Source organism: Variovorax raffinosi (assembly GCF_051216615.1).
GTDB lineage: Bacteria > Pseudomonadota > Gammaproteobacteria > Burkholderiales > Burkholderiaceae_C > Variovorax.
In genome coordinates, this window is sequence record NZ_JBPJZR010000001.1 from 55,371 (window position 1) to 169,007 (window position 113,637).

95 protein-coding genes and 1 riboswitch (2 of these 96 running past the window's edge) are annotated in these 113,637 nt (G+C 66.7%); of the genes, 42 read left to right on the forward strand and 53 right to left on the reverse strand.

Translation table 11 applies throughout. The features are described 5' to 3' along the window. The 8 genes in view from ACSFB7_RS00270 to ACSFB7_RS00305 are tightly spaced (at most 60 nt apart) and all read right to left on the reverse strand, a layout consistent with a single transcriptional unit that may run on beyond the window. On the reverse strand, positions 1-338 hold the 5' end (the start) of the coding sequence (locus tag ACSFB7_RS00270) for a PqiB family protein (protein ID WP_435465953.1). The gene continues 1,327 nt to the left of window position 1, outside the view; 338 of the gene's 1,665 nt are visible here — the first part of the coding sequence; it begins with the start codon at positions 336-338; its stop codon lies beyond the left edge, outside the window. Further along, the gene (locus ACSFB7_RS00275) at positions 335-1,084 is read right to left on the reverse strand and encodes a paraquat-inducible protein A (protein WP_435465954.1); all 750 of its coding nucleotides are present in this window, start codon (positions 1,082-1,084) and stop codon (positions 335-337) included. Before ACSFB7_RS00275 ends, ACSFB7_RS00270 begins: the two co-directional genes overlap by 4 nt. Then, positions 1,081-1,728, reverse strand: coding sequence for a paraquat-inducible protein A (locus ACSFB7_RS00280; protein ID WP_435465955.1), 648 nt, complete (start codon positions 1,726-1,728; stop codon positions 1,081-1,083). Before ACSFB7_RS00280 ends, ACSFB7_RS00275 begins: the two co-directional genes overlap by 4 nt. 20 nt (positions 1,729-1,748) lie before the next feature. Next, positions 1,749-3,203: an MFS transporter gene (locus tag ACSFB7_RS00285; protein ID WP_435465956.1), complete on the reverse strand. Its 1,455-nt coding sequence runs from the start codon at positions 3,201-3,203 to the stop codon at positions 1,749-1,751. Next, positions 3,203-4,417, reverse strand: coding sequence for a multidrug effflux MFS transporter (locus ACSFB7_RS00290; RefSeq protein ID WP_435465957.1), 1,215 nt, complete (start codon positions 4,415-4,417; stop codon positions 3,203-3,205). Before ACSFB7_RS00290 ends, ACSFB7_RS00285 begins: the two co-directional genes overlap by 1 nt. 60 nt (positions 4,418-4,477) lie before the next feature. Then, positions 4,478-5,809 (reverse strand): LLM class flavin-dependent oxidoreductase, encoded by a 1,332-nt coding sequence (locus tag ACSFB7_RS00295; protein WP_435465958.1) that lies wholly within the window; start codon positions 5,807-5,809, stop codon positions 4,478-4,480. Continuing rightward, entirely contained in the window at positions 5,806-6,666 is an 861-nt protein-coding gene (locus ACSFB7_RS00300; RefSeq protein WP_435465959.1) for a CmcJ/NvfI family oxidoreductase, read from the reverse strand. The genes ACSFB7_RS00295 and ACSFB7_RS00300 overlap by 4 nt, the downstream gene beginning before the upstream one ends. Positions 6,667-6,679: 13 nt before the next feature. Further along, positions 6,680-7,486: an SDR family NAD(P)-dependent oxidoreductase gene (locus ACSFB7_RS00305; protein ID WP_435465961.1), complete on the reverse strand. Its 807-nt coding sequence runs from the start codon at positions 7,484-7,486 to the stop codon at positions 6,680-6,682. A 224-nt stretch (positions 7,487-7,710) separates the two neighbouring features. On the opposite strand from ACSFB7_RS00305, the gene ACSFB7_RS00310 reads away from it, so the two are divergent. The 4 genes from ACSFB7_RS00310 (at position 7,711) to ACSFB7_RS00325 (ending at position 11,724) form a co-directional block, all read left to right on the forward strand. After that, positions 7,711-9,591, forward strand: coding sequence for a M48 family metallopeptidase (locus ACSFB7_RS00310; protein WP_435465963.1), 1,881 nt, complete (start codon positions 7,711-7,713; stop codon positions 9,589-9,591). Positions 9,592-9,672: 81 nt separating this feature from the next. Further along, on the forward strand, positions 9,673-10,971 hold the full coding sequence (locus ACSFB7_RS00315) for an MFS transporter (protein ID WP_435465965.1): 1,299 nt from the start codon (positions 9,673-9,675) through the stop codon (positions 10,969-10,971). A gap of 55 nt (positions 10,972-11,026) precedes the next feature. Then, the gene (locus ACSFB7_RS00320; RefSeq protein ID WP_435465967.1) at positions 11,027-11,437 is read left to right on the forward strand and encodes an SRPBCC family protein; all 411 of its coding nucleotides are present in this window, start codon (positions 11,027-11,029) and stop codon (positions 11,435-11,437) included. A 125-nt stretch (positions 11,438-11,562) separates the two neighbouring features. Beyond that, positions 11,563-11,724: an HHHH-motif protein gene (locus ACSFB7_RS00325; protein WP_435465969.1), complete on the forward strand. Its 162-nt coding sequence runs from the start codon at positions 11,563-11,565 to the stop codon at positions 11,722-11,724. Between the two features lie 67 nt (positions 11,725-11,791). Here the strand turns inward: ACSFB7_RS00325 and ACSFB7_RS00330 are convergent, their stop codons facing one another. Together ACSFB7_RS00330 and ACSFB7_RS00335 are read right to left on the reverse strand one after the other, a co-directional pair. Further along, entirely contained in the window at positions 11,792-12,412 is a 621-nt protein-coding gene (locus tag ACSFB7_RS00330) for a pyridoxamine 5'-phosphate oxidase family protein (protein ID WP_435465971.1), read from the reverse strand. A 51-nt stretch (positions 12,413-12,463) separates the two neighbouring features. Then, entirely contained in the window at positions 12,464-13,633 is a 1,170-nt protein-coding gene (locus ACSFB7_RS00335) for an MFS transporter (protein WP_435465973.1), read from the reverse strand. Positions 13,634-13,711: 78 nt separating this feature from the next. Here ACSFB7_RS00335 and ACSFB7_RS00340 point away from each other — a divergent pair, with 78 nt between their 5' ends. Then, positions 13,712-14,599, forward strand: coding sequence for a LysR substrate-binding domain-containing protein (locus ACSFB7_RS00340; RefSeq protein WP_435465975.1), 888 nt, complete (start codon positions 13,712-13,714; stop codon positions 14,597-14,599). On the opposite strand, the gene ACSFB7_RS00345 is transcribed toward ACSFB7_RS00340, so the two are convergent. Beyond that, a complete protein-coding gene (locus ACSFB7_RS00345) occupies positions 14,596-15,453 on the reverse strand; it encodes an NmrA family NAD(P)-binding protein (RefSeq protein ID WP_435465977.1) in 858 nt (285 codons plus the stop codon). The genes ACSFB7_RS00340 and ACSFB7_RS00345 overlap by 4 nt on opposite strands. A 108-nt stretch (positions 15,454-15,561) precedes the next feature. Here ACSFB7_RS00345 and ACSFB7_RS00350 point away from each other — a divergent pair, with 108 nt between their 5' ends. The 3 genes from ACSFB7_RS00350 to ACSFB7_RS00360 all read left to right on the forward strand — a co-directional run bounded on the left by ACSFB7_RS00350 (position 15,562) and on the right by ACSFB7_RS00360 (position 19,946). Beyond that, positions 15,562-16,488 (forward strand): LysR family transcriptional regulator, encoded by a 927-nt coding sequence (locus ACSFB7_RS00350; RefSeq protein WP_435465979.1) that lies wholly within the window; start codon positions 15,562-15,564, stop codon positions 16,486-16,488. Between the two features lie 95 nt (positions 16,489-16,583). Beyond that, a complete protein-coding gene (locus tag ACSFB7_RS00355; protein WP_435465981.1) occupies positions 16,584-17,810 on the forward strand; it encodes an MFS transporter in 1,227 nt (408 codons plus the stop codon). Between the two features lie 417 nt (positions 17,811-18,227). Further along, positions 18,228-19,946, forward strand: coding sequence for a hypothetical protein (locus ACSFB7_RS00360; RefSeq protein WP_435465983.1), 1,719 nt, complete (start codon positions 18,228-18,230; stop codon positions 19,944-19,946). A gap of 39 nt (positions 19,947-19,985) precedes the next feature. On the opposite strand, the gene ACSFB7_RS00365 is transcribed toward ACSFB7_RS00360, so the two are convergent. Next, positions 19,986-20,912, reverse strand: coding sequence for a LysR family transcriptional regulator (locus ACSFB7_RS00365; RefSeq protein WP_435465985.1), 927 nt, complete (start codon positions 20,910-20,912; stop codon positions 19,986-19,988). A gap of 227 nt (positions 20,913-21,139) precedes the next feature. On the opposite strand from ACSFB7_RS00365, the gene ACSFB7_RS00370 reads away from it, so the two are divergent. The 10 genes from ACSFB7_RS00370 to ACSFB7_RS00415 all read left to right on the forward strand — a co-directional run bounded on the left by ACSFB7_RS00370 (position 21,140) and on the right by ACSFB7_RS00415 (position 32,048). Continuing rightward, positions 21,140-21,946, forward strand: a complete 807-nt coding sequence (locus ACSFB7_RS00370; protein ID WP_435465986.1) for a 5-oxoprolinase subunit PxpA — start codon at positions 21,140-21,142, stop codon at positions 21,944-21,946. 36 nt (positions 21,947-21,982) lie between these two features. After that, complete coding sequence (locus ACSFB7_RS00375; RefSeq protein ID WP_435465988.1) at positions 21,983-22,231, forward strand: acetyl-CoA carboxylase; 249 nt, start codon at positions 21,983-21,985, stop codon at positions 22,229-22,231. Between the two features lie 11 nt (positions 22,232-22,242). Beyond that, the gene (locus ACSFB7_RS00380; RefSeq protein ID WP_435465990.1) at positions 22,243-23,640 is read left to right on the forward strand and encodes an acetyl-CoA carboxylase biotin carboxylase subunit; all 1,398 of its coding nucleotides are present in this window, start codon (positions 22,243-22,245) and stop codon (positions 23,638-23,640) included. Further along, positions 23,637-24,536: a 5-oxoprolinase subunit B family protein gene (locus ACSFB7_RS00385; RefSeq protein WP_435465992.1), complete on the forward strand. Its 900-nt coding sequence runs from the start codon at positions 23,637-23,639 to the stop codon at positions 24,534-24,536. The genes ACSFB7_RS00380 and ACSFB7_RS00385 overlap by 4 nt, the downstream gene beginning before the upstream one ends. Next, on the forward strand, positions 24,526-25,503 hold the full coding sequence (locus tag ACSFB7_RS00390) for a 5-oxoprolinase subunit C family protein (protein WP_435465994.1): 978 nt from the start codon (positions 24,526-24,528) through the stop codon (positions 25,501-25,503). The genes ACSFB7_RS00385 and ACSFB7_RS00390 overlap by 11 nt, the downstream gene beginning before the upstream one ends. 56 nt (positions 25,504-25,559) lie before the next feature. Then, positions 25,560-26,645: a TMAO reductase system periplasmic protein TorT gene (gene torT, locus ACSFB7_RS00395; RefSeq protein WP_435465996.1), complete on the forward strand. Its 1,086-nt coding sequence runs from the start codon at positions 25,560-25,562 to the stop codon at positions 26,643-26,645. Positions 26,646-26,656: 11 nt separating this feature from the next. Further along, positions 26,657-28,162 (forward strand): sugar ABC transporter ATP-binding protein, encoded by a 1,506-nt coding sequence (locus tag ACSFB7_RS00400; protein WP_435465998.1) that lies wholly within the window; start codon positions 26,657-26,659, stop codon positions 28,160-28,162. Beyond that, complete coding sequence (locus ACSFB7_RS00405; RefSeq protein WP_435466000.1) at positions 28,159-29,217, forward strand: ABC transporter permease; 1,059 nt, start codon at positions 28,159-28,161, stop codon at positions 29,215-29,217. The genes ACSFB7_RS00400 and ACSFB7_RS00405 overlap by 4 nt, the downstream gene beginning before the upstream one ends. A gap of 68 nt (positions 29,218-29,285) precedes the next feature. After that, positions 29,286-30,557 carry a 4-aminobutyrate--2-oxoglutarate transaminase gene (gene gabT / locus ACSFB7_RS00410; RefSeq protein ID WP_435466002.1) on the forward strand — a complete coding sequence of 424 codons (1,272 nt, stop codon included), beginning with the start codon at positions 29,286-29,288 and terminating at the stop codon, positions 30,555-30,557. A gap of 27 nt (positions 30,558-30,584) precedes the next feature. After that, positions 30,585-32,048, forward strand: coding sequence for an NAD-dependent succinate-semialdehyde dehydrogenase (locus tag ACSFB7_RS00415; protein WP_435466004.1), 1,464 nt, complete (start codon positions 30,585-30,587; stop codon positions 32,046-32,048). 333 nt (positions 32,049-32,381) lie between these two features. On the opposite strand, the gene ACSFB7_RS00420 is transcribed toward ACSFB7_RS00415, so the two are convergent. The 4 genes from ACSFB7_RS00420 to ACSFB7_RS00435 form a co-directional block, all read right to left on the reverse strand. Continuing rightward, positions 32,382-32,918: a methylated-DNA--[protein]-cysteine S-methyltransferase gene (locus ACSFB7_RS00420; RefSeq protein WP_435466005.1), complete on the reverse strand. Its 537-nt coding sequence runs from the start codon at positions 32,916-32,918 to the stop codon at positions 32,382-32,384. Next, positions 32,918-34,147 carry a YbfB/YjiJ family MFS transporter gene (locus tag ACSFB7_RS00425; RefSeq protein WP_435466007.1) on the reverse strand — a complete coding sequence of 410 codons (1,230 nt, stop codon included), beginning with the start codon at positions 34,145-34,147 and terminating at the stop codon, positions 32,918-32,920. The genes ACSFB7_RS00420 and ACSFB7_RS00425 overlap by 1 nt, the downstream gene beginning before the upstream one ends. Before the next feature lie 62 nt (positions 34,148-34,209). Further along, positions 34,210-37,287 (reverse strand): FAD-binding and (Fe-S)-binding domain-containing protein, encoded by a 3,078-nt coding sequence (locus ACSFB7_RS00430; RefSeq protein ID WP_435466009.1) that lies wholly within the window; start codon positions 37,285-37,287, stop codon positions 34,210-34,212. A gap of 10 nt (positions 37,288-37,297) precedes the next feature. After that, positions 37,298-37,996 (reverse strand): GntR family transcriptional regulator, encoded by a 699-nt coding sequence (locus ACSFB7_RS00435; protein WP_435466011.1) that lies wholly within the window; start codon positions 37,994-37,996, stop codon positions 37,298-37,300. Between the two features lie 122 nt (positions 37,997-38,118). Between ACSFB7_RS00435 and ACSFB7_RS00440 the strand changes: the two genes are divergently transcribed. From ACSFB7_RS00440 to ACSFB7_RS00450, 3 genes are all read left to right on the forward strand, one after another. Then, entirely contained in the window at positions 38,119-39,363 is a 1,245-nt protein-coding gene (locus ACSFB7_RS00440; protein ID WP_435466013.1) for a pyridoxal-phosphate-dependent aminotransferase family protein, read from the forward strand. Positions 39,364-39,481: 118 nt separating this feature from the next. Continuing rightward, positions 39,482-40,459, forward strand: coding sequence for a Bug family tripartite tricarboxylate transporter substrate binding protein (locus ACSFB7_RS00445; RefSeq protein ID WP_435466015.1), 978 nt, complete (start codon positions 39,482-39,484; stop codon positions 40,457-40,459). Between the two features lie 330 nt (positions 40,460-40,789). Further along, on the forward strand, positions 40,790-41,560 hold the full coding sequence (locus ACSFB7_RS00450; RefSeq protein WP_435466017.1) for a fumarylacetoacetate hydrolase family protein: 771 nt from the start codon (positions 40,790-40,792) through the stop codon (positions 41,558-41,560). On the opposite strand, the gene ACSFB7_RS00455 is transcribed toward ACSFB7_RS00450, so the two are convergent. Beyond that, a complete protein-coding gene (locus ACSFB7_RS00455; RefSeq protein WP_435466019.1) occupies positions 41,509-42,471 on the reverse strand; it encodes a LysR family transcriptional regulator in 963 nt (320 codons plus the stop codon). The genes ACSFB7_RS00450 and ACSFB7_RS00455 overlap by 52 nt on opposite strands. 94 nt (positions 42,472-42,565) lie before the next feature. Between ACSFB7_RS00455 and ACSFB7_RS00460 the strand changes: the two genes are divergently transcribed. Beyond that, positions 42,566-43,756, forward strand: a complete 1,191-nt coding sequence (locus ACSFB7_RS00460) for an MFS transporter (protein ID WP_435466021.1) — start codon at positions 42,566-42,568, stop codon at positions 43,754-43,756. A gap of 17 nt (positions 43,757-43,773) precedes the next feature. Here ACSFB7_RS00460 and ACSFB7_RS00465 read toward each other — a convergent pair whose 3' ends face one another. Continuing rightward, entirely contained in the window at positions 43,774-45,201 is a 1,428-nt protein-coding gene (locus ACSFB7_RS00465; RefSeq protein ID WP_435466023.1) for a carotenoid oxygenase family protein, read from the reverse strand. Between the two features lie 20 nt (positions 45,202-45,221). Then, positions 45,222-46,265: a MerR family transcriptional regulator gene (locus tag ACSFB7_RS00470; protein WP_435466025.1), complete on the reverse strand. Its 1,044-nt coding sequence runs from the start codon at positions 46,263-46,265 to the stop codon at positions 45,222-45,224. A 154-nt stretch (positions 46,266-46,419) separates the two neighbouring features. Here ACSFB7_RS00470 and ACSFB7_RS00475 point away from each other — a divergent pair, with 154 nt between their 5' ends. Next, positions 46,420-46,971: a GNAT family N-acetyltransferase gene (locus tag ACSFB7_RS00475; RefSeq protein WP_435466027.1), complete on the forward strand. Its 552-nt coding sequence runs from the start codon at positions 46,420-46,422 to the stop codon at positions 46,969-46,971. A gap of 6 nt (positions 46,972-46,977) precedes the next feature. On the opposite strand, the gene ACSFB7_RS00480 is transcribed toward ACSFB7_RS00475, so the two are convergent. Further along, positions 46,978-49,701 carry a sensor domain-containing diguanylate cyclase gene (locus ACSFB7_RS00480; protein ID WP_435466029.1) on the reverse strand — a complete coding sequence of 908 codons (2,724 nt, stop codon included), beginning with the start codon at positions 49,699-49,701 and terminating at the stop codon, positions 46,978-46,980. A gap of 156 nt (positions 49,702-49,857) precedes the next feature. Further along, on the reverse strand, positions 49,858-50,544 hold the full coding sequence (locus ACSFB7_RS00485; RefSeq protein WP_435466031.1) for an FMN-dependent NADH-azoreductase: 687 nt from the start codon (positions 50,542-50,544) through the stop codon (positions 49,858-49,860). A 109-nt stretch (positions 50,545-50,653) separates the two neighbouring features. Here ACSFB7_RS00485 and ACSFB7_RS00490 point away from each other — a divergent pair, with 109 nt between their 5' ends. Next, positions 50,654-51,604 (forward strand): LysR substrate-binding domain-containing protein, encoded by a 951-nt coding sequence (locus ACSFB7_RS00490; RefSeq protein ID WP_435466033.1) that lies wholly within the window; start codon positions 50,654-50,656, stop codon positions 51,602-51,604. A gap of 4 nt (positions 51,605-51,608) precedes the next feature. Here ACSFB7_RS00490 and ACSFB7_RS00495 read toward each other — a convergent pair whose 3' ends face one another. From ACSFB7_RS00495 to ACSFB7_RS00505, 3 genes are all read right to left on the reverse strand, one after another. After that, the gene (locus ACSFB7_RS00495; protein WP_435466035.1) at positions 51,609-51,812 is read right to left on the reverse strand and encodes a hypothetical protein; all 204 of its coding nucleotides are present in this window, start codon (positions 51,810-51,812) and stop codon (positions 51,609-51,611) included. A gap of 83 nt (positions 51,813-51,895) precedes the next feature. Beyond that, a complete protein-coding gene (gene mntP / locus ACSFB7_RS00500) occupies positions 51,896-52,465 on the reverse strand; it encodes a manganese efflux pump MntP (RefSeq protein WP_435466037.1) in 570 nt (189 codons plus the stop codon). Between the two features lie 15 nt (positions 52,466-52,480). Beyond that, a riboswitch (yybP-ykoY riboswitch) is annotated at positions 52,481-52,659 on the reverse strand. A gap of 19 nt (positions 52,660-52,678) precedes the next feature. Further along, a complete protein-coding gene (locus ACSFB7_RS00505; protein ID WP_435466039.1) occupies positions 52,679-53,746 on the reverse strand; it encodes an agmatine deiminase family protein in 1,068 nt (355 codons plus the stop codon). Between the two features lie 98 nt (positions 53,747-53,844). On the opposite strand from ACSFB7_RS00505, the gene ACSFB7_RS00510 reads away from it, so the two are divergent. The 4 genes from ACSFB7_RS00510 (at position 53,845) to ACSFB7_RS00525 (ending at position 62,734) form a co-directional block, all read left to right on the forward strand. Further along, positions 53,845-54,756: a LysR family transcriptional regulator gene (locus ACSFB7_RS00510; protein ID WP_435466041.1), complete on the forward strand. Its 912-nt coding sequence runs from the start codon at positions 53,845-53,847 to the stop codon at positions 54,754-54,756. Between the two features lie 51 nt (positions 54,757-54,807). Beyond that, positions 54,808-55,971 (forward strand): agmatine deiminase family protein, encoded by a 1,164-nt coding sequence (locus ACSFB7_RS00515; protein ID WP_435466043.1) that lies wholly within the window; start codon positions 54,808-54,810, stop codon positions 55,969-55,971. Between the two features lie 37 nt (positions 55,972-56,008). Continuing rightward, the gene (locus ACSFB7_RS00520; RefSeq protein WP_435466045.1) at positions 56,009-57,091 is read left to right on the forward strand and encodes an agmatine deiminase family protein; all 1,083 of its coding nucleotides are present in this window, start codon (positions 56,009-56,011) and stop codon (positions 57,089-57,091) included. Positions 57,092-57,229: 138 nt separating this feature from the next. Next, the gene (locus ACSFB7_RS00525; protein ID WP_435466047.1) at positions 57,230-62,734 is read left to right on the forward strand and encodes a Mur ligase family protein; all 5,505 of its coding nucleotides are present in this window, start codon (positions 57,230-57,232) and stop codon (positions 62,732-62,734) included. Positions 62,735-62,744: 10 nt separating this feature from the next. Here ACSFB7_RS00525 and ACSFB7_RS00530 read toward each other — a convergent pair whose 3' ends face one another. Then, positions 62,745-63,017, reverse strand: a complete 273-nt coding sequence (locus tag ACSFB7_RS00530) for an acyl carrier protein (protein WP_435466049.1) — start codon at positions 63,015-63,017, stop codon at positions 62,745-62,747. A gap of 209 nt (positions 63,018-63,226) precedes the next feature. Here ACSFB7_RS00530 and ACSFB7_RS00535 point away from each other — a divergent pair, with 209 nt between their 5' ends. Next, on the forward strand, positions 63,227-64,150 hold the full coding sequence (locus ACSFB7_RS00535) for a tetratricopeptide repeat protein (protein ID WP_435466051.1): 924 nt from the start codon (positions 63,227-63,229) through the stop codon (positions 64,148-64,150). Between the two features lie 51 nt (positions 64,151-64,201). Here ACSFB7_RS00535 and paoC read toward each other — a convergent pair whose 3' ends face one another. Genes paoC through paoA form a run of 3 tightly spaced genes read right to left on the reverse strand, consistent with a single transcriptional unit; the run spans position 64,202 to position 67,998 of the window. Then, positions 64,202-66,400, reverse strand: coding sequence for an aldehyde oxidoreductase molybdenum-binding subunit PaoC (paoC, locus tag ACSFB7_RS00540; protein WP_435466053.1), 2,199 nt, complete (start codon positions 66,398-66,400; stop codon positions 64,202-64,204). Between the two features lie 3 nt (positions 66,401-66,403). Then, positions 66,404-67,357 (reverse strand): FAD binding domain-containing protein, encoded by a 954-nt coding sequence (locus ACSFB7_RS00545; protein ID WP_435466055.1) that lies wholly within the window; start codon positions 67,355-67,357, stop codon positions 66,404-66,406. Continuing rightward, complete coding sequence (paoA, locus tag ACSFB7_RS00550) at positions 67,354-67,998, reverse strand: aldehyde dehydrogenase iron-sulfur subunit PaoA (RefSeq protein ID WP_435466057.1); 645 nt, start codon at positions 67,996-67,998, stop codon at positions 67,354-67,356. Before paoA ends, ACSFB7_RS00545 begins: the two co-directional genes overlap by 4 nt. 184 nt (positions 67,999-68,182) lie before the next feature. Between paoA and ACSFB7_RS00555 the strand changes: the two genes are divergently transcribed. Further along, positions 68,183-69,154, forward strand: coding sequence for a LysR family transcriptional regulator (locus tag ACSFB7_RS00555; protein ID WP_435466059.1), 972 nt, complete (start codon positions 68,183-68,185; stop codon positions 69,152-69,154). A gap of 16 nt (positions 69,155-69,170) precedes the next feature. Here the strand turns inward: ACSFB7_RS00555 and ACSFB7_RS00560 are convergent, their stop codons facing one another. Further along, positions 69,171-70,073, reverse strand: a complete 903-nt coding sequence (locus ACSFB7_RS00560) for a LysR substrate-binding domain-containing protein (RefSeq protein ID WP_435466061.1) — start codon at positions 70,071-70,073, stop codon at positions 69,171-69,173. Between the two features lie 132 nt (positions 70,074-70,205). Here ACSFB7_RS00560 and ACSFB7_RS00565 point away from each other — a divergent pair, with 132 nt between their 5' ends. Beyond that, positions 70,206-70,883, forward strand: coding sequence for an FMN-dependent NADH-azoreductase (locus ACSFB7_RS00565; protein ID WP_435466063.1), 678 nt, complete (start codon positions 70,206-70,208; stop codon positions 70,881-70,883). A gap of 167 nt (positions 70,884-71,050) precedes the next feature. Further along, positions 71,051-71,482 (forward strand): fimbrial protein, encoded by a 432-nt coding sequence (locus ACSFB7_RS00570; protein ID WP_435466065.1) that lies wholly within the window; start codon positions 71,051-71,053, stop codon positions 71,480-71,482. 48 nt (positions 71,483-71,530) lie between these two features. Here the strand turns inward: ACSFB7_RS00570 and ACSFB7_RS00575 are convergent, their stop codons facing one another. The 22 genes from ACSFB7_RS00575 to ACSFB7_RS00680 form a co-directional block, all read right to left on the reverse strand. Beyond that, positions 71,531-72,436 carry an SDR family oxidoreductase gene (locus ACSFB7_RS00575; RefSeq protein ID WP_435466067.1) on the reverse strand — a complete coding sequence of 302 codons (906 nt, stop codon included), beginning with the start codon at positions 72,434-72,436 and terminating at the stop codon, positions 71,531-71,533. A 107-nt stretch (positions 72,437-72,543) separates the two neighbouring features. After that, positions 72,544-73,482, reverse strand: coding sequence for a glutathione S-transferase family protein (locus ACSFB7_RS00580; protein WP_435466069.1), 939 nt, complete (start codon positions 73,480-73,482; stop codon positions 72,544-72,546). Between the two features lie 47 nt (positions 73,483-73,529). Next, positions 73,530-75,170 carry an isovaleryl-CoA dehydrogenase gene (locus ACSFB7_RS00585; protein WP_435466071.1) on the reverse strand — a complete coding sequence of 547 codons (1,641 nt, stop codon included), beginning with the start codon at positions 75,168-75,170 and terminating at the stop codon, positions 73,530-73,532. A gap of 45 nt (positions 75,171-75,215) precedes the next feature. After that, positions 75,216-76,232: an NADP-dependent oxidoreductase gene (locus tag ACSFB7_RS00590; protein WP_435466073.1), complete on the reverse strand. Its 1,017-nt coding sequence runs from the start codon at positions 76,230-76,232 to the stop codon at positions 75,216-75,218. A 19-nt stretch (positions 76,233-76,251) separates the two neighbouring features. Then, positions 76,252-76,716 carry a PaaI family thioesterase gene (locus ACSFB7_RS00595; RefSeq protein WP_187110195.1) on the reverse strand — a complete coding sequence of 155 codons (465 nt, stop codon included), beginning with the start codon at positions 76,714-76,716 and terminating at the stop codon, positions 76,252-76,254. A 396-nt stretch (positions 76,717-77,112) separates the two neighbouring features. Beyond that, positions 77,113-77,907 (reverse strand): SDR family oxidoreductase, encoded by a 795-nt coding sequence (locus ACSFB7_RS00600; RefSeq protein WP_435466076.1) that lies wholly within the window; start codon positions 77,905-77,907, stop codon positions 77,113-77,115. A 52-nt stretch (positions 77,908-77,959) separates the two neighbouring features. After that, a complete protein-coding gene (locus ACSFB7_RS00605; protein WP_435466078.1) occupies positions 77,960-78,262 on the reverse strand; it encodes a Dabb family protein in 303 nt (100 codons plus the stop codon). Positions 78,263-78,288: 26 nt separating this feature from the next. Next, positions 78,289-78,537: a hypothetical protein gene (locus ACSFB7_RS00610; RefSeq protein WP_435466080.1), complete on the reverse strand. Its 249-nt coding sequence runs from the start codon at positions 78,535-78,537 to the stop codon at positions 78,289-78,291. After that, positions 78,537-80,390: an acyl-CoA dehydrogenase gene (locus ACSFB7_RS00615; protein ID WP_435466082.1), complete on the reverse strand. Its 1,854-nt coding sequence runs from the start codon at positions 80,388-80,390 to the stop codon at positions 78,537-78,539. Before ACSFB7_RS00615 ends, ACSFB7_RS00610 begins: the two co-directional genes overlap by 1 nt. A gap of 22 nt (positions 80,391-80,412) precedes the next feature. Beyond that, a complete protein-coding gene (locus ACSFB7_RS00620) occupies positions 80,413-80,865 on the reverse strand; it encodes a PaaI family thioesterase (protein ID WP_435466084.1) in 453 nt (150 codons plus the stop codon). Positions 80,866-80,867: 2 nt separating this feature from the next. Further along, entirely contained in the window at positions 80,868-82,043 is a 1,176-nt protein-coding gene (locus tag ACSFB7_RS00625; protein ID WP_435466086.1) for an acetyl-CoA C-acyltransferase, read from the reverse strand. 40 nt (positions 82,044-82,083) lie between these two features. Continuing rightward, positions 82,084-83,559: a M20 family peptidase gene (locus ACSFB7_RS00630; protein WP_435466088.1), complete on the reverse strand. Its 1,476-nt coding sequence runs from the start codon at positions 83,557-83,559 to the stop codon at positions 82,084-82,086. A 31-nt stretch (positions 83,560-83,590) separates the two neighbouring features. Next, entirely contained in the window at positions 83,591-85,696 is a 2,106-nt protein-coding gene (locus ACSFB7_RS00635) for a 3-hydroxyacyl-CoA dehydrogenase NAD-binding domain-containing protein (protein ID WP_435466090.1), read from the reverse strand. Between the two features lie 149 nt (positions 85,697-85,845). Beyond that, positions 85,846-86,541, reverse strand: a complete 696-nt coding sequence (locus ACSFB7_RS00640) for an ABC transporter ATP-binding protein (RefSeq protein ID WP_435466092.1) — start codon at positions 86,539-86,541, stop codon at positions 85,846-85,848. A 1-nt stretch (position 86,542) separates the two neighbouring features. Then, the gene (locus ACSFB7_RS00645; RefSeq protein WP_435466094.1) at positions 86,543-87,313 is read right to left on the reverse strand and encodes an ABC transporter ATP-binding protein; all 771 of its coding nucleotides are present in this window, start codon (positions 87,311-87,313) and stop codon (positions 86,543-86,545) included. After that, on the reverse strand, positions 87,310-88,650 hold the full coding sequence (locus ACSFB7_RS00650; protein ID WP_435466096.1) for a branched-chain amino acid ABC transporter permease: 1,341 nt from the start codon (positions 88,648-88,650) through the stop codon (positions 87,310-87,312). Before ACSFB7_RS00650 ends, ACSFB7_RS00645 begins: the two co-directional genes overlap by 4 nt. Before the next feature lie 4 nt (positions 88,651-88,654). Beyond that, entirely contained in the window at positions 88,655-89,608 is a 954-nt protein-coding gene (locus tag ACSFB7_RS00655) for a branched-chain amino acid ABC transporter permease (RefSeq protein ID WP_435466098.1), read from the reverse strand. 80 nt (positions 89,609-89,688) lie between these two features. Beyond that, positions 89,689-90,918: a branched-chain amino acid ABC transporter substrate-binding protein gene (locus ACSFB7_RS00660; RefSeq protein ID WP_435466100.1), complete on the reverse strand. Its 1,230-nt coding sequence runs from the start codon at positions 90,916-90,918 to the stop codon at positions 89,689-89,691. A gap of 199 nt (positions 90,919-91,117) precedes the next feature. Next, the gene (locus ACSFB7_RS00665; RefSeq protein WP_435466102.1) at positions 91,118-92,347 is read right to left on the reverse strand and encodes a branched-chain amino acid ABC transporter substrate-binding protein; all 1,230 of its coding nucleotides are present in this window, start codon (positions 92,345-92,347) and stop codon (positions 91,118-91,120) included. A gap of 141 nt (positions 92,348-92,488) precedes the next feature. Then, complete coding sequence (locus ACSFB7_RS00670; RefSeq protein WP_435466104.1) at positions 92,489-94,132, reverse strand: 3-(methylthio)propionyl-CoA ligase; 1,644 nt, start codon at positions 94,130-94,132, stop codon at positions 92,489-92,491. Positions 94,133-94,245: 113 nt separating this feature from the next. Further along, entirely contained in the window at positions 94,246-96,123 is a 1,878-nt protein-coding gene (locus tag ACSFB7_RS00675; protein WP_435466106.1) for a CocE/NonD family hydrolase, read from the reverse strand. Between the two features lie 58 nt (positions 96,124-96,181). Continuing rightward, positions 96,182-98,005 (reverse strand): carboxylesterase/lipase family protein, encoded by a 1,824-nt coding sequence (locus tag ACSFB7_RS00680; protein WP_435466108.1) that lies wholly within the window; start codon positions 98,003-98,005, stop codon positions 96,182-96,184. 191 nt (positions 98,006-98,196) lie between these two features. On the opposite strand from ACSFB7_RS00680, the gene ACSFB7_RS00685 reads away from it, so the two are divergent. From ACSFB7_RS00685 to ACSFB7_RS00710, 6 genes are all read left to right on the forward strand, one after another. Further along, on the forward strand, positions 98,197-99,258 hold the full coding sequence (locus ACSFB7_RS00685; RefSeq protein WP_435466110.1) for an AraC family transcriptional regulator: 1,062 nt from the start codon (positions 98,197-98,199) through the stop codon (positions 99,256-99,258). A gap of 46 nt (positions 99,259-99,304) precedes the next feature. Then, a complete protein-coding gene (locus ACSFB7_RS00690) occupies positions 99,305-100,783 on the forward strand; it encodes a protein adenylyltransferase SelO (RefSeq protein ID WP_435466112.1) in 1,479 nt (492 codons plus the stop codon). Beyond that, positions 100,780-101,190, forward strand: coding sequence for a peptide-methionine (R)-S-oxide reductase MsrB (msrB, locus tag ACSFB7_RS00695; protein ID WP_435466114.1), 411 nt, complete (start codon positions 100,780-100,782; stop codon positions 101,188-101,190). The genes ACSFB7_RS00690 and msrB overlap by 4 nt, the downstream gene beginning before the upstream one ends. Continuing rightward, a complete protein-coding gene (locus ACSFB7_RS00700; protein WP_435466115.1) occupies positions 101,187-101,729 on the forward strand; it encodes a septation protein A in 543 nt (180 codons plus the stop codon). The genes msrB and ACSFB7_RS00700 overlap by 4 nt, the downstream gene beginning before the upstream one ends. Positions 101,730-101,734: 5 nt before the next feature. Next, positions 101,735-102,010, forward strand: coding sequence for a BolA family protein (locus ACSFB7_RS00705; RefSeq protein ID WP_435468034.1), 276 nt, complete (start codon positions 101,735-101,737; stop codon positions 102,008-102,010). 148 nt (positions 102,011-102,158) lie between these two features. Beyond that, on the forward strand, positions 102,159-102,944 hold the full coding sequence (locus tag ACSFB7_RS00710) for a peptidylprolyl isomerase (RefSeq protein ID WP_435466117.1): 786 nt from the start codon (positions 102,159-102,161) through the stop codon (positions 102,942-102,944). A gap of 64 nt (positions 102,945-103,008) precedes the next feature. On the opposite strand, the gene ACSFB7_RS00715 is transcribed toward ACSFB7_RS00710, so the two are convergent. Then, entirely contained in the window at positions 103,009-103,320 is a 312-nt protein-coding gene (locus tag ACSFB7_RS00715) for a hypothetical protein (RefSeq protein WP_435466119.1), read from the reverse strand. An 18-nt stretch (positions 103,321-103,338) separates the two neighbouring features. Beyond that, positions 103,339-107,316 (reverse strand): phosphoribosylformylglycinamidine synthase, encoded by a 3,978-nt coding sequence (gene purL, locus ACSFB7_RS00720; protein WP_435468036.1) that lies wholly within the window; start codon positions 107,314-107,316, stop codon positions 103,339-103,341. A 156-nt stretch (positions 107,317-107,472) separates the two neighbouring features. Here purL and map point away from each other — a divergent pair, with 156 nt between their 5' ends. The 4 genes from map to ACSFB7_RS00740 all read left to right on the forward strand — a co-directional run. Beyond that, positions 107,473-108,297 (forward strand): type I methionyl aminopeptidase, encoded by an 825-nt coding sequence (map, locus tag ACSFB7_RS00725; RefSeq protein WP_435466121.1) that lies wholly within the window; start codon positions 107,473-107,475, stop codon positions 108,295-108,297. A 22-nt stretch (positions 108,298-108,319) separates the two neighbouring features. Continuing rightward, positions 108,320-110,926, forward strand: coding sequence for a [protein-PII] uridylyltransferase (locus tag ACSFB7_RS00730; protein WP_435466123.1), 2,607 nt, complete (start codon positions 108,320-108,322; stop codon positions 110,924-110,926). Positions 110,927-111,016: 90 nt separating this feature from the next. After that, positions 111,017-112,045: a sensor domain-containing diguanylate cyclase gene (locus ACSFB7_RS00735; protein ID WP_435466125.1), complete on the forward strand. Its 1,029-nt coding sequence runs from the start codon at positions 111,017-111,019 to the stop codon at positions 112,043-112,045. Beyond that, positions 112,046-113,637, forward strand: the 5' portion of a protein-coding gene (locus ACSFB7_RS00740; protein WP_435466127.1) for a sensor domain-containing diguanylate cyclase. The gene runs 490 nt beyond the window's last position; 1,592 of the gene's 2,082 nt are visible here — the first part of the coding sequence; its start codon is at positions 112,046-112,048; the stop codon falls past the right edge of the window. It begins immediately after the preceding gene.

Below are 113,637 nucleotides of genomic sequence, written 5' to 3' on the forward strand. Positions count from 1 at the left end.
TTGTTGAACTGCACCAGCACGCGCACATGCGAGCGGTCCCGCGCCAGCCGCAGGTGCGTGACAAGGCCGATCTGCACGTCCTTGTACTTCACGACGGTCTTGCCGGCCTCCAGGCCTTCGGCTGTCTTGAAGGTCAGCACGACCTCGGGGCCGCGCTCCATCAGGATGCGCGCCACCAGCGTGATGCCGACCAGCGCCGCCACGATGGGAATGAGCCAGATCAGCGAGGGCAGCCATTCGCGCCGCCGCACCACGCGTGGCTTGGGCAGCGCGGACGATGCGGGCGGCGCGGATGGCGCCGGTTTGCCCTGGGGTTGCGATTCGTCTTCTTCACTCATGCTGGTTTCTCATCCCTGTTGTCATGTCCCTGCGCGATGGCCTGCTCTTGCTGCGTCGCCTGTTCTTCCTTGCTGTCCCAGGTGAGCTTCGGATCGAAGCTCAGCGAAGCCAGCATGGTCAGCACCACGACCGAGCCGAAAGCCGCGATGCCCACGCCCGCCGTGATGACGGCAAAGCCCTGGATCTGCACCAGCCCGGTCAGCAGCGAAACCACGAACACATCGAGCATCGACCAGCGGCCGATGATCTCGATGATGTGATACAGCTTGGCCCGCTCGCGCCGGCGCCAACTGCTGCCGCGCTGCGCCAGCACCACCAGCAGGAACAGCACCGCCAATTTGAACAGCGGCACCAGAAAGCTGGCAATGAAGACGATGGCCGCCAGCCCGTAGGCGCCGGAGACCCAGAAATAGATGACGCCGCTCAGGATGGTGTCGTACTGCGCGCCGAACAGCGTGCGCGTGATCATCACCGGCAGCAGGTTGGCCGGTATGTACATCACGCAGGCCGCGATCAAAAAGGCCCAGGTGCGGTTCAGGCTCTGCGGCTTGCGCGTGTGCAGATGGGTGCCGCAGCGCCCACAGGCATCGCCCTCTTCGGCGTCGCGCCACACGGCTTCGCAATGCGGGCAGGCCAGCAGCCCGAGCGACGCGGCGGTGGCAACCGGCGCGCCTTCGTCGTCGGCCTCTTCCTCGACGGGTGCCCTCTGTACCTTGAAAGGCAGGCGGGCCAGCGGCGACTTCATGCGGGCGTCTCCGGCGCGTCCCGCCCGCCGGTCTCCCCTGGCGACCGGAAAGCCATGCCCCAGAACGCACCGGGGTTGAACGACAGCACCGACGTCAGCGTGACCGTGAGCGCCACGAAGGCCCACAGCGCCGGCCCCGGCACCACCGTCGCCATGCTCGACAGCTTGACGATGGCCACCAGCACGCCGAGCAGGAACACCTCGATCATTCCCCAGGGCCGCAGCGACTGCATGGCCCGCACCAGGATTGCAAAGCCCAGCGGCCGGTGCTCGCGGCTCAACGGAATCAGCAGGTAGGCCAGGATGCACAACTGCAGCAGCGGAAACAGGATGGTGGTGGCCAGCACCAGCAAGGCCACCGGCGACATGCCCTCGGCGCTCAGCACCAGCACCGCACCGGCCAGCGTGGTCTGGCTGCGCAGGCCTCGCAGCTCGATCTCGACAATGGGAAACAGGTTCGCAATGGCGAACATGATCAGGCTCGCCACCGTCAGCGGAAGAATGCGCCGCTGCTGCGAGCCGGGGTGCCGCTCCAGCTCGGTGCCGCAGCGCGGGCAGTGCGCCACGTCGCGCGGATGCAGCGTCGCGCGGGCATAGACCGCATCGCAACCCGGGCAGACCACTGTGTCAGGTACTTCCTTCATAGGTGAGCACCCTAACTCATTCAGGCGGCGTGGCTTGTCGTCCTGAGGCGCAGAGTGCTGAAGACTGCCGCCACCGCCGCACAACTTGCCGCCAGCACCAGCGCCACCACCGGCCCGTGGCCGCCATGCGGGCTCCAGAGGCTGAAGACCGCCGCCAGCACCACCGCGCCCAGCGTCTGGCCGGTCAGCCGGGCCGTGCCCAGCATGCCGCTGGCCGCACCACTGCGGTGCGCCGGCGGCGAGGTGACGATGGTGTGGTTGTTCGGCGACTGGAACAGCCCGAAGCCCAGCCCGCACAGCGCCATGCGCCAGGCGATGTCCGCATTGCCCGGATGCGCGGGCAGCGCCGCCAGCAACGCAAGGCCCGCGGCCAGCAGCGCCAGGCCGATGCCGCCGAGCAGCCCGTCGGGGTAGCGGCCGATCAGCCGCCCGGCGATGGGCGCCATCACCACGATGGCCAGCGGCCATGCGGTGATGAGCAACCCGGCCTCGATGTGGCTGCGGCCGTACACGTCGAGCAGCAGGAAAGGCAGCGCGATGTAGGCCAGCATCTGCGCACAGAACGCGGCGACCGAGGTGCCCATCGACAGCGCGAACACCGGAATGCGCAACAGGTCGATGGGGAAAAGCGGCACCGCCTCTTTGCGCTGGCGCCGCAGGTAGACAAAGCCCACCACCAGCCCGGCCAGCAGGATCGCCCAGGCCGAAGCCTGCGAGCCGCCCGTGTCCACCGCGCCTTCGCGCACGCCGAGGCGGTCCACGCCCAGGAACACCAGCGAGAACATCAGCACGTTGAGCGCCACGTCGATCGGAGAAAACCGCAGCCCCGCTGCCGGCGCCACGCGATTGAACGGCAGCGCCTTCATGCCCAGCACGAAGGTGATGATGCCCAGCGGCACGTTGATGGCAAAGAGCCAGGGCCACGAAGCCACCGACAGGATGGCGGCCGCCACCGACGGCCCGGCCACCGAAGACGTGGCCACCACCAGCGAATTGATGGCCATGCCTTTGCCCAGTTGCGACGAGGGATAGGTCAGCCGCACCAGCGCCGCGTTCACGCTCATGATGCCCGCCGCCCCCAGACCCTGGAAGGCGCGCGCCGCGATCAGCGTGCCCAGCGAATTGGCGAAGGTCGCGGCCAGCGAAGACACCGTGAACACCGCCATGCCCACGAGGTACACACGCCGGTAGCCCACGAGGTCGCCCAGCGAAGCCAGCGGCAGCAGCATCACCAGCGTGGCGATCTGGTACGCGTTGACCACCCAGATCGCCTGCGACGGGCTGGCCTGCAGTTCGCGCGCAATGCCCGGCAGCGCCAGGTTGACGATGGTGCCGTCGAGCACCGCCACGATCAGCCCGAGGATGATGACCAGCATCGCCCAGCCGCGCTCGGGCGAAGCCAGCCCGTCGATGGGCTGGCGGTGAGAAGAGTCTTCGGCCACCGGGCGTGCGGCGCCTGCGGATGCGGTGTTCATCAAGCTCGCTGCGCCTCCCGCGTGGGTTCGGAGCGCACGCCGCCCAGCGTGAGCCAGGTCAGCACCAGCGCGATGAGCGCGCCTGCCGCCATGCCGGCCACCATCGGCAGCGGGCGGCCGTCGGTGAAGAGGCCGACCACCGCCATCGCCAGCGCGCCGGTCAGCATCTGCAGCGTGCCGAGCAGCGCCGAGGCCGTGCCGGCAATGGCGCCGTGCATTTCGAGCGCCAGCACGCCGGTGGTGGGAATCACGAGGCCCATGAAGCCCGAGGCGATGAAGTACAGGACGATCAGCACCCAGATGCTGTCGCCGCCCGTCGCGAAGTAAATGAACATCGCGACCATGGCCACGCCGCAGCACACCACGCAAAACTTGACGAGGTTGACCAGCCCGAAGCGCTCGCCCAGCGACCCGGTGAATTGCGACGCCGCGATGAAGGCCGCCGCGTTCACGCCGAAGGCCACGCTGTACATGGCGGGCGACAGGCCGTAGTGGTCGATCATCACGAACGACGAATTGGCCAGGTAGGTGAAGAAGCCCGCCATCGCAAAGCTGCCGATGAACACCAGCCCGAGGTAATGGGTGTCGCGCAGCAGCAGCCAGTAGGCCGACAGCGCGCTGCCCAGGCTGCTTTCGACGCGCTCCGAGGCGGGGCGTGTTTCATCGAGCAGCTTGACCATCATCGCCAGGCCGGCCACCGCCGCGATCGTCACGGCCCAGAACACGCCGCGCCAACCGGCGAACGCGATCACCACGCTGCCCGCAAGCGGCGCCAGGATCGGCGACACGCTGAACACCAGCATCAGCAGCGACATCAGCCGTGCGGCGTCGGTGCCGGTGTGCAGGTCGCGCACCACCGCACGAGGAATCGCCATGCCGGCCGCCGCACCCAGGCCCTGGATGAAGCGCAGCACGATCAGCGTCTGGATGTCGGTTGCCAGCGCACAGCCCACGCTGGCCAGCGCGAACAGCACGAGGCCCGCATACAGCGGCGGCTTGCGCCCGACCATGTCGGAGATTGGCCCGTACAGCAACTGGCCCGCGCCCAGCGAAAGAAAGAAGGCCGTGAGGCTCAACTGCACCGCGCCGATGTCGGCATGCAGGCTCTGCCCGATGGCGGGGAGCGCCGGCAGGTACATGTCGATGGCGAAAGGCCCGATGGCCGAAAGCAGGCCCAGCAGCAGGGCCATCTTGAAGAAAGGAGAAGAACGCATTGGCCCGATTGTCGCCAAGCGCGGCAATCGGTGCAGGCGTGGGGTCGGGCTCAGCCGATGCTAATTCTGGGCAAAGAATCGGTTGGCCGGGCGCGGCAGGCCGAGGTTCTCACGCAGGGTACGACCTTCGTATTCACGCCGGAAGATGCCGCGCCGCTGCAGCTCGGGCACCACCTTGTCGACGAAGGCGTCGAGCCCGCCGGGCAGCCACGGGAACATGATGTTGAAGCCGTCGCTGCCTTCGCTGTCGAGCCATTCCTGCATTTCGTCGGCAATGGTCTGCGGCGTGCCGACAAAGGCCAGCCCGCCATAGCCGCCCAGCCGCTGGGCCAGTTGGCGCACGGTGAGCTTCTCGCTGCGGGCCAACTCGACCACGCGGGCACGGCCGCTCTGGCTGGCGTTGGTCTCGGGCACTTCGGGCAGCGGACCGTCGGGATCGAACTTCGAGGCGTCGTGGCCGAGGGCGATGGAGAGCGAGGCGATGGCGCTGTCGTAGTGCACGAAGCTGTCAAGCCGGGCGCGAATGGCGCGCGCCTCTTCCAGCGTGTCGCCGACCACCACAAAGGCGGCCGGCAATATCTTCAGGTGGTCCGGGTCGCGGCCGATCGCGCGCATGCGGCCCTTGATGTCGGCATACAGGCTGCGCGCCGCGGCCAGCGTGCCCGGCGCGGCGAACACGGCCTCGGCCGTTTCGGCCGCGAGCTGCCGCCCTGCTTCCGAGGCACCGGCCTGCACGATCAGCGGCCAGCCCTGCACCGGCCGCGCGATGTGCAGCGGGCCGCGCACCGACAGGTACTTGCCCTTGTGGTTCAGCACATGCAGCTTGGCCGGATCGAAGAAGCGACCGCTTTCGACATCGCGCTCGAAGGCATCGTCGGCCCAGCTGTCCCACAGGCCGGTGACCACGTCGTAGAACTCGCGGGCGCGGGCATAGCGCTCGTCGTGTTCCATGTGGTCTTCGCGGCCGAAGTTCAGCGCGGCGTCGGGGTTGGAGGTGGTCACGATGTTCCAGCCCGCGCGGCCCTCGCTCAGGTGGTCGAGCGATGCAAAGCGGCGCGCCACGTGGAACGGCTCGTCGAAGGTGGTCGAGGCCGTCGCCACCAGGCCCAGGTGCTTCGTGTGCTGCGCCAGCGCCGACAGCAGCGTGAAAGGCTCGAACGAGGTGACCGTGTGGCTGCGCTGCAGGGCCTCGATCGGCATGTTGAGTACGGCCAGGTGGTCGGCCATGAAGAAGGCGTCGAAGCGGCCACGCTCCAGCGTCTGCGCCAGTTGCTTCAGGTGCTCGAAGTTGAAGTTGGCATCTCGCCATGCGCCCGGGTAGCGCCACGCGCCGGTGTGGATGCTGACCGGGCGCATGAACGCGCCCAGCCGCAGTTGCTTGCCGGTGCTCATTTGCCGGCCGGCCAGAAAACCAGCGCGCGCAACTCGATGCTGCGGCGCGGCGGTGCCTCGGGCGCGCCGGTCGGGTCTTCGAAGGCGGTGTGCGCGGTGAAGCGCGCGACGCCGTCCTCGCGCGAGTCGTAGATCTTCAGCAGCAGCGCTTCATCGGGCCGCAGCCTTGGGAACCAGTACCAGCTGTGGTTCGGGTTGTAGGTGAATGAATAGGTTTCGCCCACCTTGTCGGGGTAGACCAGGTCGCTCGGCACCATGTCCTCGAAGGCGATGGAGCGCGCATCGCACAGCGCGAGCGGCAGCCGCTCGACCGTGGCCAGCGGCCGCCACAGGTTGATGATGGCAAAGCGCTGCTTCAGGCGCACCTCGGCTTCATCGGGTGGCAGATGGTCGCGCACCCGGCGCGGCGCGGAAACGAAAGTCTGGTCGTTGTGCACGCGCCGCACTGGCTCGCGCAGCTCGGCCGTGCGGCGCGAACCCTGCGCGCTGTCGCGCAGCGTGTGGTCGAACACCACGATTTTTTCGGCGCCAGTGATGTCGCGCAGCAGGGCTTCGGACTCGCGGTAGTAGATGTCGCGGATGGTTGCGTCGTGCGAGAAATCAGCCACCACGCTACGGTGCGAAATCTGCGTGAAGCCGCTGCGGTCCAGCGACAGCTCGTTCAGCGCCACCAGCGGCCGGCCGTCGCGAATGTTCACGCGGCGCGGCTCCAGCGTGCCGGTGACCCATGGCACGCCGGGCGGCGGCTCGAAGGTGTAGCTGACGGGGCGGCCCTCGCCCGCCTTCAGGTAGTTGAGTTCGGCTTCCACCGAAGGCAGCGTTGCAGCCAGCATCTGGCCATTCGATCCGACGCTCATGCGGCGTGACTCCTCAAAACGGTTCCTTGAACGGGCGCAGGTCGAGTTCCTGCGTCCACGCGCTGCGGTGCTGCACATGCAGTTGCCAGTAACTTTCGGCGATGGCTTCGAGCTGCAGCAGCCCGTCGTCGCCGGCTTGCGCCACGCGCTGCGGCGCGTTGTTGCGCAGGCGCTCGCCGTCGATGCCACCATCGATCACCACGTGCGCCACATGAATGCCCTGCGGGCCGAATTCGCGCGCCAGGCTCTGGCTCAGCGAGCGCAGGCTGGCCTTGGCCGCGGCGAAGGCCGCGAACGGCGGCTTGCCGCGCAGCGCCGCCGTGGCACCGGTGAACAGCAGGCTGCCCCGCCCCTTGGCGCCATCGGCATCGAAGGTGTTGGCCAGCAGGCCGCGCAGCGCCTCGCGCCCGAAGACGAAGCCGCCCAGCGCGCTGGTGCGCCAGGCTTGGGTGAACTGGTCGACCGAGATGTCGAGCGTCGGTGCCCGCACCGCGCTGGCCGCGTTGAAGATCGCCACCGTGAGCGGGCCGAGCGCCCTCACCCGCTGCGCGATGCCATGGATCTCGGCCTCGCTCGCCACATCGCCCGCAAAGGCATGGGCCTGGCCGCCGGCCGCTTCGATCTCGCCGGCCACCGCCTGCAACTGCGCTTGCGTGCGGCCGGTCAGCGCGACGATGAAGCCTTCATCCGCGAAACGCCGCGCCAGCGCCGCGCCCAGCCCGGCGCTGGCGCCGACACCGGCGATCCAGGCCACAGGCGATGGGGAAGAAGAAGAAGACGACGAAGAAGAAACCGGGGGAGTGACGGAGGCGACAGTCATAAGTGAGCACGAAGGCTATACCTGCGCCCCGGGGCGTGGAACGACAGAAAGGCGATAACCTTATTTGCGCGCAGGTCGGTGCGCAACCCCGCTTGACGCCCACCGTGCTTCGCGCCATGCGCGATGCCCTTCGCAATCGCGCCATCGCCCGCTACCCTATCGCCTTCCCGGATCGCTCTAACAACAAACAACGCACAGCAAGTGCTCTCCAGGAGAAGTGACCCATGGCCCCAGCCCCGACGATTCGCGCCGATCTGCTGCGCGTGTTTCTCCTGACGCTCGTGTCGCTCTTCGCCATACCGGCGGCGACGCTGGTGTTCACCGAATACGCCTTGCGCTCGCAGGACGCGACCTTCCTGCAGTCGATCGAAAAACGCATCGCCGCCGACACCCGGCTGTCCGCCAGCGACAAGGCCGAGACCGCGGAGTTCTACCGCAGCCATCCGCTTTCAAAAGCCTGTGAAGCCACCGCCGCCGAGGACAAGGACTTTCACGACAAGGTCTGCAGCCCGTATTCGATGCAGTGGCAGTTCCACTGGGCCGACCGCGCCGCCATCTGGACGATCGTGCTCGGTGCGGCGCTGCTCGCGGCGGCATTGGTGCTGGGCGCGCTGGCCTTTGCCAATCGCGGCCTGCGCTATGCGAGCTTCGTGGCCGGCTGGCGGCTGATGACGGTGTCCAGCGCGGTCGAGGTCGTGTTGCAGGGCGCCATGCTGGTGTGGCTGTCGTTCTGGCTCACTGCCTATTTCTGGCACAGCTACTACATCAAGCTCATCGCCATCGCGGGCATCGCGGCTGCGGCGGCTGTGTTCTATGCGATCTACACGCTGTTCAAGACACTGCCCTCGGGCAACGAGATCAAGGGAGAGCTGATCGCTGAAACCGACGCACCGCGCCTGTGGGCACGCATCCGCGAATTGGCCGGCCGGGTGCAGACCGCGCCGCCCGACCAGATCGTGGCCGGCATCGACACCAATTTCTTCGTGACCGAGGCGCCCTGCGAGGTCGGCAGGCAAGCGCTGCACGGCCGCACGCTGTTCGTCAGCATTCCGCTGCTGCGCGTGCTCGACCAGACCGAGGCCGATGCGGTGCTGGCGCACGAGCTGGCCCACCTGGGCGGTGGCGACACTCGCAGCAGCGCGGCGCTCGGCCCCAAGCTGCTGCAATTCGACCAGTACACCTGGAAGATGCGCAGCGCCGGCCTGACCATCGTGGCGCACTACCTGCTGCGCCTGTACCGCATGATCTTCGCGTTCGCCCTGGCGCGCGACAGCCGCGAGCGCGAATACAAGGCCGACCGCGTGGCCGCCGGCCTGACGGCACCGAGCGCCATCGTGCGATCGCTGATCAAGATTTCGGCCTACGCCAGCTACCGCAACGACGTCGAGCAGAAGCTGTTCGAGCAGAACCGCCAGCACGATGGCGCGCTGGGCATCGCCGGCTTCGTGGCTGCAGGCCTGCCGCCGTACGCGGGCTCCGACGCCTTCATCGAGACCATGAAGACCGCCGGCGTGCCGCACCCCTATGACAGTCATCCGCCGCTGCTCGAACGCATGCGCAACGTCGGCCACCACGTACCCGAGAGCGCCTACGGCGCCATCGTCGCCACCGCACCGCAGGCCTCGTGGGCCGACTTCATCGAGACCGCCACCGCCATCGAGCAGCGCATGTGGAGCGAGTACGAGCAGCGCTTCGTGGAAAACCACGAACTCAGCCTCGCCTACCGCTACGAACCCGCAACGGAAGAAGAGCGCGCGGTGGTGCTGCGCCACTTTCCGCCGATCAGCTTCGCGCTGAAGAACGGCAACCGCATCGACATCAGCTATACCGGCCTGCACCCGAGCGCCGAGGGCGCTTCGCCGATTCCGTGGGACGAGGTCAAGGGCATGACCTACAAGGACAGCAGCTTCGGCGACACGCTGATCGTGACCCACCCCGACAAGCGCAAGCTCGGCGGTGCGCGCACCACCAAGGTCAAGCTGGGCCTGGGCAAGCAGAAGGAACACTTCAAGGCGGCGGTCGGCCACTACTGGCGACGGCACCAGGTCATGAGAGCGCAGCAACAGCAACAACATCAGCAGCAGGAGCAATCACCACACCAGTAACACCGCAGCGGCGGCAATGGCCGCCCTCTCCCCGCATCTGACAGGCTCCACAAAACCACTTACACAACACCGGAGACAACCATGAATCCCATCGAACAGAGAACCATCTCGAAGATCAGTTGGCGGCTCTTGCCGCTCCTGATGGTCAGCTACTTCATCGCCTACCTGGACCGCGTGAACCTCGGCTTTGCCGGGGCCTCCATGTCCAAGGACCTGGGCTTTTCCGCCGCCGTGTTCGGCAGCGCGGCGGGCATCTTCTTCCTGGCCTACTTCCTGTTCGAGGTGCCGAGCAACATGGCGCTGGAGCGCTTCGGCGCGCGACGCTGGATCGCCCGCATCATGTTCAGCTGGGGCATCCTGTCGGCGGCGCAGGCCTGGGTGGGCGGCTCGACCAGTTTCAACGTCGTGCGCTTTCTGCTGGGCATTGCCGAGGCCGGCTTCTTTCCGGGCGTGATCTTCTACATCACGCTGTGGTTTCCGGCGGCGTACCGCGCGCGCATCGTGGGCTGGTTCATGTTCGCGATTCCGATTTCCACCGTCATCGGCTCGCCGATCTCGGGCTACATCCTGAACATGGACGGCATCGGCGGCATGCACGGCTGGCAGTGGCTGTTCATCCTCGAAGCGCTGCCCTCGCTGCTGCTGACCTTCGTCGTGCTGATGTACCTGCCCGACGGTCCGAAGGATGCCAAGTGGCTCACCGATGAAGAGCGCAACTGGCTGCAGAAGACGCTGGACGCCGAGCGCCGCAACCGCGAGTCGATCAACAAGATTTCGTGGAAGCAGTCGCTGCTGAACCCGCGCGTGATCGGGCTGGGCTTCGTCTACATGGGCATCACCGTGCCGCTGTACGGCCTGAGCTTCTTCCTGCCGCAGATTATCAAGGGCTTCGGCGGGCTGAGCAATGTGCAGATCGGCTTCATCAACGCCTTTCCGTACCTGGTCGGCGCCATTGCCATGCTGTTCTGGACGCGTGCCTCCGACGCGCGCAAGGAGCGCAAGTGGTTCCTGCTGATTCCGCTGGCCTGCATCTTCATCGGCCTCGTGCTGGCGGCGCAGATCAGCGCACCGGTTCCAAAGATGGCGGCGGTGACGCTGGCCGCCTTCGGCATCTTCAGCGCGCTGCCCACCTTCTGGACCCTGCCGACCGCCCTGCTGAGCGGCACCGCTGCGGCCGCGGGCATTGCCTGGATCAACTCCATCGGCAACCTCGGCGGCTACATCGGCCCGACCATCTTCGGCGCACTGAAGGACCGCATGGGCAACGACCTCTACGCGGTGATCTTCCTGGCGCTGCTGTCGGTGGTGGCCTTTGCGCTGGTGTTGATCATCGGGCACGACGCGCGCTCCGAACAGGCGGTGGAGCCCGGCCGGGCCTGAACCCGCAGCGGCCCATTCGCCTTCGCCCCTGACGGCATGACCCAAGGAGACATCCATGTGGACCTATGACGAAAGCATCGAGACCAGCGCGTCGCCCGCGCGCGTGTGGCAGCTCTTCAAGGACGTTGCGGGCTGGAAGGCCTGGAACGCGGGCATCGAGCACATCGACCTTCACGGCCCGTTCGCCAAGGGCACCACTTTTTCGATGAAGCCGCCCGGCGAAGAGGCTTTCATCAGCACGCTGGTGGACGTCAGGGAAAACGAGAGCTTCACGGACGCGACCGTCATCGACGGCACCCATGTGCTGGTGCGCCACGCCATCGTGCCCCTGCCCTCCGGCGGGGCCAGGGTCACCTACAGCACCGAGGTCACCGGCCCGTCGGCGGCGCAGTTCGGGCCGATGGTGACGGCCGATTTCCCCGAGGTGCTGCAGGGCCTGAAGCGGCAGGCCGAGGGGCCGGCCTGACGGCGCGGCCGTGCGAAGGCACCAAGCCTTTGGAGGTCATCCAAAAGCATTCATGGATCGTTGGGTGGGTGCGCCTGATGAACGACGCACATCCATCCACGATGTCATTGCTTAGAAAGACCACCATGAAAACCAAGCAGCTCATTCTTTCCGGCATCCTCGCGTTCGCCGGCCTGGCCTTGCTGGCCCCGGGCATCGCTTCGGCGGCGCCCCATCACCCGCAAAAGCACAAGGTGTGCAAGTGGGACGCCCGCCATCACCACCGGGTGTGCCACTGGGTGCGTTGATGCACCCCACCACGAAGCCCGCGCATGCGGGCTTTTTCATGTGCGCCTGACGCGGATCGCCGTCCGGTCAGTACAGCGTCGACTGCTGCCTGGCCGGCAGTTCCCGGTCATAGGTCTGCCCATCGAACGCCGATTCGGTCAGCGCCGAAAGAATCGCGCCCGGCGTAGGCACTTCGCGCTTTGCATCCGCCGGCAGCGGCGCCCACAGCTTCGATCGCTGGATCGCGCGGGCGCACTGGAAGAACACCGTTTCCACCTTGATCTCGATCACGCACTGCGGCAGCTTGCCTTCCATGGCAAAGCGCGCCATCAATGCCGGTTCGGTGGTAATGCGTGCTTTGCCGTTCACACGCAGCGTTTCGCCCACGCCGGGAATCAGAAACAGCAGCGCCACGCGCGGGTCGGCCACGATGTTGCGCAGGCTGTCGATGCGGTTGTTGCCGCGCCGCTCGGGCAGCAGCAAGGTCTTTTCGTCCTGCACGGCCACGAAGCCGGGTGGGTCGCCGCGCGGCGAGGCGTCCAGGCCATCGGCGCCGAGCGTGGCAAGCACCGCGAAGGGCGAGGCGGCAATCAGCGCCTGGTAGGACGGGTGCAGGTACGGCACCTCCTTCTTCAGCGAGGCCTCGCCGGGCACGCCGAACAAGGCTTCGAGCTGGGCCACGGTGTCGATGGTCTGGGGCGTGGTCATCGCGGGTGTTCCTGTGTGTGAACGTGAGTGTGTGAAAGATGGGATTGTTCTTCAGCCTGCGGGTCGCGCCGCATCGGGTGTGGGCGACGACGATGCATTCCAGCCACAGGCCAATGCCGCCAGCGCGAGCAGCAGCGCGGCAGTGCCGTAGATCCACGGCGGCGAGGCGATCGGCAACAGCACCCCCGCGATCAAAGGCCCGGTACCGGCGCCGATGTCGCGCCACACCGAGCGCGCGGCCAGCGCCTGCACGCGCTCCGGCCCGGGCGTGCGCCGCGCCACGATGGGCGGCAGCAAGGGCAGTTGCAGCGCGCGCAGCACCACGATCAGGGCCGCGCAACTCCACAGCCAGCCGAGGCCGAAGCCCACGAGCGCGATGGCCGTCACGAGCGACAGGCTCACCAGCAGGCGTTCGGCACCGAAGCGTTCCGCCATGTGGCCGCCGACCGGGCTCAGCAGGATTTCCGCGAGGTAGCGCAGCGCCAGCAGCACGCCGGCCACGATCACCGCACCGCCCGGCATCAGGTCCTTGCCCAGGTACGACAGGCCGATGATGAAAAGCCCGTCGAGCGCGAATCCTTCCATGAACGACCAGCTGTCGAGGCTGTTGGGCCATTTGAAGCGCCGCGCGGGCTTGCCGACCGCATGCGGCGCCGCCGGCAGCCGCCGCGTGACGAACCATGCCATCAGCGAGAACACGGCGAGGATGCCGAAGATCACGCGCGGCCCGTACGCATGCGCCAGCACAGCCCCCAGCGGCAGCGCCAGCACCGGCCCCATCGCGATGAAGGCGCGCGAACGGCCGTTGCGCCGCGCCGCACCCACCGGATCGGCTGTGGCCAGCGCCTGCGTCGACAGGTTCAGCGCCGCGAAGCACAGGCCCCAGGTCAGCCGCAGCGGCAGCAGCGCCCAGAAGCCGGACAAGGTGGCATAGCCGATTCCGCAAACCGCCGCCGCCACCACGGCAATAGTGCAGGTCAGCCGGTCGCCGTTGCGTGCATAGAAGCGCGCGACCCAGCCGTAGCCCGCGATGCGCACGAGCCGGTTGGCCGCGAGCAGCATGCCGGCTTCGGCCAGGGTCACGCCGAACTGGCTCGCATACATCGGCAGCAGCAGGTACAGCACGACGTCGGCCGGCAGCGAAAGGCCGAGCGCCATCGCCGCACGGCGCGAGTTCAGGTCGGTGGAGCTGGGGGTTGGGGCGGAGAGAGAGGAAGACATCGAAGCCCGATGGTGCGCCGCCGCAACGCCCGCCGACAAACGACATTAACGCCCCGCATGCGTGAGAAAATCGCACGCATGCCGCTCAGAGAACCGCCCCTCAACGCCGTGCGCGCCTTTGCCGCCGCAGCCCGCCACCTGAGCTTCACGCGCGCGGCGCTGGAGCTTCATGTCACGCACAGCGCGGTGAGCCGGCAGATCAAAAGCCTTGAAACTTTTCTTGGCGTGGCGCTGTTCGAGCGCCGCATCCGGCAGGTCGCGCTGACCGCCGAGGGGCAGCAGTTCTTCACCGAGGTCGAACCCGCGCTCGCACAGATCACGTCGGCCGCGCAGGCGCTGCAGGCGCAGGGACCGGCGCGTGCGGTGCGGATCAACGTGCGTCCTTCTTTCGCGGTGCGCTGGCTCATTCCGCGCCTGCCCTCGTTTGTCGAGCGCTATCCCGACATCGAGCCGCAGGTCATCACCAGCACCGTCATGCCCGAGCAGGCGCTCGACAGCTTCGACATCGCGGTGCGCCGTGGCCTCGACGGCTGGCCGCCGTCCATCAAGGTCCGGCCTTTTCTCGAAGACGAAGTGCTGGTGGTCGGCGCGCCGGCGTTGTTCAAGACCCATCCATTGCCCGACCTGCGTTCACTCGCATCGCACGTGCAGCTCTCCGCCAAGACGCGCAAGGAAGACTGGGACGCGTGGAAGAAGCATGTCGGCGCGCCGCGCACGCGACCAGCCGGGCGGCTGCAGTTCGATCACCTGCATTTCGTGCTGCAGGCTGCGGTCGACGGCCTGGGCATCGCGCTCGCGCCCACCTCGCTGGTGGCGCACGACCTCGCTTCGGGCCGCCTGCAGTCGCCGCTTTCCACATCGCGCATGGCGCTCGACCGCTACTACTACGGCCTTGCGCCCGATGCGGCGCCGGAAGCGCAGTACGTCGCCGAATGGTTCGAGGACATGCTGGCGCGCAGCGCTTAGCCCACGAGCGCGCGCAGGACTTCCGCGACACCGACGTTCCCCTTGCGGACGCTCGCGTCGTCGCCCTCGAAGCAGATCCAGCCTTCGTTGAAGCCGTCGAGCATCTGGATGCGCGGCATCGGATCGCGCGTGCCCTGCGCCCGAAAAAGCGCGCCCCAGGTTTCGCGCGGCACCGCCTGTGCATGGACCGGGCGGCCAAGCGCCTTCGAGAGTGCATCCGCAATGCCGTGCTGGCTCAACCGCTCGGGGCCTTCCAGTTCGACGATGCGCGGAGGCGCTTCGCGCTGCATCAGCAATGCCGCGGCAACCGCGCCCACATCGGCTGTGGCAACCATCGGCACGGCCCTGTCGAGCGGCTGCAGGAAGCTGGAGAGAACGCCCGCCTCGCGCGCCTGCGCAATGTCCCAGCTCAGGTTCTCCAGGAACCAGGCGGGCCGCAGGAAGGTGACGGGCAAGGGCAGCGTGGCAAGCGCTTCTTCCATCAACGTGCGTTGGCTCAACAGGTTCGATTGCGTGGCCTGCGCGCCAACGGTCGAAAGACAGACCACGCGCGCCGGACGCGCCGCGGCAAGCGCCTGATGCACAGCGGAGATGACGACCCTGGCCTCCGGAAACCCCGGTTCGGGATCGAAATTCGAGGGCGGCAAGACGAAGACACCGGTCGCGCCCGTGAAGGCTCGCGTCAGCGCCTGCGCGTCTTCCATTTCGGCGACGGCGATTTCGCAACCGAGATCGGACCAGGCCCGGCCCTTGGCCGCATCGCGAACCACCGCGCGAACGGGCTGGCCCGCAGCCAGCAACGCGCGCGCCGCAGCGCCCCCGACCTGGCCCGTGATACCTGTGATGGCGTACATGAAATTTCCTTGTTGTTGAATGCGATGCGGCGAATGTTAGGAATTGGCCTTCTTTGAGTAAAGCGACTCGAAGACATATCATTCATGACACCTAATCACGAATAAAAAATGGCACTCGACGGACGACTTCTCTCCAACGTGGGCGTGCTCGCTGCCGTCGTCGAAGGCGGCAGCTTTGCCAGCGCCGCGCAGGCGCTGGGCCTCACGCCCTCCGGTGTCAGCCGCGCCATCGCACGGCTCGAAGCGCGCATCGGCGTGCGCCTGTTCGACCGCACCACGCGGTCGCTGAGCCTCACCGACGAAGGCCGGCTGCTCTACGCCAACATCAACCCGCTGGTGCTGGGCATCGAGGACGCGGTCACGCTCACGGCCGGTGCGTCCGGCGCGGTGCGCGGGCGGCTGCGCGTGAACACCGACGCCTTCACCTCCCGCCTGCTGCTGGCACCGCATCTGCCGCGCTTTCTCGCGCTCTACCCCGAGCTGTCGCTGGAGCTGATTGCGCGCGACCAGCTTGGCGACCTCGTGGCCGAGGGCTTCGACATCGCGGTGCGTTTCGGCGAGCCGCCGTCGTCGTCGCTGGTCGCGCGCAAGCTGATGGACACGCGCATCGTCACCGTCGCGACGCCGGCCTACATCAAGCGCCACGGCCGGCCCGCCAAGCCGGCGGACCTGGTCGATCACGCCTGCCTGCAGGTGCGCAACCCGGTCACGGGACAGCCCTACGCATGGGAGTTCCAGCGCGGCCGCAAGCTGATCAAGGTGCCCACCACGGGACGGCTGCTGCTGACCGATGCGGGCACCATCCTCGCCACCGCCCTTGCGGGTGTCGGCGTGGCGCAGATCAAGGCGGTGGGCATCCAGTCGCAGCTCGACAGCGGCGAGTTCGTCGACCTGTTTCCCGACTGGCCGGACGAGCGCTTTCCCTTGTACGCGCTGTATCCGTCGCGCCATCTGCCGGCGGCCAAGGTGCGGGCCTTCATCGACTTCATGATGGCGGCCATTGCGCCGGAAGCGACGACAAAAACCCGGCGCTGACCGGCATCCGGGCCGATTGCTTTCAGGTCCGTAAACGGCCAGCGCAAGGCGGCGCCGGCTCGCAAGATGAGGCTTTCCACCAAGGCCCTATCCGCATGTCCGCAGCCCTCCCCCGCCCCTTCCTGAATCTCGCGTGGTCCAACCTCGCGGCGCAATCCGCCGAGCAATTGAGCCTTGCGGCCGTGCCGCTGGTGGCGGTGCTCGCGCTCGGCGCCGGGCCGGGAGAAATCGGCTTCCTGGCCGCTATCCAGACGCTGCCCTTTCTGCTGGTCTCGATGCCGATGGGTTTGCTCGCGGACCGCATGTCGCGGCGGCGGCTGATGGTCTGGTCCGAAGCCTTGCGGGCTGTGTCTTTGCTGGTGCTGCTGGCGATGGTGCTCGCATCGCGCTTGAGCATCGGATGGCTGGCCGTGCTCGGCTTTCTGGGGGCCGTCGGCACTGTCGGCTTCAGCGTGGCAGCGCCCGCGCTGGTGCCGGCACTGGTTCCGCGCGATGCGCTGGCAGCAGCCAACGGCCGGCTGGAGCTGGCGCGCAGTGCGGCTTTTACCGCCGGCCCTGCGCTCGCAGGCGCGCTGGTCGCGTGGGCCGGTGCGCCGGCTGCGTTCGTGCTGGCGGCGCTGCTTTCCGTCTCGGCCGTGGGCCTGCTGCTGAAGCTGAGCGAAGCGCCACGCAACGCGGCATCGCAGCGCCATCCGCTGCTCGACGTGCGCGACGGTGCGCGCTTCGTCTGGCAGCACACGCTGCTGCGTCCCATGCTGATGACGGGCGCGGTCTTCAACATCTCATGGTTCGTGCTGCAGGCGGGGTATGTGCCCTATGCCGTGCGCGTGCTGGGCCTGGGTGCGCAGGCGGTCGGCTTCACGCTGGCGATGTATGGCGCGGGCATGGTGGTCGGCGCGCTGCTCACGTCGCGTGTCGTGGCGCGCATGCCTTTTGGTCGCGCGATCCAGGTCGGGCCTGCCGTGGCTGTCGTCGCGGCAGCCACGATGGCTGCGACGCTCATCGTGCCGAACGCATCGCTGGCCGCGTTGTCGTTCTTCCTGTTCGGCGCGGGGCCGATGGTCTGGGTCATCACGACCGCCACGCTGCGCCAGAGCGTGACGGACGCGGCCATGCTGGGCCGTGTGTCGGCCGTGTTCCTCACGATCAATGCGGGCGCGCGGCCCATCGGCGCGACGCTCGGTGGTGCGGTCGGCGCGGCATGGGGAGAGCCGGCCTGCCTGCTGCTGGCACTCGCGGGGTTCGTGCTGCAGGCCGTGATCATCTTTGCCTCGCGCATTGCGACGCTGCATCGGCTGCCGGCTCCCGCCACCGGTTGTTGAAGCGGGACTTGCCCGCCCCGGCCCTGAGCGCCGCGGCAAGAGGCATGTGGAAACCGCGAGACGCGCTCAGAAACGCTCAGTTTCAGATTCATGTGCGTGGCTACTCTGCCCGCAGGACCGGCTCCGAAGAAAAGGGAACGCCGGATGTGAAGCAGAGAACAGCCGGCGAAGAACGCCGCAAGCAACGACATGACAACACCAACAGGCCTTACTTCGTCCATGCCGTCAGGTCGCGCGAGGCCCAGGGCCATCACGCGCGCGCTGAGCACCACCCTTCTCGTCAGCCTTGCGGCCTGCGGCGGAGGCGGCGGTGGATCTCCTGTTGCCTTCCCGCTCGTTGCTCCGCAGCCGGCAACTCCCGCGCCGGCTCCTGCACCCGCCCCCGTTCCTCCAGCAAGCTACAGCGTCGCCGGCACGGTGACCGGACTGGCTGACGGCGCGACCGTCACGCTGCTCAACAACGGCGCCGATGCGCTGGCGGTGAAGGCCAACGGCAGCTTCAGCTTTGCGACACCAGTGGCCGAGAACGGCAACTACGCCATCACCGTCGGCACGCAACCGACCGGGCAGACTTGCTCCCTGGCAGCCGGCACCGGCGCGGGTTCGGGCGTCACAGCCAATATCGACAACATCCGCATCGTCTGCTCGACCAACACCTACAGCATCGGTGGCACGGTGGCCGGCCTGGCCAGCGGCCAGCAAGTGAAGCTGCTCAACAACAGCGGCGATGCACTCGCCGTCAATGCCAATGGCAGCTTCAGCTTTGCAACGCCGGTGGCCTACAACGGCAGCTACGCGATCACCGTGGGCACGCAGCCGACCGGGCAGACCTGCTCGGTGGCGGGTGGCAGCGGCTCGGGGTCGGAAGTCACAGCCAATATCAACACTGTCCAGATCGTCTGCTCGACCAATACCTACAGCATCGGTGGCACGGTCAGCGGGCTGGTCAACGGCCGGCAGGTGACGCTGCTCGACAACGGCAGCGATGCGCTCACCGTCACCGCCGACGGCAGCTTCGGTTTCAAGACGCCGATTGCCTACAACGGCAGCTATTCGGTCACCGTCGGCACGCAGCCTCTCAGACAGGAGTGCGCGGTTTCCGGTGGTGGGGGCAACGGCATTGCCGCCAATGTCAGCAATGTGAGCGTCAGTTGTGCGAGCGTGGGCGTCGTCAGCACGCTGGCAGGCAACCCCGCTGCCGGCAGTGCTGACGGCACCGGCGCGGCCGCATCGTTCAGAACGCCTTTCCGCATGGCCGTCGATGGCAGCGGCAATGTGTATGTTTCCGATTACGGCAACCACAAGATTCGCAAGATCACTCCTGCCGGCGTCGTTACCACCCTTGCCGGTAGCGGGACCGCCGGCAACGCCAACGGACTCGGTGCCGCCGCTTCATTCAATGGCCCCCTCGGCATTGCGCTGGACAGCGACGGCAACCTGTATGTCGCAGACAGCTGGAACAACACGATTCGCATGATCACGCCGGCCGGCCTGGTCTCCACGGTGGCTGGCAACGGGACTCCAGGTTCAGCGGACGGCCTCGGCGTGGCCGCGTCGTTCAGGAAACCGGCCAGCCTTGCATTCGATGGCAGCGGCAATCTGTATGTTGCGGACTCCGAGAACAACCTGATCCGAAAGATGACGCCAGCCGGCGCGGTGACCACACTGGCTGGCACGACAACCCCTGGCAGCGCTGACGGGACGGGCACTGCTGCGACTTTCAGGTTTCCACAGGGCCTTGCATTCGACGGAAGCGGCAACCTCTATGTCGCGGATCGCGACAACCAGATGATCCGCAAGCTCACGCCCGCCGGCGTCGTGACCACCCTGGCCGGCAGCCCGACGCCGGGCTGGACCAACGGCACTGGCTCCGCAGCTTCCTTCAGCGCTCCTTTCGACATTACGTCGGACAGCAACGGCAATGCCTACGTCGCAGACGGGAACAACAACATGGTCCGCAAGATCACCCCGTCCGGAGTTGTCACCACCTATGCGGGGAGCCGCGCCGCTGGCCATGCCGACGGCACCGGCTCTGCCGCGTCGTTCAATCGACCCGTTGGCATCACGATCGACAGCAACGGTGTTCTCTACGTCGCCGAGTCGGGCAACAACATGATCCGCAAGGTCGCGCCCTGATCCGCGACGGCTGCGGCCGGGTGAACGCAGCCCCTGCGTTCACCCCCGGCTTCGCACCTGCCGTGCCGAGGCCGGCTCCAGAAAGAGCTGCCGGAAGTAATCGCGAAACGCCGTCATCGCCGGCGAGAACTCGACGCCCTGCTTCCAGCCGAGCCCGATGTTCATGGTCGGCACCGCGTCGCGCAGGTTGATGGTCTCGATGCGCTTGCCTTCCAGGGACCACGGCCGGTAGACCATGTCCGACAGCACCGTCACGCCCAGCCCGTTGGCCACCGTGCTGCGCACCGCCTCCACCGAACTGGTGCGCAACCTGATGCGCGGCTGGTGCGGCGTCTTGCTCCAGTACTTCAGCGCCGTGGCCGCGGCCTCGTCCACCGTGAGCATGATGTAGGGCTCGGCCGCCACGTCGGCCAGCGTGACCTCGGCTTTCTCCAGCAGCGGATGCTTGGCGGGCACCCACAGCCTGCGCTGCGAGCCGAAGAAGGTTTCGAGCGACAGCTCGCGCAGCACCACGTTCGACGTGAGCACCACGCCCATGTCGTAGCTCTGCGTGATCAGGCCTTCTTCGATGGCCTCGCGCGCCACCTCGTGCACCTTCACCGTCACTTGCGGATGCAGTTGCTCGAAGCGCTGCAGATGGTGTGGCAGGAAGTAGCCCAGCACCGTGTAGCTCGCGGCGATGGTCAGCGAGCCTTCGACGTTCGCGCCATCGTGCGGCATGCGGATCGCCTCGTCCGCCGCCGACAGCACCGCGTACGCATGGCTCAGGAAGCGCCGCCCCGCCTTCGTCAGCTCCACGCCATGCGGATGCCGCTCGAAGAGCTGCTGCCCCATCATTTCTTCCAGCTCGCGGATGGCGGTGGTCACAGCCGACTGCGAGATGTTGAGCTGCAGCGCCGCGTGCGAGATGCGCCCCACCTCGGCCACGGCGGAAAAGTACTTGAGCTGGCGAAGGGTCAGGGACATGGCGCGGGCCTCCTCGGAGTCTTCGGTCGGGTATTGCAGGATGCGCGACGGGCACCCTGCATTAGGTGTAAACCCGATATCGCGAAATCGCATCCCTCCAGAGTAGCGCCCAATTCGCGGCGCTGCAGCATCTCTTTTTCAGATACCGGGCCGCTCGAAAACAATGCTTTTCAGTCTTTAGGCCGCTCACTAATCTTCGCCCTGTCCTGCATTGCCGCTTTCCGGCGATGCCCAGAAAACAAAGGCTGCGAGACGTGAAGAAGACGCTGATCGATCTGAACTCCGACATGGGCGAAGGCTTCGGCCCCTGGACCATCGGCGATGGTGTCGACGCGCAGCTCATGCCGCTGATCAGCTCCGCCAACATTGCCACCGGCTTCCATGCGGGCGACCCGAACATCATGCGCAGGATGGTGCTGCTGGCCCGCGAACACGGCGTGGGCATCGGCGCGCATCCGGGCTTTCGCGATCTGGTGGGCTTCGGCCGCCGCCACATCAACGCACCGGCCGACGAGCTGGTGAACGACATGGTCTACCAGCTCGGTGCGTTGCGCGAGTTCGCACGGCTGGAAGGCATGACGCTGCAGCACATCAAGCCGCATGGCGCGCTCTACATGCATGCGGCGCGCGACGAGGCGCTCTCGCGTGCGCTGGTGACGGCGCTGCAGCAGATCGAACCGACGCTGCGCCTGTTCTGCATGGAAGCCTCCGTCACCTATCAGGTGGCCCGCGAGTTGGGCCAGCCGGTGGTGCGCGAGTTCTATGCCGACCGCGACTACGACCTGAGCGGCTCCATCGTCTTCACCCGCCGCGTCGGCGCGCTCGAGCCCGATGCGGTGGCCGCCAAGGTGCTGCGCGCCTGCACCGAGGGACTGGTGCGCACCGTCGAAGGCAAGGATATTGCTGTCGGTTTCGATTCGGTCTGCATCCACAGCGACACGCCCGGTGCGCTCGCGCTGGTGCAGGCCACGCGGCGCGCCCTCGCCGACCACGACATTCGCGTTGCCGGCCCTGCCACGCCGGCGCAGGGCTGATTGCGTTTTTTCGTTCTTGTTCCAGGAGTGCATCCGATGTCCGCTACCCACGAAGTCCTGAGCCCGCTGCCGGGCACCTTCTACCGCCGCTCGGCGCCCGATGCGCCGCCCTTCAAGGCCGAAGGCGACACGGTGGCCGTGGGCGACGTGCTGGGCCTGGTCGAGGTGATGAAGCAGTTCAGCGAGGTCACGGCCGATGCGGCCGGCCGCCTGCAGCGCTTCGCGGTCGAGAACGGCGAGCCGGTCGATCCGGGCCAGTTGCTGGCCATCATCGAGACGGCATGAGGCCCGGGTCAATGAAGAACGCCGCATTCAACAAGCTGCTGATCGCCAACCGTGGCGAGATCGCGGTGCGCATCATCCGCGCCGCGAAAGAACTGGGGCTGAAGACGGTCGCCGTCTACAGCGACCCCGACGCGCAGAGCCTCGCCGTGCAGATGGCCGACGAAGCCGTGCGCATCGGCCCGGCGCATGCCACCAGGAGCTATCTGAGCGTCGATGCCATCCTGCAGGCCGCTGCCGACAGCGGTGCCGGCGCGGTGCATCCGGGCTACGGTTTTCTTTCGGAGAACGCCGACTTTGCCGAACGCGTCGAGGCCGCCGGCCTGGTGTTCGTCGGCCCCACGCCGTACGCCATCCGCACCATGGGCGACAAGGCGGCCGCGCGCGCCGCCGCCATGAAGGCCGGCGTGCCGACGGTGCCCGGCAGCGCCGGCGTGGTCACCGACCCGGACACGGCCGTCGAGGTGGCGAAAGACATCGGCTACCCGATCATGATCAAGGCCTCGGCCGGTGGCGGCGGACGCGGCATCCGCGTGGCGCAGGACGAAGCCGAGCTGCGCCAGCAGTTCGCCACGGCCACGGCCGAAGCGCAGGCGGCTTTCGGCAACGGCGAGGTGTACCTCGAACGCTTCATCCGGCAGGCACGCCACATCGAAGTGCAGATCCTCGGGGATGGGCAGCGCGTGGTGCATTGCTTCGAGCGCGAATGCTCGCTGCAGCGCCGGCGCCAGAAAGTCTGGGAAGAAGCGCCTTCGGCCGCCATCAGCGAGGCCACCCGCGCCGCGCTGTGCGAATCGGCGCTGCGGCTGGCCAACGCCGTGGCTTACCGCGGCGCCGGCACGCTCGAATACCTGTACGACGACGACACGCGCGAGTTCTTCTTCATCGAGATGAACACCCGCATCCAGGTCGAGCACCCCATCACCGAGATGATCACCGGCGTCGATCTGGTGAAAGAGATGCTGCGCATCGCGCTGGGCCAGCCGCTGCGCCTGAAGCAGGAAGACATCCGCCTGACCGGCGCCGCCATCGAGGTGCGCATCAACGCCGAGAACGCGGCGAAGAACTTCATGCCGAGCCCGGGACTGGTGTCGCAGCTCGTGGTGCCGGGTGGGCCGGGCGTGCGCTTCGACACCATGCTGTTCCCCGGCTACACGGTGCCGGCCTACTACGACTCGCTGCTGGGCAAGCTGATCGTGCACGACACCGACCGCGCAGGCGCGCTGGCACGCATGCGCCGCGCGCTGGGCGAACTCAAGGTCGAGGGCATTCACACCACGATTCCGCTGCATCGCGCGCTGTGCGACGACGCGGACGTGGCAAAGGCTGCCTTTCACACCGGCTTTCTCGAAACATGGCTCGCGGCGAATCCGCTCGCTGATGCCGCTCCGCTTGTGAAGGTGCCCGCATGACCGCTGCAACCACTTTGCCTGCCCAGGCCCGCTACAGCTTCGGCGGCGACGAGCACCTGTTCGTCGAGATCAGCGAAGAGATGTCGCTGCCGGCCTTCTTCAAGGGCATGGCCATCTGCAACGAGCTGCGCCGCCGCGCGCTGCCCGGCGTCACGGAGATCTGTCCGGCCAATGCCGCCTACCTCGTGCGCTTCGACCCCGATGCGATCGCGCCCGATGCGCTGCTCGCCACGCTGAAGGAAATCGAGGCGGGCCTGGGTGAAGCCGACCTGCAGTTGCAGACCCGCATCATCGAGATCCCCGTGCTCTACAACGACCCGTGGACGCATGAAACGCTGATGCGCTTCCGCGAGCGGCACCAGGACCCGACCAGCACCGACATCGAATACGCCGCGCGCATCAACGGCCATGCCTCGGTCGATGCCTTCATCGAGGCGCATTCGTCCGCGCCGTGGTTCGTGTCGATGGTGGGCTTCGTGGCCGGCCTGCCCTTCCTGTTCCAGATGGTCGAGCGCGAGCGCCAGATCCAGGTGCCCAAGTACCTGAGCCCGCGCACCGACACGCCCAAGCTCACGCTGGGCCACGGCGGCTGCTTCAGCTGCATCTACTCGGTGCGCGGCGCGGGCGGCTACCAGATGTTCGGCGTCACGCCCGCGCCGATCTTCGACCCTGCCCAGCGGCTGTCGTACCTGAAGGACCTGATGGTGTTCTTCCAGCCCGGCGACATCGTGAAGTGGAAACCCGTCGACCGCGCCGAGTACGACCGCCAGATCGCGCAGGTCGAAGACGGGAGCTACACGCTGCGCATTGCGCCGGTGTCGTTCTCGCTCAAGGAATTCCTGGCCAACCCCGATGGCTACAACCAACAGCTGCTGAAGGTGCTCCATGGCGATTGAAGTCATCAAGCCCGGCCTGGCGACCAGCGTGCAGGACGCGGGCCGCCCCGGCTACTACAACCTGGGCATTCCGCTGTCGGGCGCGCTCGACCAGCAAAGCCTGCTGCTCGCGAACCTGCTGGTGGGCAACGACGAAGGCGCGGCCGTCATCGAAAGCACGCTGCTCGGGCCCGAGCTGCAATTCGACGCACCCGCACTGGTGGCCGTGACCGGCGCCGATGCCAAGGTCAAGCTCAATGGCAACGAAATGCCGCGCAACGAATCCTTCACGGTGCAGGCGGGCGACAAGCTGAGCTTCGATTTCATGAAGCTCGGCGCCCGCATGTGCATCGCGGTGGCCGGCGGCATCGACGTGCCGGTGGTGCTGGGCAGCCGCTCGACCTACGGGCTGGGCGCCTTCGGCGGCTTCAAAGGCCGCAAGCTGCTGGCCGGCGACAGCCTGCCGGTCGGCACGCCATCGGCCAAGGCAAGGGCCGGCCGCAAGGTCGACGCCGCGCTGCTGCCCGTGCTGACGAAAGAAGTGGCGCTGCGTGTGCTGCCGGGCATCTACTTTCACCGCCTGCAAGAGGTGTCGGTGCAGAGCTTCTTCGCCGACACCTGGACGGTGGGCTCCGAGGCCGACCGCATCGGCTACCGCTACAAGAACGGCACGCCGCTGAAGTTTCTCGATCGCAAGCCGCCCTTCGGCGCGGGCGACGACCCGTCGAACATCGTCGATGCGGGCTACCCCTACGGATCGATCCAGGTACCGGGCGGACGCGAGCCGATCATCCTGCACCGCGACGCGGTCTCGGGCGGCGGCTACGCGATGGTGGGCACCGTGATCAGCGCGGACATGGACCTCATCGCCCAGATGCAGCCCAACCACAAGGCGCGCTTCGTCGAGGTCGACATGGCCCAGGCGCTGGAAGCCCGCGCCGAACGGCGACGACGGATCGAGCGCCTGCGCGCGGCGCTCGCGGCCTGAGCCGCGACCACCCTTCCCTCTCTCTTTTTTCACTGCCGTCACCCAAGGAGTTCTTCATGAACAGCTCGCCCCTGCGCGTTTCATTGATCGCCGCTTCGCTCGCCGCCACCGGCCTGCTGTGGCACGGCGCGGCCTCGGCCGCCGACTGGTTTCCCTACAAGGCCGAGGCGACCGAGCCCGCCTTCTCGGCCGAGGGCACGAAGAAGCCCATCGACTACACGCCGCTGGCCAAGGCGTCGAAGAAGTGGGACATCTGCGTGTCGTTCCCGCACATGAAAGATGCCTACTGGCTCGGCGTCGACTACGGCGTGATCGAGGAAGCCCGCCGCCAGGGCGTGAAGCTGCAGGTGGCGGACGCGGGCGGCTACACCAACCTGGCCAAGCAGGTCTCGCAGATCGAAGACTGCGTGGCGCGCGGCGCCAACGCGGTGATCATCGGCGCGATCTCGGGCGACGGCCTGAACAACGTCATCAAGGCCACGGCCGCGAAGAAGGTGCCGGTGATCGACCTCGTCAACGGCATCAACTCGCCCGACCTGTCGGCCAAGTCGCTGGTGTCGTTCTACACGATGGGCCATTCGACCGGCGAGTACCTGGCGAAGAAGCACCCGGCCGGCTCGCCGCCCGTCAAGGTGGGCTGGTTCCCCGGCCCGGCCGGCGCGGGCTGGGTCGAGGCCGCGCACAAGGGCTTCATGGAGGCGATCAAGGGCAGCGCGGTGGTGGTGCTCGACCCGAAGTACGGCGACACCGGCAAGGAGGCGCAGGCCAAGCTGGTCGAAGACGTGCTGCAGGGCAACCCCGACCTGGCCTACGTGGCCGGCACCGCCGTCACGGCCGAAGCCGCCACCGGCATCCTGCGTTCGCGCAACCTCGACAAGAAGGTGCAGGTGCTGTCCTTCTACATGACGCCGGGCGTCTACGAAGGCATCCAGAAGGGCCGCATCGTTGCCTCCCCCGCCGACTCGATGGTGATCCAGGGCCGCATCGCAGTCGACCAGGCGGTCCGCCTGCTCGAGAACAAGGACGTGGTGAAGCACGTCGGCCCCAAGATCTTCGTGGTCGACAGCAGCAACATCAAGAGCGTGAAACTGGACGACATCCTGCCGCCGCCGGGCTTCAAGCCGGTGTTCGAGGTCAAGTAAGCCCGCCGTCGATGTCTGCCCCGTTGTTGCAAACCGTCGGCCTCGGCAAGCGCTACCCAGGCGTGCTGGCGCTCGACGCGATGGATTTCGAGCTGCGCGCCGGCGAGGTGCATGTGCTGTTCGGCGAGAACGGGGCCGGCAAGTCCACGCTGATCTCGCTGCTGGCCGGCGCCAACACGCCCTCGGCCGGCGAGATCCGCATGCATGGCGAGCGCGTGCGCTTCTCGAACGTGCACGAAGCCCGGCGCCACGGCATCAGCGCGGTGTTCCAGGAGTTCTCGCTGATTCCCACGCTGTCGGTGGCGCAGAACCTGAGCCTGGGCGAAGAGCCCTGCAAGGGTGGCCTGCTCGACCGCGCGGCGGTGCGCGAGCGGGCCCGCGCGATGCTGGCCGACCTGGGCTTCGAAATCGACGTCGATGCGCCGGTCTCGGGCCTCACGCGCGCCCAGCAGCAGATGGTGGAAATCGCCAAGGGCCTGCGCGGCGAGGTGTCGGTGCTGATCCTCGACGAGCCCACCGCTTCGCTGACCGACACCGAAACGCAGCGCCTGTTCGAACTGGTGGCGCGGCTGAAGGCGCGCGGCGTGGGCATCGTCTACATCTCGCACCGCATGCAGGAGATCGCGCTGATCGCCGACCGCATCACGGTGCTGCGCGATGGCCGCAAGGTCACCACGGTGCAAGCGAGCGCGACCAACGCCGACCGCCTGATCGAGCTGATGAGCGGACGCGCGATCGAACAGATCTACCCACGCATCGCCCATGCCCCCGGCGAAGTGGTGTTGCAGGTCGAAGGCCTGAGTTCGCCCAATGGCGTGCGCGGCGCGAGCCTCATGGTGCGGCGTGGCGAAGTGGTCGGGCTGGCGGGGCTGGTGGGTTGCGGCAAGTCGGAATTGTTCCGCGCGATCTACGGGCTCGATGCGGTGAGCGAGGGTCGCGTGCTGTTCAAGGGCCTGCCGCGCACCGGTGCGAAGGTGCGGCAACTGCTCGACGAAGGCCTGTTCTACCTGCCGCCGGATCGCAAGGGCGAAGGGCTGGTGCTGGGCTTCAGCTCGCGCGCCAACATCACGCTGCCGCTGGTGCACGGGCCGTTGCGCGGACACGGCGGCTGGCTGCGCAAGCGGCTCGGGCGCCGGCTTTCCACCACGGCGGCCGAGCGCGTGGAGCTGGCGCCGCGCAACCTCGAACGGCCAGTGGCGCTGCTGTCGGGCGGCAACCAGCAGAAGGTGCTGTTCGGCAAGGGCATGACGCGCGACGCTGCCCTCTACGTGTTCGACGAGCCCACGGTGGGCGTGGACATCGGCACGCGCAGCGCGCTGTACCAGGTGATCCAGAAGCTCTGCGAAAGCGGCGCCGCCGTGGTCGTCATCTCGTCCGACCTGCCCGAGGTGCTGCACCTGAGCCACCGCGTCTATGTGATGTGCCGCGGCGAGATCGCCGGCGAGCTGCAAGGCGATGCGATCAGCGAAACCCGCGTGCTCAACCTGTTTTTCGGTTCCAGCGAAAGAAAGCCATGACTCCGTCTCCCACTGTGGCCACTACCACCACTGCCACCGCCGCGCCCGCCCCCGGCCTTGCGGGCCGCCTGCTCGGCCTGCTGCGCAACCTGTTCCTGCGGCTGGGCGTGCTGCCCTTCATGCTGGTCATTGCCTTCATCGTGTTCAGCACGCTGTCGGACCAGTTCCTCACGGTGCAGAACCTGGTGAACCTGCTGCGCCAGTCGGTCTACCTGATCCTGGTGTCGATGGGCCAGATGCTGGCGCTGGTGACGGGCGGCTTCGATCTCTCGGTCGGCACCGTCATGGCGATCACCTCGGTGGTCTCGGCGCTGGCCATGCAGGCCTTTGGCGCGGCGCTGCCCGACGCGACATGGGTGGTGGTGATTGCCGGCTGCATCTGCGGCCTGCTCGCGGGGCTGTCGGTGGGCCTCATCAACGGCATCGGCGTGGCTTTCATCGGCGTCTCGCCCTTCATCGTGACGCTGGGCGTGCAGTCCATCGGCTTCGGCTTTGCGCTCTACCTCACGGGCGGCGTACCGGTGTCGGGCATCCCCAGTGAGTTCAGCGAACTGTTCGGCTTCGGCACGCTGCTCGGGGTGCCCATACCGATTCTGGTGACGGCCGTGTGCGTCGCGGGCATGGGCGTGCTCATGGCCCGCATGCCGACCGGCACGCACCTGCTGGCCGTGGGCGGCAATGCCAAGGCCGCCGCGCTCTCGGGCATCGACACGCGCCGCGTGCTGCTGATGGCCTACCTGCTGTGCGCGGGTCTGGCCGCCGTGAGCGGCCTGCTGTTGACGGCGCGCGTGGAAACCGGCGAGGCCAACCTGGGCGGCACCGTGGCGCTGGAATCCATCGCCGCCTGCGTGATCGCCGGCGTGAGCCTGCGCGGCGGCATCGGCCGGGTACCGAACGTGGTGATGGGCGCGATCTTCATCGGGCTGGTGCAGAACGGCATGAACCTGGCCAGCGTCGGCTCTTACCTGCAGATGGTGGTGCTGGGCGCGCTGCTGATCGTGGCGGTGGTTGCCGATCAGATCCGCCATCGCATGGTGGCGCCGGGCAGCCACTGACTGGGCCAACGGCCCATTGAAGCCGGCCACCGAATATCGACAACAAGCCACAAGGAAGGAAAACCCGCATGACTCCCCTCAACAACGCCGCCATCGACGCACGCCGCATCGCGGCCACGCCGCGCGGCATCGGCATCGGTTTTCCGATCTACGCGGAGCGCGCGCTCAACGCCGAGCTGTGGGACGTGGAAGGCCGGCGCTACATCGACTTCGGCTCGGGCATCGCGGTGCTCAACACCGGGCACCGCCATCCGCGCGTGGTCGAGGCGATCCGCAAGCAGCTCGACCGCTTCACCCACACGGCCTACCAGGTGGTGCCGTACGAAAGCGTGGTCTCGCTGGCCGAGCGCCTGAACAAGCTGACGCCCGGCACGCACGCCAAGAAGACGGCTTTTTTCACCACCGGCGCCGAGGCCGTCGAGAACGCCATCAAGATCGCCCGCGCGGCCACGCGTCGCCCCGGCGTGATCGCGCTGGGTGGCGGCTTTCATGGCCGCACTTTCATGGGCATGGCGCTCACGGGCAAGGTGGTGCCGTACAAGACCGGCTTCGGCCCCTTTCCGGGCAGCATCTTCCATGTGCCCGCGCCGATTGCATTGCACGGCGTGTCGGTCGAAGACTCGTTGCGCGCCATCGACCGGCTGTTCAAGGCCGACATCGAGCCCGAGCAGGTGGCGGCCATCATCCTGGAGCCGGTGCAGGGCGAAGGCGGCTTTTACGCGGCACCGCCCGAGTTCATGCGCGCGCTGCGCCGGATCTGCGACAGCTACGGCATCCTGCTGATTGCCGATGAGATCCAGACCGGCTTCGGCCGCACCGGCAAGTGGTTCGCGATGGAGCACTACGACGTGGTGCCCGACCTCATGACCATGGCCAAGAGCCTGGCCGGCGGGACGCCGCTGTCGGCGGTGTGCGGCAGCGCCAGCATCATGGACGCGCCGGCGCCCGGCGGGCTCGGCGGCACCTACGCCGCCAACGCGCTGGCGATCGCGTCGGCGCATGCGGTGCTCGACGTGATCGAGGAAGAAAGGCTCTGCGAACGCGCGCAGGTGCTGGGCGACCGGCTCAAGGCGCGCCTCGAAGGCCTGCGCGCCAGGGTGCCGCAGATCTCGGACGTGCGCGGCCTCGGCGCCATGGTGGCCGTGGAGTTCGCCGATGCGCACGGCGCGCCCGACCCCGAGTTCACGAAGCAGGTGCAAGCCCGCGCACGCGACGCGGGCTTGCTGCTCCTGACTTGCGGCGTGCATGCCAATGTGGTCCGCTTCCTGTTCCCGCTGACCATCGAAGATGCCGTGCTTGAAGAAGGCCTCGGCATCCTCGCGGCGGCCCTGCAAGCCTGACCACTCGATTCACACATCCGACACCTCATGCCCATCCAACTCAAAGACCCGACCCTGCTGCGCCAGCAGGCCTTCATTGCCGGCGCCTGGGTGAACGCCGACGACGGCACCACCGTGGCCGTCACCAACCCCGCCAACGGCCGGCAGATCGGCACCGTGCCGATGTGCGGCACCGAAGAAACCGTGCGCGCCATCGCCGCCGCCGAGAAGGCGCAGAAAGCCTGGGCCAAGGTGCCCGCCAAGGAGCGCTCGGCCATCCTGCGCAGGCTCAACGACCTGATGCTTGCGAATGTCGACGACCTCGCGCTCATCATGACCACCGAGCAGGGCAAGCCGATGGCCGAGAGCCGTGGCGAGATCGCGTATGCCGCCTCGTTCATCGAGTGGTTCGCCGAAGAAGCGCGCCGCGTGTATGGCGACACCATTCCCGCGCCGCAGGCCGACCGCCGCATCCTCGCGCTCAAGCAGCCCGTGGGCGTGACGGCCGCGATCACGCCGTGGAACTTTCCCACTGCGATGCTCACGCGCAAGGCCGGCCCCGCGCTCGCGGCCGGGTGCGCGATGGTGGTCAAGCCGGCCACGCAGACGCCGTTTTCGGCATTGGCCTTTGCCGAGCTGGCCGACCGCGCCGGCGTGCCGAAGGGCTTGCTGTCGGTGCTCACCGGCTCGGCCAGCAAGATCGGCGGCGAGATGACGCGCAGCCCCATCGTGCGCAAGCTGACCTTCACCGGCTCGACCGAGGTCGGCCGCACGCTGATGAAGCAGTCAGCCGACACCATCAAGAAGCTGTCGCTGGAGCTGGGCGGCAACGCGCCCTTCATCGTGTTCGACGACGCCGACGTGGACGCAGCAGTCGAGGGCGCGATGGTCTCCAAGTACCGCAACACGGGCCAGACCTGTGTTTGCGCGAACCGCATCTATGTGCAGCGCGGCGTGCTCGAAGCCTTCACGCAGAAGCTGGTGGCGAAGGTCAATGCGCTGAAGGTCGGCGACGGCACCGAGGCCGGTGTCACGCAAGGTCCGTTGATCGACGGCAAGGCGGTCGAGAAGATCGAGGAGCATGTGGCCGATGCCGTGGCCAAGGGCGGCAAGGTGTTGGCCGGTGGCAAGCGGCATGCGCTGGGTGGCCTGTTCTATGAGCCGACGGTGATCGGCGGTGCGACGGCCGACATGCTGTTTGCGCGTGAAGAAACCTTCGGGCCGTTGGCGCCGATCTTTGCGTTCGACACCGAGGCCGAGGCCATCGCGGCGGCGAACGACACCGAGTTCGGGTTGGCCGCGTACTTCTACAGCCGCGACATCGGACGGATCATGCGCGTGGCCGAGGCGCTGGAGTCTGGCATCGTGGGAGTGAACACGGGGCTGGTTTCAACCGCTGAGGCACCGTTCGGTGGTGTCAAGCAATCGGGACTGGGGCGCGAAGGGTCGAAGTACGGGCTCGATGACTTTCTCGAAGTGAAGTACGTGTGCCTTGCTGGGCTGGATCGCTGACGGGGCTTTCTTATCGTGCGTTGGGGGGTGGGGTCGGGTTCATTCGGGGCGCGTGCGAATGACACCAGGAGCTCCCCTCCGCGAATGTCCCCCGCTTCGCTCCTCCTTTATTTCGCTGCGGGGAGCACCTGGTGTCATTCGCACTTGGACACGCTGCTGGTGTACCGCTGATCAACCACCGCCCTGTCCAGCGCTCGCGCCGATACGGGGCTCTTTTTCGCGAAATAAAGGAGGAGCGAAGCGGGGGACATTCGCGAAAAAGAGCACCGTGTCGGCGTGAGCGTCGCCCTGAACAACAGCGGCGCACGAGACGAGGCAAGACCCGGTTTCGCTCTAGAACAACGACGCCATCCCGTTAGGCCGCGCGTCTTCAATGGCGAGCATCTTCAGCTTGGTCAGCGCACCGCCACCGGCGGAAAAACCACCGGGCTTGTTGCCCGCCGCCAGCACGCGATGGCAAGGCACCACCGGCGCAAACGGGTTGTGGCCCATGGCCTGCCCCACAGCGCGCGACAGGCCTTTGTCACCCAGCTCTTCGGCAATCTCGCCATAGGTGCGCGTCTGCCCGGGTGGAATGCGCCGCGCTATCGCGTAGATGCGCTGGTGAAACTCCGACACGCCGCGCATGTCCAGTTCGATGTGGCCCAGGTTGTCGCGCTCGCCCTCCAGCAGGCCCTGAATCGCCACGATGGCGCGCTGTGCCGTCTCGTCGGGTGGCCCTTCGCGCAAATCCGGAAAGCGCCGCTTCATGCGCGCCCGCGTGGCCGGCTCGCCGTCGTCGGCGGGCAGTTGAACGCCGACCAGTCCCTGCGGACCCCACGCCAGGGCGCACATGCCGATGGACGTCTCGAACAAGGCAAAGCCGCTCATCACGCCTCCCGCAACGAATGCTGGCGCGACGCCAGCACGGCCGCCGCCCACAACATGATCGACGAGGCCACGAGGCCCCGTGCCAGACCACCGGGGCCGTCGGAAATCCAGCCCGTGACGGTCGGCCCGACGATCTGTCCGGCCGCAAACACGATGGTGAAGATGCTGATGCCCTGCACCCAGCGCGCGGGCGGCAGGTTGTGGCGCACCAGCGCGGTGGTCGATGCCACCACCGACAGGAACACTCCGCCGAACAGCACGCCCGACACCAGCGCCATTGGCGCCGAAGGGCTCAACACCGGCAGCAGCGTGGCGACGCCGAGCAGGCCGTTCAGCAGGGCCTGCGGCTGGCCGCCGTGGTAGCGGTCGAGCAGTCCGGCCCACAGGCGCGAGGACGCCACGCAGGCGACACCCAGCAAGGCATAGAACAGCGTGACGAAGCCGGCGCTGGCGCCCTGCTCGCGCAGCAACGCGATCACGAAGGTCATGTAGCCGATGTAGCCCATGCCGAAGAGCGCATAGCCGGCCAGCGCCCAGCCGAAACGGTGCAGTGCGACCGGTGGTGCGCTGTTGGTGGTTGGTGCGGCCAACTGTGCGGCGTGCTGCGCCGGCGTGTCCGGCATCGCGCGGGCCGCCCAGGCCAGCAGGCCGGTGGCGGCTGCGCTCGCGATCGCCAATGCCCACCACGCCCAGGCCCAGCCGTGCGGCACTTCGGCCGCCGCACGCAGCACCTGCGGCACGAGCAGCGCGGACAACGTGATGCCGAAGCCGGTGCCGCCGTAGTAGATGCCGAGCAACAGGCCGCCCCGCGAAGACCCGGCCTCGCCGAGCCGCGCGGCCAGCAAGCCGCCCGCCACGAAGACCCAGGCGCTGGCGATGCCGGCCAGGAGGCGCTGCAGCAGCAGGGCCGGTGCGGCAGTCACGAAGCCGCTGCCGGCCATGAAGACACTCGCCAGCACCGCGCCGACGACCAGCAAGCGAGTCACGCCGAAGCGGCGCATCAGCATCGGCGTGATGAGCGCACCGATCAGGTAGCCCACCGCATTCGCCGTGTTCATGCCGCCGGCCAGTGCATAGCTCCAGCCCAGGTCGGCGCGCATCGGCGGCAGCAGCAGCCCATAAGCGAAGCGCGTGATGCCGAGCGACACGGCCGCGCCCATCGAGAGCGCGAATGCGAGTCGAAGCGCGGGCTGTGCTGGAGGGGCTGTGGAAGTGAGCGAGGTCGACATCGGGGCGATGGGGGCCGCCTATTTTGCGGCACCCTGCCCGATCGTGCTGGCGGGGACTCCGCTCAAGCCGCGCCGGCCGTCCCGTCGCTGTTCAGCAGATGCCGCGCCAGCAGCACCGCCACGTGCACGGCCTCGCGCTGTGCGCCGTCTTCGATCTGGTGGCGGCAGCTCGTGCCGTCTGCCACCACAACCGCATCGGGCTTCGCGCGGATGGCGGGCAGCAGGCTGGCTTCGGCCATCTGCATCGACACATCGAAGTGGCTCGCCTCGTAGCCGAAGCTGCCGGCCATGCCGCAGCATGAGCTTTCGATCAGCTCGGGCTGCGCGCCGGGAATCAGCTTCAGCACCTCCATCACCGGGCTGACCGCGCCGAAGGCCTTCTGGTGGCAATGGCCGTGCAGCAGGATCGGGCCGGTGGATGGTTTCAGCGCCAGCTCGAAGCGGCCGGCCTTGATCTCGCGTGCGATGAATTCCTCGAACAGCAGCGACTGCCCGGCCACGGTGTGGGCCTTGTCTCCGAAACCCATCGCCAGTGTTTCGTCGCGCAGCGTGAGCAGGCACGAGGGCTCCAGCCCGACGATGGGAATGCCGGCCTGCGCCAGCGGCAGCAGCGCATCGATCAGCGCCTCGGCGCGCAGCTTGGCCTCTGCAACCATGCCGCTGGCCAGGAAGGTGCGGCCGCAGCAATGGTGGCCGCCGCGCTTTTCCACCGTGTGCAGCACGTAGCCCGCGGCTTCGAGCACGCGCGCGGCCGCAAAGGCGTTCTCGCTCTCGAAGGTGCCGTTGAAGGTGTCGACGAACAACACGGCCGCCTTGCCACCGCGCGCGGCGACCGACAGCACCGAGGCCTGGTCGGTGAACAGCCCCGGCTCGTTGCCCTTGGCGCGCCAGAAGGTGTCGCTGCGCCACTCGGGCAGTGAACGCTTCGCCGAAAAGCCCAGCAGTTTTTCGCCCAGCCATGCGGCGCCGGGGACGTTGTTGCGCAGGTTCAGCAGCCACGGCATGCGGCTGGCCTTGTGCGCGTAGTCGGGCATGTAGGCGACCAGCTTGTCTTTCAGCGTGTGGCCGCGGCGCTTCTTGTAGTGATCGAGAAACTCGACCTTCATCTTCGCCATGTCGACGCCGGTCGGGCAGTCGCGCTTGCAGCCCTTGCAGCCGACGCACAGGTCCATGGTCTCGTGCATGGCCTCGCTGGTGAAGGCGTCGGGGCCGAGCTGGCCTGACAGCGCAAGGCGCAATGTGTTGGCGCGGCCGCGCGTCAGGTGCTGCTCGTCGCGCGTCACGCGGTAGCTGGGGCACATGGTGCCGGCATCGAACTTGCGGCAGTGGCCGTTGTTGTTGCACATCTCCACGGCCTTGGCCAGGCCGCCGGTGCTGTCGCCGCCGGTGCCGGGCGCGGTGGTCTCTTCGGTCACGGGGTCGGCATTGACGTTCCAGGCCGACCAGTCGAGCACGGGCTTCAGTTCTATGCGGCGATAGGGCTTCGGCGCGGTGGGCGGGGCAAAGCGGAACAGCGCGCCGTCGTCCATGCGCGGCGGGTCGATGATCTTGCCGGGGTTGAACAGGTTGGCCGGGTCGAGCTTCTGCTTGATGGCGCGAAAGGCCTCGTTGATGGCCGGGCCGAACTGCCATTCGATCCATTCGCCACGGCACAGGCCGTCGCCATGCTCACCGCTGAAGGCACCCTTGTATTTGCGCACCAGCGCGCTGGCCTCTTCGGCAATGGCGCGCATCTTTGCAGCACCGTCCACGCGCATGTCGAGAATGGGCCGCACATGCAGCGTGCCGACCGAGGCGTGTGCGTACCAGGTGCCGCGGCTGCCGTACTTCGCGAACACCTCGGTCAGCGCGTCGGTGTATTCGGCCAGGCTCTGCAGCGGCACCGCGCAGTCTTCGATGAAGCTCACGGGCTTGCCGTCGCCCTTGAGGCTCATCATGATGTTGAGGCCGGCCTTGCGCACTTCCCACAGGTTCTTCTGGCGCGCGTCGTCGGGCATCTCGACCACGCTGCCGGGCAGGCCGAGGTCGCCCATCAGCTCGACGAGCTGCTTCAACTGCGGCAGCAATGCGGCCTTGTCCGCGCCCGAGAACTCCACCAGCAGGATGGCCGCCGGCTTGCCGATCAGCGCCGTCTCGACCGTGGGCTTGAACGCGGGGTTCGCCAGGCTCAGCTCGATCATCGTGCGATCGACCAGCTCCACTGCCGTAGGGCTGAGCTTGACGATGTGCTGCGCCGCGTCCATGGCCGCATGGAAGGTCGGGAAATTCACGATGCCCAGCACCTTGGCGCGCGGCAGCGGCGCGAGCTTGAGCTTCAGGCTCTTCGTGTAGGCCAGCGTGCCTTCGGAGCCGATCAGCAGGTGCGCCAGGTTGACGCTGCCATCGGCGGTGTATGGCCGCTCGCTCTGGTTGTCGAAGATGTCGAGGTTGTAGCCCGCCACGCGGCGCATCACCTTGGGCCAGTGCTCGGCGATCTGCTCGCGGTGCTGCCGCGCCAGCCCGCGCACGAACTGCGCGATGCCGGCCGCACGCACGCCCAGCAGCGGCTGCGGGCCGAACTCGACCAGCTCGCCGCTCGACAGCCAGGCGTTTACGCCCAGCACGTTGTGCACCATGTTGCCGTAGGCGATGGAGCGCGAGCCACAGGAGTTGTTGCCCGCCATGCCGCCCAGCGTGGCCTGCGCGCTGGTCGACACGTCGACCGGATACCAGAGCCCGTGCGGCTTGAGCTGTGCGTTCAGGTGGTCGAGCACAAGGCCGGGCTCGACCGTGGCGGTGCCCTCCTCCACGTTCACATCGAGCACGCGCCGGAAGTGCTTGCTGTTGTCGATGACCAGCGCCGCGCCCGTGGTCTGGCCGCACTGGCTGGTGCCGCCGCCGCGTGCCAGCACCGGCACCTTCAGGTCGCGTGCGATGTCAATGGCGGTGGCAATGTCGCGCTCGTTCGTCGGCACGAAGGCGCCCACCGGCGTGATCTGGTAGATCGACGCATCGGTGGCGTAGCGCCCGCGCGAGGCGTCGTCGAACAGCACTTCGCCCTGCGTGTCCGAACGCAGCCGGCGCGCGAGCAGTTCACAGGTGTCGTTGGGCGGAAGAACGGTTCCGGCTGGCTGCATGTGGCTGGCGGGATCGATGCGCATGGTGTGGGGGTCAGCTCGCTTTGTTGTGGGCCTGGGGATAGATTTCGCCGGCGCGCATCAGCTCCAGCACCGTGTCGCGCTTGCGCAGCACGTGGGCCACGAGCACCTTGCGCATGCCGGCGGCATCGCGCGCGGCCAGCGCGTCGATCATCTGTTCGTGTTCTTCGACCGCGTGCTTCCACTTCGCGTCGTTCTGGTTGGTGCGAAAGCGCAGCGACTGCACGCGCGCATTGATCGAGCGGTAGGTGCTCGACAGCACCGGGTTACCTGCGGCCTCGTTGATGGCCGTGTGAATGCGCGCGTTGATGCGGTAGTAGCCCGACAGGTCGCGCCGCGAGAAGCAGGCCATCATTTCGTAGTGCAGTGCGCGCACCTCGGCCAGTTCTTCGTCGGTGATGCGCTTGGCTGCCAGCTCGCCCGACATGCCTTCGAGCATGGCCAGCACCTCGAAGGTGTTGAGCACATCGGCCTCGGTGAGCTTCACCGCCACCGCGCCGCGATTGGGCAACAGGTCGACCAGACCTTCGGCCGCCAGCAGCTTGATGGCCTCGCGCAGCGGCGTGCGCGAGACGTGCATCTGCAGGCACAGCTCGCGTTCGTTGAGCTTGGCGCCGGGCGCGATGTGCCCTTCGACCAGCATGGTGCGCAGGCGCGCGGCCACCTGGTCATGCAGTGCGAGGCGCGAGATTTCGATGATGTCTGCTGTCATGGCTTGTGTCCCTTGAATGCATTTTGAATGCAAAAAATTGGGGCGACAAGCCTTTGTATTAAGGGTAAACCACCAAACAAAAATGCATTTTGAATGCAAAACTGAACGCGAAAGGAAAGTCCATGCTTCAACTCGACATCCATCCCACCGGCCGCCATTTCCTACAGATCCCCGGCCCCAGCCCGGTGCCCGATCGCATCCTGCGAGCCATGAGCCTGCCGACCATCGACCATCGCGGGCCCGAGTTCGGCACGCTCGGTCTGAAGGTGCTCGGCGGCATCAAGGAGATCTTCAAGACCAGGCATCCCGTCGCGATCTACCCGGCCTCGGGCACGGGCGCATGGGAGGCCGCGCTCGCCAACACGCTGAGCCCCGGCGACCACGTGCTGATGTACGAGACCGGCCACTTCGCCTCGCTGTGGCAGAAGATGGCCACGCGTTTGGGCCTCTCGACCGAATTCCTGGCGGCAGACGGCACCGACGAACATCTGCCCAATGCGCCGAGCTGGCGCCACGGCGTGCAGGCCGAACTCATCGAAGCGCGCCTGCGCAAGGACACCGAGAAGAAGATCAAGGCCGTGTGCGTGGTGCACAACGAGACCTCCACCGGCGTCACTTCCGACATCGCCTCGGTGCGCAAGGCCATCGACGCGGCGGGCCACCCCGCCCTGCTGATGGTCGACAGCATCTCGGGCCTGGCGAGCGCCGATTTCCGGCACGACGAATGGGGCGTGGACGTGACCATCAGCGGCTCGCAGAAGGGCCTGATGCTGCCGCCGGGCATCAGCTTCAACGCGCTGTCGCCGCGCGCCCTCGAAGTCTCCAAGACCGCGAAGCTGCCGCGCGCCTTCTGGGCCTGGGACGAGATCGTCGAGATGAACAAGGACGGCTACTGGCCCTACACGCCCAACACCAACCTGCTGTATGGCCTGTCGGAATCGCTCGACATGATCCTCGGCGAAGGGCTGGACAACGTGTTCGCACGGCACCAGCGCTGGGGCGCCGGCGTGCGCGCCGCCGTCAATGCATGGGGCCTGCCGATCCAGTGCGCCGACCCGACCGTGTACTCACCCGTTCTCACCGGCGTGATCACTCCCGTGGGCGTCGATGCCGATGCGCTGCGCCGCCTGATCCACCAGCGCTTCGACCTGTCGCTGGGCACGGGCCTCGGCAAGCTCAAGGGCCGCATGTTCCGCATGGGCCATCTGGGCGACAGCAACGACCTGACGCTGGTGGCGATGGTCGCGGGCGTCGAGATGGGCATGAAGCTCAGCGGCATCAAGCTGGCCGGCAGCGGCGTGCATGCGGCGATGGACTATTTCGCGAACCACGCGGCGGCGCCTGCCGGTCTGCAGAAGGCTGCCTGAGCACACGGCAAAACACACCGGCCGCATCGCCTCGCTCGAACGACGCGGCGGCCAACAACCTGCCGGGTCTTTTTTGGCCCGGCACGCATCGGACCCCAACACCACGGAGACGAAGATGATGCAAAGACGTTCCCTTATTCAAGCCGCGGGCGCGGCAGCCGCCAGCCTGGGCGTGCCAAGCCTTTTTGCGCAGGAGTGGCCTTCCGGGCCGGTGCGCATCGTGGTGGGCTTTCCACCGGGCGGCGGCACCGATGCGCTGGCGCGCGTGGTCGCGCAGAAGCTCACGATCATGTGGGGCCAGCAGGTCATCGTCGAGAACAAGGGCGGCGTGGCCGGCGTGCTCGCGGCGGAGTACGTGGCGCAGCAGCCCAGCGACGGCAACACCTTGCTGATGGCCCACATCAACAGCCATGCACTCGCGCCCAGCCTGCAGCCGAAGCTGCGCTACAACGTGGAGCGCGACTTCGTGCCGATCGTGCTGGTGGGTGTCACGCCCAACCTGCTGATCGCGGGGCCTTCGCAGAAGGCGCTGACAGTGAAGGACATCGTGGCCGCATGCAAGGCCGCGCCCGGCACCGTGAGCTTTGGCTCGGCAGGTGCCGGTTCCGCACAGCATCTGGCGCTGGAGATGTTCAAGCTGCAGGGCGGCATCGACGCATTGCATGTGCCGTACAAGGGCAGCGGCCCCTTGCTGTCCGACCTGATGGGCGGGCAGATCCAGTACAGCTTCGAGACCATGACGGCCGCCACGCCGCATGTGAAGAACGGGCGCGTGCTGGCCGTGGCGCAGACGCGCACCAAACGCGCGAAGGGCCATCCGAATGTGCCGACGATGCAGGAACAGGGCTTCCAGGGTTTCGAGGCCACCACTTGGTACGGATTGGCCGGACCGGGCAAGTTGCCACCAGCGATTGCTCAGAAGGTCAATCGCGATGTGAACACGGTGTTGGCGATGCCTGATGTGCAGGAGCGGCTCGATACCTACGGCGCTGAAGACGGCGGTGGTTCGCAGGACAAGTTCAAGCAGTTCATCAACACCGAGATCGCGAAATGGGCGAAGGTTGTGAAGGATGGGAAGGTTCACGTCGAGACCTGACTCGGGGTTGTTTTGGCGCTGCTGCTGTTCAGGGCGGCACTCCCGCCGACACGGTGCTCTTTTTCGCGAATGTCCCCCGCTTCGCTCCTCCTTTATTTCGCGAAAAAGAGCCCCGTATCGGCGCGAGCGCTGGACAGAGCGGTTGTTGATCAGCGACTCACCAGCAGCGCGTCCCTGTGCGAATGACACCAGGTGCTCCCCGCAGCGAAATAAAGGAGGAGCGAAGCGGGGGACATTCGCGGAGGGGAGCTCCTGGTGTCATTCGCACAAGCCAAGAATGAACCCGAATCCGACCCCGAACCCGCCCCCCGAAAACGTACGATCCCAAAGATGACCCCATCCCAAACCGCCCTCACAGACGCCCTGGTCGCTGCACGCCGCGGCAATCGCACCCTCGACGCCACGCCCTGGACCGACACGCTCGACAGCGACACCCAGGCCTACGAAGTACAGGACGCCGTAGCCACCGCACTCGACTGGTTCGGCACAAGCGCCCTGCCCCGCGCCTGGAAATCCGGCGGCGGCTCGCGCAGCGCGACGCTCACGCATGCGCCGCTGCCACCCGCCGGTGTGCGGCAAAGCCCCGCGAACTTCAGCGACCTCGTGTTCCACACGCCCGGCATCGAGGCCGAGATTGCGCTGCGGCTGGGACGCGACGTCACACCCGCGCAAGCCGCAACGCTCGACCACCCCGACGCCGCATCGCTCATCGATGCCATGGCCGTCTCGGTGGAGATCGTCGATTCGCGCTGGCAAGACCTGCCCGCCACGCCCGCTCTGCTGCGGCTGGCCGATTCGCAAGTGCACGGCGCATTGGTGCTCGGTGAATGGCAGCCTTACGCCGCCGTCGACTGGGCCTCGCAACGCTGCGAAACCAAAGTCGGCGATGCAGAAACCGTGGTGCGCGTCGGCACCCATCCACTGTCGGACCCGGCCTGGCTGCTGCCGATCTGGCTGCGACACCTCACGCGCCACGGCCAGACCGTGTCCGCCGGCACCGTCGTCACGACCGGCTCCTGGGTCGGCGTGCTGCCCTGCCGTCGTGGCGATCAGGTGACGGCGGAGTTTCCCGGCATCGGCGCCGTGCGCTTGAGCGTGTAGCGCCCGTCGCCCACGCCCGAACAGGCCACCAGGAAGTCGAGCACCGCGCGCACCCGCGCGGGCAGCGTGCCCGCCTTGCCGATGTACACCGCGTGGATCGGTTCGATCTCGCCGGGGTTGAACTCGTCGAGCAAAGGCACGAGCCGCCCCGCGTCGATGTCGTGCTGCACGTGGTACAGCGACAGCCGCGCCACGCCGGCACCCGCAATGGCCAGATGCCGCAACGTTTCGCCATCGCCCGCGCGCACCGGGCCGACCACCGGCAGCGTGATCATCCGGCCGTCGACGCGCAACGGCCAGTCGGGCGTGTTGCGCCGGAAGGTCCAGCCCAGGCGGTTGTGCGCCTCCAGTTCCTGCGGCGTGCGCGGCGTGCCGTACTTCGCCAGATAGGCCGGCGCGGCCACGATGGCCTGGCTCGTTTCACCAAGCCGCCGCGCCACCAGGTCGGACGACGGCAACTGGCCCCAGCGGATCGCGATGTCGGCGCGCTCGTCCATCAGGTCGACGATACGGTCCGTGAGCGCGATGTCGAGCGTGATCTGCGGATGCATCTCCAGCAGGCGCGGCACCAGCGGCACCAGCTTGTGCTGCCCGAAGGACACGCTGGCGTTGATGCTCACGCGCCCGCGCGGCGCCGCACCGGCGGCCGCGCAGCGCTCGGCCTCGTCCATGTCGGCCAGCACGCGGGTGCTGCGCTCGTAGAAATGAAGCCCTTCGGGCGTGAGCTGCAGCTTGCGCGTGGAACGGTGCACGAGCTGGATGCCCAGCCGCAGTTCGAGCCGCGCGACCAGCTTGCTGATGGCCGAGGGCGTCATGCCCAGCAGTCGGGCCGCGGCCGAGAAGCCGCCCGACTCGACCACTTGCACGAAGGCTTCCATCTCGCCGGAGCGGTTGACGTCGAGGCGGGGCATGGTTTTCGTCCTTTCTTGTGAGTTGAACTCACAAGTGCTTGTCGGGGCGGCATTCTAGTCATTGAAGGCAAATGTCCGCACAGTACATGTCATCATGCCCATCGCTCTTCTTGCCCTCACCGCCGGTGCCTTCGGAATAGGCACCACCGAGTTCGTCATCATGGGCCTGCTGATGCAGGTTTCGACGGATCTTCACGTCACCATCACGGCCGCCGGCCTGCTGATCTCGGGCTATGCGCTCGGCGTCGCGGTCGGCGCCCCGGTGCTCACCATCGCCACCCGCAAGCTGCCGCGCAAGACCGTGCTGCTCGCGCTGATGGCGATCTTCACGCTCGGCAACCTCGCCTGTGCGCTGGCGCCCAACTACGAAATGCTGATGGCCGCGCGCGTGATCACTTCGCTGGCGCACGGCACCTTCTTCGGCGTCGGCTCGGTGGTGGCCACCGGCCTCGTGGCGCCGGAACGCCGCGCCTCGGCCATCGCAATCATGTTCACCGGCCTGACCGCCGCCACGCTGCTCGGCGTGCCGGCCGGTGCGTGGCTGGGCCTGCAGTTCGGCTGGCGCTCGGCTTTCTGGGCCGTGACGCTGATCGGCGTGCTGGCCTTTGCCGTGCTCGCCGTGTTCGTGCCCCGCGTCAAGGGCGAGACCAAGCCCGCGCCGCTGCGTGAAGAAATCGCCGTGCTGGCCCGGCCGCAGGTGCTGCTTGGCCTGGCAATGACGGTGCTTGGCTTTGCCGGCGTGTTCGTGGTGTTCACCTACATCCAGCCCCTGCTGACGCAGATCACCGGGCTGTCGGAATCGGCCGTGTCGCCGATCCTGCTGGTGTTCGGTGGCGGCCTGGCCATCGGCAACATCCTCGGCGGCAAGCTGGCCGACCGTTCGGTGATGCCCGCCGTGCTCGGCACGCTGGTGGCGCTGGCCGTGGTGCTGGGTGCGATGCAGTTCACCATCGGCACGCCGTTCACTGCCGTGGTCTTCGTCGGGCTGCTCGGCGTGGCCTCGTTCGCCACCGTGGCGCCGATGCAGTTGCGGGTGCTGGAAAAGGCCTCCGGCGCGGGCCAGAACCTCGCATCGAGCCTCAACATCGCGGCCTTCAACCTGGGCAATGCGCTCGGCGCCTGGGTCGGCGGCGTGGTGATCGACCATGGCCCGGGGCTGCATGCGCTGGGTTGGGTGGCGGCATTGCTGACGCTCGTGGGCCTGGCCATCGCGCTGTGGAGTCGTTCGCTCGACAAGCGCGAGACGCGCGGCTCGCTGGGTGATTGCGCTTCGGCGCAGGCCTGACCGAAGCGCCGCGAAACCTACGCGTTGGCCCGCCAGTTCCCGTGAAAGCCGAAGGGCACACGGTGTGGCAGGCGGGCCACCGCAACGGGCGCCGCATCCAGCGCTTGCGCATCGAACACCAGCAGGTCGCTGCGGTTCTCCCTTTCTCTCCAGGCGACGGCCAGCAACCAGCCGTCGCCTTCTTGCGCATTGGCGTTGCGCGGCACGAACACCGGCTCCGAGAACACATCGCCCGGTGGCAGCGTGTGGATGCGACGCTTGCCGGTGACGAAATCAAAACACGCCAGGCTGTCGAACAGAACGCTTTCGGCGTCGTCCCTCGCACGCGCGACCGAATGGCAGTTGTAGAAGCCGTAGCGGTTGCAGCGCCCGGTGAAACGTTCGTCGATGCGCGGGAACTCCGCCACCAGGTCGTCGAGGTATTCGCGCCTGAACGCCGTGCCGTCGCCGGCCATGTCGAAGGTCCAGCGGCACAGGCGCGCGGCCATGGCTTGCGGATCGCCCGGCCTGCCCTGCGCATCAGGCAGGCCCGGGGCGGTGTCGGACTGCATCACGTGGGCCACGATGGCATCGCCGTCGTCCCATGCGTTCATCACGTGGAAGACGTGGCATGCGTCGGTGTCGAACCAGCGCATCGTGTCCACGCTGCTGCCGCGCCGCATCACGCCCACATGTGTGCGCTTGTCGCCATCCCAGGCCAGCAGCGGTTTGCCGCGCATCGCGCGCTCCACGCTGGTTGTCAGGGGCATGACCGGAAACAGAACGTGCCCACGCGTGAGCATGAAGTCGTGCGCCATGCTGGCGTAAGGCGCGGTGAAGGACTGCAGCTGCGTGACTTCGCATTCGGCGTCCATCACGCCGTAGAGCATGCCCAGCGTGCCGGGACCATCGGGCGAGTAGGCAAAGAAGTGCAGCTCACCGCTTTCCGAGTCGACCTTCGGATGCGCGGTGCAGCGCGTCATGAGGCGGTCGCCAAAACTCTGGTGCCCTTTCGACGCCAGCGTGCGCGCATCAAGCTCGAAGGGCTGGTGCGATTCTTCCAGCGCGAACAGCCTGCCGCCGTGCCACAGCATGCTGGTGTTGGCCGTGCCGCCGTTGCGGCCCAGCGCGAGCGGATCGCTCGTGGCCGGGTTGCCGAAGGTGCCGAACAGCGCGCGCCCTGCTTCGTGCTCCAGTTGCCATTTGGGCGTGCGTGCCCAGCGATTGCTGTACGACACCTTGCCGTCGGCGACATGGAACGCGTGCACCATGCCGTCGCCGGAAAACCAGTGGTAGTTGTCGTCGCGCGGTGCGTACTGCGGGCTCGGGCCCACGCGGTAGAGCGTGCCCGAGAGTTCCGGCGGGAAGGTGCCGGTCGTTTCGAGTGCCGCGATGTCGTGCTCTTCGGTCAGCGGTGCGTAATTGCCGGTGAAGAAGTGGGCGTTGGCCTGGGTCGTGGGGTTCAAGTGTTTCCTTGGCTTTCTGTCTACTGAATGGATTCGGGTGCTTCGAGCGAGTCGATGGCCTGCTGGACATAGGCGGCCAGTGCGGCATCGATGCCCGAGCCGGTGCGCAAGGCGGGTTCGTTGTTGAACGCGATCTGCAGCTTCGACTGCAGCGCGATGTCTCCGCCCGCCTTGGCCAGCGACAACGCCTGCCACTGGCGCGCCAGCACCTGCATGTCCGCGTCGCCGGGCGCCACGCCTTGCAGCAACTGGCGGCGCACCTCGGCAATGAGCGGCGGCCATGCGTCGGTCTGCGCGACGTAGTGATTGCGCAGCGTCGCCATCTCATCGGCGCTGCAGTAAGCGGCGTACAACTGCAGGCGCCCATAGGCCATCGCGTGCGAGATGTACGTCATGCCGGCCTGGTCGATGCCGGTCATCGAATGCAGCGCCCGCTCGTTCCAATGCATCGTGTAGAGCTTGATGAGCAGGCCTTCGTCGCCGCCGGCTTCTTCGAGCAGCAACGCGATCCATCGCTGCGCCAGGGCTTGCGCCGGCTGGCTCTCCGGTGAGGAACCAGACGCCATCAGCCCGTGGAGCGTGGCGGTCAGCGCAGCCCGCTCGGGTGCGACCGCGTCGGTGAAACCGTCGCGCTGCGTCTTCATCTGGTCGAGTTCGTCGTCGCTGAAGTACTTCGAGCCCGCCACCATGCTTTCGAGCGCGACCAGCCAGTCGTCGACGGCCGGCTCCTCGCTGGCCTTCAATTGCGCCTGCAGCGCGAGCAGGTGCGTGCGCAGCGCGGATGCCTGCCTGATCTGGCGGTCGAGCTGCGTCACCTGCTGCGCGACGACCTCCGAGAGCCCGTTCGCCGCGTTGTCGAGCAGGCCCTGAATCTCGGCCAGCGACAGGTCGAGCCGCCGCAGCGCCTGGATGCGGTACAGCCGCGCGACGTCCTTGCGGTCGTACAGGCGGTAGCCGCCGACCGAGCGGCCGGACGGAACCAGCAGGCCGATGTCACCGTAGTGCCGCAGCGCGCGCACCGTCAATCCGGTGCGCCGGGCGAGTTCGCCAATCTTCAAAAGCATGCCTTCTCTCTCCAAGTTGAAGGCATCGTAGGGTGTGACGTTGCGAGAGGGTCAAGCGGCGTTGATGCTTTTTTTTCGACGGGCCTGCGGATCCGCGAAGGCAGAATCCACGGGCTCGCCCGCCTCGCCCGCACATCGCTTTCCCATCTCGACCATGCACACCATGCCGGCAATACCGATCGAAAAACGAAGCACGCCCACCGTCCGCCCTGCCGTCGCATCAGATGCACACACGCTCGCCGCGCTCGCGATCCAGGTCTGGCTGAGCACCTACGCCACGGAAGGCGTGAACGACCTGCTCGCGCGCTACGTGCTCCAGGAATTCACACCGTCGAATTTCGCCGCGCTGACTGAAGACGCCAACGCGTGCCTGCTCGTCGCGGAAATCGACAGCTACCTCGTCGGCTATGCGCTGGTCCGCTTCGGTGCCGCCCAGCCGCTCGCGCCTTCAGCAGGCGCGGAGCTTTGCACGCTGTATGTCCAGGAACCATTCACTGGCGCCGGCGTGGGTTCGGCCCTGCTGCGGGAGGCGCGTGCGTCGATCCGGCAACGCACAGGCACCGGTGCGCTGTGGCTGTTGGTCAACGTCAAGAACCGGAGGGCGTGTGACTTCTACGAAAAGCACGGCTTTGTCGAGAAGGGCCGCACCCATTTCGTTCTTGGCGAGGGACGTCACGAGAACCATGTCCTCGCGTTGATTCCGTAGAGAAAGTCAGTTCTTCTCGGTGAACGGATCGGCCGGCGCCGCCGTCTTACCTGCCGGAGAAGCCCCGGCCGGAATGAAGAACTCGAAGCGGTTGCGCCCCGCCGCCTTGGCGTTGTAGAGCGCCGCATCGGCCCTTGCCAACAGTTCGGCGGCGGTGACGGATGAATCGGCCGCCCGGTGAAACGCAATGCCGACGCTGGTCGTGACGTCGATCTGCTGCCCGTCGACCATGAACGGCGGCGCGTTGATCCGATCCACGATCTTTTCAGCGACCGAGGCCACCGCCTCCGGTGCGCTCAGGTTTTCCAGCACCAGCACGAACTCGTCGCCCGCGAGCCGGGCCACCATGTCGGTGCCGCGCACGCTGCCCAGCAGCCGCCGCGCATATTCGACCAGCACGGCATCGCCCACCGCATGGCCCATCGTGTCGTTGATGCCCTTGAAGTGGTCGATGTCCAGGAACATCAGCGCCAGCGAGTTGCCCGTGAGCCGCCCGCGCAGCACCGCATCGGGCAGGTATTCGTTGAAGGCCAGCCGGTTCGGCAGGCCGGTGAGCGTGTCCAGCCGCGCCAGCTCGATCAGCTTGTGCTCCACCACCTTCAGCGCGGTGATGTCCAGCGCGAGCGAGAAGATGCCGTGCGTCAATCCGTCGGGCCGCGTGTCGGGCACATAGATGACCTGCGTGACGCGATCGAACCCCGTGCGCTGGGTGCGTGCCTCGAACTCGACCCTTTCACCCGCCAGCGCCCGCGCGATCATGGGCTTGCGCGAGAGGTACACATCGCGCCCGGCCACATCCTGCACATGGCGCCCCAGCACCTGCGACGGGTCGAGCCCGAGCCATTCGCGGCTGGTGGCGTTGGCGAAGGTGATCTTCTCCTCGCGGTCGATGTAGGTGATCAGCGCCGGCATGCTGTTGGTGATGGTGCGCAGGCGCAGCTCGCTCTCGGCCAGTCGCAGCTCGGCTTCCTTCAACGCGGTGATGTTGAAGGTCATGAGATAGAAGCCCAGCACCTCGCCCTGCAAATTCTTGTCGGGGATCAGGTTGACCTGGAAGTAGCCCTCCCTGCCATGCATCGGCGCATGCACGGGAAAGCGCACCTTCTGGCCGGAGAACATCAGGGGCAGGTGGGGTTCGATCTGCGCATACATCGCATCGCCCAAGGCGGTGCGCAATGTCAGGCCCTGCAGCGAGCCATGGCCCACGCCCGCCATCTGCCGCGCCCGGCTGTTGCCGTACAGGCAGTTCTGGTTGCGATCGAAGTAACCGACCAGCGCGGGGATGCTGTCGGTCACGTCGCGCACCCGCTTCTCCTGCTCGGTCAGGGCCTTGCGGATATTCACGTCTTCCGTGATGTCGAAAGTCATCGAGAAGACGCCCTGCACCACGCCGTCCGCATCATGGTCGGGGATGTAGTGGGCCTTGAAGGTGCGGTCGCCGATGCCGAGCGCCGGGTCGCCGGTCTTCTCGATGATGACGGTCTCGCCGGCCAGCGCGCGCAGGAAATGCGGCTCGACCACAGCGAAGTCCTTCTCGCCGCGAACCTCGGGCATCAGCCGCCCGACCAGCGGCGCGTTCTTGTGCAGCGCCCGGATGTACGCATTGACGAAGGTGTAGCGCAGCGACGCGTCCACGTGCGAGACCATCGCCGGGATGTTGTCCGCGATGGTGCGCACCTGCGCCTCGCTGTGCGCCAGGCTGACTTCGCTGGCACGCCGTTGCGCCATCAGTTCATCGAAGGTTCGCGAGAGATCGCCGATCTCGTCCCGCGCGTAGCTGCGCGGCGCCGCGATCTCCGTGGGCGCGTCCTGCGCAAACTGCATGTGCCGGTGCAGGTCAGCCAGCGGCCTCAACTGCCGCCGCACCACACCCAGCGCCAGCGCGCCCGCCGACAGCGCGAGCAAAAACGCCCCGAGCCAGGCGCCGCGTTCGATGGCGTCTAGCCGGGCGAAGGCCTCGGCGCGCGGGTACATGGCACCGACGATCCAGTTGGTCTGCTCGGTGCGGTCGAAGGCATACAGGCCGGGCACGCCGCTCTCGTCGACGCCTTCGCTCGCGCCCTCGAAACCGGCCATGGCGTGGATGATTTCAGGTGCACCCGCGCCCTCTGCCTGGATGTGATTGAGAATGCGCGAGGTGCGCGGATGGTCGACCACGATGCCGTCCGTGGTCGTGATGAACAGGTAGCCGGTCTTGCCGAACCTGACATCGGCCAGCTTGCCCAGGATGCTGCGGTCTTTCAGGTTGATGGCGCCGGAAATCACGAACTTCACCTGCCCCGCGCTGTCGAGCACCGGCTCCGTGATGGCCACCTGCGCCAGGCCGTTCAGGCGGTTGCGGTACGGCTGCGAGATGACGCCTGCCTTCGATGCCACCGTTTCCTGGAAGTAGGCGCGGTCCTTGAGGTTGACGCTGCCGATCTGCTGCGCGCCGTTCTGGTTGGCCACGAGGTTGCCGTCGATGTCGATGAAGGCCACGTTGTCGAAGGCCTGCTTGAGCGCCGGATGCTTTTCCAGAAAGGCCTGCAGCGGGACGGCGTTGTCGAAGCCCTGGGTTTCCACGCTGTCGCCGAAGGTCTGCAGCAGGATGCGGCGGCTGCTGAATTTCTGGTCGATGGCATCCGCAATGGCGGACACGCGTGCAACCTGCTCGTCGGCAATCGATGCACGCATGCGGCTCTTGACCAAATGCAGCGCCACCGTGGCAATGGCGAAGGTTGCGGTCAGCACGACCGCTGCAACACCGAGGCTCAGGCGGGTATGCAACCCAATGCGGAATTTCGAGAGACCCGGTAAATTCATCGATGTTCTTCAGGCGACCAGTGCTTCATCTTCTCCGATTTCCAGGTGTGAAGATGTAATGGTCAATCCCGAAGAACAAGGTGCTTATGGCGTTGCTGTCGCGCCGCCGAGTTCATCGGCAAGGCGATCGACCGCGGCCTCCGCCTTCAGCAACGACTGCGCGAGCTGCTCGCCGCCGAATTCATCCGACTCCACCGCCGCTTCGAACACCTCGGTAATGCCGATGTAGCCCAGGACCGAGCGCACGCTGTTCTCGGTGTGATTCAGGTGCGCGATGCGCCCGCCCGCGTCATAGCCGTGGTCGCCCCGCGCACCCAGCAGCACCACGCGTTTGCCCGCGTCCGCCAGCAGCGGCCAGAAAGGCACGGCGCCGCGCGAACGATCAAAGCCGAAGGTGCGGCCCACGCGCACGATGTTGTCGATCCAGGCCTTGAACTGCGCAGGCGCGCCGAAGTTGTACATCGGCAGGCCGATCACCACGACATCGGCGGCGATGAGCTGGTCGACCAGCCGGTCGCTCTCGGCGAGCACATCGGCCATCCACGGCTCGCGCCCGGCCGGCGGCGTGAAGGCTGCATGGATCCAGCGGCCGGTGACGTGCGCGGGCGGCTGCTGGCCGACGTCGAGGTAGTCGATGCGGTCGTCCGGCCGCGCCTTGCGCCAGCGCTCGACAAAGCGCGCGGAAAGGCGGCGCGTGTGCGAGCCGTAAAGGTCGATGTCGGAACGGCCCCCACGGGCGCTGGCGTCGATGTGAAGAAGGTTCAGTGTCATGGTCTTGATGGATGAGTTGATCTGTTTTGTCCCGCGCGGTCAGAATGACTGCACAGGCCCTGAATCTAGGTATGACCAAGGCCATCCACAAACGATCATTTCTCCTCTCATGAACGAGATTGGCTCATCTGTCCGGCCGCCCCGACGCCTGCCTGCGCTGCTGTCGCTGCGCGCCTTCGAGGCTGCGGCCGCGCATCGCAGCTTTCAACGCGCGGCGCTCGAACTCTCGGTCACGCCCTCTGCCATCAGCCACCAGGTGCGGGCGCTCGAAGACACGCTGGGTCAGCCGCTGTTTCGGCGCCTGACGCGGCAACTGGCGCTCACGCCTGCGGGCCAGCGGCTGTTCGACGACCTGCGCATGGGCTTCGACGTGCTCGAGGCCGGTGTCGACAAGCTGCGTCGCCCCGCCGCGTCGCAGGCCGTCACGCTCACCACCAACACGGCGTTTGCCGCGCGGTGGGTGCTGCCGCGCATGGTGGCTTTTCGCGAGGCCTGCCCCGGCATCGAACTGCGGCTGCACGCGAGCGACACGCTGGTCGACCTTGCAAGGGGCGACGCCGACATCGCGGTGCGCTCGGGCAGCGGCAACTGGCCCGGCCTCGCGTCGCGCGAGCTGATGCCCGAGCGCTATGCGCCGCTGTGCAGTCCGATGCTGGGCCTGGCGCGCGTGGGCGATCTGCCGAAGCACCAGCTGATTCACTGCGACTGGCAGCCGCAGGCACTGGCGCCGGCGGTGTGGCCGCGCTGGTTTCGCGAGGCCGGCATCGCACCGCCAAGGGGACGGGCGCTGAAGGCTTCGGGCCTTTCGTTTTCAGACGAAACGCACGCGATGCTCGCCGCTCTCGGCGGCCATGGCGTGGCGCTGTTGAGCCTCACGCTGGCGGCGGAAGAGGTGCGCAACGGCGCACTGGTGCAGCCGTTCGGGCCTGCGCTCGACACCGGCAGCTACTTTCTGGCGACCGCGAGCGGGCGCGAGAACGAGCCGGCGATTCGTGCGGTGTGGGAGTGGATCGCGATGCAGGCCGCGGCGGACGCGGCGGACGCGCCCCGCGGCCGCTGACGCGTCAGCGTGTCGTCTTGCTCAGGAGCGTCGGCACGAGGTAACCGTCGCGGTACACGCTTTCGATGGCTCCATCGACGCGGTCGGTGGAGTGTGCCGCCACGAACCGCTCATCCGCCTGGCGATAGACCACGATGGTGCAGGACGAGCGCTTGCTGAGAATGCGGGCAACGCCTGTGGCCTGGCGAAGGGTTGGGTACGTCTCCATGGGGTCCTTGTCTGTCTTGTGCCCCGGATGCTAGTACTTAGGGGTTCAAAAATGGGCGCTGGGCGCCCATTTTTTTCAGCGCCTCAGGCCAGGCCGTTCAGGTGCTCGTACAGGATCAGGAAGCCGATGCCGATCAGCACCACGCCGCCCAGGATTTCCGCGCGCTTGCCGACCACCGCGCCCAGCACGCGCCCGACCATCACGCCGATGGTCACCATCGCCATGGTGGCAAGGCCGATGGCCAGCGCGGTCCAGGCGATGTTGACGTTGATGAAGGCCAGCCCGACACCCACCGCCATCGCGTCGATGCTGGTGGCGAAGCCGGTGATCGCGAGCGTCCAGAAGGAATTGCGGTCGGGCTTGTCTTCCACCGCATCGGGCGCGCCGAAGCCCGCCCAGATCATGCGCAGCCCCAGCACGCTGAGCAGCGTGACCGCGATCCAGTGGTCCCACTGGGCGACGTAGCTGGCAGCGGCCAGGCCGGCGGCCCAGCCGATGACGGGTGTCAGCGCCTCGATGACGCCGAAGATGAGGCCGGTGCGCAAGGCCTCGCGCCAGGAGGGTTTGCGAAGTGCTGCGCCTTTGCCGACGGCAGCGGCGAAAGCATCCGTCGACATGGCGAATGCAAGAAGGATCGTGGAGGCAATGTTCATGGTGGGAAGTAGCAAGAAAGGCCGGGTCAAGACGCCGCAGCGCACGAACCCGCCGGCCAATGCCGTGTCCATGCGCCGCTGGTCTCGCCAACCTGTCGGTTGCTCACGCCACGGTTTGCAAGGTGCAAACCGAGTATGTTGACGTGAGCGCTTCCGGAATCCGGAATCCGGAAGCCGGCTACTCCCCAAGGGAGCCGCGATTGTAGGGCCTGTTCACATTCCGCAAACAGCCAGGCGATTGCCCAGCATCGGCTGCTGCTGCGTCGAGCAATGCGTCGCGCCGCCGCCCAGCGAGATGGCATCGATGGGCAGCAGTTCGATCCGGCGATCCGGGAAGGCACGGGCAAAAACCTGGCGCGCCTGCGCGTCCTGCGGCACCCCGAACGCGGTGGAAATCACCGCGCCGTTGACGAGGATGTAGTTCGAGTAGATGTCGCAAAAACGCGCGCTGCCGTAGTTGTGGGCGTCGCGCGGCACCGGAAGATCGAGGATCTCGAAGGGCCGGCCATGCGCATCGGTGGCCAGCTCCAGCGCGCGGCGGTTCTCCTGCATGGCCCGGTGGTACTCGCCCTGATCGGGGTCGGCCGCATTGAAGAGAATCCTGGCCGGCGCGGTGAAGGACGCGATGCCATCCACATGCCCATCGGTCTCGACCTCGGCCGGATTGCCCGGCAGCCAGACGATCTTCTGCACGCCCAGCATGCGCCGCAGTTCGGCCTCGATGTCCGGCTTGCGCATGCGGGGGTTGCGGTTGCCGTGCAGCAGGCAGCTTTCGGTGGTCAGCAGCGTGCCTTGCCCGTCCACGTAGAAGGCGCCGCCTTCGAGCACCATGTCCGACTTGACCAGCGGCACCTGCGCCAGCGTTGCGATGTCCTGTGCAGCGCGCCGGCAGCCGTCATGGGGGTGGTACTTCTCACCCCATGCGTTGAAGCGGAAACCCACCGCCGTCTGCGCGATGCGGTTCTCGTCGACGAGGAAGATCGGGCCGCAGTCGCGCAGCCAGTTGTCTTCGGCCGCGATGGGCACGACGGTCACGTTCGCACCGCAGATCGCCTGGGCCCTGGCCGCCAGCGTGGTGTGCGCCGCCACGATGCAGCGCTGGTAGCGGGCGATCGTGCGCGCCAGCAGGCCGAAGGCCTGGCAGACCGCTTCGTAGTGCGCGCCCCAGAGTTCTTCGCGGTGCTCCAGCACCGGCCAGCCCAGCCAGGTGGCGGCCATCGGCTCCCATTCGGCGGGCATGCGCAGCCCGGCACGGCGGGCGTCGAAATCGTTGGAAATCAAGGTGTCCTTCTATGGAAATTTCAGAGCTGCTCACTCTGACTTGAATTCCTTTGATAAAAAAGCGATATTTTTGGGACCCATCAATCAACTGGATTCATATGTCCAACGCCAGACTGCCTTCTTTCAAATTCCTGATCGGCTTCGAGGCGGCCGCACGCTTGGGCAACTATTCCCGCGCGGCGGAGGAGCTTTGCGTCTCGCAATCCGCCGTCAGCCACCAGATCTCGCAGCTGGAGCAGCAGGTCGGCCAGCCGCTGTTCCGGCGCAAGGGGCGCGGCGTGGAGCTGACCGTGGCGGGGAGCCTGCTGCTGGACAGCGTGAGCAAGTCGCTCAACCAGATTCGCAACGGGCTCAGCCGCATCGAAACCTACATGGACGATCGCCTCGTCACGCTGGTGTGTCCCGCGCCCGTTGCCAGCGGCTGGCTGCAGCCTCGCGTGGACCGGTTGCTGCAGGCGCACCCCGATCTGTGCCCGATCATTTCCGTCGACGAAAGCGCCCGCTTCATCGACGAACTGGACGTGGACATCGCGATCACCCGCGAGCCGCTCAGGCAGGAGGGCGTGTTCGAAGTGCCGCTGCTGACCGATGAGCTGGTGGCCGTCGGCCCTCCCGGGCAAAACGAGACCTCCGGCATCGGGCTGCTGTGCCTCGAAGAAGACCTCACGAGCGACCGCATCGGCCCCTTCATCCGCGAGCACTTCGGCAGCCTGCGCAAAGCCGCGATCTACGACGATCCGCGCCTCTTGCTCGACGCGGCGCTGCGCGGCCGGGGCATCGCGCTGGTGTCGCGGCTGCTGGCCGACGATGCCTTGCGCACCGGCCGGCTCCAGCATCTGTCGGCCTACCCGGGCCTGCCGCTGGGCACCCTCTGGATCTCGCGCACGGAGGGCCCGTCGCGCCTGCCGCTGGTGCGGGAGGTGTTCGACAGCCTGCTTGCTTTTTCCCGGACCGATGCTCAAGACATGAGCCCAATAGATCAAACAGCTCAAGAAACATCAATTGTGTAGATGAATAAGGATCTACAGAATCGAGCCCATTCGTAGTAACCCTTATTTTTCATGACGACTCGACGCACTCTCCTGGGCCTTGGCGGCCTCGGACTTCTCAACGGACTCGTGAGCGCCTGCGGCGGCGGCGGTGGTGGCAGTGCAGCCCCGTTCCCCATGCCCGCGCCCTCTCCCGCACCAGCCCCTTCGGCTTCACCCTCCCCCTCGCCCGGCGCTGGCTGGCAGATGCCCGACGAAGGCGGCGCCCACCGTGCCATCTGGATGGCTTTCGCGGCGCGCGAATCGATCTGGTCGGCGGAAATGCGCCAGCCCGTGCACCAGGCGCTGGCGCGCATCGCCAATGCGATCAGCGTCTACGAACCGGTCAAGATGCTGGTGAACGCCGCGGATGTCGCCACGGCGCGCCAACTCTGCGGCTCCAACGTGCAACTGATCGAACACCCGATCGACGACCTCTGGATGCGCGACACCGGCTGCGTGTTCGTGCGCAATCCCCGTGGCGAACGGGCGGCCGTGAGCTTCAACTTCAACGGCTGGGGCAACCAGCAGGCCCATGCGCGCGACGCCACGGTGGCGGCCCGCATGGCCGAACTCACCGGCCTGCCCCTGTTGCGCAGCAGCCTGGTGATGGAGGGCGGCGGCATCGAGGTCGATGGACAGGGAACGGCCATCATCACCGAGAGCTGCGTGCTCAACAAGAACCGCAACCCGGGCGTGAGCAAGGCCGACGCGGAGACCGAACTCAAGCGCATGCTGGGCCTGGAAAAGATCATCTGGCTGCCCGGCATCGCGGGCCGCGACATCACCGACGGCCACACCGACTTCTATGCCCGTTTCGTCAAGCCCGGCGTGATCGTGGCCGCGCTGGAGACGGACGAAAAATCCTTCGACTACGCCGTGACGCGCCGCCATCTCGAACTGCTGAACGGCGCCACCGATGCACGCGGCCGCGCCTTGCAGGTCATCACGCTGAAAACGCCGGACCAGGTGCGGCCCGCCTTTTCGCGCAAGGGCTTCGCGGCCGGGTACGTGAATTTCCTGATTACCGACAAGGCCCTGTTCCTGCCCGAGTTCGGCGATGCCGCGGCCGACCAGGCCGCCCGAGCAGCTCTCGCGGCACAGTTGCCCAGCCACCAGATCGTGCAACTGGACATCGACGCCATCGCTTCGGGTGGTGGGGGCATCCACTGCACCACACAGCAGGAGCCGGTTTGACCTGGCGCCTCTTCCGGAGATCGACATGCACTTTTCAATGACCCGCCGCACCCTGCTCAGCGGACTGAGCCTTGCACCGTTGGGCCTGGCCACCGCCTCGGTCGCTGCAGCAGCACCCGAGACCTGGCACATGCCGGACGAAGGCGATGCGCACCGCGCCACCTGGATGTCTTTCGGCCCCAGCGAAAAAGTCTGGGGACGGCGCTTGCTGAAGCCGGCGCGCGAGCACCTGGCCACCATCGCCCGCACCATCGCCGAGTTCGAGCCCGTGCACATGCTCGTGCGCGAGCAGGAGCACGACCTGGCCGCCAGACTGTGCGGCAACCGCGTGCAGCTCGAAGTGCAGCCGGTGGACGATCTCTGGATGCGCGACACCGGGCCGGTGTTCGTGCGCAATGCCGCCGGTGAATGGGCCGGCATCGACTTCAACTTCAACGGCTGGGGCGGCAAGCAATCCCATGCACGCGACGCCGAGGTGGCCGAGTACGTGACCGACGCCGCCAAAGTGCAGCGCCTGAGCACGCGGCTCGTGCTCGAAGGCGGCGGCATCGAGGTCGACGGCGCGGGCACGGCCATCATCACCGAGAGCTGCGTGCTCAACGCCAACCGCAACCCCGGCTTGCGCAAGGAGGCTTGCGAAGCGGAACTCAAGCGCCTGTTGGGCCTGCGCAAGATCATCTGGCTGCCCGGCATCGCGGGCCGCGACATCACAGACGGGCACACCGACTTCTATGCGCGCTTTGCCGCGCCGGGGGTGGTGGTTGCGGGCCTGGACGACGACCCGGACTCCTACGACAACGCAGTGACCCGGCGCCACCTGGAAATCCTGCAACTGGCCACCGACGCACGCGGGCAGCGCTTGCGCGTGGAAGTGCTCAAGGGGCCCGAGACGGTGCGCAGCACCTTCGAGACGGACGAGTTCGCGGCGGGCTACATCAACTTCTACGTGTGCAACGGCGCCGTCATCGGCCCGCAGTTCGGCGACGCGCGCGCCGATGCCAACGCCCGCGCGCTGATGCGGGACCTGTTCCCGAAGCGCGAGGTGGTGCAGCTCGACATCGACGGCATCGCCGCGGGCGGCGGCGGCATTCACTGCACGACGCAGCAGCAGCCGCGCTGACGGCACTGCGCCGGGGTTAGAGCCAGAGACACCAAGGCGTTTAGGGATTCATGCTTTGGTTTGCAGCCAAACGATAGACTGCCCCGCACTCAAAAGAACAACGCCCATGGCAGCCGGGCGGAGACCGGGATCAACGCAGTGAATCTCAGCGATCTTCTGGAGGGCGCCCGGCAGGGCCTGGCGACTTCCCGCGGCGCATCGCCGCAGGCCTTTGCACCGGCGAGCACGGCAGGCTGTGTCGTGTTCTTCGCACTGCACAACGGCGTCGATCGCGCCCATGTGCACGCGGCACGCGGCGAAGACCTGGAGGCGGCCTGGCAGCAAGGCACGCAGGCGCTCGAAGCCTTTGCTGCCGGCTCTCCCCGCGCACTGCACAGCCTGCGCGTGGATGTCGTGAGCCAGGTCCAGATGCTGACCTGGGGCGAACTCAAGACCCGCCTGTCGCACAACCCGCCGCCCCGTTTTCGCGAAGGCATCGCCTTCGACGCGCAGTTCGACGTGGCGCTGCTTGCGCAGGAAATCGCCGGCCACGCCATCTTCCAGGAGCCCGGTGCGACGCATGCGCAACCGCATCCCGCGAACCTGCATGCCTGGGGCCGGCATCGCTTCGGCATCGACCTCGCCTTTCCCGATGACGACGCCGCGCCCGTGTGGTGCTTTCGCACCCACGCCGTGCTGGCAGATGCGGAAGGCGTGCATGCGCTCGGTGTCGAGGGGGCTGTCACGGGCTACCGCTCGCGGTCCCGGTGGAGCGCGCCGCAGTTGCGCCAGCTCATCGCGGATGGCAGCGACCATCTCGCGGCGCGCGTGCAACCGGACGGCACGCTCGACGATGGCGGTGTTCCCCCTTCTTCTGCCCCTGCCTTCGATGCACTGCGCCACGCGCACGCCGTCCATGCGCTGGTGGAAGCCTCTGCCTTCACAAAGGCAGACCTGCACAAGGCGGCCATGCACCGCGCGCTCGCCCGGCTGACCACCACGCTGATCCGGACGACGCCGTTGCAAGACGGCACGCTCGCAGCCGCTCTCGCCGGCCCCGATGGCCAGGCGCGCTTCGACGGCAACGCGGCTTGCCTGCTCGCGTTGGTCGCTCACACCAAGTCGACCGGCGACACCGCGCACCTGGCGTTGATGACGCAACTGGCGCTGGGCATCGTGCACACGCACGACGCCAGCCGCAGCGAAGGCCTGACCGGATTCAGCCTCTTGCGGCTGTACAGCCTGACGGGCGAGCGCCGCTGGCTCACCGCGGCCGGGCGCGTCTTCGAACACTTCATCGCCACCGGAGACAAGCGCACCGACGACCCCTGGCTGGCCAGCGGCATCAATGAACTGAGCCGCTACCGGCCCGAACCGGTGATCTTCCAGTTCGGCGTGCAGCACCTTGCGGCCCTGCTGGAAGACAACGCCACCCCGATGGGGCCGATGCCGCTGATCGCCGCATACGACATGGTGTCGAGGCTGGCCGCCAATCCCGTGCTGCGCCCCTTGCTTGCCGGGCTGGACCGGCACAGGCTGCGACTGGCGCTGGAAGAGCGCGCGCACCGTCTGGCCGACAGCCATTTCTGGCCCGAGCTGGCGATGTTCTTCCCCGACCCCGCACGGGTCCGTGGCGCCTTCTTCAACCGGGCCCTGGGGTTCCGGCTGGACGTCGAAGACGTGGCCTGCGGCCTTCGGGACTGCGCGGCCTGCCTGAAGTTTCTGCAGGCGACGGCGGACGATGCGGGCGAAGGTGCCGCATCGACCCTGTTGTCGCCTACCGACGGGCCGGTGGTCGCATGGGCCGGTGACATCAACCTGGGCGGCCGGCAGCACCACCGCACGCAAGAGCTGGGTTGGTCGGCCGTGCTCGGCAGTGTTCCGGTGATCGCGCAGGCCGATCTCGGCATTGCCAGCCTGGCCTGCGTGGTGTCGTCAGTGCATGGGCCGCACGACACCACGAGTGACGACGACAGTTCAGACCACCATCGCCACGCGCGCCCCGAAATGCTGCGCCTTCTCGGCGAGGCGGGCATCGACGTGATCGCCACGGCCAATCGCCACGGTGGTGGCGACAAAGCCCGCGCGCATCAGGCCGCCCTGCTCGACGCGGCCGGCATCGGCCACACCGGTTCGGGGCCGACGCTGGAAGCCGCGCTGCAACCCGTCCTGCGCCGGGCGGGCCATCTGAACGTCGCACTGTTCTCCCTCGACGGCGCCGCACCGAAGCTCGCAGCGAGCGAGGCAAGCGCGGGCAACGCCTACCTGCCGCCGTCTTCGCCGAGTGCATGGACGGCATGCCTGTCACCTCGCATCACCGCCGCGCGCCAGCGGGCGCACGTGGTGCTGGTCGCAGTGCATTGGGGCATCGACGGCACGCCGGCAAGTTCCGATGCAGACCGGACAGCCATCGGCCGCGCCCTCATCGATGCCGGCGCCGATGCCGTCCTTGGCACCGCAACCCAAGGACAGCAAGGCGTCGAGATCCATCGCGACCGGCCCATCGTCCACGGCACCGGCGATCTGCTGCGCGACACGATGCACGACGAAGGCGAGAGCGGCGTGTTCTCGCTCCAGTTGGGCAACAGCGGCGTGCAGCGCGTGGTGTTCACGCCCCTGCGCCTGGGCTTCGGCCAGACGGTGCAGCTCGAAGGCCGACAGGCTGCGGCGGCGGCCAGCCGCTTCCTCCAGCAAAGCCAGGCCCTCGGTTCGGCGTTCAAGCTCGCCGCCACCGGCCAGTGCTTCATCGACCTGCAACCACCCTACCGCAAGCCGGTGTCGTTGCTGCTTCTTCCGCGAAGGGGGCACCACCCGGATGCGATCCGTGCGGCCACGCAGCCGCACGAAGAATGGCTCGCGAGCGAAGTGCCCCAAGCGGCGCGGCTCGAATCGCCGGTGCCGCTGGGCCCGCTGCGCCTGCTCGGTGCACGGGTCACGCCTGATCGGCTCACCGGGCGCGGCAGCGTGACGGTCGAGACCTTCTGGCAACTCGACCAGCCCACCGGCATCGACTGGCGCCTCGACATCCGCGCCCTTCCCTCCACCTGCGTCGACGCGCCGGCCTGGGGCCTGTCGGGCGACCACGATCCGTGCGACTGGATGTGGCCCACCAGCCGCTGGCAGCCCGGCCTGATCTACCGCGACATTCACCGCCTGCAGCCACCGGCCGCGCCGCTGTATGACGTCGAACTGCAGATCGAGGTCGGCCTTGTCAGCGCCACCGCGCAGGTGGAGCGCGAGCGGCTGCAGTTGTTCGTGGACTTCACCGTCGATGCCGACCAGCCGACGCCGGCGCCGCCCAAGGTGTTTCCGCCGATGCCGCGCTATCGCGTGTTCCCGCCCGAGGTCTTGCCACCCGATCTGCCGGGTGAGCCCAGGCAGACATGGAACGCCGCGCAACTGGCGGCCGTCACGGGCGGCAGCTGGCTGGTGGCGCCACCGCCCGGGTGGTTCGTGCGCTCCGTGTCGCGCGGCGAAGCGTTGACGGAAGACCTGCCGTCGCCCGCGCTTTTCGTGGCCTCCGACTACTGGACGCTGGCCATCCACGAGCGCTTTGCCGACAACGCGCACGAGCGCAACTGGGATTGGTCCGACGAGATCGTGCGCATGCAGCCGCAACTGGCGGGCGCCGTGCTCCGCAGACCCATCGCGGGACTGGCGCCGGACTTCCCCGTGCTGCTGGTCGACGACCCGATCCAGTCGCTGGTCGAGCTGGGCGCAGCCGCGCGCCAGCGGCTGCAGGGCCACGTGATCGCCATCACCGGCAGCGCGGGCAAGACCTCCGTGTGCCACATGCTCGACCACGCCTTCTCTGCCTCGCACAGCCGCTTCGCCACCATCCAGAACTACAACTCGCGCGTGGGCGTGCTCGCCATGCTGGCATGCGTGCCCGCGCAGACCGACCTGGTGATCCTGGAGATTGCCGTCAGCGCCATCAACGCGCAGGACTTCCAGAACGTCAAGCTGGTGCGGCCCGACCTGGCCGTCATCACCAACATCACGGCCTCGCATCTGGACGACGGAGAAACCGTGGAAGACGTCGCACGGCGCAAGGCGAACGTGTTCGAGGGCATGCGCCCCGGCGCGTGGGCCGTGCTGTGCACGGACACCGAGTACTTCGACTACCTGATGGCTCGCGCGAAAGGGCACGCGCTGAAGGTGATGACCTACGGCACGACCGCCGCGGCCGACTTCCGGCTGGAAGCGCACGACCCGGTCTCCGGCAGGATCAGGGCCAGCCATGCCGGCCGGCATTTCGAGTACGCGCTGGGCGCGAAGGGCCGCCACATGGCCGTCAACAGCCTCGTGTGCTTTGCCGTGGCGCATGCATTGGCGCTGGACGACAGCCAGGTTCCCGCGCAGCTCGCATCGTTCGCCGCCGTACAGGGGCGCGGGCAGGTCCTGCCGTTTGCGCTGGACGGCAAGCGCTTCCGGGTCATCGACGAGTCGTACAACGCCAACCCGCTGTCGATGGCCGCCGCACTGGCCTCATTGGCCGACGAGCCGCGCGGCAACGGCCGCAAGATCCTGGTGCTCGGCGACATGCTGGAGCTGGGCGACGACACGGGCCGCTACCACGAGGCGCTCGTGGAGCCGATCGCACAGTGCGAACCCGCGCTCGTCTTCCTGCTGGGCACCTTCATGAGCAGGCAGCGGGACCGCATCGCGGCCGCCTTACCGCCCACCGCGACCGTGCATGCATGCGAATCGCTCGATGCGCTCGAACGCATGCTGCTCGATGCAATCGATGCCGGCGACCTGGTGCTGCTCAAGAGTTCCAACGGCATGCGGCTCTGGCAGATCGTGCGCACGCTGACCCGGCGACAGGAAGCGCAGAAGCGGCAGCAACCGGCCGCATCGGTGCCGGTGGCCATTCCGCCCATGCCACTGCCGCCCGCCGCCGTGATCCGGCGTGCCGGCGCATCCGCCGACACCGAGCCGGCCGCGCCCAGTTGGATCCTGTACGACATGACGCACGACAGGCTGCTGACCCATCAGCCCGCCAGCCGTCCCTTTGCGCCCGCCGCGCTGTCCTTGCTGATGACGGCGGTTCTGGTCGAGCAGAAGCTCCATGCCGAGCGCCTGGACCGGCATGCCGAAGCCGTGATGACGGTTGCCGACGACGATGCCCCTTCCGACGCACTGCTCACGGCTGCCGCATCGCAACCGGTGCAGCGCTTGCTCGAAGCCGCGTTGATCGCGTCGTCCCGCAAGGAGGCCCTTGCGCTTGCGTCGTGGCACAGCGAAAGCCCCGCTGCTTTCGTCTCGGCCATGAACCGGCAGGCGCAGGCATGGGGCATGGCCGACACCCACTTCGCCTGCCCCACGGGACTTCAGGCGGCAGCCCGCACGACCGCCGTCGACATGCTCACGATGGCGCGCCATGTGCTGCAGGGCTTTTCGTCGGTGTTCGAGGTGGCCGGACAGGCTCGCCTGAGCGATGTTCCAGAAGTGGCGCTGCTGGGGCAAGTGGCAAACGTCGATGGCCTCCATGCCGGCGCGTTGCCCGGCGGCGGCGCACACCTGATCGCGACTGCGCAACGCGACGGGCGGCGCCTGATCTCGGTGGTACTGGGTGCGTCGGACGGGCCGACCTGCACGCGCTTGTCGGCACTGCTGCTGCAGCGCGGATTCGAGGTGCCGGGCGAACGCGCCGCTTCTTAACAGGAGTCGGCTAGCTCACGCCAGCGGCATGCGCCTGCGCGTCGAGCAGTTCGCACAGGCCCTGCAAGGTCAGGGGATCGCTTGCATCGCCAGCGCCGAGCTTGTCCACGGGAATGCGCAGCCTGAACATGTTCTCTGCCGCGCACACGAATTCGAGCACGGTGAGCGAATCGAGCCCGAGATCGTTCAACGGTGTCGAAGGCGTGACCGACACGCGGGCCACGTGAAAGCGCCGCTCCAGCATGGAGCTGACCTCACCGTAGCGCGCCGTTGTCGAAGACATCGCAGCGTTATCCTGCGGCCAGCCTGACCGCTGGCTGACGCGACGGGTGTCGTTTGCTACATTCCACGGCCGGTCCGGCCACCCCTTTTCTTCAACGTACTCAAATCCCGATGGCTTTTGTCGCCGCAGTGTGCCCCCAGTGTTCAGGAGCCCTCCAGATCCCGCCGGAGCGGGACTTCGTGAAATGCGAGTACTGCGGGACCGACATCATGGTTCGTGAGCCGGTCCGGCCCGCTCATTACGTCCAGTTGGTGCAACCCGCGCAATCGGCACCGGCCAACGGCGCGAACCTCAAGCGGCTTGCCGAAGCGGCGATTGCCGCAGGCAACTACCAGGAGGCCTGCGACTACTTCAATCGAGCCCTGGAAATCGATCCGAATGACGTGCAGGCCTGGCTCGGCAAGGCCGATGCCCTGGGCCTGGACTGCCGGCCCGGCAACCTCCGGCTGCAGGAAATGGTCGCGGCGTTGGAGAACGCGTGCAGGGCCGCCGCGCCCGAACGCCAGGCCGACCTGCTGAAGGGCCTGGTCGCGAAGATCAAGACGGTGGTGTTTCCGCTCTACACCGAGGCGTACGAAGCGCTGCAAACGGACCCATCGGCATCCACATGGGAGAGCTACCTGCGCCAGTGCGTGCAGTACGTTGCGGCCGGAAAGATCGCGCATGAACTCGCGCCCGACGACACGGAACTCATCGAGTTCGTGATCGAGCTGTGCAGGGGCACCATCGAGGGCGTGTACGTCAACGGCTCCGACACGGAGTTTTATGCCGTGGACGATGCGTACGAAAAGAAGCTGCGCGAAACCATGGAGGCCTTCAGCGAAAAGCTGGCGGTCTTCAAGCCCGGCTATCAATATCCCATGGTGCAGCGCGCTGGCAAGAAGTGCTTTGTCGTGACCGCCACGATGGGCGATGCGGCGCATCCGTCGGTCATTCTGCTGCGGGTCTTCAGGGACGAGCGCCTCGCCCGCTTTTCCGTCGGCCGTGCCTTCATCGGCTGGTACTGGACGCACGGCCCGGCGCTTGCGCGGCAGGTCGAGAAATCGAAAGCCCTGCGAAGCGCGGCCTACGTGTTCGTCGTCGTGCCCGCCGTGGCTCTGGTCAAGGCACTCAACCGCCTCGTGCCGCGATAAAAGGCAGCGCTGGACCCAAGACCCGACCGAGGCCCGCTGTGACGATCGATCTCAGGCACTCAGCGAAGGCATCCGGCCGAGCAGCTTGTCGAGCGTGACGGGGTAGTCGCGCACCCGCACGCCGGTCGCGTTGTAGATCGCATTCGCGACCGCCGCGGCAACGCCGCAGATGCCGAGTTCGCCGACGCCCTTGGCCTTCATGGGCGACGACATGGCATCCGTTTCGTCCAGGAAGATGACCTCCTGGTGCGGTATGTCCGCATGCACCGGCACCTCGTAGCCGGCCATGTCGTGGTTGACGAAAAAGCCCAGCCGCTTGTCGACCGCAAGTTCCTCCATCAGCGCCGCGCCCACACCCATCGTCATGCCGCCGATGACCTGGCTGCGTGCCGACTTCGGGTTGAGGATGCGGCCCGCCGCGCACACGGCGAGCATCCGCCGCACGCGCACTTCGGCGGTGAAGGCATCGACCGCGACTTCGACGAAGTGCGCGCCGAAGGTTGATTGCTGGTAGGTCTTGGTCAGGTCGCCGAACTCGATGGCGTCCTCGACCACGATGCCGCTCTCGCCGGCTACCGATGCAAGCGACAGGCTGCGCCCGCCGGCATGCACCATGCCGTCCGCAAAGGTTGCGACCGCAGCATCCAAGCCGGCGCGTTGCGACACGGTGTCGCGCAGCTTGACGCAGGCGGCGTACACGCCGGCGGTCGAGCTGTTGGCACCCCATTGCCCGCCGGAGCCCGCGGACACCGGGAAAGCAGAGTCGCCGAGCCGCACCACCACCCGCTCGATCGGCACGCCCATCATTTCCGCGGCGGTCTGCGCAATGACGGTGTAGCTGCCCGTTCCGATGTCGGTCATGTCGGTTTCCACCGTGACCACGCCGCGCCCGTCGAGCCGCACGCGCGCGCCCGACTTCATGACCTGGTTGTTGCGAAAGGCCGCGGCCAGGCCCGTGCCGATCCACCAGCGGCCCTCGCGCCGCTGCGCAGGCCGCGCACTGCGCTGCGCCCAACCGAAATGCTGCGCACCGGTGCGCAGGCACTCGATGAGGCGCCGCTGCGAAAAGCGGCGGCCCGGATTGGCCGGGTCGACCTGGGTGTCGTTCAGCACGCGGAATTCCACCGGGTCCAGGCCGAGCTTCTCGGCCATTTCGTCGATGGCGACTTCCAGCGCCATCAACCCAGGTGCCTCGCCCGGCGCGCGCATCGCGTTGCCTTCGGGCAGGTCGAGCAGCGCCAGCCGCGTGCCCGTCAAACGGTTTTCTCCGGCATAGAGCAACTGCGTCTGCTGCACCGCGTTCTCGGGCTTGCCGCCTACGAGGTTGCCCGACCAGCTCTCGTGCCCGATGGCGGTGATCCGGCCCTGCCGCGTGGTGCCGATGCGAATGCGCTGGATGGTCGCCGGCCGGTGCACGGTGTTGTTGGCCACCAGCGGCCGCTGCAGCGCCACCTTCACCGGGCGCTGCGCGATGCGCGCACCGAGGGCGGCCAGCACGGTGTCGGCACGCAGGAACAGCTTTGCGCCGAAGCCGCCGCCGATGAACGGCGACACGAGGCGGATGTTGTCTTTTGAAATGCCGAGCGTCGTCGCCAGGTCGGCGCGGGTCCAGTTGATCATCTGGTTCGATGTCCAGACCGTGAGCTTGTCGCCGCGCCATGCGGCGGTGGACGCATGCGGCTCCATCATCGCGTGCGAGTGATCGGGTGTGGTGTAGGTCTCGTCCAGCCGCACTTCGGCCTTGGCGAATGCGCCGGCGAAGTCGCCGACCGTGTTGTTGCGGTCCGTGGTGCGCCTGTCGGTCGAATCCTTCTCGCCTGCGAGGTCGAAGGCGCCGTCCGCGCGGACGTACTCGACGCGCAGCAATTGCGCGGCGGCACGCGCCTGCTCGAAGGTCTCGGCCACTACGAGCGCAATGGCCTGGTGGTAGTGCTCGATCACCGGGCCACCGAGCAGCCGCGCGGTGTTCAGGTTGCCCTTGTCGAGCTTGCCCGCGTTCTCGGCGGTGACGACGGCAATCACGCCGGGCGCGGCCTTGGCCCGGCTCGCATCGATGGACGCGATGCGGCCCTTGGCAATCGCCGAGCCGACGATGTAGCCGTAGGCCGCATCGGGCGCCACGTCGTGGCGTTCGTAGGCATAGGGCGCCGTGCCGGTGGTCTTGAGCTTGCCGTCGATGCGGTCCAGCGGCTGGCCGATCACCTTGAGCTGGTCGATCGGGTTCGTGGTGGCGGGTGTGTCGAATTTCATCGTTCAGCTCCTCGCATCCGTCGTCAGCACCGCATCGAGCGCGCGCTCGACCAGCGTCACCTTGAAGGCGTTCTGCGCGGTCGGGCGAGCATCGGCGAGCAGCGCGTCGGTGGTGGCCTTGGCGCCGCGCGTCAGCTCGCGCTCGGCGGCTTCGACGCGCCACGGTTTGTGCGCGACGCCGCCCAGCGCGACGCGGCCGGTGCCGTCGCGCTGCACGATCGCCGCAACCGACACCAGCGCGAAGGCATAAGACGCCCGGTCGCGCACCTTGTGATACGCCTGCCTGCCACCCACGGGGCTGGGCAGCCGGACCGAGGTGATCAGCTCGCCTGGCTGCAGCGCAGTTTCGACCTGCGGCGTGGCGCCGGGCAGCTTGTGGAAGTCGGCGATGGGAATGGTCCGCCGCGTGCCATCGGGGCGCATGGTCTCGATGCTCGCGTCGAGCGCGCGCATGGCGACCGCCATGTCGCTGGGGTGGGTCGCGATGCAGGCGTCGCTCGCACCGATCACCGCATGCTGCCGGCTGACACCGCCGATGGCCGCGCAGCCGCTGCCCGGCTGGCGCTTGTTGCACGCCTGGTAGGTGTCGTAGAAGTACGGGCAGCGGGTTCGCTGCAGCAGGTTGCCCGCGGTGGTCGCCTTGTTTCGCAACTGCGCCGAGGCGCCTGCCAGCAAGGCACGCGACAGCACGGCGTAGTCGCGCCGCACGCGCTCGTTCGCGGCAAGGTCGGTGTTGCGCACCAGGGCGCCGATGCGCAGGCCACCGTCGGGCGTGCCTTCGATCTTGTCGAAGCCCAGGCCGTTGACGTCGATCAGATGGCCGGGCGTCTCGATCTCCAGCTTCATCAGGTCCAGCAGGTTGGTGCCGCCCGCGATGAAGCGTGCGCCCGGCACACGTGCGGCCGCCGCGACGGCCTGCGCGGGCGATGCCGCGCGCTCGTAGGTAAAGGCCTTCATGCGCTCACCCCCGCCACTTCGGTGATCGCCTCGACGATGTTGCTGTAGGCACCGCAGCGACAGATGTTGCCGCTCATGCGCTCGCGAAACTCGACGCTCGACAACGGCGGCTTCGCGCCCAGGTCTTCGGTGACGTGGCTCGGAATGCCCTGCGCGATCTCGCCCAGCATGCCCACGGCCGAGCAGATCTGCCCCGGCGTGCAGTAGCCGCACTGGTAGCCGTCGTGCTTGACGAAGGCGGCCTGCATCGGGTGCAGCTTGCCCGGCGTGCCCAGGCCTTCGATGGTCGTCACCTTCGCGCCTTCGTGCATCACGGCGAGCGTCAGGCACGAGTTGATGCGCCGGCCATCGAGCATGACCGTGCATGCGCCGCACTGGCCGTGGTCGCAGCCCTTCTTGGTGCCGGTCAGGTGCAGGTGCTCGCGCAATGCATCGAGCAGCGTCGTGCGGGTGTCGAGCGACAGGCGGTGCGGCTTGCCGTTGACGTTCAGCGTCACGGGCGAAAGTGCTGCGTCGCCCGCAGTGCGAGGCGGTGCCGCAATGGCCGGCGCGGCCCCAACCAGCGCCGGCACCGATGCGGTGGCCGCGCCCGCCTTCAGCAGGCAGCGCCGGGAAATCGTGAACTCATCGGGGGTTGTCATGTCGCGTCTGCTCCTTGGTCGATCGCATGCGCTGCATCGGCACAGCGTCACGCGCAAGTGGCTGACCAGCCTTGCACGGCCGGCAAGAGCGGACTGTAGGTCTGCGCCTCCTTCGCGAATAGACCCCGCAACCTTGAAGGACTGGCAAGTTGCTGTTGATAATCGCCGGCGAAAGAGGTGCCCCATGCCCATCAACGAACTGCGCTCCATCGCGACCTTTGCCAAGACCGCCGAACTCGGCAGCCTGCGCCAGGCGGCCGCCGCGCAAGGCATCACGCCGCAGGCCGCGAGCCAGGCGCTGGCCCAGCTCGAGCAGCACCTGGGCGTGCGGCTGTTTCACCGCACGACGCGCAGCATGTCGCTCACCGACGAGGGCCGGCAGTTTCTCGAAGCCGCGCAGCCGTCGCTGGTCGGCCTGCAGCGCGCGCTGAGCATGGCGCGGCAGGCCAAGGACGAGATCGCGGGGCCGCTGCGCATCGTCGGCCCGCGCTCGACTTTCGCGCCGGTGCTGTGGCCGCTGCTCGACGAGTTCTGCCGCCTGTACCCTGACGTGCAACCCGACGTGCACCTGGACGACCGCATCGGCAACTGGGTGGAAGACCGCGTGGACGTGGGCTTTCGCGTGGGGCAATCACCGGCCGAGGGCGTGATCGCGCGCAAGCTGTTTTCGTCGCAGCTCATCATCTGCGCCGCGCCGGCGTACCTTGCCCGCCATGGTGCGCCCGACAACCTCAACGCACTTGCGGCGCATCGCTGCAGCGCCTTTCGCCATCCGGGCACCGGCAGGGTGCTGCCTTGGTACGTGAAGGTCGAAGATGCCCGGGTCGAACACCACGTGGTGCCCGCGCTGTGCATCAACGAAGAAGCACTGGAAACCGAAGCCGTGCTGGCCGGGCATGTCCTCGGGCTGCTGACGGGCGTGATCTCCGCGCCGCACATCCGCGCCGGGCGGCTGGTGCCGCTGCTGACCAGCCACGTGGACGACCTCTCCAGCGCCTTCGTGTACTACGGAAGCCGCGTCGCGCAGCCCACGCGCGTCAGGGCCTTCATCGACCTGGCGGTGCAGCGCCTCGTGAACAACACGACCTACGTTCTGACGGCGAAGGAGCTGCAGTCCGCGGAAGCGAAGGGGCGCAAGGCGCATCCGCGGCAGTGATGCTGCCGCGCGGGTTTCAAGCCGCCGCGCCCAGGGGCGACAACCCCCTGACCCAATCGAACACCGCCGCAACAGCAGGCTCCGAACGCCGCGCCTCCGGGCACACCAGGTAGAACGGCAGGCCAGGCAGCACAGGCCCGAAAGGCTGCACCAGATTGCCCGCGCGCAACTCGTCCGCGATCAGCGCCAGGCCCATCAATGCCACGCCCTGCCCTTGCAGCGCGGCCGACACGGTGTGCGTTTCGTCGGAGAACACCGGCCCGGCCGACACGTCGAGGCCCGGCACCTGCGCCTCTTGCTGCCACGCGGCCCATGTGCCCGGCTGGGTCTTGCTGCCGGGCACCGCGAAATGCAGCAGCGCGTGCTTCGTCAGGTCGCCGCGGCGACGCAGCTTGAGCGCGGGGCTGCAGGCCGGCGCGAAGGTGGTGTCGAACAGCTTCTGCGCCACGAGGCCCGGCCATTGACCCTTGCCGTAGCGGATGGCGATGTCGGCCGTGATGCCGTCGAGCGCCACCGCTTCGTGCGATGCATGAATGCGCAGGTCGAGCCGGGGATGCAGCGCGCGCAAGGTGCTCACGCGCGGCAGCAGCCAGCGCGCCGCGACGGCCGGCGTGGTCGACAGCGTGATGGCCTGCCGCGCGGGTGGTGCACGCAGCCGCGCGACGGCATTCGACATGGCGTTGAACGATTCGCTCAATACCGCCTGCAATTCCCAGCCCTGCGGCGTGAGCACCAGTTGCCTCGGCTGCCGGATGAAAAGTGGCACGCCCAGCGACTCTTCGAGCTGCCGCACCTGATGGCTGATGGCCGTGGGCGTGACCGACAGCTCGTTCGCCGCGAGCTTGGCGCTGCAGTGCCGCGCGGCGGCTTCGAAGGCGCGCAGCGCCGCCAGCGGAGGCAATGAATGAAGGGTGGCCATGGATGAATTAATTTTTCTGCAGGGCAAAGAAATCGTCGTTTGTGGCGGCTGTGATGCTTGGATAAATTGCAACCCGTGTCAAGCAATCAGATGAATTCCATTCACCCCATCAACCCACCCGAGGACCACGACATGACCACCCTGCTCCACATCGACGCCAGCGCCCGCCCCGGCCTTTCGGGCAGCACCGAGCACGGCTCGCACTCGCGCCGCCTGAGCCACCGCTTCGTCTCGACCTGGAAGGCCACCCGCCCGCAAGACGAAGTGATCTACCGCGACATCGGCGCGCTGCCGCCCGGCGTGGTCACCGGCGAATGGATCGAGGCGGGCTACACGCCCGAGGAGTTGCGCGCGCCGTGGATGCACGACGTGCTCGCCGAAAGCGATGCGTTGATTGCAGAGATCCGCCGGGCCGACGTGCTGGTGATCGGCACGCCCATGTACAACTTCGGCATGCCGGCGCCGCTGAAGTCGTGGATCGACAACGTCGTGCGCATCGGTGCCACCTTCAATTTCGACCGCAGCCTCGAGAACCCGTATGTGCCGCTGCTGGCCGAGCGCGTGCGGCGCACCGTGCTGCTCACTTCGTGCGGCAGCAGCGGCTACGGCCCCGGCGGCTTCCAGGCTCACATGGACCTGCTGACGCCGGGCGTTGCGACCCCGCTCGCGCTGCTCGGGCTCACGGAAATTCACAGCGTGGCCGTCGAACATGCGGAAGATCACGGCGACCTGCTCGATCAATCGATCGCCACCGCGCTTGTTCGCGTCGACGTGCTGGTGCGCGCATTGCAAACATCGACAAGCACTTGAACTGTAATTTCCGATCACAGTGCGCAGGCAACTCGCAACATGACGAATGGGCACGATGGCGCAATGGAAATGCTGCTTGTCCCGGCGCTTGCGTTGTGATTTCATCCTTGACGCATACCCATGCAATGTCAGGGAGTGAAAAAGCGGGTTCAAAAAGAGGGATTGAAATGACCAGGCTTGACCTTCGTTCGCGCGTGTTCGCGACATTGGGATTCTTGTCTATGGGTGCGGCATCGTTGGGCGCCAACGCCGCGGACGGCACGATTCATTTCACGGGCGAGATCGTCGCCGCTCCGTATGAAATGAAAGTCGTCGCCCGTCCATCCGCAGTCACGCATCGCGTGGTTGCGGGCCACACCACCGAGGTGGTGTTCCTGCGGCAATGGGTGGATCGACCCAGCGCCAGGGTGCGTGTCGATGCACTCGGTGGCCTGTCCGTGGCCACTGCATTCACCGACACCAAGGGCCGGCAGAACGCGTTCGATCCGGCGGGCGAGCAGCACGTGGGCCTGGACGGCGGCACGCTGTCGATCAAGCCACAAGGCAAGCCGGCGGCCGGCCGCGTGGCCAGCGCGATGGTGACGGTCAGCTACAACTGAGGCGCGCCGCGCACAGCGCGGCGTGACCCAGGTTCAGGCCTCAGGGCCTCAGGCCGAACGAAGCTGCTCACGCAGCTTCAGCCCGATCTCGGGCCGCTCCAGGAACGGATCGGCCGGGTTGGTGCCCGACACGATGTTCTCCATGCGGCTGCGCACATTGCCCAGCGCCTTGGGGTGGCTGAACACGTAGAACTGGTTGTCCGTGATCGCGTCGAACACCTTGGCCGCCACTTCGGCGGCGGTGATCTTGCCGCTGCTCACCGCCTTGTTGCTCATGGCCTGGCCGATGAGCTGGCTCTTGGTGAGTTCCGAATCCTTCGGTGCGTTCGGGCGGTTGCGCTCGCTGCTCGTGATGCCGGTGGGCACGAAGTACGGGCACAACAGGCTCGCGCCGATCTGGTCGGTCACAAGGTTCAGGTCCTGGTACATGGTCTCGGTGAGGCTCACGACCGCAGCCTTGGCCGCGTTGTAGATGCCCATGTTGGGCGGCGTGAGCAGGCCGGCCATGCTGGCGGTGTTGGTGATGTGGCCGCGATAACCGGGGTCTTTGGCGGCCGCTTCGAGCATCATCGGCGTGAACAGGCGCACGCCGTGGATCACGCCCCACAGGTCGACGCCCAGCACCCATTCCCAGTCGGCGACGGTGTTCTCCCAAACGAGGCCACCCGCGCCCACGCCGGCGTTGTTGAACACGAAGTGCGGCGCGCCGAAGCGTTCCTTGACGGCGGCGGCCAGCGCTTCCATCTGCGCGGCATCGGACACATCGACCTTGCGGGCCAGCACCTGCACGCCGGCGGCTTCCATCTCGGCCTTGGCCTTGTCGAGTGCGTCCTGCTGCACATCGACCAGCACGAGGTTCATGCCACGAGCAGCGCCGATGCGCGCGCATTCGAGCCCGAAACCCGAACCGGCGCCGGTGAGTACGGCGGTCTTGCCCTTGAAGTCCTGAATCATTTGCCGGTGTCCTTGTGTTGAATGTCTCTGACGTTGGAGCCGCTATTGAAATACGGAACGCGCGCGGGCGCAGTCACGAAGGTGCCCGCTACGCGTCTCGTTTTCGGTCAGGCCTCAGCCTTCTTCAACACGTAGCCGATGCGCGGGAAGTGCACATGCACCGTGCCCGTGCGATCGCCGGTGCGCGCCAGCGTGTAGTGCGTGCGCGTGGCCGCGACCAGCGTGCCTGGCGTCTCTTCGAGGCCGAAGCTCTCGGCGCGCACGGTGACGGCGCTGCCCAACGGAATGCCGTGGTCGTCCTGGAAGGTACTGTCGGTCAGCAGCGTGTGCGGCGTCGCGGCCTTGGCGATGGCGATGGCTTCGTCGGCGCTGAACTTCTCGGGCGCACCATGGCCGATGGCGGCCATGCGGTCCATCCAGTCGATCACCGCCGGCGTCAGATCGAGGATGGCGCGGACCGACTCGATGCGGCGCGTGTACCAGAGCGGGTGGTAGGCCGAGAAGTCGGCAATGCTCGGCACTTCGCCCAGCAGGAAAGGCTTGTCGTCGAGCATGTCCGACAGGCGGCGCAGGTACGACTTGTAGGCACTGGTGGCGTCGGCCGGACGCAGGCGCGTCATGTTGCCGGCGCTCATCTTGCCCCGGTCTTCGCCGAAGGCCTTGATGGCTTCGGGTGGCGCCTTGGCGAACACTTCCGCAGCGCCCTTGGGCTGCAGGTTCCAGGCCATCGCGGCCCAGAACAGCGTGGTATCGGCCCACTGGGCCAGGATGCGCGACATGCCTTTTTCAGGCTCGGGGTAGAGCGTGGGCTCGGGCTGCAGGTGCTCCAGCACGTCGGCGATGAGCGCGCTGTCGCAGTACATGTCGGCGCCGATCTGCAGGAACGGCGTCTTGCGGTAGCCGCCCGTGAGCGTCTCCACATCGGGCTTGGGCATGATCGGCGGAATGAGGACCGACTTCCACGGCAGCTTCTTGGCGCCAAGGATGAGCCGCACCTTTTCGGAGAACGGCGAGGTGGTGTAGTGGTGAAGGATCAGGTCGGCCATGTGTTGTTTCCTGTGAGGTGCTTGCTTTTGCTTGTGTTCAGCGCGCATCAACGAGGTTGTGCGCGCTGGAGGATCGAATCGAAATCGGTGCCCGCGCCGAGCGTGCCGAAGGTCTGGCCCCAGTCGCCGCCAAGGCGCGAGTCGCAGAAGGCGGTGAAGACTGCGGCCGGTGCGGTCTGGACGAGCAATGCAGCCTGCACTGCGAGCGCCACGTCCTGTGCCAGACGACGCGCCTCGACCTCGGAGGCCATCGCCTCGATGCGCGCGGGCAAGGCGTCGGCCAGCCGGTCGAGCGCGGCATGCTGGCCGCGCGCCGGTGCCAGTTCTTTCGCGAGGCCCGCAACCGCATCGCCCTTGCGCAGGCCACGCAGCAGGTCGAGCGCCATGATGTTGCCAGCGCCTTCCCAGATCGAGTTGAGCGGCATCTCGCGGTAGATGCGCGCCATGATGCCTTCGCCGCCCTCTTCCACGTAGCCGTTGCCGCCGAGGCATTCCATGGCCTCCTGCGCGAAGTGGCTGCCGCATTTGCAGATCCAGAACTTGGCGACCGGCGTGAGCAGGCGCGCCATCAGCCGTTCGTGTTCGTCGTCGGGGTGATCGAAGGCGCGGGCCAGGCGAATCGCGAGCGCGGTCGCGGCTTCGCTTTCAAGCGCGAGGTCGGCCAGCACGTTCTTCATGAGCGGCTGTTCGATCAGCGGCTTGCCGAAGGCGCTGCGCTGGCTGGCGTGGTTGAGCGCGATGCTCAGGGCCTGGCGCATCAGGCCGCTGGTGCCGAGCGCGCAGTCGAGCCGCGTCATCGTGCCCATCTCGAGGATCTGCGGAATGCCGCGCCCCTCTTCACCCACCAGCCAGGCGCTCGCGCCATGGAACTCGACCTCGGAACTCGCATTGGCCTTGTTGCCGAGCTTGTCCTTCAGGCGCTGGATGTGGATGGCGTTGTGCGTGCCATCGGGCAGCACGCGCGGAAGAAAGAAGCAGCTCAGCCCGGCGGGCGCCTGCGCCAGCACCAGGAAGGCATCGCACATCGGCGCCGAGAAGAACCACTTGTGGCCGGTGATGACATAGCGTTCGCCCCAGGCGTCGCTGCCGTCCCGCACGGCGCGCGTGGTGTTGGCCCGCACGTCGGAGCCGCCCTGCTTCTCGGTCATGCCCATGCCCATGGTCACGCCGGGCTTGTCCTTGAACGATTTCAGCGCGGGGTCATACCAGAGGCTGCCGAGCTTGGGGCCCCAGTCGGCATACACGGCCGCATTGCCGCGCAGCGCGGGCGTGACCGCATAGCTCATCGAGATCGGGCAAAGAATCGAAGGCTCCAGCTCGGTGAAGAGCATGAAGCCGGCCGCGCGCAGCACGTGCGGCGAGGCCGACGTACCGGTCCATGGCGTGCCGTGCAGGCCGGCGCCCACGGCAGCCGTCATCAGCGCGTGGTAGCTCGGATGAAACTCCACCGTGTCGATGCGCCGCCCGAAGCGGTCGTGCGTGTGCAGCTCGGGCGTGTGGATGTTGGCAAGCCGCGCATGCGTCTGCATGCCGGCCGAGCCAAGGTTCGCACCCAGTTCCTGCAACTGCGCAAGCTGCAACGCGGGCGCGTTGAACTTCAATGCATCGCGCAGGGGCCGGTTGGTGTCGAAGAGGTTGTAGTCCACCAGCGGTGCGGGCTGGTTGAACACCTCGTGCGTCGTTTCCATATCCGGCCTCCTTGCCGTGCGTTCAGTTCATCAGATCAGCTCAACTCAGATCAGCTTCACCAGCTGCTTGCCGAAATTCTTGCCCTTGAGCAAACCCAGGAAGGCTTCAGGGGCGGACGCGATGCCCTGCGCCACCGACTCGCGCGGCTTGAGCTTGCCGGTGGCGACCAGCGTGCCCAGCTCGGTCAGCGCCTCGGGCCACACTTCCATGTGCTCGCTGACGATGAAGCCTTCGATCTTCATGCGGTTGATGAGGATCAGCGCCGGGTTGGCGAGCGGCAGCGGCTGGCCGTCGTAGCCCGCGATCATTCCGCACAGCGCCACGCGTGCGAAGGCGTTGGCGCGCAGCAGCACGGCGTCGAAGATGTAGCCGCCGACGTTCTCGAAATAGCCGTCGATGCCCCTCGGGCAGGCTTCCTTGAGCGCGGCGCTCATGCTCTTCACATCGGGGTGCTGGCGGTAGTCGATGCAGGCGTCGAAGCCGAGTTCGTCGGTCACGTACTTGCACTTGTCCGGGCCGCCCGCAATGCCGACCACGCGGCAACCGCGCGCCTTGGCCAGCGCACCGAAGGCGCTGCCGACCGCGCCGCTGGCGGCCGTGATGACCACGGTTTCACCGGCCTTGGGCGCAATGATCTTCACAAGGCCGTACCAGGCGGTGACGCCCGGCATGCCGACCGCGCCGAGGTAGTGCGACAGCGCCACGTGCGTGGTGTCGACCTTCTTCAGCGCGCCGGGCTGCGAGGCATCGACCACGCTGTATTCCTGCCAGCCACCGAAGCCGACGACCTTGTCGCCGACGGCGTACTTGGGGTGCTTGCTCTCGACCACTTCGCCCACGGTGCCGCCCTGCATCACGGCGCCCAGCGGCTGCGGTTGCGCGTAGCTCTTGGCGTCGTTCATGCGACCGCGCATGTACGGGTCGAGGCTCATGTAGTGGTGGCGCACCAGCACCTGGTTGTCTTGCAATGCGGGTGTCTCGGCGGTCACCAGCTTGAAGTTGCTGGCAACGGCTTCGCCATCGGGGCGGTTGTCGAGATGGATCTGTTGGTTCTTGGGCATGGAAGTCTCCGGAAAACAATCAATCGGTGGAAGGCGGACGCATCTCGTTGACGCTGGTGGGGCCCGTAGGCAACCGACGCTTCACGTACTTGAAGGTGCCGGTGGCGTGGGCGCACACGCGTTCGTGCTCGTCGTAGATCTTGGCTTCGGTAAAGGCCAGCGTGGCGGTGCGATGGATCAGCGTGCCGCGCGCATGCAGCGGGCCGACCGAGGGCTGCATGAAGCTGGTCTTCATCTCGATGGTGACCACGCCGGTTTCAGGCGAAACGCTGCGGGCCGCCGCGGCCATGGTGATGTCGAGCAGCGTCATGCAAGCGCCGCCGTGTGTCACATCGAAGGTGTTGAGGTGTTCGGGCTTGGCGGTGTAGATGATTTCGGACTCACCGTTCTCGAACTTCGTGAGTTCAAAGCCCAGGTGGCGGGCGAACGGGATCTGGCTCGTGTAGGAGCGGATGTTGATGTCGCTGGAATCGGGGGAAGACATCTTGGTTCTTTACTCTGACTTGTTGGGTTGCTGGGTGTTTGTGTTTTGCTGTTCTGCCGTTTTCCGGACGCTGCTTTTGGAGACGGGTTCATTCGGGGCGAGTGCGAATGACACCGGGTGCTCCCCTCCGCGAATGTCCCCCGCTTCGCTCCTCCTTTATTTCGCTGCGGGGAGCACCCGGCGTCATTCGCACATGGGCACGCTGCTGGTGATCTCGCGATCAACGGCTGCTCTGTCCAGCGCTCGCGCCGATACGGGGTTCTTTTTCGCGAAATAAAGGAGGAGCGAAGCGGGGGACATTCGCGAAAAAGAGCACCGTGTCGGCGTGAGTGTCGCCCTGAACAACAGCGCCCAGAAGCAAGCACGCCCACACAAAACCTACCGAAAAATTTTCACTCAGGCGCCAAGAACAACGCTGACGCCACCATCGACAGCCAGCCACTGACCGGTAATGTGCTTGCCGGCATCGCTCGCATAAAGCAGCGTGATGCCCTTCAGGTCTTCTTCGTCACCGAGGCGCCCCAAAGGCGCGGCAGCGGCCATCTTGTCTTCGCCAAGAGACTTGATCAGCCCCGCCGCCATCTTCGTCATGAAAAAGCCCGGGCAGATCGCATTCACGTTGATGCCGTACTTGCCCCATTCGGCGGCCAGCGTCTTCGTGAAGCCGATCACCGCCGTCTTCGAGGTGTTGTAGGCCAGTGTCTGCATGTCCGGGCCGTTGCCGTTCAGGCCCGCGATCGAGGCGATGTTGATGATGCGGCCCGTCTTCTTCGGGATCATGTAGCCCCTGGCGATCTGCTGCGACAGGATGAAATAGCCGCGCACATTGAGGTTCATCACCTTGTCCCAGGCCTCGACCGGATGGTTCTCGGCCGGCGCACCCCAGCTCGCGCCGGCGTTGTTGATCAGGATGTCGACCGCGCCCATGCGCTCCAGCGTCTCGTCGGCCAGGCGACGGGTGTCTTCTTCCTTCGAGCAGTCGGCAGCGATCCAGCGCGCGTCGATGCCGGCGGCCTGCAGTTCGGCGGCGGCCTGCTCCAGGTCGTCGGCCTTGCGCGAACTCAGCATGATCTTCGCGCCGGCCTCGCCGAGCGCATGAGCCATCTGCAGGCCCAGGCCACGCGAGCCGCCGGTGATGAGGGCGGTCTTGCCCGTGAGGTCGAAGAGTTTTTGAACGGTGCGGGGGGTCATGGGATGTCTCCGGTGTGGGATGTCTGTCTATCAGTCAGTCAGTCTGTCTGGCTCAGATCACGTAGTCCATGCACTGGCGGGCTTCGCGCACGGCGCCAATGAAGGGTTTCAGCGCCACGTGCTGCGGATGGTCCGCATAGGCGGCGAGCGCGGCGGCGTCGATGAATTCCGAGTTCAGGATCAGGTCGTAGGTCGCTTCCAGGCCGGGCTGGGCAATCACCACCTCGAACAGGTGCGTGCCAGGCGACAGCTTCGCGCAGGCGTCGAGCAGCGCCTTGGCTTTCAGCAGGTTGGTCGCCTTGTCGGCGCCCTCTGCGTGCTCCTTGAACTTCCACATCACGATGTGCTTGAGCATGGCTGTCCTTTGCTTTGCTTGTCTGTTTACTTGTCGTTGAGCCGCGAGCGCACGTAGATGAGCACCAGGCCCACCAGCGTGACCAGCGCGCCGGGCACCGCCATCGACCAACCCAGCGTGGGGTCGGTGCGGCCGGTGGAAATTCCGAGGATGACGATGAACAGCCCGCCGTAGATCAGGATCCAGATCCACTTCTCCAGCCGGGCATGCGGCTTGGGTGGCTTGACGGGGGTGTTGTTGTTATTGCTGGGGTTCGGCGGATTGGTAGTGGCCATCAGAAGGCGTCCTCGGGCAAAGCTGTACAGGTCGGGTCGCGGCTTTCGACCACGTTGAGCCATGCACCGATTTTCGGCAGCTCGTAGTGGAAGAAATAGTCCGTGGCACCGATCTTGCCAGCTGTTACCGCCCTCGCCTTTTCGCTGTCGATCTCCAATGCGCGCTGCGCCACGTCGAGCCAGATCCAGGCCAGCACCGTGTGGCCGAAGGCCTGCATGTACGGCACGGCGTTGGCCAGTGCGTCGGCCGGGTCACCGGTGGACCATGCGGCCTCGGTGGCGCTGCCGATGCGCTGCAGCGCGGCGCCCAGCGCCTTGGCGTTCGCCGCCAACGCCGGCACCTTGGCCGCGCGGGCGATGGTGTCGGTGATGCGGCCGGCCAGCAGTTGCAGGCCGCGGCCCTTTTCCATCAGCACCTTGCGGCCCAGCAGGTCGGCCGCCTGGATGCCGTGCGTGCCCTCGTGGATCATGTTCAGGCGGTTGTCGCGCCAGTACTGCTCCACCGGAAAGTCGCGCGTGTAGCCGTAGCCGCCATGCACCTGGATGGCCAGCGAATTGGCTTCCAGGCACCACTCGCTCGGCCAGCTCTTGGCGATGGGCGTGAGCACTTCGAGCAGCAGGCGCGCATCGTCGGCCGATTGCGCGCTGCCCGTCTTCTGTTCGTCGACCAGCCGGGCGCAGTACAGCTCCAGCGCCAGCGCGCCTTCGCAGTACGCCTTCTGCGCGAGCAGCATGCGGCGCACGTCGGCGTGTTCGATGATGCGGACCTGCGGCGCGGCCGAGTCCTTGGCGACGGCTGCGCCTGCCGCTTCCGGCTTCTTCACCAGCCGGCCTTGCGGGCGGCTCTTGGCGTACTCGAGCGATGCGTGATAGCCCGCCATGCCGAGCATGGTGGCGGCGGTGCCGACGCCGATGCGTGCCTCGTTCATCATGTGGAACATGCAGTGCAGGCCCTTGCCCGGCGCGCCGACCAGATAGCCCACCGCGCCCGCCTTGCCATCGACCGGGTACTTGCCCTCGCCGAAGTTCAGCAGCGTGTTGGTGGTGCCGCGCCAGCCCAGCTTGTGGTTCAGGCCCGCGAGCGCCACGTCGTTGCGTTCACCGGTGAGCTGGCCCTTCGTGTCCACCATGCGCTTGGGCACGATGAACAGCGAAATGCCGCGCGTGCCCGGCACCAGCTTGCCGTTCTCGTCCGGGATCTTGGCCAGCACGATGTGCACGATGTTCTCGGTCAGCTCATGGTCGCCGGCCGAGATCCACATCTTGTTGCCCGTGAGCCGGTAGCGCGGGCCCAGCGGATCGTTCTGGAAGTCGGCGCCATCGGGCACGGCGCGCGTGGCCACGTCGCTCAGCGACGAACCGGCCTGCGGCTCCGACAGGCACATGGTGCCGGCCCAGCGGCCCGAAAACTCGTTCTTGGCGAACACCTCTTTCTGCATGTCGGTGCCGTGCACCATCAGCAGGTTGGCGTTGCCGCTCGTGAGCATGTTCGCGCCGATGCTCACCGAGGCCATCGCGAAGAAGCTGTTGGCGGCGGCCGAGAGCGTGTACGGCAGCTGCATGCCGCCGATGTCGTAGTCCTGTGCGGCGCTCATCATTCCCGATTCGACGAAAGCCTTGTGCGCGTCGTGCGTGGCCTGCGGCAGGATGACTTTCTCGCCGTCGAAATGCGGCTCCTGCGTGTCGACCGTGCGATTGAACGGCGCGTACTTCTCGCGCGCAATGCGCTCGCAGGTGTCGAGCACCGCATCGAAGGTTTCGCGCGAGTGGTCGGCAAAGCGTTCGCGCTGGTTCAGAGCTTCGGCGTCGAGCCAGTCGTACAGGAGGAAATCGAGGGTGGAACGCAGGCTCATGATGGGTCGTCTCTTCGGTCGTCTATTTCTTGGGTTCGGGCAGCGTCGCGATGGTGCCCTGCGCCAGTGCGCAGAGCTTCTCCACGCCACCGTTCACAACGAACACTTCGCAGGTGCAGACGGCTTGCGATTTGCCGGTGTGCACGGCCTTGGCGCGCGCGACCAGGCGCTCGCCGAGTGCCGGCCGCACATAGTTGATCTTGAATTCGGAAGTCACCACCGGCACCCGCAATGCGGCACCGCCGGCGAAGGTCAAGGCGTTGTCGGCCATGTAGCTCACGATGCCGCCATGGGCAAAACCGTTCTGCTGCTTCAGTTGCGCGGACAGCGGCAACTGAAGCTCGGCCTGCCCCGGCGAGAGCGCGTGCAACTCGGCGCCGATCAGCGCGCTGAACGGCTGTGCCGCCAGCACGCTGCGCCCGTATGCCAGTACGGCTTCGGGCGAGACCTCCTGGTCATGGCCCAAGCCGGCCATGGTTACAAGACCTCGAAGACGCCTGCAGCGCCCATGCCGCCGCCGATGCACATCGTGACCAGCACCTTCTTGGCGCCACGGCGCTTGCCTTCGATGAGCGCGTGGCCCGTCAGGCGCTGGCCGCTCACGCCGTAGGGGTGGCCCACGGCGATGGCGCCGCCGTCCACGTTCAGGCGGTCGGCCGGAATGCCGAGCTTGTCGCGGCAGTAGATCACCTGCACGGCGAAGGCTTCGTTCAGTTCCCACAGGTCGATGTCGTTGACCGTGAGGCCCAGGCGCTTGAGCACCTTGGGAATCGCGAAGACCGGGCCGATGCCCATTTCATCGGGCTCACAACCGGCCACGGCAAAGCCGAGGAAACGGCCGATGGGCTTCAGGCCCTTTTGCTGTGCGTACTTCTCGTCGACCAGCACGCAGGCGCCGCCGCCGTCCGAGAACTGGCTGGCATTGCCGGCCGAGATCAGGCCGCCAGGAATGGCCGAACGGATGCCGCTGATGCCTTCCTTGGTGGTGCCGGCGCGGATGCCTTCATCGTTCTCGATGGTGACTTCCTTGGTGCGCAGGCCCATCACCGGGTCGGCCACGCCGGCCAGCACGGTGATCGGTGCGATTTCTTCCTTGAAGCGGCCGGCTTCCAGCGCGGCGGTGGCCTTCTGCTGGCTGGCTGCGCCGTATTCGTCCATGGCGTCGCGGCCGATGTTGTAGCGCTTGGCGACCTGCTCGGCCGTCTGCAGCATGTTCCAGTAGATCTCGGGCTTGTGCTTCACGAGCCAGGGGTCGGCCAGCATGTGCTTGTTGGCTTCGTTCTGCACGCACGAGATGCTCTCGACGCCGCCGGCCACGTACACCTCGCCTTCGCCCGCGATGATGCGTTGCGCGGCGGTGGCGATGGTCTGCAGGCCCGAAGAGCAGAAGCGGTTGATGGTCATGCCCGAGGTGGTGACCGGGCAGCCGGCGCGCAGCGCGATCTGGCGTGCGATGTTGGAGCCGGTGGCGCCTTCGGGTGTGGCGCAACCCATGATGACGTCATCGACCGCAGCGGCTTCGATGCCGGCGCGCGAGATGGCATGCTGAACGGCGTGGCCGCCGAGCGTGGCGCCGTGCGTCATGTTGAAGGCACCCTTCCAGCTCTTCGCGAGCGGCGTGCGGGCGGTGGAAACAATGACGGCGCTGGTCATGGTGAGGTCCTTTGAAGATGGAAGGGAAAGAAGGTTGTCGTCATGGCGCCGGAGCAGCGTTGGTGTTGCTCAGGAGCTGGTGATAGAAGCCGATCATCTCGCCGTAGTTGGAGACGGCCAGGCGTTCGTTGTTGCCGTGGAAGCGCGCGAGGTCTTCGCCCTTCACCCGGAACGGCGAGAAGCGGAAGACGGCGTCGCTGACAAGGCTGAAGTGGCGCGAGTCGGTGGCTGCCGTCATGAGGCCGGGGGCCACGACGGCATCGGGGAAAGTCTGGCGCACAGCCTGCTGGATCGCGCGGTAGCCGGTGCTGTCGGTCGAGGACACGGGCGACGGCTCTGCATTGCCGGGGTACTGCTTGATCTTGATGTCGTCGTTGGCCAATGCCTTGCGCAGATGCGCCTCGACGCTCGCGATGGTGTCGCCCGGCAGGATGCGGAAGTTGACGGCGGCCTCGGCACGGCCAGGCAGCACGTTGTCCTTGTTGCCGGCGCGCACGATGGTCAGCGCGGTGGTCGTGCGCAGCATGGCGTTGCTGCTCGGGCTCTTTTCGAGCTGGCCGCGCACCAGCGGCTCGGTGAGCCACAGGTTGGACAGCATCACGCGGTTGACGCCGCTCATCTCGGGCGCCAGCGCGCCGAACATCTGGCCGGCCACACCGCTGATGCCACCGGGCATCGGGCTGGCTTCGAGCCGCGCCAGCGCCGCGCTCATGCTGCCGATGGCGCTGTGCTGCGGCGGCATCGACGAATGGCCGGGGGCGGTGTCGAGCGACAGGAAGAAAGTGCCGTAGCCTTTTTCGGCCAGACCGATGAGCGCTGCAGGCTTGGAGAGGCCGGGCAGCACGCCGTCGAGCACCAGCAGGCCTTCGTCGAGCACCCAGTCCAGGCGCACGTTGCGCGACTTGAGCAGCTCGGCGATCGGCAGCGCACCGCGCAGGCCGCTCACTTCTTCGTCGTCGCCCATCACGAGGTAGACAGTCTGCTTCGGCTTGAAGCCGCTGCCGATGAGAAGCTCGATGGCTTCCATCTGCGCGAAGAGATTGCTCTTGTTGTCGAGCGTGCCACGGCCCCAGATGAAGCCGTCCTTGATCTCGCCGCCGAAGGGGTCGACCGTCCACGCCTTCTCGGTGCCGGGAGCGATGGGCACCATGTCCTGGTGCGCCATCAGCGCGATCGGCTTGGCGTTCGGGTCGGTGCCGGTCCACGTATAGAGCAGCGCCTTGCTGCCCACCACTTCCCGCTTCAGGGTGGCGTGGACCTTGGGGAACTGCTGTTCGAGGTAGGCATGCAGCTTGTCGAACTCGGCCGCGTTGGCGGCCGGGTCGTCCATGCCCGACACCGTGCGGAACGTGATCGCGGTGGACAGCCGCTTGGCGGCTGCCTGCAGGTCGATGTCCAGCTTGGGTGCGGGCGCCACCGCCAGTTGCTGCGATGGCGTGGTCCAGGTCTTGACCGCCACGGCGGCCACCAGCAAGACGATTGCCAGCAGCAGCCCGAGAAAAATGCGTTTCAACATTGGCGGTCGGTGTCCTGTCTTTGCGTTGCTATCAGGCGAACTGCTTGCCTTCGGCGACCAGCTTCTGGATCAGCGTTGCGGGCTGCCAGAACTCGGCGTCGTCGCGCGGGTTCTTGGCAAAACGCTTCATCGACTCGGCCACGTTGTACAGGCCGACTTGCGATGCGTAGTGCATCGGGCCGCCGCGCCAGATCGGGAAGCCGTAGCCGGTGAGGTACACCATGTCGATGTCGCCGGACTTCGAGGCAATGCCGTCTTCGAGGATGTGCGCGCCTTCGTTGACCAGTGCGTACACCAGGCGTTGCACGATTTCCTCGTCGGAAATCTTGCGCGGCGTGATGCCCAGCTCCTTGCGGTGGTCTTCGATCATCTTGTTGACGAGTTCCGACGGGATCGCATCGCGCTTGCCGGCCTGGTAGTCGTACCATCCTGCCCCGGTCTTCTGGCCGAAGCGGCCCAGTTCGCAGAGCTTGTCTGCGGTGCGGCTGTACTTCATGTCGGCGCGTTCGGTGGCGCGGCGCTTGCGAATGGCCCAGCCAATGTCGTTGCCGGCCAGGTCGCCCATGCGGAACGGGCCCATGGCAAAGCCGAACTTCTCGATGGCCTTGTCGACCTGCTGCGGCAGCGCGCCTTCGTCCAGCAGGAAGCCAGCCTGCCGCGAGTACTGCTCGATCATGCGGTTGCCGATGAAGCCGTCGCACACGCCCGAGACCACCGAGGTCTTCTTGATCTTCTTGCCGACGGCCATGACCGTGGCGAGCACGTCCTTGGCGGTGGCCTTGCCGCGCACCACTTCAAGCAGCTTCATCACGTTGGCCGGGCTGAAGAAGTGCATGCCGACCACGTCCTGCGGACGCTCGGTGAACGATGCGATCTTGTCGACGTCCAGCGTCGAGGTGTTCGAGGCCAGGATCGCGCCCTTCTTGGCGACGCGGTCGAGTTCCTTGAAGACCTTTTCCTTGACGCCGATTTCTTCGAAAACGGCTTCGATGATCAGGTCGGCATCTTTCAGGTCGTCGTAGCTCAGCGTGGTGCTCAAGAGCGCCATGCGTTGCTCGTACTTGTCCTGCTTGAGCTTGCCCTTCTTGACCTGGGCTTCGTAGTTCTTCTTGATGGTGGCCACGCCGCGGTCGAGCGCGTCCTGCTTCATCTCGAGAATCTTCACGGGAACGCCCGCGTTCAGGAAGTTCATCGAGATGCCGCCGCCCATGGTGCCGGCGCCGATCACGCCCACGGCCTTGATCTCGCGCTTGGGCGTGTCTTCGGGCACGTCGGGAATCTTGCTCGCGGCGCGCTCGGCCATGAACAGGTGGCGCAGCGACAGCGATTCGGGCGTGAACATCAGCGCGGTGAAGAGCCGCCGTTCTTCGGCCATGCCGTCGTCGAACTTCGTCTTGGTTGCGGCTTGCACGGCGTCGATGCACTTGAGCGGTGCCGGGTAGTTCTTCGACATGCCGCCGACCATGTTCTTGGTGAACTGGAAGTAGGCGTCGCCTTGCGGATGCTTGCACGGCAGGTTGCGCACCAGCGGCAGCGCATCACCGGTCTTGCCGGCCACGCTCTTGGCGAAGGCCACGGCTTCTTCGAACACAGATTCGGGCGAAGCGGCCAGCTTGTCGAACAGCTTCTGGCCGGGCAGGCTGGCCAGCACTTCGGAGCGCACGGCCTCGCCGCTGACGATCATGTTCAGTGCGGTTTCCACGCCGAGCACGCGCGGCAGGCGCTGCGTGCCGCCGGCGCCGGGCAGCAGGCCCAGCTTGACTTCGGGCAGTGCCACGGCGGTGCCGGGTGCGGCCACGCGGTAGTGGCAGCCCAGTGCCAGTTCGAGGCCGCCGCCCATGCACACCGAGTGGATGGCAGCGACGATGGGCTTGGGCGAGGCTTCGAGCGCGAGGATCACGCTGAGCAGGTTGGGCTCTTGCAGCGCCTTGGGCGTGCCGAATTCCTTGATGTCCGCGCCGCCCGAGAACGCCTTGCCGGCGCCGGTGATGACGATGGCCTTGACGGCGTCGTCGGCATTGGCCTTGGCCAGGCCATCGGTGATGCCGATGCGGGTCGAGAAACCGAGACCGTTGACCGGAGGGTTGGTCAGTGTGATCACGGCGACATCGCCGAGCACTTTGTATTCAGCCGTCATGCTGCGTTCCTTGGTGTGTGAAGAAAAAGAAGAAAAAGCACGAGTGTTCTTTTTCGGGGGATTCTAGGCGTTTGTGGCGACGCAACAATGGCACGCAGTCGCTGTCGAGACAAGAGGGAATCCGGGGCATGGCCCGGATTCCATGGGTATCAAACCTCCAACCACTCTTTGCGGGTGGTGGCGTCGGCGCGCAGGCTGTCGGGCGTGCCGTCGAACACGATGCTGCCGTGGCCCATGACGAGCGCGCGGTCGGAGATCTGCATGGCAATGGTCAGCTTCTGCTCGATCAGCAGCACCGAGATGCCCTTGTCCTTGAGCGTGCGCAGGTACTGCCCCACCAGTTCGACGATCTTGGGCGCAAGGCCTTCGGTCGGCTCGTCGATGATGATGAGATCGGGGTCGCCCATCAGCGTGCGGCACAGCGTCAGCATCTGCTGCTCGCCGCCCGAGAGCACGCCGGCCTCGGTGTGCTGGCGCTCCTTCAGGCGCGGGAACATGGCGTACATGTCGTCGAACTGCCAGCGGCTTGCCTTGCCATTGCCCTTCTGCCCCAGCAGCAGGTTCTGGTGCACCGTGAGCTTGGGGAAGATGTCGCGGTTCTCGGGCACGTAGCCTATGCCGAAATGCGCGATCTCGTAGGCCTTGCGGCGCAGGATGTCCTGGCCCTTCCAGTGCAGTCCGCCCTCGGCATGCACCAGGCCCATGATGGCCTTGGCGGTGGTCGAGCGGCCCGAGCCGTTGCGGCCCAGCAGCGCGACGATCTCGCCCGGGTTCACGTCGAAGGAAACGCCATGCAGCACATGGCTCTTGCCGTAGTAGGCGTGGATGTCTTGAAGCTTCAGCATGTCAGTGTCCCGCTCCCTGCGCATCGGCAACCGAGGAGCCCAGGTAGGCCTCCTGCACGCGCGCATTGGCACGCACGGCCGCGGGCGTGTCGAAGGCGATGACCTCGCCATACACCACGACCGCAATCTTGTCGGCCAGGCCGAAGACCACGCCCATGTCGTGCTCCACCGTCAGCAGGGTCTTGCCCGTCGTGACGTGCTTGATGAGCGAGATGAAGTGCGAAGTCTCGGTCTTGCTCATGCCGGCCGTGGGCTCGTCCAGCAGGATCACGCCGGCACCGCCCGCGATGGTCACGCCGATCTCCAGCGCGCGCTGCTCGGCATACGTGAGGTTGACCGCATGCACGTCGCGCTTGCGCTCCAGCCCGATCTGGCGAACCAGCTCTTCGGTGCGCGCATTGGCGTCATCGAGGTTCGAGAGAAAGCGCAGGAAGGTGTACTTGTAGCTCAGGCTCCACAGCACGCCGCAGCGCAGGTTCTCGAAAACGGTGAGCTTCGGAAAGATGTTGGTGATCTGGAAGCTGCGCGACAGGCCCAGCCGGTTGATCTCGTACGGCTTCATGCCGTCGATGCGCTGGCCGTTGAGCAGCACCTCGCCGCTGGTGGGCGCCAGGCGCCCGCTGATCAGGTTGAACAGCGTGGACTTGCCCGCACCGTTCGGCCCGATGATGGCGATGCGCTCGCCCGACTTCACCGCCAGGTCGACACCACGAATGATGTCGGTCTTGCCGAAGCTCTTTCGCAGGCCCTTGAGTTCGAGTGAATAGCTCATGCCGTCTCCCGCCGCTTGATCTCGGCTTCAATTTCTTCTTGTGCGTGGCCCCACACCCGCGCGAAGCGGCGGCGTACGACCTCGAAGATGCCCAGGCCCACCACCAGCAATGCACCGGCAACGATCCAGCTCGTGGCCGACGCGGTGTCCAGCGTGAGGCCCGCGAACGGCACCGTCGAGCCGAGCGCTGCATTGAGCTGCATGTGATAGATCATCTCGACGATGGCCGCCGCGCCTGCCAGCATGATGGCCGCGCCGACGAACAGGCCCACGTAGAGCAGGTAGAAGCGCTTGATCTTGCCGAACAGCGCCACGCGCACGTTCATCATGATCAGGCTGGCCACGCCGCCGGGCGCGAACATCACCATCAGCAGGAACACCAGGCCCACGTACAGCAGCCAGGCCTTGCTCAGTTCGGACAGCAGCACCAGCGCGAACACCAGCAGCGCCGCGCCGATGATCGGCCCGAAGAAGAAGGTGGCGCCGCCCAGGAAGGTGAACAGCAGGTAGCTGCCCGAGCGCAGCCCGTTCAGGCTGTCGGCCGCGTTCACGATCTCGAAGTTGATCGCCGCCAGCCCGCCGCCGATGCCCGCGAAGAAGCCCGCGATGATGAAGGCGAAGTAGCGCACGCGCTGCGTGTTGTAGCCGATGAACTCCACGCGCTCCGGGTTGTCGCGCACCGCGTTCAGCATGCGTCCGAGCGGCGTGCCGGTGAAGGCGAACATCAGCCCGGTGCAGATGAAGCAGTACACGGCGATCAGGTAATACACCTGGTTCTGCGGCCCGAAGTTGATGCCGAAGAACGACGCGCCGTACACGCGGTTGCTGGTGATGCCGCCTTCGCCGCCGAAGAAGCTGGGGAACATCAGCGCCATCGCGGCCACCAGCTCGCCAAGGCCCAGCGTGATCATCGCGAAGGTGGTGCCCGACTTCTTGGTCGACACGTAGCCGAACACCACGGCGAAGAACATGCCGCCCAGGCCGCCCACGAGCGGGATCAGCACCAGCGGAATCGGCAGGCTGCCCTTGCTCGCGATGTTCATCGCATGGATGGCGACGAACGAGCCGAGCCCGACATACACCGCATGCCCGAAGCTGAGCATGCCGCCCTGCCCCAGCAGGATGTTGTAGCTCAGGCAGATGATGATGAGGTAGCCGATCTGCGAGAGCATGGTCAGCGCCAGGCTGCTCGTGAAGAGCATCGGCGCGACGATCAGCAGCACGGCGAACAGCGACCAGATCAGGATGCGGCCGATGTTCAGCGGCTTGAAGCGGTAGTACCGCACAGGCGTCGCTGCAGGTGTCGACGAAGGTGTCGTTGTGGTTGCGGTGGTCATGGCGTCAGTCCTCCCGAGTTCCGAGAAGACCCTTGGGCCTGAAGATGAGGATCAGCACCAGGAACAGGTACGGAAGAATGGGCGCCACCTGCGAGATCGTCAGCTTGAGCAGCTCGTAGCCGAAGGTCTGGTCGGTCACGGCCACGCCGATGGCCTGCAGGCCGGTCGCGAGCGACTGGTCCATGGCCACGGCAAAGGTCTGCACCACGCCGATGATCAGCGACGACAGGAAGGCACCGGCCAGCGAGCCCATGCCGCCGACCACCACCACCACGAAGATGATGGAGCCGACCGAACCCGCCATGGCCGGCTCGGTGACGTAGGTGTTGCCGCCGACCACGCCCGCCAGGCCGGCGAGCGCGGCACCGCCGCCGAACACCAGCATGAACACGCGCGGCACGTTGTGGCCCAGCGCTTCGACCATGTCGGGGTGCTTGAGCGCCGCCTGGATGACCAGCCCGATGCGCGTGCGCGTGAGCAGCAGCCACACCGAGATCAGCATCAGCACCGCCACCAGCATGATGAACGAGCGCGACTTGGGGAACTGCGTGCCGTACAGCGTGAACAGCGGGCCCTGCAGTGCCGTCGGCAGGCCGTATGGCACCGTGGAGCGGCCCCACACGAGCTGCACGATTTCAAGGATCAGGTACGAAAGGCCGAAGGTCACCAGCAGCTCGGGCACGTGGCCGAACTTGTGGACGCGGCGCAGGCAATAGCGCTCGAAGGCCGCTCCCAGGACGAACACCAGCAGCGGCGCCAGGAACAGCGCCGGCCAGAAGCCCAGGATGCCCGACAGCGTGTAGGCGAAGTAGGCGCCCAGCATGTAAAAGCTGGCGTGCGCGAAATTGAGCACGCCCATCATGCTGAAGATCAGCGTGAGGCCAGAACTCAGCATGAACAACAGCAAGCCGTAGCTGACGCCGTTGAGCAGCGAGATGACGAAGAATTCGACGTTCATCGGTCTTTCGTGTCGGTTGAAAAAAGAAAAAGGCCCGAGTGTTGAAGTCGGGCCTCGACCGCGTTAGCGTGCTGCCGGACTCAGGGCCGCTTCATCTGGCACGTGGTGGGCGTGCTGGCCACGTAGGCGTCGTAGTACTTCACCGGCGCCAGCGTGTAGCCGGTGTTTTCCGGGCTGTACGGGTACTTGGCGCTGGCCTTCTCCCAACGCGCGATGTACAGGCCCTGCTGCAGCTGGTGGTCAGCCTTGCGCAGTTCGACGTCGCCGTTGAAGCTCTTGAACTTCATGCCTTCGAGCGCAGCGGTCACCTTGACCACGTCGGTCGACTTGGTCTTGACGAAGGCTTCGGTCAGGGCCTGGAACACGGTGTAGGCATCGGTCGTGTAGATGTCGTCGTTGAACTTCTTCTTGAAGTCCTCGGCGTACTTCTGCATCTCGCCGCCCATGTTGTAGTGGGCATAGCCGACCTGGAACACCTTGCCGTCGGACGCTGCGCCCATGGCGGTCGGCGTGCCGCTGGTCACGGCGTAGTAGGTATAGAACTTGACGTTCAGGCCCGAGTCGTTCGCGGCCTTGATCAGAAGCGCGAGGTCGGAGCCCCAGTTGCCGGTGATCACGGTGTCGGCGCCCGAGGCCTTGATCTTTGCGATGTAGGGCGAGAAGTCGCGCACCTGTGCGAGCGGATGCAGGTCGTCGCCGACGATCTGCACGTCGGGGCGCTTGTGCTTCAGGTCTTCCTTGGCGTACTTGGAGACCTGCTGGCCGTGCGCGTAGTTCTGGCCAATGATGTAGACCTTCTTGATGTCCGGCTGGTCCTTCATGTAGGTGGTCAGCGCTTCCATCTTCATCGACGTGTCGGCGTCGAAGCGGTATTGCCAGTAGCTGCACTTGGCGTTGGTCAGCTCGGGGTCGACCGCGGCGTAGTTCAGGTACAGCGCTTCCTTGCCCGGATTGCGTGCGTTGTTCTTTTCGAGCGCGTCGATGATCGCCAGCGCCGGGCCGGAGCCGTTGCCCTGCACGATGTAGCGCGCGCCCTGGTCCATGGCCGAGCGCAGTGCGCTGGTGGTTTCCTGCGGGCTGAGCTTGTTGTCGATCGCGATGATCTCGAACTTCACGCCGGCCGCATTCTTCTTGTTGAATTCTTCGGCAAAGAACTGGAAGGTCTTGAGCTGGTTCGTTCCCACCGCGGCCATCAGGCCCGACAGCGGGTCGATCCATGCGACCTTGACGGTTTCACCCTTCTGGGCGAGAGCGCCAGTGGCACTTGCCGCGAGGACGGCTGCGGTAACGATCTTCAGAGCGAACTTCAATCTATATCTCCTGGTCAAACCGATTCAAAAGGCCTCACGAGAGTACAAGTGTTCGCAGCCCCTCCCCTCAGGGAATGCCCGTAAGGGAGGCGCCGCGAAGGCCCGTTTCTATCGCGCAGGCGACACCGCATTTCTCCAAATTGCTACCCGCTGGTAGATAGCTTCTACCGCTGGGTAGGAAATGCGTTCACAAAGACGCCTAGGGGCGCTTCATCTGGCAGGTCGTGGGCGTGCTCGCCACATACGACTCGTAATACTTCACGGGGACATTGGTGTAGCCGGTGTTCTCGGCGTCGTAGGGGTACTTGGCGCTGGCTTTTTCCCAGCGCGAGATGTACAGGCCCTGCTGCAACTGGTGGTCTGCCTTGCGCATCTCGACCTCGCCGTTGAAGCTCTTGATCTTCATGCCCTCCAGGGCGGCCGCAACCTTGACCGGATCGGTCGACTTGGTCTGGGCAAAGGCGGCGTCGAGCAGCGCGAACACGTGATAGATCGACGACTGCGTCAGGTCGTCGTTCATCTTCTTCTTGTAGCCGTTGAGCAGCCGCTGGATTTCGCCGCCCATGTTGTAGTGGGCATAGGCCACGGTGTAGACCTTGCCGTCGGACGTGGCGCCCATGGCCGTGGGCGTGCCCGCGCCCGGCGCGTAGTACGTCAGAAACTTGACGTTCAGGCCCGAGTCATTCGCGGCCTTGATGAGCAGCGACAGGTCGGAGCCCCAGTTGCCGGTGATCACGGTGTCGGCACCCGAGGCCTTGATCTTGGCGATGTAGGGCGAGAAGTCGCGCACCTGGGCCAGCGGATGCAGGTCTTCGCCGACGATCTGGATGTCGGGGCGCTTGACCTTCAGGTCTTCCTTGGCGAACTTGGCCACCTGCACGCCGTGGGCATAGTTCTGGCCCAGGATGTAGACCTTCTTGATGTCGGGCTGGTCCTTCATCCAGGTGGTCAGCGCCTCCATCTTCATGGAGGTGTCGGCGTCGACCCGGAAGTGCCAGTAGCTGCACTTGCTGTTGGTCAGGTCGGGGTCGACCGCCGCGTAGTTCATGTACAGCAACTCCTTGCCGGGGTTGCGCGAGTTGTTCTTCTCGATGGCGTCGATGATCGCGAGCGCCGGGCCGGAGCCGTTGCCCTGCATGATGTAGCGCGCGCCCTGGTCCTGCGCGGAGCGCAGCGCGGCGGTGGTTTCCTGCGGGCTGAGCTTGTTGTCGAGCGCGAGGATCTCGAACTTCACGCCCGACAGGTTCTTCTTGTTGAACTCTTCAGCAAGGAATTGCGTGGTCTTGAGCTGGTTGGTGCCCACCGCGGCCATCAGGCCCGACAGCGGATCGAGCCAAGCGATCTTGACCGTCTCGCCCTTTTGGGCGAATGCAGCCGTGACGCTGACCAACATTGCACAGGCAGCTACTGACTTGATAGCAAATTGCATGAAGAGTCTCCTGGGTGAAAGGCGGGATGCCAGCGTACAAGCGCCCTTTTTTTCGCCGCACAGGGATTGCCCGGAAGGAAGGCCGCCAAGGCGGCCTTGCTATCACGTGCGCGACAGTGCGGGTGGGCTTGGCCTGTGTCTTCAGAGGGTCGGCAGCTTGTAGTCCTTGAGCAGTTCGCGAAGGCGGGTCTTCAAGATCTTTCCGGTGGCGCCCAGCGGAATGGCTTCGACGAACACCACGTCGTCGGGGATCTGCCACTTGGCGGTCTTGCCTTCGTAGAACTTCAGCAGCTCTTCGCGCGTGACTTCGGCACCGGGCTTCTTCACGACCGCGATGATCGGGCGCTCGTCCCACTTGGGATGGAACACGCCGATGCAGGCGGCCATGGCCACCGCCGGGTGCGCGACCGCGATGTTCTCGATCTCGATGGAGCTGATCCATTCGCCGCCGGACTTGATCACGTCCTTGCTGCGGTCGGTGATCTGCAGGTAGCCGTCGGCGTCGATGGTGGCGACGTCGCCGGTCGGGAACCAGCCGCGGCCCTGCGCATCGGCAATGAGCGGGTTGCCGCCCTCGCCCTTGAAGTATTCCTTCACGACCCACGGGCCCTTGACCAGCAGGTCGCCGTAGGCCTTGCCGTCCCAGGGCAACTCGTTGCCGTCGCCATCGACGATCTTCATGTCGACGCCGAAGATCGCCCGGCCCTGCTTCATGCGGATCTGCAGTTGCGCATCGGCCGGCAGCGACAGGTGCTTGTTCTTGAGCGTGCAGAGCGTGCCCAGCGGGCTCATCTCGGTCATGCCCCAGGCGTGCAGCACCTCGACGTTGAACTTCTCCTGGAACGCCGTGATCATGGCCGGCGGGCAGGCCGAGCCACCGATGACGGTGCGGTTCAGCTTGCTGAACTTCAGGCCGTTGGTCTGCATGTGGCCCAGCATCATCTGCCACACGGTGGGCACGCCGGCCGCGAAGGTCACGCCTTCGGACTCGATCAGCTCGTACACCGACTTGCCGTCGAGCGACGGACCCGGAAACACCAGCTTGCAGCCCACCAGCGCGGCCGAGTACGGAATGCCCCAGGCGTTGACGTGGAACATCGGCACCACCGGCAGCACCGAGTCTTGCGCCGAGATGCGCATGACGTCGGGCAGCGCGGCGGCGTAGGCGTGCAGCATGGTCGAGCGATGGCTGTACAGCGCGGCCTTCGGGTTGCCCGTGGTGCCGCTCGTGTAGCACATGCTCGAGGCCGAGTTCTCGTCGAAGGTGGGCCAGTCGTAGTCGCTCGACTGCTGGCCGAGCCAGGCTTCATAGCTCACGAGGTTGGGCACGCCGCTGTCGGCGGGCAGCTTGTCTGCATCGCACAGCGCCACCCATTTGCGGATCATCGGGCAGCGCGCATGCACCGCCTGCACCAGCGGCAGGAAGCTCAGGTCGAAGCACAGGATCTGGTCTTCGGCGTGGTTGGCGATCCATGCGATCTGGTCGGGATGCAGGCGCGGGTTGATGGTGTGCAGCACGCGGCCGCTGCCGCTCACGCCGTAGTACAGCTCCAGGTGGCGATAGCCGTTCCAGGCCAGCGTGGCCACGCGGTCGCTGAACAGCAACTGCTCGCCGTCCAGCGCGTTGGCCACCTGCCGGGCACGCGATGCGATACCGCTCCATGTCGTGCGGTGGATATCGCCTTCGACCCGGCGCGAGACGATCTCGCCGTCGCCGTTGTGGCGCTCGACGAACTCGATCAGCGACGAGATCAAAAGCGGTTGGTCTTGCATCAAACCCAGCATCTACAGACTCCTATGTGAAATGACTTCTTGAAACTTGCTAACAACGGATTCACGCAAGCTTCGGCCACTTGCACAATGACACAAACCCGCACTGCATGATTGAACGGAGCGGCTCAAGTCGGTGCACGCGGACCGGTACCCGCGGGCACCGCGCCAACGGCCGGGCGGCACGGCTGGCGGATCGTCTTGCCGCAGCTCGGCAGCTCCTTCGCATGGGCATACGGGATGTGGCCCAGCACGATGCTCGAAGCGTGCGTGGCGTCGTGCCACACCTTGTTGGTCGATGCGGCGGTGTTGTTGCCGAAGATCCAGAACCCGGTCTGCGAAGGGGTATCGACGGTCACGCGGATGCTGGAGCCGGCGCGGAACACGTGGGCGAACTTCTGGATCTCGATGCGCACCTGGTTGGGCAGGGCCGCATCCAGCGGCGCTTCGGTGGCCTGGGTGAAGGCGCCGAAGGGACGCAGCACCGACGAACGGGCACCGTCCAGCGCACGCTTGGAGGCACGCAGCCAGCCGCGCTGCACGAACATCTCCTGGCCGTCCGGGCGCACCTCGGACACGGTGACCTGCAGGTCGGTGTCGACGGCGGTGGCGTTGATCCACAGGTCGGCCGAGCCTTCACCGTAGAAACTCAGGTCTTCCGGCAGAGCGGCCGTGGTGAAGGTGAGCTGGCCGTCCTTTTCGGAATCGGCCACGGCCTGCCAGCCTTCGGCGGCGGGGTTGTTCACGACCGGGCTCTTCACCGGGTAGCGGTAGGTCGAAGAATCGGAGGCCAGCGTCGGCTTGGCATCGGCAAGCGCACCACCCGGCTGCATCCACAGCCGCATCGGCGTGACCTTGACCGGCAGGCGGTCGAACTCGGCCACGCCCATCGGCTTGATCTTCGCCGCGCCATTGATGGCCTTCTGGTCGGTCTGCTGCATTTCCTGCAGCAGGCGCACATGCGGCTCTTTCTCGAAGCCGTTGTCCTCGCCCTTCACGAAATGGGCCAGGAAGCGCTTGAGCGTGCCGTCGATGTAGTCGGAGGTGACGTTGGTGTGGTGGTCGCCGTTGGAGCTGATGAGCCACATCTTCTCGGGCGCCATCGTGTCCTCGTAGTAGCCCGAGCGCGGGCCGATCTGCTCGTCCTGCCACGACTGGGTGCCCAGCGCGGGGATGTCGATCTTGCCGGTCTCGTAGAACGCGCTGCGCTTGACGTACAGGCCGTCGGCGTAGGGGTTCTCCAGCCACTTGGTCAGGTCCAGGTCGGGCCGCTTGATCTTCTCGATGTTGTCGGCCACCGTCTTGGCGCACTCGGTGTCGCCGTCGAGCTTGGCCGCGGCCGCGGCGGCCTTGTTCCAGGTGGACGGGAAGCCGCCCCACCACTGCGCGGGAAAGCCGATGTTCTTGATGCCGCCGGGGTAGCCCACATCGCGGTACGGGTCGGTCACGTTCTTGCTGGGCGTGATGGCCAGCAGGCCCTTGGGCCGGTGCGCCGCCACCCACAACTGGTTGTAGCCCGAGTACGAGTAGCCGATCATGCCGATCCGACCGTTCGACCACGCCTGCTTGCCGGCCCATTCGATGGCGAAGGCGCCGGCCGCGCCGGTGCTGGCGTCGAAGACCTGGTCTTCACCGGTCGAGCAGCCGGTGCCCGGCACGTTGAGGCCCATGACCGCATAGCCTTCGGCCAACCAGGGCTGGCCGACGTTCGGGGCCGAGCCCGAGCTGTAGCCGTCGTACTCCACCAGCAGCGGAAAGCTGCCGGTGGCGCTGGGCAGCAGCAGCGAATAGCGCATCTTGTTGCCGTCGGGCAGCGTGATGTAGCCCCACTTGCGCACCGGGCCCTTGTCGGTCGGGGCCTCGGGCATGGTGACCGGCGGCGTGGCGGCCGGCGGGAAGAACGCGAACCCGCCATGCGAGCCGCCGCCGCATGCGGCGACGCCGGCCGCAACGGCCACGAGGGAGGCGGCAAGGCGCCAGCGGTTTTGAAGTCTGAAAGTCGTCATTTGGTTGTCTCCGTTGTTGTTTTGCAGTCATGCGCGGCCCAGGCGCGGTTTCGGTGGTTCAGGGCGTCGTCGTGATCCTTGTTTCGGTGAGCGTGGCGTCGTAGCGCAGCGTGGCTGGCCAGGGTGCCCAGGTGGTGCCGAGTTCGGGCGTGTTCGGATCGCCCTTGCGCATGAAGGCGCCGATGCTGGCCATCATGGCGTTCGACAGCGCCACGCGGCCCGGCTTGTTGGCGGTGCTGTTGACCACGCTGGAGAACAGCGACGGCCCGAAGTTGCCGAACATGAAGCCCAGGTCAAAGGCGTGCGCGGCGCCGTACACGTCGTTCCACGGCGCGGGCTCCTGCGCCCAGTCGAAGCGGTAGTGCCAGACGCTGTTCGGCTGCTGCAGCTTCAGCGTGTCGAGCAGGTTCACGCGGCTGGGGTCGCCCAGCAGTTGCGTGATGAGCGCGGTCTTCGCGTTGAAGCCGGTGCCGGGCGCCGTGATCGGCAGATACGACGAATCGATGATGTCGGCCACCGTCAACGGCGTGGGCTCGTCGGGCTTGAAGCTCATCATCATCGAGAAGCGCGCGGCGTCGCTGATGGCGTGGCCCGGCTTGGAGCCCGGCGGCAGGCTCGCAAGCAACGGCGCGAAGAGCTTGCCCTCGTCCCGCGTGAAGCCCAGCAGCAATGGCACCTTGTTGTAGTTGCCCGCGCCGATCTCGTGGATGGGGTCGGCCGGCAGCACCTTGCCATCGGGAATCGGCCCGGCGCTGTTCAGGCCCGCGGCCAGGACGTTGGCCAGCAGCTTGTTCGCGTCCTGCCCGCGCAGGTAGGCGGCAATCTGCGCCGGCGGCTGCGCGGCGATGTAGCTCGCGGCGGTGGCGTTCGACGCCTTGCCGTCGACCACCACCAGCGTCTTCAAAATGTTCTGGCCCTGCGTGAGCGCGGTCGATTCGGGGCTGAGCGTGGGCAGCCCGGCGGTGAGATTGCTCTGCAGCGACAGCCCGGCGCTGATCGGCAGCGCCTTGTGAAACAGGCCCTTGGCCATCGGCGACGCGAGCAGCGCCAGCACGTTGGTGCCGCCGGCCGACTGGCCCGACAGCGTGACGTTGCCGGGGTCGCCGCCGAACACCGCGATGTTCTTCTGGATGTAGCGCAGCGCCGCCATGTTGTCGAGCATGGTGAAGTTGCCCGAATCGTCACCCGCCGTGCTGCCGGTGCGCAGTTGCGGTATGGCCAGGTAGCCCAGGATGCCGACGCGGTAGTTGGCCGTGACGACAACCGCGTTGGTGGTCTTCGCAAGCTTGGCGCCGTCGTACACCGGGTCGGCCGTGTAGCCCGAGATATTGCTGCCGCCATACAGGAACAGCAGAACCGGCAGGTTCTTGTCGGTGCTGGCGGGGCGCCAGATGTTGAGCGTCAGGCAGTCTTCGCTGCCGACCGGCGTGTTCAGCGTGGTGCCGATGGTCGCGTCGTAGGTGTTGTTGGTACCAGGGCCGTAGATGCGGCCCATCTGCAGGCAAGCGTTGCCGAACTTGTCGGCCTTGCGCGTGTCGCTCCACGCCACGGGCTCGACCGGCGCACGCCAGCGCAGATCGCCCACAGGCGCCTGCGCAAAAGGAACACCCTTCCAGAAATAGCTGCCGGAATTGGCGCTGTCATCGACGCCTTCGATCTTGCCGGCCGCGGTCTGGCGAACCATGGGGCCGTCCGCGGGTGGTGCAGGCGGCGGTGGTGCGACGGCTGCTGGCGGCGGCAGGGGAATGAAGCCCGAACCCGAAGACCCGCCACCGCAGGCCGACAGCGCCACGCAGGCGGTCACGGCCATGGCGATCGCGGCCGCCTTCGTCGTTCTTGCACTTGCCGGACCCTGGCTTTCCGTTGTCTCTGTGCTGTTCATTTTTTTGTCTCCACACCGGGTTAATCGGAATGTCTGCATCGGTGCCCGGCGCCCATACTCCGGCCCGCCGAACCGACAAAAATTCTAGAAACCGGCACCCCATTCCCCGCTATCACAAACGAGCCAAAGCAATGACTTCAGGAGCACAAATCCCCCGCCACATGCGCCGTCCGCAGCGCCGAGGGGTCTGCATGCCACAGCCGGAGCTGCGCACCAGCTCCGCCGACTGGCTGGAGGGTGTGCTCGGAATGTTCGAGGCCGAGGGGCTGGACGTGCCCGCGCTGCTGCGCGATGCGGGGTTCGATCCGGAGTCGCTGCACCAGCAGAACGCGCGCTTTCCGGTCGACGAGATCACGATGCTCTGGCAGCTCGCCGTGTCGCGCGTCGGCAAGCCCACGCTGGGCCTGAGCCGCGAACTCGCCTCGACCTACAGCAAGCTGGGCACCGTGGGCCATGCAATGGCCTGCGCCCCCGACCTGAAGACCAGCCTGGGCAGCCTCACGCGCTACATGGCCGTGATCTCGGACGCCACCACCTTCTCGATGAGCGACGATCCGCGCGGCAACTGGATGTCGCTGGAGCACAGCGGCGGCAGCCTGCCAATTCCGCGCCAGCGCGTCGAGTACGCACTGCTGACCCTGTTCACCTTCGCCTGCTGGGCCGCGCGGCGCGACCTGCAGCCGCTGATGGTGGAGTTCGTCTACCCCGCCCCGGCCGACGACCGCCTGCACCGAGAAGCCTTCGGCTGCGACATCCGCTTCAACTGCAGCGCCAACCGCCTGCTGCTCTCGACCGCCGACATGACGATGCACCTGTCGACGCACCACCCGGTGCTGGCCGAGATGCACCTGCACCTGCTCGAAGACCAGTTGAGCCTGCTCGGCCAGACCACCACCAGCAGCCTGGTGTGCGCCGAGATCGCTCGCCGCCTGCAGCAAGGCGAGCCGCGCCGGCAGGACGTGGCGGCAGGCCTGGGCATTGCCGAGCGCACCTTGCAGCGGCGGCTGCAGGAAGAGTCGGTGTCGTTCCAGTCGCTGCTCGACCGCACCCGCCGCGAACTGGCGCAGCAGTACCTGGCCGAGCAGCGCCACACGCTGACCGACGTGGCCGACCTGCTGGGCTTTGTCGACACCAGCAATTTCTTTCGCGCCTGCAAGCGCTGGTTCGGGCTGCCGCCGGCGCAATACCGGGCGCGGCTGTGGCAAGGCGGGCCGATCGGCACATTGCTGCCCGCCGGCGCGCTGCTGAACTGAAGGCCCGGCCGGCAAGGGGTTTCGTGCTCTGCCGGACAATCCGGCCATGAGCCTGCTTGCTGAAGACACCGACGTCGCGGACCTGGGATTGCGCTGGAAACCCGGCTTTTCGACCCTCGGCCCCGCGTTTTTCACCGAACTGCGACCAACACCGCTGCCCGACCCGTACTGGGTGTGCCGCAGCGAAGCCGTTGCGCGCGAACTCGGCCTGCCGACCGACTGGCATTCCGACAGCACGCTGTCGGCACTGACGGGCAGCACGCCGATTGCCGGCACACAACCCTTTGCCACGGTCTACAGCGGCCATCAGTTCGGCGTGTGGGCCGGCCAGTTGGGCGACGGCCGCGCGATCATGATCGGCGAGACCGAAGCCGGCCTCGAAGTGCAATTGAAGGGCGCGGGCCGCACGCCCTATTCGCGCGGCGGCGATGGCCGCGCGGTGCTGCGATCCAGCATCCGCGAATTCCTCTGCAGCGAGGCCATGCACGGCCTGGGCATTCCGACCACCCGCGCGCTCTGCGTGACCGGCTCCGACGCCCGCGTGCGCCGCGAAGAACTGGAAAGCGCCGCCGTGGTCACCCGCGTGGCACCCAGCTTCATCCGCTTCGGCCACTTCGAGCACTTTGCAGCCAACCAGCGCGAAGACGAGTTGCGCGCGCTGGCCGACTACGTCATCGACCGCTACTACCCGGCCTGCCGCACGACCGACCGCTTCGACGGCAACGCCTATGCGGCCTTTCTCGAAGCCGTGAGCGAGCGCACCGCCGCCCTGCTTGCGCAATGGCAGGCCGTGGGCTTTTGCCACGGGGTGATGAACACCGACAACATGAGCATCCTCGGGCTCACCATCGACTACGGGCCGTTCCAGTTTCTCGACGGTTTCGATCCGCGCCACATCTGCAACCACAGCGACACCAGCGGGCGCTACGCCTTCAACCAGCAGCCCAACGTGGCGTACTGGAACCTGTTCTGCCTGGCGCAGGCGCTGCTGCCGCTGATCGGCGAGCAGGAAGTCGCAGTGGCCGCGCTGGAGTCGTACAAGACCGTGTTCCCCACCGAGTTCGAGGCCCGCATGCGCGCCAAGCTCGGCCTGGCCGATTCGGCCGAAGGCGACCGCGCGCTGGTCGAAGGCGTGCTCAAGCTGCTGGCGGCGGGCAAGGTCGACTACACGATCTTCTGGCGCCGGCTCTCGCACTACATGGCCGACGGCAATGTCGAGCCGGTGCGCGACCTGTTCCTCGACCGCGACGGCTTCGACGCGTGGCTGCTATTGTTTTCAGAGCGCCATGCGCAAGGTGCACACTCGCAAGCGGCCGATTTGATGCTCAAATCCAACCCCAAATTCGTGCTGCGGAACCACCTCGGCCAGCAAGCCATCGAAGCAAGTCAGCAAAAAGACAACTCGGGTGTGGCAGTCTTGCTGGCTCTGCTCGAAGCCCCATTTGAAGAACACCCCGGCGCCGACGCGTATGCCGGCTTCCCGCCCGACTGGGCGTCCACGATTGAAATCAGCTGCTCATCATGACCAACCCCGTTGAAAAGACCGAAGCCGAATGGAAAGCCCTGCTCGCTGAAAAAGGCGCCGAACCCGCGGCCTTCGAGGTCACGCGCCATGCGGCCACCGAGCGCCCCTTCACCGGCAAGTACGAAGCGCACTGGGACGACGGCACTTATCACTGCGTGTGCTGCGGCGCCAAGCTGTTCGAGTCGGGCACCAAGTTCGACGCAGGCTGCGGCTGGCCCAGCTTCTCCGAAGAAGCCGTGCCCGGCGCCATCCGCAACATCGTCGACCGCTCGCACGGCATGGTGCGCACCGAGAACGTCTGCGCGAACTGCGGCGCCCACCTGGGCCATGTGTTCCCCGACGGCCCGACCGAAACCGGCCTGCGCTACTGCATGAACTCGGCCTCGCTCGACTTCCAGAAAAAATGAAACTGCTCCTCGACTTCTTCCCTATCCTGCTTTTCTTCGGCGCCTACAAGCTCGGCGACATCTACACCGCCACCGGTGTGCTGATGGCCGCCACCGTGGTGCAGATGGCGATCATCTACGCCATGGAACGCAAGCTGCAGGCGATGCAGAAGGCCACGCTGGTGCTGATCCTGCTGTTCGGCACGCTCACGCTGGTGCTGCACGACGACCGCTTCATCAAGTGGAAGCCGACGGTGCTGTACGGCGCCATGGCGATCGCGCTGGCGGTGGCGCTGTGGGCGCTGAAGAAGAACTTCCTGAAGATGCTGCTGGGCCAGCAGCTGGAGCTGCCCGAGCGCATCTGGGGCCGGCTGAACGTGGCGTGGATCGGCTACTGCCTCTTCATGGCGCTCATCAACGGCTACGTGGCGGCCTACTTCACCACCGAGGCCTGGGTCAACTTCAAGCTCTGGGGCTATGTGTTCCCCATCGTCTTCCTGGTGGCGCAGGGCCTGTACATTGCGCCGCACCTCAAGGGCGACGACAAGCCAGCGGCATGAGCAGCATGAGCACCGCAGCACTGTTGCCCACGGCGGCCGACCTTGAAGCCGCGTTGCGCGAAGCACTCGCGCCCACCACGCTCGAAGTGATCGACGAGAGCGGCGCCCACGCCGGCCATGCGGGTGCCAATGCGCAAGGCCGCGGCACCCATTTCCGGGTGCGCATCGCCTCCCCGCTGTTCGCCGGAAAGCCCCGCGTGGCGCGGCATCGGCTTGTGTATGATGCCCTCCAAGTTTTTATCGCACAGGGTCTGCACGCCATCGCCATCGAGGTGCTCTGAGTCGTCCATGGGTCGCACGCCGCTCGCAAGTCGTGTTTGCAGCGACAGTCCGGCCACCCTTCTCCTCCCCCATTTCGTCCCCATCCCTGCTTTCTTTCACGCGCCTTTTCCTACAAGCGCATTTCCTTCCCAGCTCGATATTCATTCCATGAAAAAACAAATCTTGCAGGCCGTTGCGGCCGCAGTGCTGCTCGGCGCCATCCCCATGGCGGCTCTGGCGCAGAACGCCGCCATCGTCAACGGCAAGCCGGTGCCCAAGGCCCGCATGGATGTGCTGGCACAGCAGCTCGCCGCTGCCGGCCGTCCGGTGACGCCTGAAATGCAAGGCCAGCTGCGCGAGGAAATCGTGGCACGTGAAGTGTTCATGCAGGAAGCGCAAAAGCAGGGCCTGGACGCCAGCGACGACTACAAGAACCAGCTCGAACTCGCACGCCAGGCCATCCTGATCCGCGCCCTGTTCGACAACTACCGCAAGACCAACCCGGTCTCGGACGCCGACGTGAAGGCCGAGTACGACAAGTTCGTCGCGGCCAACGGCGGCAAGGAATACAAGGCCCGCCACATCCTGGTCGAAACCGAAGACCAGGCCAAGAAGATCATGGCCGACCTGAAGAAGGGTGCCAAGTTCGAAGACATCGCCAAGAAGCAGAGCAAGGACCCGGGATCGGGCGCCAACGGCGGCGACCTCGACTGGGCCAACCCCGCGAGCTTCGTGCCCGAGTTCTCGGAAGCCATGATCAAGCTCAAGAAGGGCGAGACCACCCCGGCGCCGATCAAGACCCAGTTCGGCTGGCACATCATCCGCGTCGACGACATCCGCCAGGCCCAACTGCCGAAGCTGGAAGAAGTGAAGCCGCAGATCACGCAGCAACTGCAACAGCAACGCCTGCAGAAGTACCAGGAAGAACTGCGCGCGAAGGCCAAGGTCGAGTAATTCGACTCAGGCAAAAGAAAAGCGACCCTCGGGTCGCTTTTTTATTGCCTCGTCATCCGCGAAATCAGATGGCCCAGGTGCCGAAGTTGTCGCCCGGCCCGTCCAGCTTCGAGAAGGCCTGCCAGGCTGCCGCCGCATCGGCGCCCTGCGCCGCGCGCGCGATGGCATCGAGCGTGGCGTAGATCTTCTTCGACGCGCCGAAGTGCGATGCGTTGATCGCTTCGAGCTTCGGCAGCAGGCTCTGCAGGATCTGGTGCCGGGCCATCGCGCCGGCCGAGTCGTCGCTGAGCCAGGCCGACAACTGCCGGCGCATCTCGTCTTCCACGCGCGCCGCGGCCAGCGTGCTCTGGCTCTTCGGATGGTCGAGGTCGAGCACGGCAGCGGGCCGGATGGATCAGCCGACCCAGCGGCGCGCGTTGCGCCAGATCTGCATCCAGGGGCTCAGTTCGCTGCGCTCGCCCGGCGTCCAGCTCATCTGGATGTTGCGGAACACGCGTTCCGGGTGCGGCATCACGGCAGTGAAGCGGCCGTCCGGCGTGGTCACCGAGGTCAGGCCGCCCGCGCTGCCGTTCGGGTTGAACGGGTACTGCTCGGTCGGCTTGCCGTGGTTGTCGACGAAGCGCATGGCCGCGATGGCCTTGGCGGGGTCGCCGCGGTGCTTGAAGTTGGCATAACCCTCGCCGTGCGCCACCGCGATCGGCAGGCGGCTGCCGGCCATGCCCGCGAAAAAGAGGCTCGGCGACTCGAGCACTTCGACCATCGACAGGCGCGCTTCGAAGCGCTCGCTCTGGTTGGTGGTGAAGCGCGGCCAGGCTTCGGCGCCCGGAATGATGTCGGCCAGTTCGGCAAACATCTGGCAGCCGTTGCACACGCCCAGGCCGAAGGTGTCGGCGCGGCCGAAGAAGGCCTTGAACTGCTCGGCCAGCTTGGGGTTGAAGGTGATGCTGCGGGCCCAGCCGATGCCGGCGCCCAGCGTGTCGCCGTAGCTGAAGCCACCGCAGGCGACCACGCCCTTGAAGTTGGCCAGGTCCGCCCTGCCCGTCTGCAGGTCGGTCATGTGGACGTCGTAGGCCTCGAAGCCGGCTTCGGTGAAGGCGTAGGCCATCTCGACATGCGAGTTGACGCCCTGCTCGCGCAGGATCGCGACCTTGGGGCGCGACTGCAGGATGGCCGGGGCTGCCGGCTGCGCGTTCGGCAGGAACACATGCATGCCCGGGTCCGAAGGCTCACCGGCTGCGGCGTGCTCGGCATCGGCGCAGGCCGGGTTGTCGCGCTCGCGGGCGATCTTCCAGCTCACCGAGTCCCAGACCTGATGCAGGTCGTGCAGGCTCGCGCTGAACACCGACTTGGCATCGCGCCAGACTTCGAGCTTGCCCTTGCCCGCGTCCATGGTCGAGCTGGCCGGCCGCGTCTTGCCGACGAAATGGCTGTGGGCGCTGAGGCCATGGGTGCGCAGCACCTGCATGACGTCGTTGCGCTCGGCCGTGCGCACCTGCAGCACCATGCCGAGTTCTTCGTTGAACAGCGCCTTGAGCGTGAGTTCTTCGCGCCGGCCGCTGACCTGCTGCGCCCAGTTCTTGGCGTCGCCGGTTTCCATGCGGCTGTCGGAAATGCCGTCGCCTTCGGTGACCAGCATGTCGACGTTGAGCGCCACGCCGACGTGGCCGGCGAAGGCCATTTCGCAGGCGGTGGCGAACAGGCCGCCGTCGCTGCGGTCGTGCATCGCGAGGATCTTGCCGTCGGCGCGCAGCGCGTTCACGGCGTTCACCAGCGCGACCAGTTGCGCGGGGTCGTCGAGGTCGGGCACGGCGTCGCCGCTCTGGCCCAGCGTCTGCGACAGGATGCTGCCGGCCATGCGGTGCTGGCCACGGCCCAGATCGATCAGCACGAGCGTAGTGTCGGCTTCTTGCGCATCGAGCTGCGGCGTGAGCGTGCCGCGCACATCGGCCAGCGTGGCGAAGGCGGTGACGATCAGGCTCACGGGCGAGGTGACCTTCTTGGCTTGCCCGTCGTCCTTCCACTGCGTGCGCATCGACAGCGAATCCTTGCCGACCGGAATCGACACGCCCAGCGCCGGGCACAGCTCCAGGCCCACGGCCTTGACGGTTTCATACAGCGCGGCGTCTTCGCCGGGTTCGCCGCAGGCGGCCATCCAGTTGGCCGACAGCTTGACGCGCGAGAGCTCGATCGGCGCGGCCAGCAGGTTGGTGATGGCCTCGGCCACGGCCATGCGGCCGGAGGCCGGCGCGTCGAGCGCGGCCAGCGGCGTGCGCTCGCCCATGCTCATCGCCTCGCCGGCGAAACCCTTGTAGTCGGCCAGCGTCACGGCGCAATCGGCCACGGGCACCTGCCACGGGCCGACCATCTGGTCGCGGTGGCTCATGCCGCCCACGGTGCGGTCGCCGATGGTGATGAGGAAGCGCTTGGAAGCCACGGTCGGGTGCGCGAGCACCTCGATGGCGGCCTTCTGCAGGTCCACGCCCGTGAGGTCGAGCGGCTTGAAGCTGCGCGCGACGGTCTTCACATCGCGGTGCATCTTGGGCGGCTTGCCGAGCAGCACGTCCATCGGCATGTCGACGGGCTGCACGGCAGCGCCTTCGTCGGCCACCAGCAGTTGGCGCGCTTCGGTCGCCACGCCGACCACGGAGAACGGGCAGCGCTCGCGCTCGCAGAAGGCCTTGAATTGTTCTAGCGACTCCGGCGCGATGGCCAGCACGTAGCGCTCCTGGCTTTCGTTGCACCAGATTTCCTTGGGCGCCATGCCCGACTCTTCGAGCGGCACGGCGCGCAGGTCGAAGCGCGCGCCACGGCCGGCGTCGTTCGTCAGTTCGGGGAAGGCGTTGCTCAGGCCGCCCGCGCCGACGTCGTGGATTGCCAGGATCGGGTTGGCCGCGCCCTGCTGCCAGCAGTGGTTGATGACCTCTTGCGCACGGCGTTCGATTTCGGGGTTGCCGCGCTGCACCGAGTCGAAGTCGAGTTCGGCCGCGTTGGCGCCGGTCGCCATCGAGCTGGCGGCGCTGCCGCCCATGCCGATGCGCATGCCGGGGCCGCCGAGCTGGATCAGCAGCGAGCCGGCCGGGAACTGGATCTTCTTGGTCTGGGTCGCGTCGATGCTGCCGAGGCCACCCGCGATCATGATGGGCTTGTGGTAGCCGCGCTGCACCGTGTCGAGGTCGCTCGCGATGGTCTGCTCGTACTCGCGGAAGTAGCCCAGCAGGTTGGGCCGGCCGAATTCGTTGTTGAACGCGGCGCCGCCCAGCGGGCCCTCGGTCATGATCTGCAGCGGGCTGGCGATGTGCTCGGGCTTGCCGTAGTGGCCGTCTTCCGGCCACAGCTTGGACACCGTGAAACCGGTCAGGCCGGCCTTGGGCCTGGAGCCACGGCCGGTGGCGCCTTCGTCACGGATTTCGCCGCCGGCGCCGGTCGAGGCGCCGGGGAACGGCGAAATCGCCGTCGGGTGGTTGTGCGTCTCGACCTTCATGAGCACGTGGCTCAGCGCGCTCTCTTTTTGATAGCCCTGCTCGCCCGATCCGGCCGCGCGTGCCACGAAGCGCTCGATGTTGCTGCCCTCCATCACCGAGGCGTTGTCCGCATAGGCGATCACCGTGTGCTGCGGGTTCTGCTTCTCGGTGTGGCGGATCATCGAGAACAGGCTTTGGGGCTGCGCCTTGCCGTCGATGGTGAAGTCGGCGTTGAAGATCTTGTGGCGGCAGTGTTCGCTGTTGGCCTGCGCGAACATCATCAGTTCGACGTCGCTCGGGTTGCGGCCCAGGCGGGTGAAGGCTTCGACCAGGTAGTCGATTTCGTCCTCGGCCAGCGCCAGGCCGAAGCCGGTGTTGGCCGCCACCAGTGCGGCACGACCGCCGGTCTGCACGTCGACCTGCGCCATCGGCTGGGCCGGCAGCTCGCTGAACAGGCTGGCCGCCTGTTCGACGGTGGCCAGCACCGATTCGGTCATGCGGTCGTGCAGCGGGCCGGCCGCGGCGGCCAGCGCGTCGCCTTCGAGAACCGGCGCCTTGCCGATCAGCGGTGCCTTGAGCTTCAGGTGGTATTGCGTGACGCGCTCGACCCGGCGCAGCGCCAGGCCGCAGTTGTGGGCAATGTCGGTGGCCTTGGAGGCCCAGGGCGACACCGTGCCGAGCCGGGGCGTGACGACCACCGAGGTGACCGCCTTGGCCGGCGCCTCGAAGGGCTCGCCGTAGGTCAGAAGTGCGGCGAAGCGGTCACGGTCGGCTTCGGCCAGCGACGCATCGGTGACCACGAGGTGCACGAAACGGGCCGAAATGCCCTCGATGCGCGGCTCGATGGCCTGCAGTTTCGGCAGCAGTTGCCGTGCGCGGAAGTCGCTGAGTGCGCTGCCGCCCTCGAACATGGTTACGACAGGAAGGGCTTGAGGTGCGGGCTGCGTCACGGTCGATGGGGGCCTGGAGGCCGCGTTGAGAAATCAGGAATCGAGGCGGATGGCCGCTGACTGGGGTCATCCGCGTTAACCCGGAATTTTAGCCTTTGTGAATGGGATAATTCCGGGATGAGCATTACCTACAAAGACGCAGCAGGCATCGCCGCCATGCGCGTCGCCTGCCGCCTCGGGTCCGAGGTGCTGGACTACCTCACGCCCTTCATCAAGCCCGGCATCACGACCAACGACATCGACCGGCTGGCCGCGGAATACATGGTCAAGCAGGGCACCACCTCGGCCACGGTGGGCTACCTGGGCGCCAGCAGCGTGCCGTTTCCGAAGTCGCTGTGCACCTCGGTCAACCACGTGGTGTGCCACGGCATCCCCAATGACAAGCCTTTGAAAAAGGGCGACATCATGAACATCGACGTCACCGTCATCAAGGACGGCTGGTTCGGCGACAACAGCCGCATGTTCGTGATCGGCGACGCGTCCATCGCAGCCAAGCGCCTGTGCTCCCTCACCTTCGAGGCCATGTGGCACGGCATCCTGCAGGTGCGCCCCGGCGGCCACCTGGGCGACGTGGGCCATGCGATCCAGAAATTCGCCGAGGGCCAGGGCTTCTCGGTGGTGCGCGAGTTCTGCGGCCACGGCGTGGGCCAGCGTTTTCATGAAGAACCGCAGGTGCTGCACTACGGCCGCCCCGGCACCATGGAAGAACTCAAGCCCGGCATGATCTTCACCATCGAGCCGATGATCAACGCCGGCAAGCGCGACGTGAAGGAAGACTTCAAGGGCGGCCAGTACGACGGCTGGACCATCGTCACGCGCGACCATTCGCTGTCGGCCCAGTGGGAGCACACGGTGCTGGTCACCGAAACCGGCTACGAAGTGCTGACGCTGTCCGAAGGCAGCCCGCCGCTGCCCTCCTTCGTCACCGCCACCAAGACCTGACGCGGCAACGCGCGCCCCCGCCGTGATCGAAGCAGCCAATATCGACGTGGCGACGCTGCGCGAAGCCTATCGCGCGAAGAAGCTCGCCCTCTTCGACACCCTGCGCTTTGCGCGCGCGCCCACCCGCAGCGTGCACACCGTGCTGCGCCAGCTCTCGGCGCTGGCCGACCAGACGCTCTGCACGCTCTGGGAAGAAGCCGATTTCGGCGATTCGCTGACGCTGGCGGCCGTGGGCGGCTTCGGCCGCGGCGAGCTGTTTCCGTATTCCGACGTCGACGTGCTGCTGCTGCTGCCGCCCGAAGGCCACGAGAGCGAGATCGACCCGGCCCGCATCGAAGCCTTCATCGGCCATTGCTGGGACGCGGGCCTGGAAATCGGCTCCAGCGTGCGCACGGTCGAAGAGTGCCTGGCCGAGGCCGAAAAAGACGTCACCGTCCAGACCTCGCTGCTCGAAGCCCGGCTGATCGCCGGCAACAAGAAGCTCTTTACCGCCTTTCGCCGCCGCTTCACCCGCGCCATCGATCCGCAGGCCTTCTTCGTCGCCAAGTCGCAGGAAATGCGGCACCGCCACCAGAAGTTCGACAACACGCCCTACGCGCTCGAACCCAACTGCAAGGAATCGCCAGGCGGCCTGCGCGACCTGCAGACCATCCTGTGGATGACCAAGGCGGCCGGCTTCGGCAGCCGCTGGGACGACCTCGCCAAGAACGGCCTGGCCACTTCCTTCGAGGCCCAGCAGATCAAGCGCAACGAAGCCCTGCTCTCGCTGATCCGCGCCCGCCTGCACGTGATTGCCAACCGGCGCGAAGACCGCCTCGTGTTCGACCTGCAGACCGCCGTGGCCGCCAGCTTCGGCTACGAAAGCGAATCGCAGCGCAAGTCCAGCGAGGCGCTGATGCGGCGCTACTACTGGGCGGCCAAGGCGGTGTCGCAGCTCAACCAGATCCTGCTGCTCAATATTTCCGAGCGGCTCCAGCCCATCGACGAGCAGCACACGCCGATCAACGAGCGCTTCTACGAGCGCGCCGGCCTGATCGAGATTGCCAGCGACGACCTGTACGAGCGCGAGCCGCATGCGGTGCTCGAGACCTTCCTGCTGTATCAGAAGACCATCGGCGTGAAGGGCCTGTCGGCGCGCACGCTGCGCGCGCTGTACAACGCGCGCCACGTGATGGACAGCAAGTTCCGCAACGACCCGGTCAATCACCAGACCTTCATGCGCATCCTGATGCAGCCCTACGGCATCACGCATGCCTTCCGGCTGATGAACCAGACCTCGGTGCTGGGGCGCTACCTGCGCGTGTTCCGCAGCATCGTGGGCCAGATGCAGCACGACCTGTTCCATGTGTACACGGTCGACCAGCACATCCTGATGGTGCTGCGCAATGTGCGGCGCTTCTTCATTGCCGAGCATGCGCACGAATACCCGTTCTGCTCGCAGCTCGCGGCCGGCTGGGACAAGCCGTGGATTCTTTACGTCGCGGCCCTCTTCCACGACATCGCCAAGGGCCGCGGCGGCGACCACTCGACGCTCGGCGCGCGCGACGTGCAGCGCTTTTGCAAGCAGCACGGCATTGCGCGCGAAGACTCCAGGCTCATCGAATTCCTGGTCGCCGAGCACCTGGTGATGAGCCAGGTCGCGCAAAAGCAGGACCTGAGCGACCCCGAGGTGATCGGCGCCTTCGCCAAGCGCGTGGGCAACGAGCGCTACCTCACCGCCCTCTATCTGCTGACCATCGCCGACATCCGCGGCACCTCGCCGCGCGTGTGGAATGCCTGGAAAGGCAAGCTGCTCGAAGACCTGTACCGCTTCACCCTGCGCGCGCTCGGCGGCCGCATGCCCGACCCGGACGCCGAGGTCGAGTCGCGCAAGCGCGAGGCGCTGGTGCTGCTCGCCCTGCACGCCCAGCGCTTCGAGGCGCACAAGGCCCTGTGGGACACGCTCGATGTCGGCTACTTCATGCGCCACGACGCCACCGAGATCGCCTGGCACGCCAAGCAGCTCTCGCGCTTCGTGCCGCCCAAGAACGTGCCCATCGACCCGAAGGCGCCGCCGATCGTGCGCGCGCACCTGTCGCCGGTGGGCGAAGGCCTGCAGGTGGTGGTCTACACGCCCGACCAGCCCGACCTGTTCGCGCGCATCTGCGGCTATTTCGACCAGTCCTCCTTCAGCATCCTCGATGCCAAGGTGCACACCACGAGCAACGGCTACGCGCTCGATACCTTCCAGGTCGTCACGACCTTCCTGCCCGACCACTACCGCGACCTGATCAGCATGGTCGAGTCGGGCCTGGGCCACACGCTCACCGAAGCCGGCCCGCTGCCCGCGCCCAGCATGGGCCGGGTGTCGCGCCGGGTGCGCAGCTTTCCGATCAAGCCGCGCATCAGCCTCGTGCCCGACGACAAGGCTCAGCGCTGGGTGCTCAGCATCTCGGCCAGCGACCGCGCCGGCCTGCTGTATTCGGTGGCCCGCGTGCTCGCGCGGCATCACCTGAACCTGCAGCTCGCCAAGGTCACGACGCTGGGCGAGCGCGTGGAAGACAGCTTTCTCATCAGCGGCCCGGAGCTGCAAGGCCAGAAAACACAGCTCGCGATCGAAACCGAGCTGATGGACGCCCTGGCGTCCTGAGCCACCGATTCCCGAGTCGCGCCACAGGTCATAGGGCCCATCGCACACATAAAGCCGGCGCGGCTGACCATCGCCATCAGAATGTCGGGCATGGACTCTTTGATCGAACAGCTTTCCGACTCTGTTTCCTCCGCAAAGACGCTGGAAGACCTCGCGCGCCCGATGCTGGAAATGCTCGAAGTGGTCACCGGCCTGGAGTCGACCTACCTCACGACCATCGACTTGGACAAGGGCTTGCAGCGCATTCTGTTTGCACGCAACGTCAGGCAGCTGACCATTCCCGAAGGCCTGTCGGTGCCCTGGGCCGACACGCTGTGCAAGCGCGCGCTCGAAGAGGGCCGCACCTACACCGACGACGTTGCGAACTGCTGGGGCGACTCCGACGCGGCGCAGCAGCTCGGCATCCAGACCTATGTGAGCACGCCCGTGAAGACCGACAGCGGCGGCCTCTACGGCACGCTGTGCGCCGCCAGCGCGGTCAAGCGTCCGCTGCCCTCGCGCGCGGCATCGGTGCTTCAGCTTTTCGCGCGGCTGATCGGCCAGCAGGTCGAGCGCGAACTGCTGTTCCTCAAGCTCAAGAAGGCCAACACCGAGCTGGCTGCCTTCGCGTCGACCGATTCGCTGACCGGCCTGGCCAACCGCCGCTCGCTCATCGACGCGCTGCGCCGCATGCTCGCGCAGGCCGCGCGGGACGGCCATTGCGTGCTGGTCGGCTTCATCGACCTGGACGACTTCAAGAAGATCAATGACGCACACGGCCACGACACGGGCGACGAATTCCTGGCGGCCATGGCCGCGCGCCTGTCGACCTCGCTGCGCGCCAGCGACATGCTCGCGCGCTTCGGCGGCGACGAGTTCGTGGTGATCGGCCCCGGCCCCGCGCTGGGCGAAGCGCCGGCCGATGCGGCACAGGCGTTCGAGGCGCGCGTGGCGGCCAGCACGGTCAGCGAACTCCGGCTGCACCGGGCGACCGTTCGCTACGAAGGCGCCAGCGTCGGCGTGGTGGCGGTCGATCCGCGCACCGTTTCCGCCGAAGAAGCCTTGCGGCAGGCGGACGACGCGATGTACGAAGTCAAGCGCCATCGCCGCGCGGCCAGCAGGGAAATGTCTTCCGTCTGAATGAAAACCGACCGGCTGGCACGTCTCGAAAGCGCCCTGGGTTCGCTCAAGGCTCGGATCACGATGGGCGGGATCATGGCGCTGGTGCTCGGCATCGGCCTGATCACGACCATCCTCGTGGGCCGCACCGAGCACGATCTTCTTGAATCGCAGCGCCAGCGCGAACTGAGCGAGTCGGTGCGCACCGCGGCGCTGCTGGGCCACAACGTGCTGCAGTTGCAGCGCGTGCTCGAATCCGTGACGTCGATGCTCGACGAGCCCACGCTGCAGAACCCCGCCGCGCTCAAGGAGTTCATGCAGAGCAAGCCGGTGATGCGCAACTTCTTCGCCAACATCTACGTGGCGACGCCGGACGGGCAGGTGCGCGTCATGGTCGACGCAAAAGGCCTGTCGTGGCCCACGCTGAACATCGCCGACCGCCGCTACTTCGGCCTCACGCTGGCCGAAGGCCGGCCCATGGTGTCGGCCGCGCTGCGCGGCTCGCTGACCGGCGAGCCCATCATTGCCTTCACACAGCCGGTGCGCAACGCCGGGGGCATCTATGCGGTGCTGGGCGGCACCTTGCGGCTGTCCAGCCGCGACCTGCTCGACGGGCTGGTCGCCACGCAGGCCGGCGACGCCAGCGCGCTCATCATCGTCACCGACACCGAAGGTCGGGTGCTGGCCCATCCGGACCGCAAGAAGCTGCTGCATTCGATTTCCGACGAGCCGCGGCTGGCACAGGCCTTCAAGGCGTGGCAGGCCAGCGGCAGCCCGGTCGAGCCGCAAGGCCTGCTGCTGCCGCAGGCGCGCGAGATCGTCAGCGTCGCCGGCGTGCCGGGGCCCGACTGGATCGTGTGGCGCGAGCGCTCCGAAGCCGAGGTGCTGGCACCCGTCAAGGCCGCGCGCGAGCAGGCCATGATGTGGGCCGGCAGCCTTGTCGCCGTGCTCTCCGCCGGCCTCTTCCTGACCCTGTGGTGGCTGCTGCAGCCGCTGACGCTGCTGGAGCGGCGCGCGCGGCACATGTTCGACGTCGGCATCAAGGCCGAAGACGGCTGGCCCGTCGCCGAGGGCGAGATCGGCAACCTGGGCAAGGTGCTGCGCCAGGTGGGCATCCAGCGCGCCGGGCTGGAGCGGCTCAACGGCGAAATGATGAGCAAGCTGCGCTCGGTGATGCGCGCGGCGCCCATCGGCCTGGCCTTTGTGCGCGACCGGCGCTTCGAGCTGGTGAGCGACGAGCTGTGCCGCATGCTGGCCTACTCGGCCGACGACCTGCTGGGCCAGCCGGTCGACCTGATCGTGGTGCCGCCGGAGAACGACCAGCCCGACCTTGCCGCGCTGGAAAAAGAGGCTTTCGCGACCAGCAATTCCTATGTGGGCGAATGCCGCATGCAGCGCGGCGACGCCACACGCTTCTGGGCCCGGCTGCGCACCCGGCCGGTCGATCCGGGGCACACGGATTTCGGCTCGATCTGGACGCTCGTGAACATCGAGGAGCAGCGCAGCGCCCGCCGCGCGCTCGAATGGTCGGCCGCCCATGACGGCCTGACCGGGCTGGCCAACCGCCAGCGCTTCGACCAGCAGGCGCAGCGGCTGATCGACGCCCGACCAGA

What these genes read in the sequence shown, in the direction of transcription:
- ACSFB7_RS00275 (WP_435465954.1), bottom strand. Translation starts at nt 1,084, where the DNA reads ATGAAGTCGCCGCTGGCCCGCCTGCCTTTCAAGGTACAGAGGGCACCC.
- ACSFB7_RS00355 (WP_435465981.1), top strand. Translation starts at nt 16,584, where the DNA reads ATGTCCGCAGCCCTCCCCCGCCCCTTCCTGAATCTCGCGTGGTCCAAC.
- ACSFB7_RS00635 (WP_435466090.1), bottom strand. Translation starts at nt 85,696, where the DNA reads ATGACGGCTGAATACAAAGTGCTCGGCGATGTCGCCGTGATCACACTG.
- ACSFB7_RS00680 (WP_435466108.1), bottom strand. Translation starts at nt 98,005, where the DNA reads ATGAACAGCACAGAGACAACGGAAAGCCAGGGTCCGGCAAGTGCAAGA.
- ACSFB7_RS00280 (WP_435465955.1), bottom strand. Translation starts at nt 1,728, where the DNA reads ATGAAGGAAGTACCTGACACAGTGGTCTGCCCGGGTTGCGATGCGGTC.
- ACSFB7_RS00310 (WP_435465963.1), top strand. Translation starts at nt 7,711, where the DNA reads ATGGCCCCAGCCCCGACGATTCGCGCCGATCTGCTGCGCGTGTTTCTC.
- ACSFB7_RS00325 (WP_435465969.1), top strand. Translation starts at nt 11,563, where the DNA reads ATGAAAACCAAGCAGCTCATTCTTTCCGGCATCCTCGCGTTCGCCGGC.
- ACSFB7_RS00445 (WP_435466015.1), top strand. Translation starts at nt 39,482, where the DNA reads ATGCAAAGACGTTCCCTTATTCAAGCCGCGGGCGCGGCAGCCGCCAGC.
- ACSFB7_RS00575 (WP_435466067.1), bottom strand. Translation starts at nt 72,436, where the DNA reads ATGATTCAGGACTTCAAGGGCAAGACCGCCGTACTCACCGGCGCCGGT.
- ACSFB7_RS00735 (WP_435466125.1), top strand. Translation starts at nt 111,017, where the DNA reads ATGGACTCTTTGATCGAACAGCTTTCCGACTCTGTTTCCTCCGCAAAG.
- ACSFB7_RS00705 (WP_435468034.1), top strand. Translation starts at nt 101,735, where the DNA reads ATGAGCACCGCAGCACTGTTGCCCACGGCGGCCGACCTTGAAGCCGCG.
- ACSFB7_RS00400 (WP_435465998.1), top strand. Translation starts at nt 26,657, where the DNA reads ATGTCTGCCCCGTTGTTGCAAACCGTCGGCCTCGGCAAGCGCTACCCA.
- ACSFB7_RS00295 (WP_435465958.1), bottom strand. Translation starts at nt 5,809, where the DNA reads ATGAGCACCGGCAAGCAACTGCGGCTGGGCGCGTTCATGCGCCCGGTC.
- ACSFB7_RS00405 (WP_435466000.1), top strand. Translation starts at nt 28,159, where the DNA reads ATGACTCCGTCTCCCACTGTGGCCACTACCACCACTGCCACCGCCGCG.
- ACSFB7_RS00495 (WP_435466035.1), bottom strand. Translation starts at nt 51,812, where the DNA reads ATGGAGACGTACCCAACCCTTCGCCAGGCCACAGGCGTTGCCCGCATT.
- ACSFB7_RS00510 (WP_435466041.1), top strand. Translation starts at nt 53,845, where the DNA reads ATGTCCAACGCCAGACTGCCTTCTTTCAAATTCCTGATCGGCTTCGAG.
- ACSFB7_RS00435 (WP_435466011.1), bottom strand. Translation starts at nt 37,996, where the DNA reads ATGACAGCAGACATCATCGAAATCTCGCGCCTCGCACTGCATGACCAG.
- ACSFB7_RS00610 (WP_435466080.1), bottom strand. Translation starts at nt 78,537, where the DNA reads ATGGCCACTACCAATCCGCCGAACCCCAGCAATAACAACAACACCCCC.
- ACSFB7_RS00345 (WP_435465977.1), bottom strand. Translation starts at nt 15,453, where the DNA reads ATGTACGCCATCACAGGTATCACGGGCCAGGTCGGGGGCGCTGCGGCG.
- ACSFB7_RS00330 (WP_435465971.1), bottom strand. Translation starts at nt 12,412, where the DNA reads ATGACCACGCCCCAGACCATCGACACCGTGGCCCAGCTCGAAGCCTTG.
- ACSFB7_RS00650 (WP_435466096.1), bottom strand. Translation starts at nt 88,650, where the DNA reads ATGACCACCGCAACCACAACGACACCTTCGTCGACACCTGCAGCGACG.
- ACSFB7_RS00700 (WP_435466115.1), top strand. Translation starts at nt 101,187, where the DNA reads ATGAAACTGCTCCTCGACTTCTTCCCTATCCTGCTTTTCTTCGGCGCC.
- mntP (WP_435466037.1), bottom strand. Translation starts at nt 52,465, where the DNA reads ATGAACATTGCCTCCACGATCCTTCTTGCATTCGCCATGTCGACGGAT.
- ACSFB7_RS00570 (WP_435466065.1), top strand. Translation starts at nt 71,051, where the DNA reads ATGACCAGGCTTGACCTTCGTTCGCGCGTGTTCGCGACATTGGGATTC.
- ACSFB7_RS00455 (WP_435466019.1), bottom strand. Translation starts at nt 42,471, where the DNA reads ATGCCCCGCCTCGACGTCAACCGCTCCGGCGAGATGGAAGCCTTCGTG.
- ACSFB7_RS00320 (WP_435465967.1), top strand. Translation starts at nt 11,027, where the DNA reads ATGTGGACCTATGACGAAAGCATCGAGACCAGCGCGTCGCCCGCGCGC.
- ACSFB7_RS00640 (WP_435466092.1), bottom strand. Translation starts at nt 86,541, where the DNA reads ATGCTGAAGCTTCAAGACATCCACGCCTACTACGGCAAGAGCCATGTG.
- ACSFB7_RS00685 (WP_435466110.1), top strand. Translation starts at nt 98,197, where the DNA reads ATGCCACAGCCGGAGCTGCGCACCAGCTCCGCCGACTGGCTGGAGGGT.
- ACSFB7_RS00655 (WP_435466098.1), bottom strand. Translation starts at nt 89,608, where the DNA reads ATGAACGTCGAATTCTTCGTCATCTCGCTGCTCAACGGCGTCAGCTAC.
- ACSFB7_RS00560 (WP_435466061.1), bottom strand. Translation starts at nt 70,073, where the DNA reads ATGGCCACCCTTCATTCATTGCCTCCGCTGGCGGCGCTGCGCGCCTTC.
- ACSFB7_RS00665 (WP_435466102.1), bottom strand. Translation starts at nt 92,347, where the DNA reads ATGCAATTTGCTATCAAGTCAGTAGCTGCCTGTGCAATGTTGGTCAGC.
- ACSFB7_RS00565 (WP_435466063.1), top strand. Translation starts at nt 70,206, where the DNA reads ATGACCACCCTGCTCCACATCGACGCCAGCGCCCGCCCCGGCCTTTCG.
- ACSFB7_RS00520 (WP_435466045.1), top strand. Translation starts at nt 56,009, where the DNA reads ATGACCCGCCGCACCCTGCTCAGCGGACTGAGCCTTGCACCGTTGGGC.
- ACSFB7_RS00440 (WP_435466013.1), top strand. Translation starts at nt 38,119, where the DNA reads ATGCTTCAACTCGACATCCATCCCACCGGCCGCCATTTCCTACAGATC.
- ACSFB7_RS00600 (WP_435466076.1), bottom strand. Translation starts at nt 77,907, where the DNA reads ATGACCCCCCGCACCGTTCAAAAACTCTTCGACCTCACGGGCAAGACC.
- ACSFB7_RS00370 (WP_435465986.1), top strand. Translation starts at nt 21,140, where the DNA reads ATGCCCAGAAAACAAAGGCTGCGAGACGTGAAGAAGACGCTGATCGAT.
- ACSFB7_RS00475 (WP_435466027.1), top strand. Translation starts at nt 46,420, where the DNA reads ATGCACACCATGCCGGCAATACCGATCGAAAAACGAAGCACGCCCACC.
- ACSFB7_RS00590 (WP_435466073.1), bottom strand. Translation starts at nt 76,232, where the DNA reads ATGCCCAAGAACCAACAGATCCATCTCGACAACCGCCCCGATGGCGAA.
- ACSFB7_RS00555 (WP_435466059.1), top strand. Translation starts at nt 68,183, where the DNA reads ATGCCCATCAACGAACTGCGCTCCATCGCGACCTTTGCCAAGACCGCC.
- ACSFB7_RS00535 (WP_435466051.1), top strand. Translation starts at nt 63,227, where the DNA reads ATGGTTCGTGAGCCGGTCCGGCCCGCTCATTACGTCCAGTTGGTGCAA.
- torT (WP_435465996.1), top strand. Translation starts at nt 25,560, where the DNA reads ATGAACAGCTCGCCCCTGCGCGTTTCATTGATCGCCGCTTCGCTCGCC.
- ACSFB7_RS00415 (WP_435466004.1), top strand. Translation starts at nt 30,585, where the DNA reads ATGCCCATCCAACTCAAAGACCCGACCCTGCTGCGCCAGCAGGCCTTC.
- ACSFB7_RS00340 (WP_435465975.1), top strand. Translation starts at nt 13,712, where the DNA reads ATGCCGCTCAGAGAACCGCCCCTCAACGCCGTGCGCGCCTTTGCCGCC.
- ACSFB7_RS00605 (WP_435466078.1), bottom strand. Translation starts at nt 78,262, where the DNA reads ATGCTCAAGCACATCGTGATGTGGAAGTTCAAGGAGCACGCAGAGGGC.
- purL (WP_435468036.1), bottom strand. Translation starts at nt 107,316, where the DNA reads ATGTTCGAGGGCGGCAGCGCACTCAGCGACTTCCGCGCACGGCAACTG.
- ACSFB7_RS00645 (WP_435466094.1), bottom strand. Translation starts at nt 87,313, where the DNA reads ATGAGCTATTCACTCGAACTCAAGGGCCTGCGAAAGAGCTTCGGCAAG.
- paoC (WP_435466053.1), bottom strand. Translation starts at nt 66,400, where the DNA reads ATGAAATTCGACACACCCGCCACCACGAACCCGATCGACCAGCTCAAG.
- ACSFB7_RS00585 (WP_435466071.1), bottom strand. Translation starts at nt 75,170, where the DNA reads ATGGAAACGACGCACGAGGTGTTCAACCAGCCCGCACCGCTGGTGGAC.
- ACSFB7_RS00430 (WP_435466009.1), bottom strand. Translation starts at nt 37,287, where the DNA reads ATGCGCATCGATCCCGCCAGCCACATGCAGCCAGCCGGAACCGTTCTT.
- ACSFB7_RS00305 (WP_435465961.1), bottom strand. Translation starts at nt 7,486, where the DNA reads ATGACTGTCGCCTCCGTCACTCCCCCGGTTTCTTCTTCGTCGTCTTCT.
- ACSFB7_RS00450 (WP_435466017.1), top strand. Translation starts at nt 40,790, where the DNA reads ATGACCCCATCCCAAACCGCCCTCACAGACGCCCTGGTCGCTGCACGC.
- ACSFB7_RS00390 (WP_435465994.1), top strand. Translation starts at nt 24,526, where the DNA reads ATGGCGATTGAAGTCATCAAGCCCGGCCTGGCGACCAGCGTGCAGGAC.
- ACSFB7_RS00710 (WP_435466117.1), top strand. Translation starts at nt 102,159, where the DNA reads ATGAAAAAACAAATCTTGCAGGCCGTTGCGGCCGCAGTGCTGCTCGGC.
- ACSFB7_RS00670 (WP_435466104.1), bottom strand. Translation starts at nt 94,132, where the DNA reads ATGCTGGGTTTGATGCAAGACCAACCGCTTTTGATCTCGTCGCTGATC.
- ACSFB7_RS00380 (WP_435465990.1), top strand. Translation starts at nt 22,243, where the DNA reads ATGAAGAACGCCGCATTCAACAAGCTGCTGATCGCCAACCGTGGCGAG.
- ACSFB7_RS00545 (WP_435466055.1), bottom strand. Translation starts at nt 67,357, where the DNA reads ATGAAGGCCTTTACCTACGAGCGCGCGGCATCGCCCGCGCAGGCCGTC.
- ACSFB7_RS00420 (WP_435466005.1), bottom strand. Translation starts at nt 32,918, where the DNA reads ATGAGCGGCTTTGCCTTGTTCGAGACGTCCATCGGCATGTGCGCCCTG.
- ACSFB7_RS00580 (WP_435466069.1), bottom strand. Translation starts at nt 73,482, where the DNA reads ATGGCCGACCTGATCCTTCACCACTACACCACCTCGCCGTTCTCCGAA.
- gabT (WP_435466002.1), top strand. Translation starts at nt 29,286, where the DNA reads ATGACTCCCCTCAACAACGCCGCCATCGACGCACGCCGCATCGCGGCC.
- ACSFB7_RS00375 (WP_435465988.1), top strand. Translation starts at nt 21,983, where the DNA reads ATGTCCGCTACCCACGAAGTCCTGAGCCCGCTGCCGGGCACCTTCTAC.
- ACSFB7_RS00625 (WP_435466086.1), bottom strand. Translation starts at nt 82,043, where the DNA reads ATGACCAGCGCCGTCATTGTTTCCACCGCCCGCACGCCGCTCGCGAAG.
- ACSFB7_RS00675 (WP_435466106.1), bottom strand. Translation starts at nt 96,123, where the DNA reads ATGACGACTTTCAGACTTCAAAACCGCTGGCGCCTTGCCGCCTCCCTC.
- ACSFB7_RS00595 (WP_187110195.1), bottom strand. Translation starts at nt 76,716, where the DNA reads ATGTCTTCCCCCGATTCCAGCGACATCAACATCCGCTCCTACACGAGC.
- ACSFB7_RS00285 (WP_435465956.1), bottom strand. Translation starts at nt 3,203, where the DNA reads ATGAACACCGCATCCGCAGGCGCCGCACGCCCGGTGGCCGAAGACTCT.
- ACSFB7_RS00530 (WP_435466049.1), bottom strand. Translation starts at nt 63,017, where the DNA reads ATGTCTTCGACAACGGCGCGCTACGGTGAGGTCAGCTCCATGCTGGAG.
- ACSFB7_RS00470 (WP_435466025.1), bottom strand. Translation starts at nt 46,265, where the DNA reads ATGCTTTTGAAGATTGGCGAACTCGCCCGGCGCACCGGATTGACGGTG.
- ACSFB7_RS00490 (WP_435466033.1), top strand. Translation starts at nt 50,654, where the DNA reads ATGAACGAGATTGGCTCATCTGTCCGGCCGCCCCGACGCCTGCCTGCG.
- map (WP_435466121.1), top strand. Translation starts at nt 107,473, where the DNA reads ATGAGCATTACCTACAAAGACGCAGCAGGCATCGCCGCCATGCGCGTC.
- ACSFB7_RS00690 (WP_435466112.1), top strand. Translation starts at nt 99,305, where the DNA reads ATGAGCCTGCTTGCTGAAGACACCGACGTCGCGGACCTGGGATTGCGC.
- ACSFB7_RS00385 (WP_435465992.1), top strand. Translation starts at nt 23,637, where the DNA reads ATGACCGCTGCAACCACTTTGCCTGCCCAGGCCCGCTACAGCTTCGGC.
- ACSFB7_RS00485 (WP_435466031.1), bottom strand. Translation starts at nt 50,544, where the DNA reads ATGACACTGAACCTTCTTCACATCGACGCCAGCGCCCGTGGGGGCCGT.
- ACSFB7_RS00315 (WP_435465965.1), top strand. Translation starts at nt 9,673, where the DNA reads ATGAATCCCATCGAACAGAGAACCATCTCGAAGATCAGTTGGCGGCTC.
- ACSFB7_RS00425 (WP_435466007.1), bottom strand. Translation starts at nt 34,147, where the DNA reads ATGTCGACCTCGCTCACTTCCACAGCCCCTCCAGCACAGCCCGCGCTT.
- ACSFB7_RS00615 (WP_435466082.1), bottom strand. Translation starts at nt 80,390, where the DNA reads ATGAGCCTGCGTTCCACCCTCGATTTCCTCCTGTACGACTGGCTCGAC.
- ACSFB7_RS00335 (WP_435465973.1), bottom strand. Translation starts at nt 13,633, where the DNA reads ATGTCTTCCTCTCTCTCCGCCCCAACCCCCAGCTCCACCGACCTGAAC.
- ACSFB7_RS00365 (WP_435465985.1), bottom strand. Translation starts at nt 20,912, where the DNA reads ATGTCCCTGACCCTTCGCCAGCTCAAGTACTTTTCCGCCGTGGCCGAG.
- ACSFB7_RS00290 (WP_435465957.1), bottom strand. Translation starts at nt 4,417, where the DNA reads ATGCGTTCTTCTCCTTTCTTCAAGATGGCCCTGCTGCTGGGCCTGCTT.
- ACSFB7_RS00350 (WP_435465979.1), top strand. Translation starts at nt 15,562, where the DNA reads ATGGCACTCGACGGACGACTTCTCTCCAACGTGGGCGTGCTCGCTGCC.
- ACSFB7_RS00620 (WP_435466084.1), bottom strand. Translation starts at nt 80,865, where the DNA reads ATGGCCGGCTTGGGCCATGACCAGGAGGTCTCGCCCGAAGCCGTACTG.
- ACSFB7_RS00460 (WP_435466021.1), top strand. Translation starts at nt 42,566, where the DNA reads ATGCCCATCGCTCTTCTTGCCCTCACCGCCGGTGCCTTCGGAATAGGC.
- msrB (WP_435466114.1), top strand. Translation starts at nt 100,780, where the DNA reads ATGACCAACCCCGTTGAAAAGACCGAAGCCGAATGGAAAGCCCTGCTC.
- paoA (WP_435466057.1), bottom strand. Translation starts at nt 67,998, where the DNA reads ATGACAACCCCCGATGAGTTCACGATTTCCCGGCGCTGCCTGCTGAAG.
- ACSFB7_RS00515 (WP_435466043.1), top strand. Translation starts at nt 54,808, where the DNA reads ATGACGACTCGACGCACTCTCCTGGGCCTTGGCGGCCTCGGACTTCTC.
- ACSFB7_RS00300 (WP_435465959.1), bottom strand. Translation starts at nt 6,666, where the DNA reads ATGAGCGTCGGATCGAATGGCCAGATGCTGGCTGCAACGCTGCCTTCG.
- ACSFB7_RS00630 (WP_435466088.1), bottom strand. Translation starts at nt 83,559, where the DNA reads ATGTTGAAACGCATTTTTCTCGGGCTGCTGCTGGCAATCGTCTTGCTG.